Source organism: Neorhizobium sp. P12A (genome assembly GCF_008365395.1).
Taxonomy (GTDB): domain Bacteria; phylum Pseudomonadota; class Alphaproteobacteria; order Rhizobiales; family Rhizobiaceae; genus Rhizobium.
Window position 1 is genome coordinate 1 of record NZ_QOVX01000024.1, and the last position, 83,117, is coordinate 83,117.

Below are 83,117 nucleotides of genomic sequence, written 5' to 3' on the forward strand. Positions count from 1 at the left end.
GCGTGATGTGCTTGCCGTTGACGACATCGGCAACGACGAGAAGCGCGCCATCCTCGCATCTTGGGCGTCCGATATCTTTGCCATCGAGTCCATCCCGGCGCTTCGTCTTTATCCCGGCGCGGATCAAGCCGTGTCCTACGATGAGATCATCGACGCGCTGAAGACGTTGGACAAAGACGAACGTCAATCTGGACAGCAAGACGCGTCCAGTTCTTTCGACATCCGCAGGACCCACCGCCGCAGATCACAAGCACGCCGGTTTGGCGGCCTGGGCCCGTGCAGCTACCAGGGAGACCGCCGCCAACAGCTATTCGAGATCTAGACACTGCAACGAACTGCCGCGTGCCTCTTCCAGGACGCGGGCATGATTTTTGCCGACGACTCTTTGCTCAACTGAGGAGGTTTTGCCGATGAAGATCGCTCAGATCGCACCGCTCGCCGAAAGCGTTCCGCCCAAGCTTTATGGTGGAACCGAGCGAATCGTTTCCTATCTCACCGACGCACTCGTCGCCCAAGGTCACGACGTCACACTTTTTGCCAGCGGAGATTCGATTACCGCGGCGAAGCTCGTGTCGTGCTCCGATGTGGCGCTCCGTCTTAATCCTGCCGTCAAAGATCACCTGCCGCATCAGGTCGTGATGCTGGATGAAATCCGTAGGCGGGCGGATGAATTCGATGTGCTGCATTTCCACATCGATCTATTGCATTTCCCAATGATCCGCGAGTTTGCCGACCGCACTGTCACGACGCTGCACGGGCGGCTCGACCTGCCGGACCTCAAATCGTTCTACAAGGCTTTCCCCGATATCCCCCTGGTGTCGATTTCCAATGACCAGCGCCGCCCGATGCCGCCGGTCAACTGGTCCGGTACGGTCTATCACGGCCTACCCACCAATCTTCTCCCGTTCACCGCAAAACCGAAGGGTAACTACCTTGCCTTCCTCGGGCGGATATCACCTGAGAAGCGCCCGGACCGGGCCATCGAGATAGCGGCCAAGGTCGGCATGCCGCTGAAGATTGCCGCCAAGATAGACAATGCCGACAAGTCCTATTGGGAGACTGCGATAGAGCCGATGGTCAAGAGCCATTCGAATGTCGAATTCATCGGCGAGATCAACGAGCATCAGAAGGCCGACTTCCTCGGCAATGCCTGCGCGCTGCTCTTCCCCATCGACTGGCCGGAGCCGTTCGGGCTGGTCATGATCGAAGCCATGGCCTGCGGCACGCCGGTGATTGCATTCGGATGCGGCTCAGTTCCCGAGGTGATCGACAATGGTATCTCGGGCATCCTCGTCGACAGCGTGACGGAAGCGGCCGAGAACGTCGAATGGGCGTTACGGATGGATCGAAAGAAAGTTCGTGCGACCTTCGAGAAGCGTTTCAGCGCAGAACGGATGGCGCGGGACTATTTAGACATCTACCGCAACCTGCCAGGCGTTCGCATGAAGGCGGCCCCGCTACGACGCGCCAATGGTCAAGGCCTTGACCTGCAGGTCGTGGCATAATCCGGAGGCTAACAGTATGTCGATCGCTTCTTTACACGACGGTTCCGCGCCTGCAGGCGGCCAGGGGCCTGTGGCGCAGTTCTTCATCCCGGCGGCCGCCTCGCTGCAGGAGCGACGGCCGCGCACCCTGAAGCACGGTGATACCTTCGCCGTGTTCGATCACAATGGCGATGCGCTTTCCGGGCCGGGCAGCCCGGAAGGCCTGTTTCACGGGGATACGCGTTACCTCTCGCATTTTTACCTGACCATCAACGGCAAGCGGCCGATGCTTCTGTCGTCGACGCTGCGCGACGACAATGCGACGCTAACTTGCGATCTAACCAATCCCGATCTCTTTGATGAAAAGGGGAAGCTCACACTTGGGCATGATCTCATTCATATGCGCAGGACACGCTTTCTGTGGAATGCGGGTTGCTATGAGCGGTTGGCCGTGAGGAACTACGACGAGCGACGACAGCAAGTGCGTATCGAAATTTCGTTCGGGGCGGACTTCGCCGATCTGTTCGAGGTTCGCGGAACCGTGAGGGCGAGGAAGGGCCGCCTTCTTCCGTCCGTGATAGAACAGAACCGCGTCTTCCTCTGCTATATCGGCCTCGACGATCAGAAGCGCGTCACGCAGTTGTCCTTCGATCCGCGCCCGGACGAACTTGGGAGCGGCCATGTCATTTATGATCTTGATCTGGCGCCACATGAAACGCGGTCGCTGTTCATCAAGATAGGCTGCGACCAAGGCGGAGATGAACGTCCAGTTTACCAGTCGTTTTTTCTCGGTCTGCGGGATGCGCGCCGTGCATTGCGCTCCTCTTCCTCGCGCGCCGCATCGATCGTCACGTCCAACGAGATCTTCAACGAAGCGGCACGGCGCAGCGTCTCTGACCTCTACATGCTGATGACCGACAAGCCCGAAGGTCCCTACCCTTATGCCGGCATCCCCTGGTTTAGTACCGTGTTCGGCCGCGATGCGCTGATCACTGCGCTCGAAACGCTGTGGCTCGATCCGCAGATTGCCCGCGGCGTACTTGGCCATCTTGCGGCCAATCAGGCGACCGAGATCGATCCCGCGTCGGATGCCGAGCCTGGCAAAATCCTGCACGAAGTCCGTTACGGCGAGATGGCCGAACTGGGCGAGGTGCCCTTCCGGCGCTATTACGGCAGTATCGATTCCACACCACTCTTCGTCATGCTGGCAGGCCAGTACCTGGGGCGAACAGGCGATCTTGCCACAATCAATCGCCTTCTGCCGAATATCGAGGCAGCGCTCACCTGGATCGATGAGCACGGCGATCGCGACGGCGATGGTTTCGTCGAATACGGACGCCTGACGGAAGAAGGGCTGATCAATCAGGCCTGGAAAGACAGTCACGATTCTGTTTTTCACGCCGACGGCAGTCTTGCCAAAGGTCCGATCGCTATTGCCGAGGTCCAGGCCTATGTCTATGGCGCCTGGCAGGCAGCAGTCGAGATCTTCCGCCGGCTTGGCAGACCGGAGCGTGCAGCAAAGTTTCTTGCACGGGCGGAAGGCCTTCGTAGTGCCTTCGACGCAGCATTCTTCGATGAGGAGCTCGGCACCTTCGTTCTGGCACTCGACGGAAACAAGCGGCCTTGCCGGGTCCGCTCCTCCAATGCCGGCCATGCTCTCTTCACCGGGATTGCATATCCAGAGCGAGCGGCCAACGTTACCAGGACACTGATGAGCGCCTCATCCTTCTGCGGCTGGGGCATTCGTACCATCGCCTCCACCGAGGCACGCTACAATCCGATGAGCTATCACAATGGCTCTGTCTGGCCACATGACAATGCAATGATCGCCAGCGGCCTCGCCCGCTATGGCTACCGGGCTGAAGCGGCGCGCATTTTTGAAGGGCTGTTTGCCTCGTCGACATATATCGACCTGCGCCGCCTTCCCGAACTCTTCTGCGGCTTGCCACGCCAGCGGGCTCAGGGACCGACCTTCTATCCGGTTGCGTGCTCTCCGCAGGCGTGGGCGGCCGCAGCAACCCTCCTTCTGCTGCAATCCTGCCTCGGCCTCGACTTCGAGCCGAATGCCCAGATTATCAGCTTCAACGAGCCGCGACTGCCCTCGTTCATAGATGAGGTAATGCTGCGACACCTACGGGTCGGAAACGGCTCGGCGGACGTCGCAGTTCGCCGCTCAGGACGCAGTGTCGTGGTAGACACCCTCGGTCGACGGGGCGAGGTTCGCGTATTGACCGCCGCTTAGGCAAGCCGCCTCCAGAAAGGCGTCTTGCCTAGTCCAGTTCCTCGTCGTCTGAGACCAGAAGGTCAATCAACAAGGCGATTCTGCCAGTCGGCAGAGGCCGCCGTTCGCTCATCAAGGCTTCGTCGCTACTGACCCACGCGAAGGCTTCCGCCAGTTCAGTCTGGTTGGCGCCCGTCGCCAGGACATCAGCTATCAACGTTTCGTCGACAGGTCCGAGGATGGCGATGACGTCTTCGGAGGTCATTGTCATACCCATTGCTCCTTTTGTTTGCCTGACAAGAATCTGGTGGCCCAAACAAAAAAATCAATTTTTTCCACCGGGTATATCCAAGGTTCTTGAAACGGCAAGCGACTGAATTATATCAATATTGTTCGATCGCCCAATGGGGATCGACAGGTCCAGGAGGCGCCATGTGCTCTTGGCGCCTCCTTGTATCCATGTTGCTTACAAGGAGGATATGGCTATGAGGACAAACCTCGATTTCTCTCCCCTGTTCCGGTCGAGCATCGGCTTCGACCGAATGCTGAACGTGCTTGAGGCTGCAAGCCGCGCCGAGGCGGTCGATAACTGGCCACCCTACGACATCGTCAAGTCCGGTGAGGACGAATACCGCATTGCCATGGCAGTGGCGGGCTTTTCGCAGGACGAACTCACGATCACACAGGAGCAGAACATGCTCTTCGTGTCCGGCCAGAAGGCAAATGCTGATGATATTCAGTATCTGCATCGAGGCATCGCCGGCCGCTCGTTCCAGCGCCGATTCGAACTCGCCGACCACGTCAAGGTGGTGGGGGCTGGCCTCGTCAATGGCCTGCTGACCATCGATCTCAAGCGCGAAATCCCTGAAGAGATGAAACCGCGCCAGATCGCGATCAGCACCGGTGAGGCGCTGCCCCTGGCGGAGACCAAGCAGATCGAAGCAAACAAGCAAGCGGCTTAAGCTTCCAGCAACGCGAACGCGCGCAAAGGCGCCGGGCGACGCCCGGTGCCAGCAACGAGGCCTTGCCGACTGAACCACAAGATAAGGAGAAGAAACATGAGTGTTCGTGATTTGATCCCCTGGGGCCGTAACAATGGCAATCAGGTTCCGGGACTGCCGCGCGATGACGACCGTGATCCCTTCCTGTCGCTGCATCGCGAGGTCAACCGCCTGTTCGACGACGTCTTCCGCGGCTTCGGCTCCGGCTTGCCGTCGTTCGCTACCACCTCTGGCCCCGGTTCCAACTGGCCGAGCGTCGAGATCTCCGACACCGACAAGGAGATCAGGATTACGGCGGAGGTGCCCGGCCTGGAGGAGAAGGACATCGAGGTCCTGCTCGATGACGGCGTGCTAACCCTGAAGGGCGAGAAGCGCTCGGAGACCGAAGATAAGGATCGCCAGTTCACGGAGCGTTATTACGGTCGCTTTGAGCGCCGTATTCCGCTCGGCGTCGAAGTCAGGGAAGATGAGGTTGATGCACGTTTCCGAAACGGCGTGCTGACAATCACTTTGCCCAAGGACGAGAAGGCGCAGTCCCAGGTCAAACGCATCGCTATCAAACATTAAGGAAGAAGCCGGAGGACGTCCTCCGGCTTTTTTCTGCGTCGGCATGCTCGAAACGGAGGACGGAAAACTTATGACTGCGTTCGTAAGGCTAATCAGGCCAATGATCATCGTCTTCACCGTCTCATTGCTTGCCGGCGGTTCTCCGGCCAAGGCGCAGTTCGTGTCCGGGATCGGCGGCAGCGTGCCGACACTTGCTCCGATGCTGGGAAAAGGTAACGCCAGCTGTCGTCAACATCTCGGTTGTCTCGCAGGCGCCCGAAGAGGATAACCCGCTCTACAGTGACCCGTATTTCCGCCGCTACTTCAACCTTCCGGATAAGCCTCAGGCGGAACCGCGTCTAAGCGCCGGATCGGGGGTCATTGTCGATGCGACACGAGGCTACGTGTTGACGAACCATCATGTCGTGGCCAATGCCCGAAAGATCCTCGTGACGCTGAAGGACGGGAGGCGGCTGGATGCGAAGCTTGTCGGCTCCGACAAGGGTACCGACATTGTGGTTCTCCAGATACCGGCCCGCAATCTGACGGCGTTGCCTTTCGGTGATTCGGACGCGTTGCGCGTTGGGGATTATGTTGTGGCGATCGGAAATCCGTTCGGTCTTGGGCAGACTGTCACATCCGGCATTGTCAGCGCGCTTGGCCGAAGCGGCCTTAGTCGCGATGGTTATGAAGATTTTATCCAGACGGACGCCTCGATCAATCCCGGCAACTCGGGCGGCGCATTGGTAACTTTTGACGGGAGGCTTGCAGGGATCAACTCCGCCATCCTCAGGCCGGCTGGCGGCAACATGGTATCGGCTTCGCCGTACCGAGCAAGATTGCCCGAGCTGTCATCGCGCAGCTGGTCGAGCATGGCGAAGTGAAACGGGGGAGGCTAGGCGTCGCAATCCAGGATCTCGATCCCGACATCGCGGCTCCACTTGGCCTGGGTGATGTTCGAGGCGCATTAATTGCAGCAGTTGAGGCTGGATCGCCGGCCGCCACGGCTGGTCTAAAGCCAGGGGACGTTGTCGCAGCCGTTAACGGCCGGCCTGTGCGAGGAGCGGCGGATCTGCGCAACCGTATCGGCCTAGCAGAAGCAGGAAGCCAGATCCAGCTCACCGGGAAGACCGCCACTTCCGAGAAGACAGTCAAAGCACGTGTTGCGGGATCTTGATGGGATCGAGGAGGATGCAGCGATCGCCGCTCGGACGGGCTGAAGAAGGCTTCGGACGACCATCAAAGGAGAACAGAGTGAGCTCTGGGACGTCGAGCGGTGGACCGAACGCGAATGGCAAAGCGTCTCTCGACTCCAAGGCGTATCATGCCTGGATCATCACGCCCACGCCGACCGGCACCCACCTCTGGACAGAGGAGACAATGCAGGGGCCGCTGTGGATCGAGCTTGCGAAGCAGGCCCCCGATATCTTCTGGCGCACGCACCAGACCCTTCTGGAAGATCTCGCGAAGGTTGCTGTCCAGCGCGCCGGATCGCGCACGAAATAAGGCCGGAGCCGTGAAAATCGGCGCACTTCACACAAGTCTGAGAAGCACAATGAGTTACGCAATCATCGGTTTTGGCGCAGTGGGACAGGCCCTCGCCACTATGTTCGCCCGTAAGGGCATAGAAGTCGCTGTCGCCAGCCGGCGATCGCCCGAGGCGCTGGCGCCGCAGGCGAGCGCAATCGGCCCGAAGGTCGTTCCTCAGTCGCTGGAGAAAGCCCTTGAAGCTGACATCATTTTTCTGGCGGTCCCGTTCTGGGGGCACCGGGAGATCGCCAAGAGGCGAGCAAGTTGGCAAGGCAAGATCGTGGTCGATGTTACGAATGCCCATGGTATTCCCGTCGAAGATTTGGGCGGTCTTCCGTCCTCGGACGTGATCGCACGGGCACTGCCCGGCGTCCGACTGGTCAAAGCGTTCAATCATCTGCCAGCAGCGACCTTAGCCGCGGATCCGGCCGTCGGTGGCGGCCGTCGGGTCATTTTCGTTTCGAGCGACGATGACGCGGCAGCTACCCCCGTGCGCGCCCTCGCCGAACAACTGGGCTTCGCACCGGTCTGGCTGGGAAAGCTTGCGGAGGGAGGATCGCTCGTACAGGCGCGTGATAAGAGCTGGGCGCCTCTGATCTTTCAGGACCTGTTCAAGAAGGGGGCGTGAGCAATGTATCACCATGTAATCTGGCCTGAGCGGTACGACCCAAGAATCTCGGCCATCTACGCACTCAACGACATCGACGTGAAGGCGCCGCCCGAAGTGGTCTGGAAGCTGCTCGTCGATGCAGAGAACTGGTCGCGGTACTTCCCCGCCGAAGATCAGGTCAAGATCCTAAGCGGCGAGCGGGAACTGGCCCTTGGAACGCGATACAGCCGCGTAACGGTCGGTTTCCCGATGAGCCTTGTCGTGACGGAATGCGTGCCTGGCCACAGGCTCGCCTGGGCAACGACGGTCGACGGCGACGATACCGGTTCGAGCGCCTACCACGGCTGGGTGATTACGCCCACGGCGGATGGTTGTCATGTACTGACCGAGGAAACGCAGCAGGGTCCCTGGTTCCTCGAGGAACTCGGGCGCAAGCATCCCGGCGCGCTCTACCGTTATCACCAGCTCTGGGTGGAAAGCCTTGCAACAGCCGCGGAAGCGGAACTCGCGCAGAACGTAGGCTAACGCACCTGTCCGCGCGACTGGGCTATCCCCGCTGCAAAGAGCGCGGCCGCCGCGCCGTCGACCGTCCCGGATCCGCCGCCCGCGATTTCATGCAAGGCGCCGCGGGCGAGACCGCCCGTGGGGAGGACTGCATCGATGGCCGGCGTACCGAACGGCAGGCACTCCCTTCGCTTCGCGACGCCGCCTTCCAAAGCGGAGATTCGTTCGCGCAGTTCGGCGTTGGCTAGCTCGCGCGCAGCCGAAGGCATTCACGAATCCTTTGAAATCGTGGTGGATGGGACGACGTCATGTCGGTTGGAAACTTGATTGTTCTCTTTCTGTTCCGTATGGATCTTGGCGTCAAGGTCCCCTTCGAACAGGAATCTATTCCTGAAGATTAGTGATTCGAAAGATTAGCGAGATGAATCAAAACCGTAGCCGCGAGTCGTAAGTAGTTGCCATCATCGAAATATTTTTGTCATGGTGGGCGCCTTGCCTGTGGAAGACCCCCTTGGATATGGAGCCGCGCCCGGCTTCAAACCGGGAGCATCGGAGAAGAGATTGGGAAGACGACGACCGCAGCCGGACAACTCTTCCGGCCCCAAACTGAAAGACGTCCGTCTGCAGACTATCGAGGTCGAATGCAAACCTTGCGGATTAAAGCGCGCGTACGACCGCACCGTATTGGTGAAGCTTCACGGCGCGAGCCTCTCATTCGCGAGGCTGCGAAGGCAGGCCGCGCTGGGGTGTGAAAGAATGACCGGCCCTGACGGCGACAGGTGTCAGACCCGATTTCCGTGCCTTGAAATCCGATCGGTCGAATGAACCAGTTTCGAATTTGCGCATAGAGAGGTAGGACAGGGGAATCCATGGAGGTTACGGAGGATTGGATGGACGGCGCACAGGTGATCGCAGTCGCGACGGACGAAAGGCATCGCTTCTCGAAGGTGCCGGCCGGAAATCCATGTGCTTGCTGGCCTGGGTGTCGCAGGTGACGTGCATCAAGGGGCGACGGTCAAGCACCGCTCACGCGTCCGCGTTGACCCGGCCCAGCCGAACCTTCGACAGGTTCATCTGATCCAGGCCGAATTGCTCGAAGAGCTTGCCGACCATGGTTTCGACGTTGGTCCTGCCGACCTTGGCGAAAACGTCACCACCCGCGGCGTCGACCTTCTCGCGCTACCGCGCGGCACGGTTCTTAAACTGGGCGCGGACGTCGAGCTTGAGGTGACAGGCCTGCGCAATCCCTGTTCACAAATCGAAAAGTTTCGGCCTAGCCTCCTGAAAGCTGTTCTGGGGAAAGGGCCGGATGGTGAGCTTGTGAGGAAGACCGGCGTCATGACCATCGCCCTCAAGGGTGGGATCGTTTCGCCAGGAGATACCATCGTGGTCAAACTTCCCGCTCCGCCGTTGCTCCCGCTGGAAGTTGTCTAGCCCCTAGATGATCCCGACTACCTCGTCTCGCCTTCGTTCATGTCGGCTGGATCGTAGTTGATGTCCCAGTCCTTGACGGGCTTCTTGCCAGGGGGCGTCTTATGCTCCGTCGCATCTTCCGATCCGGTGACGACGGTCGGCTTGGCGCTGGCCACGCCAGATGCCTTCCGGTCGCCGACCGATTTGGCGTACTGGCCCTTCGCGTCCTTTTCGACGTCCGTCATCTCATTCGCCTTTCTGCTTGAGGCCGTCGGAAATTTTTTTGATCTCAGGGTCGGCATTGGTCTCACCGTTCGCTCTTTAGTCCGGTCTGGATCGTCCTTTGCCGGCATGTATCCCGGTGGCGTGTTTTCTTGAGGGCCCTCCCAACGGGGAGACTGGTCGGTGGTGCCCGGCGCACCGTCTTTCGGCTTGTTCATTCCCATGATGCTTTCTCCTTCCGCCGGATTCTGCCAAGCTAACCTTTATCGCGAATGGATGTTCCGTTCCGGCAGTCTTACCGGACCTTTGACAACGACCGACCGCACAACGATTTCCTTCGAATGCGACGGCAAAAGATGGAACTTCGGCCCTTCGACGGACTTCCTGAGCACACAGGAGAACGACGATGGCCGACCCGAAAAATTCCCCAGCAGTGCAGTCTATGGAAATCGAACAGGCCGAACAGCGCGAGCGCGCGGTGAAGAACGATCTCGACACCGGACTTGAAGACAGTTTCCCTGCCTCCGATCCGGTATCCGCTACGCATTCCGCTGTTCCCGCTGGTCGGACCGACGCCGACGAAGCCGATCGTGTCCGACAGCAGTCGACGGAGGAAGAATTTCCGCTTGTCGACCAGGCGCTCCGGTCGACGGGGGAAGGCTGCCACTCGGAGCGGGTCAACGACAGTCGCGATGCTCTGGGCGCTCTTCGGAGGGATGTCGATCGCATGGCGGGCACGGCGACGGAGGTCGCGTCCGGTGCGACGTCTCTCGCAAAGTCCGAGGCTCGCACATTCGTAAAGAGCATCGAGGACAAGATCCGCGAGAGGCCGATCGCAGCAGTCGCGGTCGTTGCAGCTCTCGCCTTCGTATTTGGCGCGACCCGCTAGAACCGCTTGCATCACAGCGAACGGATGTCACTTCATCGGCCAGGAGCATTGCCTCCTCGCCGTCTTACAAGGTTGGAGGTGGCGATGGCGGAAGATCTACAGCTCGCGCGGCGCAAGTGGTTCAAGACGCTCGAACCCGTGCTCCCGGAAGAGATGATCGGTCTCTGGCGCGGATCCGAGATCGCCGCCGATCACCCGTTGGATGGCGTGCTCGAGAACCTCGCGTGGTTCGGCAAACGCTTCCAACCGGATCTGAAGGCCGATGGCCTGCTCTTTCAGTTTACGCCCGGCGTGCTGGTGCCGCTTGAGCCCGCGGCCTTCCCTATAAGACTGGCAATCCGTCTCGCGCCGGTCGGGCGGACCAAGCTGGCACGTGCCATCTTCCCGCATCTACAGCGAGCCCTGCATGCTCATGGGACGACGGCGATGCTTACCCTGCGCATGGTCGACGGCGAGGAGACCGCGGCGATGGTCTACGACAGGCAGCCGATCGCCGATTACTTCCGCAGGATCGATGAAACCGAAGTCGCTGGAATGATGGTCGTTGACGACGACGAGCGGCGCTATTTCTTCCGGCTCCGGAAAGTTGACCCTTCGAACCCGGAGGTCGGTGTTTGACGATCGGATGGCATTCCTTGACGCGGGACGGCGGCAGTTATTGCTCGCACTTTAGACTGCAAGCCGAGGTCGAAAGAAAGTGTTCGAGAGAGGTTTGACACGAAAGGTGCCGGCGGGAAGAGGCCGGAGAATTTCATCTTCCGGCGCAAGCCCGTCTAGCCAATACATCCGCCGATCGCGCGTCAGCACTGCCATCTGCCGGTCGTGGTAGGCAGAAATATCGGCATTGGCTTCGATCGTCAGGATGGCATAGGCTTCCGGCCAAGAGTCCGTCGCGGGTCTCCAAATTCCTGCGAAGTAAAACCAGTCGTCGCTCGCCAGCGAAAAGCTGAAATTTTTCCCGCCACTTCGGTGGCGAAACTCGGATGCCGGCACGAGGCAACGGTGGGTCGGAAATGTCCTTCCTTCAGAACGCACGACATTGACGGCACGGGGACCGCCATCGAACGGGCGCAGCCCCCAAGGGAGTTCCACCATTTCCACATCGCCTTCGTGTCGTCTTATGATGACACGGCGCTCGTCGAGCGGGGCGTCGGATTGGAAAACCGTTGTGTTCATCATATGTAGAACATAGCAAGAACCAGGCTTCACAACAAGAACTGCGAGGAACGCATGTGCAATGACTACCGGCTGATGGTGGATGTGGCATCGATCGTCGAGGACTTCGCCCATCTTAAGATCAAGATCCGTTTTGGCGAGGGTGCGCCGAATCTCGCAGCGCGCGAAGATATCAAGATCACCGATATGGGTCCTATCGTTCGCGCGAACAATAACGGTCCCGCGGATGCGGAGCTTGTTCAACGTCGATGGAGTTGGCCCCAGAACAAGCGGCCCGTATATAATTTCCGTTCCGACGGACGCGAGTTCAACTCCAACCGCTGCCTGATCATCGCCGACGGCTTCTACGAGTTTACCGACCCGACGGATTCGAAGAAGAAACGCAAGGACAAGTGGCTGTTCACCAAAAAGGACGAACCGATCTTTTGCATCGCCGGCATCTGGCGCGAGACCCCGGACGTCGGAGAAGCCTTCACGATGCTGACGATGGAACCGGGACCTGACATCGCACCCTATCATGATCGACAGATCGTCATCCTTGAACGCGACAGCTGGGCGGACTGGCTTGACCCATCTGTCTCGGCGAAGTCATTGATCAGGCCACTTCCCGCCGGCACGCTGAATGTCGAGCAGGTTGGCTGACGGTACCTGCGCTGCCTCGGGGATTGCTCGGGAACAAAATATGCGCTGGACGCTTCTCCGTTGCGAGGTCGCGTGCCGTGTCAACCGGACGTGACAGAGATGACGAACGCAGGGATTTTTCCGGTTTCTCCCTGCGGCCAACGAAACGGCAGTCGAGCGTCCCACCTGTCCGGCCCGCGCCTCAGCTCCGTCGTCGTTCGACGCGGAAGGCGGATATGTACCGGGGACTGCCATGACCAGCGACAAGCTCTCGACCTACAAGCAGAAGCGCGATTTTCAGAAGACGCAAGAACCGAGCGGCGCAGCGAAGCTGAAGGCATCGAACCGCAGGCGCTTCGTCATCCAGAAACACGACGCCACGCGGCTGCATTACGATCTGCGGCTCGAACTCGATGGCGTCTTCAAGTCCTGGGCCGTCACCAAGGGACCATCGCTCGATCCGCACGACAAGCGGCTGGCGGTCGAGGTCGAGGATCACCCGCTGGACTACGGCGACTTCGAAGGCACGATCCCGAAAGGCCAGTATGGTGGCGGTACGGTCATGCTCTGGGACCGCGGCTATTGCGAGCCGGAAGGCAACGAGAGCCCTGAGCAGGCGCTGGCCAAAGGCGATTTCAAGTTTACCCTGGAGGGCGAGCGGCTGCATGGCAGCTTCGTGCTCCTCCGAATGCGCAACGACCGTGACGGCGGCAAGCGCACCAACTGGCTGCTGATCAAGCATCACGACGACTTTTCCGTCGAAGAGAATGGCGCTGCAGTCCTTGAGGACAACGCAACGTCTGTTGCGTCCGGCCGGACGATGGAAGCGATCGCCGCCGGCAAGGGCAAGAAGCCGAAAGCGTTTATGATTGAAAGTGGCGAGGTCCAGGCGGACGCTGTCTGGGACAGCAACCACGGCTTAGCCGCTGACGAACGCAAAGCCGAAACCAAAACCAAAAAGAAGCCGGCATCGACCAGGGCTGCTAAGTCTTCAATGCCCGACTTCATCGCGCCACAGCTCTGCGAAACGCGCGAACGCCCGCCTTCCGCCGATGGCTGGATCCATGAAATCAAGTTCGACGGTTATCGCATCCAAATGCGCATCGAAAACGGCGAGGTCACGCTCAAAACGCGCAAGGGCCTCGATTGGACGGCCAAATATCCGGCGATTGCCAAGTCAGGCGCCGCCCTCCCCAATGCGATCATCGACGGCGAGATTTGCGCGCTCGATGAAAACGGGGCGCCGGACTTCGCAGCACTTCAGGCGGCGCTATCGGAAGGCAAGACGGATGCGTTGGTATATTTCGCCTTCGACCTGATGTTTGAAGGCAATGAGGATCTTCGAGAGCTGCCGCTGACGGAGCGCAAGGATCGGCTGCAGACATTGCTGAGCGATGCAGGCGACGATCCGCGCCTGCGCTTCGTCGAGCATTTCGAGACCGGCGGAGATGCCGTCCTGAAGTCAGCCTGCAAGCTGTCGCTCGAAGGCATCGTCTCGAAGCAGGCGGATGCTCCCTATCAATCCGGCCGCACCGAGACCTGGGCCAAATCCAAATGCCGGGCCGGACATGAGGTGGTGATCGGCGCATATGCCACGACCAACGGCAAGTTCCGCTCGCTGCTGATCGGCGTCAACCGCGGCAGCCATTTCGTCTACGTCGGCCGTGTCGGCACGGGCTATGGCGCCGGCAAGGTCGATTTGCTGCTTCCCAAGCTGCGCGCGCTGGAAACGGCCAAGTCACCATTTACCGGTATCGGGGCGCCGAAGAAGGATCCCAACGTCGTCTGGGTGAAGCCGGAACTGGTGGCGGAGATCGAGTTCGCCGGCTGGACCGCCGACGGGCTTGTCCGCCAGGCGGCGTTCAAGGGCTTGCGAGAAGACAAGCCAGCACGGGAAGTCGTCGCCGAGAAGCCGGTCGAACCAGCTGAGGTGGAAACGCCCGATCCGGTCACACAGGCAAAACTCAAACGGCCCGCAAAGACGCCGCGCAAAGGCGGCAAGGAAGATGTCATGGGCGTGTTGATCTCCAACCCGGATAAGCCGCTTTGGCCGGACGCCAATGATGGCGAGCCGGTCACGAAAGTGGAACTGGCTCGTTACTACGAGGCTGTCGGCTCTTGGCTGATCGATCATATCAAGGGCCGGCCGTGCTCGATCATACGGACGCCTGACGGTATCGGCGGCGAGCAGTTCTTCCAGCGACATGCGATGCCGGGAACGTCGAACCTGCTCGAATGGGTAACGGTCTTCGGCGACAAGAAGCCTTATCTGCAGATCGATCGCATCGAGGGCTTGGCCGCCATCGCCCAGATCGGTGGTGTCGAGCTTCATCCCTGGAATTGCGAGCCGAAACTCTCTGAAGTTCCGGGTCGCCTGGTCTTCGATCTCGATCCGGGTCCGGACGTCCCCTTCTCCACTGTCGTGGAAGCCGCCCGCGAGATGCGTGACCGGCTGGAGGAACTCGGCCTCGTCAGCTTCTGCAAGACCACCGGCGGCAAAGGTCTGCATGTCGTCACGCCGCTCGCCGTGGCCAAGGGTAAGAAGCTGGCGTGGTCCGAAGCAAAGGGTTTCGCGCACGACGTCTGCTTGCAGATGGCGCGCGAGAACCCGGAACTTTATCTGATCAAGATGGCGAAGAACCAGCGCAACGGCCGGATCTTCCTGGATTATCTGCGCAACGATCGGATGGCGACCGCTGTCGCGCCGCTGTCTCCACGCGCGCGGCCGGGCGCCCCCGTGTCGATGCTGCTCACCTGGAGCCAGGTGAAGACGGATCTCGATCCGAAACGCTTCACCATCCGCACCGTGCCGGCGCTGTTGGAGAAGACGACAGCCTGGCAGGATTATTGCGACGGACAGCGCTCGCTGGAGCAGGCAATCAAGCGGCTCGCCAAGTCCATGAAGCAGGCCGCCTGAACGCGCAAGCCATCAAAAACCGTAGCGCCGATCGAGCTCTTCCAGCGCAGCCTGCACCTCATCGATCGAGACTGGAGTTGTTCCCGGTAGCTGACGAAGGGCAGGCTTGGAATCGACGGCGTAAAAGTCCGAAGCCCAAGCGGCGAGGACCGCACGCTTATCGTCAACTGAAAGAGCACGCACTCTCACTACGTCGATCGGTCGCCGAAGCTGCATACCCTGAAGCAGGACCGTCGGTCCCATCGCCATCGCATTGTTTGTGGCCTGCTGGAGCAAATCGTGCATCGTCCCACCACCTCACAACACGTGCGGATCTTTGTCTCGCCGCAAGTGCGAGGCGGCGATCACATTGGTTTCCGGCGCCAGCAGATCGTGTTTCTCGGCAAAGGCAGCAAACAGGCCGCGCGCTGTCTCGGCTTCGATTTCACCACGCAGCGCGGCACTGCATGCCTTGAGCGCGATCGAATGCGCGGTGTCCCGGCTTGAGGCCGGCCACTCGGAAAGATACCGGTAGGCGTCCATCACGCCGCGAACCTTTGCCGAAAAGCCGAGGCCGACAAGAATGGAAACAGGCTGTCTGAACATATCGGGTTTCATCGTTCTCTCCTTGCCAACCCGGAATGTCGATGGGCGCCGTCGCGACGGCGCCCTTGTTGAGGGACAGTGTCGATTAAGCCGCCTTCTGCGCTTCGATCTGTGCCGGAGCTGCAGATGCCAAAGCTGGGGCGCTTTCGATGGTAATTTTTCGCGGCTTCAGTGCCTCCGGGATCTCGCGAACCAGATCAATCGACAGTAGACCGTTGCTCAGGTCCGCTCCGTTTACCCGGACATGGTCGGCAAGTTCGAACCGGTGTTCGAACGGACGGCCGGCAATACCGCGATGCAGATAGCCGTCAGCAGCCGCCTCCTGCTTCTTGCCCGTGACGGTCAGAAGGTTGGACTGGAAGGTGATGTCGAGATCGTCCTGGGCAAAGCCGGCCACCGCAATCGAAATCCGGTAGCTGTCGTCGCCGGTCTTGACGATGTCATAGGGCGGCCAGTCACTGATCGAACGGGCGCGCTGGGCGTTTTCCAGAAGATTGAAGACCCGGTCAAAGCCAACGGTCGAGCGGAACAGGGGTGCGTAGTCATAAGATGTTGCCATAGCCATATCCTCCTTGAAGCAACATGGGAACGGAAGCGCCGAAAGACGGCGCCTCCAGCAAGGCCAGCCCTCGTTTCAGCGGCTGGCGGCAAACGATTTGGTTTTTGGAAATTTCCGATTCAAGAGGATTGGTCGAAAAAATTAAGGTTACGCCGACCGGTCAGTCGAGTTCATACACCGCAGCATTGTCCTGGATCTCGCGCAACCCTTTGTAGGACGCGTGTCGCAGATTGCCGTCGTCGGTCCAGCCTCGGAATTCGATCTCGGCGATCAGCGTCGGCTGCGCGAAGACGTAATTCTTGCCCTTGAGGGGGACGACTGGATTCCGCGTCTTGAGCTTGTCGAGCGTCTTTTTCAGGTAGGCTGCGTCCTTTTCCTTGAAGCCCGTGCCAACGGCGCCGACATAGACCCAATCGTATCCGCGCCGGGCGGCAAGCAGCAGGCTGCCGATCCCGCCGCGTGCAACGGCTGACTGTTCGTAGCCGACGATCATGAAGCTTTCACTCTGAATACATTTGATCTTCAGCCAGTCGCCGATCCTGCCCGAGCGGTAGGGACGATCCCGGTGCTTGGCGATGATGCCCTCCAATCCAAGCGAGCGGGCGTTCTCCAGGAGCTCGGCCCCGTCACCCTGCACCTCCGCGGAAAGTTGGATCGCGCCGACGGCTCCATCCAGCAGGTCTGTCAGGAGATGCCGGCGGACCGACAGCTCGGTCTTCGTCAGATCGTGCCCGTCGAAGTATAAGAGGTCGAAGGCGAAGAGGACGGATTCCTCAGAAGCACGCTTGCCGCCGCGTCCGCCGAGCGAGCGTTGCAGCGCTCCGAAATCGGATCGGCCCTCGCTATTCAGCACAACAGCTTCGCCATCCAGGATCGCAGTTCCGACCCCGAGTTCGCTGGCAGCTGCCGCAATCGCAGGAAACCGATGCGTCCAGTCATGGCCGCCGCGCGTGACGATCCGCACACCCTTTGGCTCGATGTGGATCGCCAGACGGTACCCGTCCCACTTGATCTCGTAGACCCAATCCGGTCCGAGCGGTGGAGCTGCCTTTAGCAACGCCAGGCATGGTTCGACCCGGTCTGGCATTGGATCGAAAGGGAGATTCGGCTGCGCCGGATCGCGCTTTCGGCGCGGCTGTGATCTGGCGGAAAGACTGTCGTCCTGTAGCAGTGGCTTCGCGGGTCTTTTCATTTGCCGGCCCGGGTCTCGGCCGCGACCGACTTCTTCAGGGCGTCCATGATGTTGATGACGTTGTTCGGGGCGGGCGCCGAGGCCGGTGCTCTCGCCTTGGCCTTCGACGGCTTCTTCAGCGCCTTTTTCTTGTCCGCAATGATGTCGAGCAACCGATCCTGCACCGGATCGATGACCATCTTCGGGTTCCAGTGCTGGGTCTGTTTTTTGATTAGTTGCTGTACCAGGGGCATCATTTCGCTGTCCGCTGTCTCGTCGTCGTCGATCCCGGCAAAATAGGTATCCTCGTCACGGACTTCATCCCCATAGCGTAATGTCCAGAGGACGATACCCTTGCCGCGTGGCTCAAGCATGACGGCGCGTTCCCGGCGGGTGATGACCAGCCGCGAGATGCCGACCATGTCCTGCGCTTCCATGGCGTCGCGGATGACGGAAAAAGCCTCCTGCCCGACCGGATCGTTGGGCGACAGGTAATAGGGCGTGTCGAGCCAGATCCATTCCACGCTGTCGCGCGGTGTGAAGGTCGAGATATCGATCGTCTTGGTGCTGTCGAGCGCGACGTTTTCGAGCTCCTCGTCTTCCAGCATGACATAGTCGTTCTCGCCGCGCTGGTAGCCCTTGACTTCGTCCTCGTCTTTGACCTCCTTGCCGGTGACGGAATCCACATAGTGGCTGACGACGCGGTTCTGGGTCTCCCGGTTGAGGGTATGAAAGCGAACCTTCCCGTTTTCGGACGTCGCCGGCATCATCTGCACCGGGCAGGTGACCAGCGATAGCTTGAGATAGCCTTTCCAGTATGGACGGACAGCCATGGTATCCTCCGATCAGCCGGCGCGGCGGGTTGGTGCCGCGGCCTGTTTTGCCTTGGCGGTGGCTGCGGGCTTTGCCGCCTTCTGCCTGGCAGCACCCTTGTTGGCGTTGGCGGCGGCGGGCTTCGATCCCGCCTTGCCGCCGATACCGGCGCTCTCGCGCAGGGCCTGGAGCAGATCGCTCTGTTTGGAAACCGCCGGCGCCTTCTTCTTTGGAAGCGCCCTGCCCTCGATCTTGGCCTTCACCAGTTCGGCGACGGCCGCCTCATAGCGGTCATCGAAGGTGCTGGCGTCGAAGCTGCCCTTCTTGGTGCCGATGATGTGCTCGGCAAGTTCCAGCATTTCGCCTTCGATCTTCAGGTCCGGGAGTTCCTCGAAGGCCTCCTGAGACGATCGGACTTCATAATCGAAGTTGAGCGTCGTGGCGATCAGACCTTTGCCGTGCGGCCTGATCAACACTGTGCGCATGCGGCGGAAAAGGACCGTGCGCGCGATCGCCGCGACCTTGGCCTTCTTCATGCCGTCGCGCAAAAGCACGAAGGCATCGGTGCCCATTCTGTCCGGCGCCAGGTAATAAGGCTTGTCGAAATATACCCCATCGATTTCGTTACAGGGGATGAAGGCGTCGATCTTGAGGGTCTTATCGCTGTCCGGTACTGCGGCCGCCACCTCGTCCGGCTCAAGGATAATGTACTGGCCGTTTTCGATCTCGTAGCCTTTGACCTGGTCGTCGCGCTCGACCGGATCGCCGGTCTCGCTATCGACGAACTCGCGCTTCACCCGATTGCCGGTCTTGCGATTGAGCGTATTGAACGCAATTCGTTCCGACGAAGAAGCCGCGGTGTAGAGCGCCACCGGACAGGCAACCTCTCCGAATTTGATGAAACCCCTCCAATTCGCACGCGGGGCAACCATGACGCAGACTCCTGACACAACCAATGCGATTCAAGCGAATCGACATGTAATTGTTCCGAGTCGAAACGAATCATTTTTCAATGACTTAGGCCGATTGGGTCGCTCGCTTTGCGAGTCTGCGCTAGGCGCTTGATTCCGGTGCATCTTTTCGCGGCCGCGTGCGTTTCTTCCTGGAGCAACCCTGAAGGAGTTCCTGCCATGAGCAAACGCGAACTGATCGATACCGGAACCGACAAGCGCTATGTCCGCCGTGACAAGGAAGGCAAGTTCAAGGAGAGCGTCGACGTCTCAAGATCGCTGTCCGCCGATGCCCGCCACGACGCCAAGCATGATGCGAAGCCTGGCCAGGGCGACAAGGGTGATCGCAAGCACTGACGGAAACGCCGGTGAAGCTAGCCACCTACAACGTCAATGGCATCAATGGCCGCCTCGAGGTGCTGCTGCGCTGGCTTGCCGAGGCAAAGCCTGACGTCGTCTGCCTGCAGGAGTTGAAGGCGCCGGACGAGAAGTTTCCTCGCCGCGAGATCGAGCGCGCCGGGTACGGTGCTATCTGGCACGGCCAGAAAGCCTGGAACGGCGTGGCCATCCTCGCCCGCGATCAAGAGCCGCGCGAGACACGTCGCGGGCTTCCCGGCGATCCCGACGACAGCCACAGTCGCTACATCGAAGCGGCGATCGACGGAATGGTGATCGGGTGCCTGTACCTCCCGAATGGCAACCCAGCGCCTGGCCCGAAATTCGATTACAAGCTTCGCTGGTTCGAGCGGCTGCACGCCTATGCTGCCGAGCTGTTCGAACTCGAGGTGCCGGTCGCCCTTGTCGGCGATTTCAACGTCATGCCGACGGATCTCGATGTCTACGCGCCGGAACGCTGGCGGGATGACGCCCTGTTCCGGCCAGAAGTACGCGCTGCCTATGCCGAGCTCATCGCCATGGGCTGGACCGATGCTATCCGATCACTGCATCCCGACGAGCGGATTTATACTTTCTGGAAATATTTCCGGAACGCCTTCGCTCGTGATGCCGGTCTGCGCATCGACCATTTCCTGCTCAGCCCTTCCCTGCGTGAACGGTTGCAGATCTGCGGCGTCGACAAGTTCGCCCGCGGCTCGGAGCACACCAGCGATCATGCGCCAGTCTGGATTGAACTCGATGACGACTAAGTCGTTACCGCCGAGAGCATGTTTGCACATGAGGAACCAAAACGCCATGGCCGAGCGACAGGATTTCGATGCAGCGGACTTCGCGGACAACCTTTCAATGATGACGGATGAGGAGCTGTTTGCTCTCATGCAAACGCTCGAACAGGAGAGCGAGGACGTCGCGGTCGATGTCCGGGAGACAAGCGATGTGTTTTCCAAGATCGCGCTCGTCGAGACCGCGATCGAAGATCGCTTTCCCGGTCAGTTGCTGGCACCTTACAAGGAATGGCAACAACGGCGAACCACGGTTTGAAAGGGGCGGTCCATGACCAACGATCCTGACACCTCCGAACGATTGTTCAAACAACTCGACGATCTCGTGGCCGATGTCATTGACCGCTTCGCCAGCGAGGGACATGGGACGGCCGTGGTGATCGAGACCCTTCTGCTGGCAAAGCGCCTGCTTGCTTATGATCGGGATCCCGACCCAGCGGAAGACTCAATTAATGAGCCCTCTAATGACTGGCCCGCCGCCGATCGGCGTCCCGACCAGAAGGAATGATCGCTTGCTTCACCCCGAACACCCGAACACGAGCGAAACACTCAAAACCCTCACCCGGGCACAACGGGAAGCACTTGAGGCGATCGCCTTTTTCCGCCGGCAGCGCAAAGCCGGCAGGGGCTGGTTGGTCGGCGACAAGCGGCTGTCCGAAAGGGTTGTCGAGCGTCTGGAGAAGATGCAGCTTGTCGAAGAGAGCTTCCTCGGTGGCGAACCGAGGTTGCAGCTTACGATCGTCGGTCAGGCGATTGAGGCGAAGATGCAGTGAACCACCGCTCCGCTCCTGTGCTTAGCCCATCTCGCGCAGTTCGCGCATTGCACCCGCGAACACGGTCGGGACTTCCTGCGGCACGTTGTGACCGACACGCGGGAGCATGCGACGAATGTATAGCCCCGTGAAATGCTTGCCCTCCTCGTCTTGTGAGGGCGGAGGATCCACGCCGTCGTCTGCACCGAGCAGCACGATGGTCGGAACCGAGATCGGCGGCTGCGTCGCTAATAGCGCTTCGAGGGCCGCGTAAGCGGGATCACCCGGCACCACGCCGTAACGGTGCCGGTACGAATGAATCACCACGTCAACAAAGTCAGGATTATTAAAGGAAGCCGCGCTTTGCTCGAATGCGTCCACTTCGAAATGCCAAGATGGCGACCATGTCTGCCAGAGAAGCCGGGCTATCTCGCTTCGCCTTTGCTCAAGGCCCTTCCGCCCTCGATCGGTATGGAAATAGTACTGGTACCAGTCCCGCGCCTCCTGATCCGGCGAACCCGGGTTCCCGGCGCCGGCGATATCCTGGATGTTATAGGTCGCACCGGCGCTGACCAGCCCCAGCACCCTTTCCGGCCATAACGCGGCAACAATGCAGGCAGCACGTCCGCCCCAGTCGTATCCTCCGAGGATCGCCTTTTCGATCGACAGACTGTCCATCAATGCCAACAGATCCGCCCCAAGCGCCGCCTGCTCCCCGGAGCGCATTGTTGTTGAGGACAGAAACCGAGTTTGACCATAGCCGCGCAGGAACGGCACGATGCAGCGATGGCCAGAGCCGGCTAGCCGAGCAGCGACCTCGTCATAGGCGTGAGCATCATAGGGAAAGCCATGAAGCAGGATCGTTGCAACGCCATCCGCGGAACCTGAACCGTAATAGGCAATATTCAGGACCCCCGCGGAGACATGTTTCAAAGTCGGTGCTTGCGCCATGGACAACCTTCGAAGTTGGTTCGATCAAGCGACGCCCTTACCGCCGGTGACACCGTAGACCTCGCCGTTGATGAAGCTCGCTTCCTGCGAGGCGAGGAGGACGAAGACCGGAGCGAGCTCGACTGGCTGGCCGGGGCGACCGAAATCGCTATCCTTGCCGAAGTTCTTGACCTTCTCGTCCGGCTGGCCACCGCTCGGCTGCAGAACCGTCCAAACCGGACCTGGCGCTACGACATTGGCGCGAATGCCGCGCTCGATCAGTTGCTTGGCGAGCGCCTTGGTGTAAGCGACGATACCAGCCTTGGTCGTGGCATAGTCGAGCAGGATCGGCGACGGCTGATAGGCCTGGATGGAGGCGGTCGTTATCACGGCGGATCCCGCCGGCATATGGGGCACAGCGGCTTGAGCGATCCAGTGTAGCGCATAGAGATTGGTCTTCATCGTCTTATCGAAATCTTCGGTCGACAACTCTTCGATCGTCTCGCGATATTGCTGCCGGCCGGCATTGACGACGAGAATGTCGAGACCGCCAAGGCCGGAAACGGCTTTCTGGACCAGTTCACGGCACCAAGTTTCGTCTTTGATGTCGCCCGGAAGCGCGACGGCCTTGCGCCCCTCGGCTTCGATAAGACCCATCACCTCTTGGGCGTCGGCTTCTTCGTCAGGGAGGTAGGCGATGGCGACATCGGCGCCCTCGCGAGCAAAAGCGATAGCGGCGGCGCGGCCGATACCCGAATCTCCTCCGGTGATGAGCGCCTTGCGATTAGAGAGCCTTCCCGATCCGCGATAGCTTTGCTCACCGTGATCCGGGACGGGATCCATCTTGCGGGCCAGACCGGGCGCAGGCTGTGGTTGGTCGGGAAAAGGCGGCGCGGGATAGAGCTTGCGAGGATCGTTCAAGGATGTTTTGTCGTGCATGGTGACACCCAATGGTTTCGAGGTTGCGTGGAAATGCATGTTTGCGAACGCCCGCTTCCCCGCATTGTTCCTCAAGCCTGTTGCCGAATGGATTTTCTGAGCCGTTACGCTCGTCCTGCCTTCGACAAAGGCGGAATGTCATGTCCGCATGGACAAGCAGGAACCCAGGCGGCCAAATTGGCGAAAAACTGTGAAGATCGCAGCGTTTAAGCAAGGAGGCCGAAGACCGAGCATGCCTGCTAGGCGGCGAGCAAACCCAGTAAATCCGGAGCAGCGGAAGTCGGCACGTACCCAGCCCATCATCAATGGACACTGGATTTCGGCGCGGGGTCACAAGGCGCCAGAGTGCGGTCGGCCCGGTACAACCGGCGACAGTATAGGAGTAACCACGAAGCGAAAACACTACGTGGAAGGATGGAAAGTGGAGTGGCGCGCCTGCATGTAACCCGGAGCACCTCCTCAAGCCAATCCTTTACGAACTTATACGTTCAAATGATCCAAAGGGGAACTTCGACGCGTCATGGGTGTTATTCGGGTCCCACTCTCGAAATTGTGATCGGAGCCCAACCATGGCCACTGAAAAGACCCTGAATGACCTCTTCCTCGACACTCTGAAAGACATCTACTTCGCTGAAAAGCAGATCCTGAAGGCTCTGCCGAAAATGGCGCGTGCGGCACAGTCGGACGAAGGCAAGGCCGGCTTCCTGCAGCATCGCGACGAGACCCAGGGCCAGATCGAACGCCTCGAACAGATCTTCGAGCTCATCGGCAAGCCGGCGCGCGGCAAGACCTGCGAAGCGATCCAGGGCATTCTCGCCGAGGGCGAGGAAATCATGGAGGAGTACAAGGGCACTGCGGCGCTCGACGCGGGCCTTATCTCCTCTGCGCAGGCGGTCGAACATTATGAGATCGCTCGCTACGGTACGCTGAAGTCCTGGGCCAAGCAGCTCGGCCTCAAGGATGCCATTCCGCTCCTGGATGCTACGCTCCAAGAAGAGATTGCCACCGACCAGAAGCTGACCGCCCTTGGTGAAGCCTCCGCAAACCCGAAGGGTTCGCAGAGGAAAGCCAGCTAAAACATCCGTTGTCACTAATCAGGCCGCCCTTCGAGGCGGCCTTTTTGCTTTTCGGTCTGCTGACCCTTCTCCATTCACCAGGAGCCACACATGGCCAAGAAAATCACTCCGGCGTCACCCGCCCCGAAACTTGAAACTGCGACCATCCACGACCAGAAGCTCCAGCGTGGCGCCGGCGAGCTGCACCAGTTCGCCGAGGGCGATACACCTGTCCTAACCACCGCCCAGGGCGGGCCGGTGGCCGATGACCAGAATTCGTTGCGCGTCGGCGCGCGTGGTCCGCTTGTCGTCGACGATTTTCATTTCCGCGAGAAGATCTTTCACTTCGACCACGAGCGCATTCCAGAACGCGTCGTGCATGCGCGCGGCTACGGCGCCCATGGGTATTTCGAGACCTATGAATCGCTGGCGAAATACACCAGGGCCGACCTTTTCCAGCGTCCGGGCGAGAAGACGCCCGCCTTCGTGCGCTTTTCCACGGTCGCCGGCAACAAGGGCTCGGCCGATCTCGCCCGCGACGTCCGAGGCTTCGCCGTCAAAATTTATACGCAGGAGGGCAACTGGGATCTCGTCGGTAACAACATCCCGGTCTTCTTCATTCAGGACGCCATCAAGTTCCCCGACCTGATCCATGCCGCCAAGCAGGAACCGGATCGTGCTTTCCCGCAGGCGCAGACAGCGCACGACAATTTCTGGGATTTCATCAGCCTGACTCCAGAAAGCATGAACATGGTCATGTGGATCATGTCGGACCGCACCATCCCGCGCTCGCTTCGCTTCATGGAAGGTTTCGGCGTCCACACCTTCCGATTCGTCAACGCCAGGGACGAATCCACCTTCGTCAAGTTCCATTGGAAACCAAAGCTCGGTCTTCAGTCGGTTGCCTGGAACGAGGCGGTCAAGATCAACGGCGCCGATCCGGATTTCCATCGCCGTGACCTGTGGAACGCAATCCAGTCCGGCAATTTCCCTGAATGGGAGCTGCAGGTCCAGCTCTTCGACCAGGCTTTCGCCGACAGTTTCGATTTCGACGTGCTCGATCCGACCAAGATCATTCCAGAAGAGCTCCTCAAGCCCCAGCCGATCGGCCGGCTCGTTCTCGATCGCATGCCCGACAACTTCTTTGCCGAGACCGAGCAGGTCGCGTTCATGACTCAGAACGTCCCGCCGGGCATCGACTTTTCGAACGATCCGCTGCTACAGGGCCGCAACTTCTCCTATCTCGATACGCAGCTGAAGCGACTTGGCGGCCCGAACTTCACGCATCTGCCGATCAATGCGCCGAAGTGTCCCATGCACAACTTCCAGCAGGATGGGCACATGGCGATGCGCAATCCCGTCGGGCGGACCAATTATCAACCGAATTCGCACAACGAGGGACCGCGCGAGTCGCCGATGCATGGCTATCGCCACTTTGCGTCTGAGGAGCAGGGCACCAAGGCGCGGCTGCGTCCGGAGAGCTTTGCCGACCATTACAGCCAGGCCCGGCAATTCTACATCAGCCAGACCGGCGCCGAGCAGCGCCACATCGCATCCGCGCTGACGTTCGAACTGAGCAAGGTCGAGACGCTGGTCATTCGCGAACGGATGGTCTCACATCTGATGAACATCGATGAGACGCTGGCAACCACGGTTGCGCAGAAGCTCGGCTTCAAGTCCATGCCCAAGGCGGCCGATGCGGCGATGCCGACCCGCCAGGACCTGGAACCGTCGCCGGCGCTCAGCATCGTCGAACGCGGTCCCAAACGCTTCGAAGGGCGCAAGCTCGGCATTCTGATCACCGATGGTGTGGATGCCAAGCTGTTGAAGGGGTTGACCGATGCCATCACCAAGGAGAAAGCAGTCTTCGAACTGATCGCGCCGAAGGTCGGCGGCGTGACGGCGTCTGACGGTACATTGATCGCGGCACATCATATGATCGATGGCGGTCCCTCGGTTTTGTTCGATGCTGTTGCCATTCTGACTTCGGCCTCTGCCATAGAGGATCTCGTCAACGAGGCGGCGGCGCGCGACTTCGTGGCGGACGCCTTCCAGCACTGCAAGTTCATCGGCTACGATCACTCAGCAGTCCCGCTGTTGAAGAAGGCCGGGATTGCCGATTCACTTGATGAGGGCGTTCTTTCCCTGCCGGGGGAAGAAGGACTTTCCGCCTTCGTTGCCGAACTTGGCAAATTGCGTGTCTGGGGCAGGGAGCCGTCGGTCAAGCTCGGCAAGGCATCGCCCCCGATCAAATAACATTGAAACAGTGCGTGGGAGCAATTCCACGCGCTTTCACCTCTCCGATCATCTTTCAGTGCTACAAAACGCCTCGGCAGCACGCACGCTTGGAGCCGGTACCCATGGTTGACACCTAGCCGGGCCGTATTTCGAGCGTGACCGCCAGGCTGTCGTCTCGCCAATCGCGGGTAATCGAGCCTCGAAGTTGTTTCTCGATGAGCGCTCCAACGATAGTGGTTCCGAAGCCTTTGATTAGCTCCTGCGGCCTGGGAGCACCCCCACTTTCGGTCCATATCATGATGAGGCGACCGTCCTCCGGACTTGGCTCCCACGCTATCGCGAGACGTCCGTGACCGTGCCGTGACAGAGCTCCATGGGTTACGGCGTTTACGGCGAGCTCGTGGATGACCAGCGACAGCGGCTGGACGGCTTCGGGAACAACGAGATACTCTGGTCCACTCATTGTGATGTGGCTGTCTGGATAGCGTGAGATCTGCGCCTCGATGACATTTCGTATGTCGATCGCCTTCCAGGAGTTCTCGGACAGCAGCGCGTGCGCCCGCGCCAGCGATTGAACACGCTCCTGTACGGCGGAGGCGTAGGCCGCAGGATTATCAGCGTTGCTGAGCCGCACGATACTGTCGACGATCGCGAGAACATTTTTGGCTCGATGGTCGACTTCCATCAGCAGCCGATGTTCAGAGGCTTCCAGCGCTTGGACTTTTCGGTACTTCGTCACGTCGATCTGAGACGCGAAGAAATAAGCGACTTCTCCGTCGTCGTCGAGGATAGGGCTAACGTGGAGCCGGTTCCAAAACGAAGACCCGTCCTTCTTGTAATTCAGAAGCTCTACATCCACGCCCTTGCCGGCCGTCAACGCGTAACGGACTTCGGCCACTGCAGCAGGCGAGGTCCCCGTCCCTTGCAGGAACCTGCAGTTTCGACCGACGATCTCGTCCGCTGCATAACCTGTCAGATCGAGGAATGCCTGGTTGGCGAGAACGATCGGATATTCGCGTTGTCTTGCGTCGGCAACGACCATCGGCATCCTGGTGCGCTCGAACGCTGCCGCGCTAAGCTCCTTGTGATCCCGCTGGCCCGTAGGGGATGCGACGGTCGGGTGATCACCGTGGACCGGGGTCTCTGATACTGCCAACTGCTTACCTCATTGTCTCGGTGAGCAGGTAACATCTTTGTCGGGTAAAGGTTTCACTGTGCAGATGAATGGCGATCCGGCTTGGGAATAGCTGACGCCCCAATATGCCGGTTGTAAGCCGACCTCATGCTGCGCTGTTTAGTTCGCGGAAGGTGATCGAATAACGAAGCTGGTCGACCGGCGGGATAGAATGCTCCCAAAGGGTCCTGGCCTCGCCGGCCATCACATAGGCCGATCCTGGTTTGACTATGACCGAGCTGCGCTGCCACTTGCCGCCCTGGCGCCGCCTTAGTCTGAACGTGCAGGGTGAGAGAAGCGAAATACCGACCACGCGACCGAAGACGAATTTGTCTTTGTGCCAACCGATCGGAGCGCCGGGACCATATTCGGTCACCAAGGCCTGTTCCAACCGGTCGGGGTCGATGCCAGCGAAACTGCCTGCCATCTCGCGGACGGGAAAAAGAAACGGCGGAATGTCTTCGCCTTTTCGGACACGCTCCGTATCGAAGTCGTATTTCCAGCCATACGAAACTGTCCTGCGTTTGCCCTCGAAACCGTGGAAGTCGAAAGCTTTAAACGGCAGCCCAGGCATCTTTTCGAGAAGCGCCTGCTGCAGATCGTCGGGGACGACATCGGGTGCATAGCGAAAACCGTCGGGAAGTGCCGACTCGATCGCGCCGAAGAGGTCATGCTGTTCCATCTAGCTCATATCCGGTTCTCAAGCTACCTGTCGTCTCAATGCACGCGCGGCGTTTTCATCACGGCCGCAAAGTCCTCGGCGATCAGTTCGCTGACGGCAATCAGGATTTCTTCGCGCGAGAAACCCGCCCGCAGCGCATCCCGAATCAAATCCTGCAATTCGGGTTCGATGACGTCACGACAATCCTCCAGACGCTCTTCGGAAATTGTTATGCTGGTAAGCTCTTCCATCTTTTACCCTTCACGGAATCCCGCTCCGCCCATGGCAGAGCGATTTCGAATGTACTAACGCACGGAGGCTTTCCGCTTTGGCGCGGCGATCAGGCCTTCGCGCTGCATCTTCTTACGTGCGGCCTTTCGGTGGCGGCTGATTGCCTGCGCCTTTTCCCGCACGCGCCGTTCAGACGCCTTTTCGTAAGCGCGCCGTTCCTTCATTTCTCGAAACAGCCCTTCGCGCTGCATTTTCTTTTTCAGCACCCTGAGGGCCTGGTCGACATTGTTGTCTCTGACGAGCACTTGCATCGAATTCTCCTTTTTTGATCCAGCCTTCTCCCGTCAGCCGAGTTGCTCAGCGATCAGCTCCTGCAGTTCACGACGGGTGAGGAGACAGGGAGAGATTTTCCTATTCTCAGTCGGCCGAGTGACGGCCTCATCGCGCTCGCGCGGCTTCGCCGCCGCGGGCGCGGAAGCGATGTTTATTTTGTTCAATGGGTTTCCTTTACCGGCCACCCGGCTGGCATCATCAATTTGATTGGGATTCGCCCGTCACAAAACATGGAGGGCAAGCGTTTGCTGCTGCGGGCAAACCCTGCAGACAAACCCTAGAGCTTGCTCAGCAAGTCCCGCACATGGGGATTCGCAATTGCGATTACAATCTTCCGAGGGATGTAGCACTAGCGAAAGCGGAAGAGAGCCTCAATCAGGTGAGCCCTCAATTGCACCAGACCTCCCGAAACCGAGCAGCTGGCGTCTGCTCAGTTCTTTGCCGTTCCAGGCGCCGCCATCTTCGCATGCTGAGTCGCCAGAACTGACGCCGGCGTGACGTTGGCCATCGCTGCCTGGAATTTGTTCTTCCAACCGGCGACCACATCGCCCTCCCCATCCATCATGGCATCGAATCCGACCTTGGCAACGTCGGCCGGATCGTCCTTCTCGGCCTGGCCGACGTCCGTATCCAGCATATCGGCGCGCTCGAAGAAGCGCGTGTCCGTCGGGCCCGGCATCAGGCAAGAGACGGTCACGCCGGTATCCTGGAGCTCATTGCGAAGGGCAAACGAGAAGCTGTTGAGGAAAGCCTTGCTGCCGTTATAGACGGCTTGATAACTGCCCGGAATGAACCCGGCGATCGATCCGGTGACGAGGATTTTGCCAGCGCCCCTTGCCCGCATCTGGTTGCCGATCTGCTGGATCAGGTAGATCGTACCGACGACGTTCGTATCGATGACCCTGCGAGCCTCTGCGAAGTCCTGGTCGAGGAAGCCCTTGCCCAGCCCGCGCCCGGCATTTGCGAACAGCAGATCGACGGAACGGCCGTCGGCCTCGATGCTCTCAGCAAGCCGATCGACGCCCTCGACAGTCGAGAGGTCCGTGAGGACAGCATCGACGTTTGCTCCCATTCGGCGGAGTTCCGCCGCCGCGTCCTTGATCTCCTCCTCGTCGGCAGCGATGATCAGGTCGTAGCCCTTCGACGCAGCGATCTTTGCGAGTTCAAATCCAATACCGCTCGAGGCGCCGGTGACGACGGCGAGGCCGGTTTTCTGTTGTGCGCTTCCCATGATCGTGCTCCTCTTCCTCAGGGTTTTAGAACGACCTTGATGCAGCCGTCCTTTTTCTCAAGAAACGTCTTGTAAAGATCCGGTCCATCTTCCAGGCTTCCCGTGTGGGTGATGATGAACGATGGATCGATCTCGCCATTCTGGATGCGGTCCATCAGGATCGGCAGGTAGTGCTGCACCGGCGTCTGGGCCATCTTGAAGGTAAGGCCGCGGTTGATCGCCGAACCCATGGGAATCTTGTCGAGGAAGCCGCCGTAAACGCCGACGATCGAGACAGTCCCGAAGTTGCGGCAGCAATGGATCGCCTGACGCAGCACATGCGGACGATCGGTGCCCATAAAGGTCGCGACCTTGATGCGATCGAGACGCGCGTCCCAACTGGCGGATGGGTCTGACTCCGTTCCGACGGCGTCGATGCAGGCATCCGCGCCGCGGCCGTTGGTCAGCTCCATGATCCGGTCATAAATATCCTTGTCCATGTAGTCGAGGGTGATGGCTCCGGACCTTTCGGCAAGCGCCAACCTTTCCGGCACTGTATCGATGGCGATGACCCGCTCGGCGCCGAGAATGAACGCGGACTTGATCGCCATCTGACCGACGGGACCGCAGCCCCAGATGGCGATCGTATCACCCGGCTGGATGTTGCAGAAATCGGCCGCCATGTAGCCGGTCGGGAAGATGTCGGACAGGAAAAGGACCTGCTCATCTGTCAGTCCCTCGGGCACTTTGATCGGACCGACATCGGCATAGGGCACGCGCAGATATTCTGCCTGCCTCCCGCTATAGCCGCCGAGCAGATGCGTGTAGCCGAATAGCCCCGCAGGTGAGCTTCCCCAAAGCTTCTTCGCTTTCGATGGATCGGGATTGCTTCGTTCGCAGCCAGAAAAAAATCCGCGTTTGCAGAAGAAGCATTCGCCGCAGGAGATGGTGAAGGGAACGACGACGCGGTCGCCGACCTTGAGCTTCTTGTTGTCCTTGCCGACCTCGACAACCTCGCCCATGGTTTCGTGTCCCATGATGTCGCCACTATGCATATCGGGCATGATCCCATTATACAGATGGAGGTCGGAGCCACAGATTGCACAGGCGGTGACCTTGATGATCGCGTCGCGGCCTTCTTCAATCTGCGGGTCAGGGACGCTTTCGCATCGAATGTCGTGCTTGCCGTGCCAGGTTAATGCTTTCATATCTTCCTCCCGCGGCGATCATGCGGTGCTGCGACGGAAACCACGACTTCAAGAAGTTGTTCCCTTTTGCATGGGTGTAAGTGCGCGGAACCTGGAGCCAGCCTGCGCATTCTCCGCCCATGGCCGGACGATCACGATTTCTTCGAGCCGTTGCATTCGCGGGACATCCTCATGGTGTCGCGGCAGCGGTCCTGTTGGCAGCGTGCTGGTGCGCGGTCGGTGTCGGCCTTGATTTTCCGCAGGAATGGTTTCTTCTCACGAACATGCTCTGCACGCTTGTCGTTTTGCTCCTCCTGCTTCTGATGCAGCATTCCCAAAACCGCGACATGCGAGCGCTCCAGGCCAAGGCTGACGAATTAATCCGGTCAACGATAGCCAACATAACCGATGATCGGCGCCGAGCAGCGTGAACCACATGAACTCGACGCGAATTCGGGTTAGATAGATTGCAAAAATTCCTCTGTCATGAGGAGTTCAAGCTGCACCGAAAAACGGTCGCCCAGCAGTTCGAGCGACGCATCATGGGTCTCGTCGGCGCCGGAACAGACGGCGTCACGAAGAACAATAACGCGGTAACCGAGGTCAATTGCTCCTAGTGCCGCCGATAGAACGCAGACGTCAGTCTCGCCGCCGGTCAAAACCACGGTGCCGACGCCCTCGGCCGAAAGTATCCCATGAAGCGTGCCGCCCATCCACGGCGAATAGGTCATCTTGTCAAAAACGCGCGCGGGAGGGACCAGTCGTTGCAGGATGGGCAGAAGATCGAGCATCTGGGAGTCTAGACGCTCGCGCGTCATTTGCGACCACTTTTCATAATAGACCCGCCACATGCCGGGCATGTCACCGGAGTGCGAGGGGGTAATGAACCGGGTGAAGATGGTGCGCTCCGGGAAGCGCCCTGCAAGTTCCTCAATTTGCGGACAAACTTCCTTCATCCACGGCACGTGCCAAGGCGTTTCCTCTCCAAAGATCCGTTGCATGTCGATGCAGAGATGGATCCAGGACCCTCTCATTCTGATCTCCCTACGCACCCATCGCCACAAGCGTTTTTGTGACAGCAATGGAGTCACAGGGTTTGGCGAAAAATACGCCTCGCGACGGCAGTTCGTCTGTGCGCGGCATTTTCATGCCGGAGACCACGATGATCTCCATCGGCGGCCAGCAGTCGCGGACGGATACGGCGAGGTTCAGGCCCTCCATCCCGCCCGGCATGTCGATATCGGTGAAGAGTATACAGACTTCTGGGACAGTCTCCAGGATCGGCACGGCATCCGCGGCGTTCAATGCCTCAAGCGCCTCGAACCCGGCTTCTTCGACCAGATCCACGGCGGCCAGGAGCAAGAGGGGTTCGTCTTCGACGACCAGGACTTTCGGCGTCATGCTACTTCCTAATTTTATAGTTCTACGGCAAAATTCCCGTCGGCGGCACAAGTTCCGGAGCCCACTTTTTACAGCCCCGGCCTCATATGTACGTACGGCGGTGTCAGGAGATTCATATGTCCACGATCCTCATCCTCGAAGACGAACCGTTTATCGCGCTGGACCTTGAGGAGACGCTGGTTGAAAGCAGCCATCAGGACCATGTGACACTTTCGACGTGCAAGGACGCCTCGGCCTGGTTGGACGCCCACACACCAGTCGCCGCGATCATCGACCCGCGACTGTCGGACGGGATCTGCACCACCGTCGTTCGACGCCTTTCAGATCTTGGCCTTCCCTTTGTCGTCTACTCCAGAGAACCGGATTCGCTGATCGAAAACGAGCCGGTCTTCGGCAAGGGCGAAATGCTCGGAAAACCGGCGTCGCCCGACCAGGTCATTGCGGCCGTTAGCCGAGCGCTACAAACGGAATAGCCTCTGCACAGATCCATCGACCGAGGCGTCTAATGGCCGTGCCAGGACGTCTTCCTCTTGTCTGACCGATTTGCTTGCGACCTTGTTCTGAAGGGTCGATTTAATAGGTCAACAGACACTACCCGTCGCTCTTTCCGGGAAGCACTGAGCTCAATACCTGCCGCACCGTGCCGCGGATAATGCCTCCCTCATTGGGATCACCTTTTACCAGCGCCGACGTGAGGTTCTTGACCTGCTCGAACGTCAGGTGCGGCGGCATGGGCGGGACTTCAGGGTCGGTCTTGACCTCGAGCAGAACGGGACGATCGGAGGCAAGAGCCTCCTCCCAGGCCGGCCCCAGGTTTTCCGGACGATCGACAAACAGACCTTTGAGGCCGATGAGCTCTGCAAACCGATGATAAGGAACGTTGGGAATGCGCTGCGAGGCCTCGAACTTCGGATCGCCTTCCATCACCCGCTGCTCCCATGTCACCTGATTGAGATCCTCGTTATTGAAGACGCAGATGATGAAGCGGTGGTCGGTCCAGTCTCGCCAGTATTTGGCAACGGTGATCAGCTCGGCCATGTTGTTCATCTGCATGGCGCCGTCGCCGACGAGACCGATCACCGGCCGGTCCGGGTGGGCGTATTTGGCAGCAATAGCATAGGGAACCGCAGCACCCATCGATGCCAGTCCGCCCGAAAGCGACGCCATCATTCCGGGCCTGATCTTGATATCGCGCGCATACCAGTTTGCACAGGAGCCGGAATCACTGGTCAATATGACATTGTCAGGCAGGCGTGAAGACAGCTCCCACGTGACCAGTTGCGGATTGACGGGATTGGCTTCGGCGTGGGCCCGTTCCTCAAGGAGCTTCCACCAGGCGGCAACGTTCTTTTCTATGCGGTTGCGCCATTTGCCATCTTTCTGCTCAAGCAAGGGCAGCAATGCGTTCAACGTTTCCTTCGCGTCGCCAACGAGATTGACGTCCATTGGGTAGCGGAGCGACAGCATGCCCGGCTGGATATCGATCTGGACCGCCTTCGCCTGTCCTTCCTCGGGCAGAAACTCCGCATAGGGAAAGCCGGAACCGATCATCAACAACGTGTCGCAGTCGCCCATCAGGTCCGAGGAAGGCTCGGTTCCAAGAAGCCCGATCGACCCGGTAACCCAAGGTAGAGCATCGGGAAGAACGGCTTTCCCGAGTAACGCTTTCGCAGCCCCGGCGCCAAGCCGATCGGCGATGGCGATCACCTCGTCGGTCGCGCCAAGCGCGCCAGCTCCAACGAGAATGGCCACTTTTTCACCGGCGTTGAGGATGTCGGCCGCGGCCTGAAGGTCCTCATGATACGGCACGATTTTGGGTGCCCGATAGCCGAAGCCGGAATGGAGGGTTCCGTGCGCCCGCGCCGGTTCCTCATAGGCCATTTCCTGCAAGTCGTTGGGCAGGATCAGTGCCGTCACCGTCCTATTTGCCAAGGCGATACGTACCGCACGATCGACAAGATGTCGGACTTGCGCGGGCGTGGAGGCCTGATGGACGAAATCTCTGGCGACATCCTTGAACAGGGCGGCGAGATCGACCTCCTGCTGGTAATGCCCGCCAAGCGCGCCGCGCGCCTGTTGCCCGACGATTGCCAGAAGCGGCTGATGGTCGGCGCGGGCATCATACATGCCGGTCACAAGATGTGCCGCGCCTGGGCCAGAGGTCGCGATGCAGACGCCGAGCTCGCCGGAAAATTTCGCATAGGCAGACGCCATAAACGCTGCCATTTCCTCGTGCCGCGCTTGGATGAACTCGATCTTGTCGCCAGCACGGTTGAGCGCGCCGAACACGCCGTTGATGCCGTCGCCGGGATAGCCGAACATGCGGCGGACGCCCCAGACGTTAAGACGGGAAACGACGAAATCGCCGACGGTCTGTGTCATGTCGATGCCTCTTGGGTCACATCAAAAATGGTCTGCAACAAACCCCCGCTTCCGGGTGTTGGTTCCGCAATCGCGGTAGATCTCTTCTGCTGCGAGGAACTGATCTGGAGCGGTTCAATACGCACCGTCCTGAGCGTCGTTTGCTGACCCGTAATCACGATTGCCGCTCGGCGGAACTTTGGTCGGAAATCGCAGTTTTTCATGCTTCATGTCACGTATGAGAAGGAGATGTTCCATGCCCCAAGGTGACAAGTCCGCCTGTACCGACAAGCAGAAACGCAAGGCCGAGCACATTGAGGAAGGCTACGAAGATCGTGGCGTTTCTGAAAAGGAAGCCGAGCGCCGCGCCTGGGCCACCGTCAACAAGGAGAGCGGCGGTGGCAAGAAGTCCGGATCCGGCCGTGGCCATGCCGAAAACCATGCCTCCTCCGAAAAGGGCGGGCGCAAGGGTGGTGCCGCTGCTGCATCGCGGACCAAGGAAGAGCGTTCCGCTTCGGCTAAAAAGGCCGCTGCCACTCGCAAACGCAATGAGTACCACGCCCATCATTGACCCCTGATACGGCGCCCGACCCAGGGCGCCGCTTCCCGCGCGGAGGATCCGATGCCGAAAAAGAAACCCAAGCAGAAATGGTCGCAGGACGTGACCGACAACAGCGATGCGATGGACCTCGAAGGCGGGGTCTTCAAGCAGCGCAGCGCCAAGAAGATCGCGGATTCGCTCAAGCATTCCGCGGAGGAAAGCCCGCGGCGAAAAGCCAGCCCTTTCCAGTCTGCGATGTCGATGCTCACCTTCTATATCAATCGTGCCGGCAAGCAGCTGTCACGATCGCGTCTAGCGACCCTAAATCGCGCCAAGGACGAGTTGCGCAAGGACTTTGGCAAGCAGCCGAAGCGCTAAAGAGCCTCTTGTTTGATGCTGCAAGGAGAGTGGCCATGCCGGTGATAAACGCGCCAAATGACAATCCGCGCGACGACGATCTCGAATGCCAGCAGGCTTTGGAACCGTCGTTTCTGTCGATCGTCGAAGAAGCCGTTGCTGCCGGCTGGCCCCGTCGCCTCGTGCTGCAATCGCTCGGCGATCTCGCCGATAACCTTTGGACCGATGAGGAGCAACTCGGACCGCGGCCGGAACTCCCGGCCGTCGGCAGTTTCGATCCTTAGGCGTTTTGCCTTGCCGTCATCAGTGAGGCATTCAGATGGTCGCCAATGCTCTTGAGGTCGCTGATAAAGCGCCGCCGCTCGCTCTCACGATCATCGTGATCGCGGATGCGAAGCAGATAGGACGGATGGATCGTGACCAGGATAGGTGTGCCGCTTGCTGCTGGCAGAATGTGGCCCCGTTCCTTGGTTAGTCCGACCGATCGACCCATCAGAGCGTAGAGGGCTGTCGCCCCGAGCGCCACGATTAGGTCAGGCCGGAGGAGCTCAAGTTCGCCGCCCAGCCACCAGGCGCAACGTTGTATCTCACCGGCGTTCGGCTTGGCATGAAGGCGCCGTTTGCCGCGTCGTTCGAACTTGAAGTGCTTGACCGCATTGGTCACGTAGCAGAGTGATCGATCAACGCCGGCTTCCTGCAGACATTCGTCGAGCAGCCTGCCCGCGGGGCCGACGAAAGGCTTGCCGGCGATGTCCTCCTGATCTCCCGGTTGCTCGCCAATCAGCACAACCCTTGCCTCGGACGGGCCTTCGCCGAACACGGTTTGGGTGGCATCCCGGTAGAGATCACAGCGTTCACAGGCCTCAGCTTGGTGCCGCAACGCGCTCAAACTTGTTACCTGTGGATGGGGTTCTGCAAAAGCAGGCGGGACCTGCGCCTTGTGGGTGGTCGTCGGCATTGCCTGCTACCCCTCCTCGCCCGGATATTGGGATTTCTTCAGAAGCTTGGCGAGATGAGCTGTGTTTCGCGCCAGCATCGATATCATCGTCTGAACCGCCTCCGGGGTCTTTTTCAGATCGACGAAGTTCGTCGATCCCATGGCCTCGCCGACCCAGTAGGCAACCGCATTGGCCGGAATCGTGAAGCCGACATCGTTGAGGCCCTGAAACACTTCCGCGGAAACGTGGTGGGCGCCATCCTCGTTGCCGACCACCGCAACTGCTGCGACCTTGCCGTAGGACACCATGCGGCCCTGATCGTCTGTCTCTTCGAGAAATGCGTCCATCCGCTCCAGCGCGCGCTTGCAAACGCTTCCCGGCTGCCCGAGCCAGATCGGCGTGCCGACCAGCACAATGTCGGCTTCCAGGACTTGTCTGCGGATATCGGGCCAGGCGTCGCCTTCGCCTTCGTCCGACGTCACGCCCGGCTTGATGTTATGATCGGCAAGTCGAATGCTCTCGGTTTCGACGCCGTGCTTCTTGAACTCTTCAGCAATGAGTTCGAGCAATTTGCCGGTGGAGGATGGCTCGGAAGAGTCCGAGGACTTCAGGGTGCCGTTCAAGGCGAGTGCTTTCAAAGACATGCTTACTCCTGTTGTGAAAAAAGGGCTGGCCATTCCAACGACCTAAAGTTCGGGGGGCGTTGGTGCCTCCGGTTTGCAAAGCGAAACCGATCATCAGACGAGTTGTTCCCTGCGTACCGGTTGGCGAGGAGCAATCGCTTTGAGGTGCGGTTTCCGTTTGAAAAATGAAGAATCCCGGACATCACAGGAGTGTCAGTCATGACGATCGAGGAGATCGATCGTCCTATTCCGTCCGCGAACGAAGTTCTCATCAAAGTCCTTGCAGCAAGCGTCAATCCCGTCGATGCGAAGATGCGTGAGGGCAAGTATCCGGTCGTCACTGAAAAGGACTTGCCCTATGTGCTCGGCCGCGACGTCAGCGGACAAATCGCGGCCGCTGGCGACAACGTATCAAGCTTCCTCATCGGCGATGACGTCTTTGCATTTCTCTCCCCGGATCATGGGGGTTATGAGGAATTTGTACTGGCCAGAGCAGACGAGGTGGCCACCATGCCAAAATCCCTGGATGCGGTTGGCGCGGCTGCCGTGCCGCTTGCCGGAATCACCGCGTGGCAGGGTCTCTTCGATCACGGCGGTCTTCGCTCGGGCAAACGTGTTCTCATCCATGGCGGTGCTGGCGGTGTCGGTCATTTCGCCATCCAGTTCGCGAAGGCCAAGGGCGCCTGGGTCGCAACCACCGTATCTACTGCCGACAGGCAGTTCGTAAGCGACCTCGGGGCCGATCTGGTGATCGACTACAAGTCCGAAAAGATCGAGGACGTGATCGAGCCGGCGGACCTGGTGTTCGATCTGATTGCTGGAGAAACACAGGATCGCAGCTTCGATGTGGTCAAGCCGGGAGGCGCGCTTACTTCGACACTGAAGGAGCCGGACAGGCGCGCGCTGCGGAACTGAGCATTCGCGTGGGCAGATACACGGCGCAGCCAAACGGCAGCCAGTTACAGGAAATCGCGGAATTGATCGATCGAGGCAGGGTCAAGGTCGTGGTCGCCGGCACTCTTGAGCTTCATGCGGCCGCAGAAGTGCAGGCAGCTCTCAAAGAAAACCATATCCGCGACAAGGTCGTTCGGAAAGTCGCCGACTGATTCCACGATCTGGAAGCACACCTGGAAGATCTTTCAGTGGGCGTGTCTCCCTCCTCTATTTCTTGGCAGTAGCCACCGCGCTCCGCTCGGTCAATTTTCCGCGGAACACTCGGGCTGGCAGAACCGTTTTTAGGCGGAGATCATCCAGGAGGTCCCCATGAAACACCTTGCTATCGCTTCGCTTGCCCTCCTACTTGCTGGCCCGGCCTTCGCGCAGTCTGCAGCCGAAAAAACGGGCGTCAATTCGCTGATGGGCGTTGCGCCGAAGACCGAAGACTTCGTCACGGAAGCCGCCACCAGCGATATTTTCGAGATCGCCTCGAGCAAACTTGCCCTTGAACGCGGAGACGATGCGACGAAAGCCTTCGCGCAGCAGATGGTGACCGATCATCAAAAGACCACCGATGAACTCAAAGGGTTGGTGACAAGCGGAAAGGTCACAGCGCCGCTGCCTACTGCCATGACGTCCAGCCAGCAGAGCATGCTCGACAAGCTGAACGGCCTCCAGGGGGCGGACTTCAACAAGCAGTACCATTCTGATCAGGAATCCGCGCACGAAGACGCGGTCGACCTCTTCAAACGCTACGGCGATGAAGGCGACAACGCCGACCTGAAGGCGTGGGCCGCAAGTACCCGCCCCGCGCTGGAGCACCATCTGATGATGGCGAAAGAGCTCAATAAATAAGGCCAAAAGAATGTCGGGAGGCAAGCCATGATCGATGAAGAGACAAGAAGGCTGCGGGCCTATCAGATCTGGGAAAGCGAGGGACGCCCCGAAGGCCGGGATCTCGCGCATTGGTACAAGGCGGGCGAGGCTGACTTCGATGCCTCGCGTGACCGACCCCATTTCATCCAATATTCGCCCGGCGCCGCGCCACCCGGATCGCTGGTCATCAAATTCTATCATTCCGGCGATCAGATCCGCGGCTACGTGCGCAAGATCGCTGAACCAGATGAAGACGATACGATATTTCCTGGTGAGGAAATGGAGCCTGACGCGGCTTTCAAACTGGCCAACTCGCACAATGGGGATGCCCACACGCCAATATTTATCGAACTCGTCGAAGATGTCCAATGGGACCCGACATGGGGCGAATTGAGAAGCGATCACGTTGCAACGGACACGGGTGAGACCGATGACAGTCACTCCCAGGATGACCCGGCAGTCGCTCGCGGCCGTCGCACTCTTGCTCGGGAGGCCAAGAAGGGACCGGGCCGGGCTGTGGCAGACCCGGACCGATGAAACGACAGAGACCGTCCCGAGTGTTCAGGAGCATCAACATGAAAGAAAATGAAGGATCGTCCAAGAGGCGGATCGAGCAGGATGCCAAAGGACAGTCCGAAAGCAATCATGCTGGTGGATCCAACAATGGTGTCAGCAGTGCTAAGCCGCGTGTCATCACCCATTCCGAGGACGCGACCGTCAATAAAAAACCGCCCGGCAAAGATGAGGAGACCAAAGACTGGGATGTCAATTACGACGAGCGCGATATGAGCGAAGGCAAGTTTCGCGGATAAATTGGCGCCCCGGTCGGGTCATTCGGGCGCCGGGCGGGAACTTGGTGCGACATCGGAGGTTATCGTCTGCCGAGGAGCCGACAGCGGGGACGGTTCATTCGTCGCTTGTGTGAGGCATCCATGACATCAAAAACGCACTCTCCCAAAATCAAACCTTACTCGGGGCCTGCGGGCGGATGGGGCTCGGCCAAATCCGTGGCAGAGATCATTGTCAGGGAGCACGTCGCCTCAAGGACGCCCAATCTGTTGCCGGCACAAAACAAGCCGGAAGGCTATATGTGTGTCAGTTGCGCCTGGGCAAAACCAGCCAAGCCCCATCCTCTTGAATTCTGCGAGAATGGCGCAAAGGCTACGGCGTGGGAGGTGACGTCACGACGTGCTGACCGGGCGTTCTTCAATGAACACCCTCTCCACGAACTGGAGCGCTGGGACGATCATGATCTTGAAGAACAAGGTCGCTTGACGCATCCGATGCGGTGGGACGCAGCCACCGATCGATATGTTCCGGTGCCCTGGGCCGATGCGTTTGAAGAGATCGGTCGGGAACTGCGCGCCCTCGATCCACATCATGTCGATTTCTACACGTCGGGCCGGGCGTCGCTCGAAACGAGTTACATGTATCAACTGTTCGCCCGCATGTACGGCAGCAACAACATGCCGGACAGTTCGAACATGTGTCACGAGAGCTCTTCGGTGGCGCTGCCCGAAAGCATTGGCGCGTCGGTCGGCACCGCCGTTCTGTCGGACTTTCAAAACACCGATTGTATCTTCTACATCGCCCAGAATGTCGGAACCTCGTCGCCTCGCCTTCTCCATGATCTCCAGGACGCTGTCGATCGCGGCGTCAAGATCGTCACCGTCAATCTGCTGCGGGAACGGGGACTCGAACGGTTCGTCAATCCGCAGTCGCCGGCGCAGATGCTCACCGGCAAGGAAACGAAGATTTCCTCCGAATATTATCAGGTGAACAACGGCGGCGATATCGCCGCGCTATTTGGCGTCTGCAAGGCGCTGATCGAAGCCGACGATGCCCTGAAAGCGTCCTATCAAAGCCGGGTTGCAGGCGAGGACGGGAAACCACAAGATCCGGAGAATGCGGCAATGTTTGCCTTTGCTGCATCGATTGCGGCCGCCGACCAAAAGCATGTTCTCGATCACGACTTCATCAAGGAGCATACCACAGGCTTCGAGGAATTTGCTGACGCCGCACGCGGCCACCAATGGGAGGAACTGGAACAGGTATCAGGCCTCAGCAGGGATCAGATGACGCAGGCCGCGGCAACCTACGCGAAGTCCGATGCGGTGATGATGGTTTACGGCATGGGTCTCACGCAACAGCTGATGGGCGTCCAGAATGTCCATATGGTTTGCAATCTTGCGCTGCTGCGCGGCAATATCGGCAAACCGGGGGCCAACATCTGCGCCGTTCGCGGTCACTCGAACGTCCAGGGACAGCGGACCGTCGGCATTACCGAGAAACCGGGCCTGGCGCCGCTCGATAAGCTCTCCGAGCTCTACGGTTTCGAACCACCCCGTTGGACCGGCCGCTCCACCGTCGAGACCTGTGAGGCGATCATGAGCGGCCAATCGCGAGCCTTCATCAGTCTTGGCGGCAACTTTCTGAGGGCCGTGCCCGACACGAATGCCATCGAAGAAGGGTGGCGCAAGCTGCGGCTGAGCGTGCAAATCGCTACCAAACTCAATCGCAGCCATGTCGTCCATGGCGAAATTGCCATTCTGCTGCCATGTCTCGGCCGTATCGAACTGGATGAGCAGGCGACCGGTCCGCAGGCCGTGTCGATGGAGAGTTCCATCGCCCATTTCCATGGCTCGCGCGGCAAGACGAAACCAGCAAGCTCGGAGCTCCTTTCGGAGCCAGCAATCGTCGCCGGCATTGCCAAGGCGACACTCGGCAATACCAATGTCCCCTGGGATAGCTGGGTCGGAAACTATGCGGAGATCCGTGATGCGATCGAGCAAACCTACCCGGAGACGTTCAAGGATTTCAACAAACGTCTGTTTACGCCAGGTGGATTCGTGAGACCGCTGCCGGCGCGTGAACGCAAATGGGTGACGAAGAGCGGCAAGGCGAACTTCCTGACGCCAGAGAAACTCTTTCCGGAATTTTCGACGGCGCGGAGCACCGACGTTCTTCACCTTGCGACCCTACGATCCAACGACCAGTTCAACACGACGATTTACGGCTATAGCGATCGCTTCCGGGGAGTGGAAGGCACTCGCAAGGTGATCTTTATGAATCCGGAGGACATCCTCCGGTTGGGTTTCAAGGATGGCGACAGCGTCGATCTGACCACCGCGATCGATGCGAACAATGTTCGGACAGTGACAGCGTTGCGGATCGTTGCCTACGATATTCCCAGGGGCTGTTGCGGGGCGTATTATCCAGAGACGAACCCGCTCTTTCCGCTGGCTCACCATGATCCAAAATCAAAAACGCCTTCCTATAAGCTCCTTCCGGTGCGTCTCAGCCGATCCTCGGAAGAACCCCATGATTGAGGGGGCCGCCGGGTGAGCACATGATGTTCGGGGGCAACAACGACGCAAGGTGGCCGATTCTGGCAACCTTTTTGCTGGTTGCCGGGGGCGGGTTTCTCGGCTGGGCTCGGCAGCCGCGGGAACTCCGGACCGATCCACCCGTCGTTGCCGATCTCGATCGCTTCCGGCTGATGCCGAACGCGATCAGCGGTGCGCCGCCCGAGAGTTATTTTGCTGAGGGGAAAATCTACGAAAGCGATGCTTATAATCTCAGCCAGGGCCAGCGCCTCTATACCTGGTTCGGCTGCCCGTCGTGCCACGGCGATGGGCGCGGGAACATAGGTCCTTCATTCCTCGACGGTTGGTGGCTGTACGGTCCCGAGATGGTGTCCATTGTCGCCTCGATCCGCGACGGTCGCCCGCACGGCATGCCTGCCTTTGGAGACCGGATGACGATCGAACAAATCTGGCAACTGGTCGGTTATGTCCAGACAATCGGCGCCTATTCGGCAAAGGTAGCGGCGACGGGGCGCAAAGACGACCTCCAGACGCGGCCGGCCGAAAATCGGGCGCCCGCGAAGATCCTGTTCAACGAAGGACCGGCAGGCGTCCATCCAGACCAGGGACCCTCCCCTTGAAAACCGCCCGCATCCTTCTGCTGCCGATCATTGCCGCTGTTACTGGCTGCAGCGGCAACCAGTCAGCATTGGATCCCCAAGGCGCACCCGCGGTCCATATCGAGCATCTCATCATCGGTATCACCTTCGTCTGCGCAGTCGTCTGGCTTCTGGTCATGATCGTGCTCGGCTGGGCACTGCTGCGGAAACGGTCCGGCGACGGCGGCGAGCCCCGTGAACGGCCCTTGACGATGATCGTTGGCAGTGCCGTTGCCGCGACGGTTATCATTATCGCAGGTCTGACGATCGCGAGCTTTTACACCACATGGGGCATCGGTTTGCCCGAAAACGCAGCGCTGACGATCACCGTCAGGGCACAGCAATGGTGGTGGCAGGTCATCTATGCCGACGCCGATCCGGCGCTCAGCTTCCAGACTGCCAACGAAATCCATATCCCCCTCGGTCAGGATGTTCGGATCCAGCTCGAAAGTGCCGATGTCGTACACTCGTTCTGGGTGCCGAGCCTTGCCGGCAAACAGGATCTTGTGCCGGGCCGCAGCAACAGTCTTCTCCTGCGGGCGGAACGGCCCGGCATCTATCGCGGTCAGTGCGCCGAATTTTGCGGGCTCCAGCACACTCACATGGCGATGATGGTCATTGCCGATGAGCCGGCGGATTATCAGCGCTGGATTGCGGTCCAACGTGAGAACGGCGTGATGCCGACCGACCCCGACGCTGCCGCCGGAAAGCTGGCTTTTCTGTCAAAACCTTGTGCTGCATGCCACACGGTTCGCGGTACTCCGGCCATCGGCACCACCGGCCCCGACCTGACCCATATCGGCGGCCGTCAGACGATTGCGGCCGGGCTTCTCGAAACCACACGCGGGTCGCTTGCGGCTTGGATTGCCGATCCGCAGACCCTCAAGCCCGGTAACAACATGCCGATGGTTCCCCTTACCAGCGTGGAACTGCGGGATATCTCCGCCTATATGGAGAGCCTCAAATGACCATCAGCGTTGAAGTCGAGGATCTGCGCGATACAGCACTGGACGAGATCGAGCTCGACCGTCGTCTTGCAGCGACCTGGTCGACACCAGCGGGACTGTGGGGCGCGCTTTCGACCGTCGACCATAAGATCATCGGCCGCCGATACATCGTGACGGCCTTCGTGTTCCTGGCGCTCGGCGGGCTCCTGGCGATGGCAATGCGGCTACAGCTATCCAGGCCCGAGGCGCGGTTTGTTGGTCCGGACCGTTACAACCAAATATTCACCATGCACGGCACCAACATGATGTTTTTGTTTGCCGTGCCCGTGATGGAGGCGATGGCCGTCTATCTGGTGCCGTTGATGGTTGGGACCCGCAATATCGCCTTCCCGCGCCTCAACGCGTTCTCTTACTGGATGTATCTGGCCGGCGGGCTGCTGCTGTGGATCGCTTTTGCGGTCGATACCGGCCCTGACGTCGGCTGGTTTGCCTACGTGCCGCTATCTGGACCGCAATATGCTGCTGGAAAACGCGCCGACATTTGGGCGCAGATGATCACGTTTACCGAAGTCTCGGCGCTCGCCGTCGCCGTTGAGATTGTCGTCACGGTGTTCAAGCAACGCGCGCCGGGCATGTCGCTCGACCGCATCCCATTGTTCGTCTGGTCCATGCTGGTCACATCGTTTCTGATCATCATGGCGATGCCGGCAATCATGATCGCCAGCACGGCGCTGATCCTCGACCGGCTTGTCGGCACGCACTTCTTCAATCCTGCGGAAGGCGGCGACGTATTGCTGTGGCAGCATCTGTTCTGGTTCTTCGGCCACCCGGAGGTCTACATCATCTTCCTGCCAGCGGTCGGCATGGTCTCGACGATCGTTGCGACCTTCACGCGACGCCCCGTCTTCGGCTACCTCGCCATGGTGATGGCCCTGGTAGCGACAGGGATTCTGGCTTTCGGGCTGTGGGTCCATCACATGTTCGTCGCCGGGCTGCCGCGTCTGGGCGAAAGCTTCTTTACGGCGTCGAGCATGGCGATCGCCATCCCTGCTGGTCTGCAGATCTTCTGCTGGCTGGCGACGATCTGGGCCGGCAGACCGGTGTTTAAGACCCCGTTCCTGTTCGTCATCGGCTTCATGGTGATATTCGTCATCGGCGGGATGACCGGGGTCATGGTGGCCTCCGTTCCCTTCGACACGCAGGTTCACGACACCTATTTCGTGGTTGCGCATTTCCACTACGTTCTTGTGGGCGGCGCGGTCTTTCCGCTGTTAGGCGCCATCTATTACTGGTTCCCGAAGATCACCGGGCGAATGATGAGCGAGACGCTCGGCCGCTGGGTATTCGGGCTGATCTTTGCTGGCTTCAACCTGACCTTCTTTCCCATGCATATCCTCGGGCTGCAGGGCATGCCGCGCCGCATCTATACCTACCAGCCGGAAATGCCGTGGTGCGGCTTGAACATGTTCGTCAGCTTGAGTGCCGTCATTCTTGCGGCCGGTTTTCTGCTGTTCTTTATCGATGCTGTTCGCAGCGCGGCTTCGGGCTCTGCCGCGCCGGACAATCCGTGGGGGGCGTCGACGCTTGAATGGGCGACATCGTCACCACCGCCGCCCTATAATTTCTCGCGCTTGCCGGTGGTCAGTAGTCTCGCGCCCTTGTCAGAGAAATCAGAAGCGCTTCCCGTTGCCTCCGGCCTGTCGGTCGACCGCCGCGAATTGATCGTCAGCAGCGTCGTCGAAGCGCTTCCAGAGGCGCGCGAGTCGTCACCTGACAATTCGATCTGGCCGCTCTGGTCGGCACTCGCAACCACGGTACTGTTGATCTGGTCGATCTTCACGCCCTGGGCAGTTGTCTGGGGATCGATCCCTGTGTCGATTGCCCTGATCGGATGGTTCTGGCCGAAAGGCACTCTGGAGGACGACGCATGAAACAATCCGTCGTACTCGATCTCACGAAACTGCCCCCGCATGGGCTTGGCACCGCAAGCCTGACCTGGTGGGGAACGCTTGCCTTCATGCTGATCGAGGGAACAGGCTTTGCGCTTTCGATCGTTGTCTACCTCTACCTCATGAGCCTGGCACCGCACTGGCCGTTGAATGCACCGCCCCCCGATCTGCTGCCCGGAACGGCCTTGACGGCATTGCTGATTGCCAGCCTGCTTCCCAACGTCCTGATTGCCCGCTGGGCACGGCAGCAGAATTTGGCGAAGGTCCGTGTCGGCCTGATCATCATGTCGCTGCTCGGGGTGGCGCCGCTCATCGTTCGTATCTTCGAATTTCCGGCGATGCACGTCTCGTGGGACCAGAATGCCTACGGATCGATCGTCTGGGTGATGCTTGGCCTGCACACGACCCATATCATGACCGACCTGATCGACACGCTGGTGCTGCTGTGCCTGATGTTTTCCAGGCATGGCGACAATCCGCGGCGCTACGGCGATGTCAGCGACAACGCCATGTACTGGAACTTCGTGGTGGCAACCTGGTTGCCAATGTATGTCTGTCTCTACTGGGTACCGCGCCTATGACCAGAACCTGGATGCGATATTGCGGACTTGTCGTGCCGCCGCTGGCCTGGGCGGCCACAACGCAAGTCGGGCAAATCACCCCTTATATCGACTGCCGCCAGCACGTGCCCTGGACGGCGGCGTTTTGCTCCGCCCTGTTGTTGGTTTCAGCTGCGGGAGCTACTGCCTCTCGCCTATCGCAAAGACCTGTCGGCCGGACGGAGCGATTTGTCGTCGATGCCGGATTTCTAATCGCAAGCGCCTTTGTCTTCGCGCTGATACTGCAGGGGGCGGCGTCGATGCTGCTGGATCCATGTCAGCGCTGATCTGCGCCTTGATCGTTCTAACGACAGCTGTGCCGACAATGGCGCATGGTGACGATGCGCATGCGACCACCATGAGCTGGACGTTCGATCCGTGGATCGTATTGCCAATCGTCGTGATCAGCTTTCTGTATGTCGCTGGACGCATCAGGCTTTCGCGCCGAGTACAGCGCTCCGACCGGATGCACTGGCATGACCTGTTTTTCTGGGGCGGGATGCTGACATTGGCGGGTGCTATCATCTCTCCGCTCCACTGGCTCGGGGAGCGCCTTTTTACATTTCATATGATCGAGCATGAAATCGTCATGGCCGTCTCGGCGCCGTTGATCGTGCTTGCGCGCCCGATCGCTCTCCTTCTTTGGGCCTTGCCGAAACGAGCGCGTCGCGTCGCTGGCGCTGTCCTGCAAGCTCCCCTCATTCGGCGGTCATGGGCCTGGTGCACGGAATCGACCATCGCCACCGTCATCCATGGCGTCGCCATCTGGGGCTGGCACCTGCCCTATCTGTTCGATGCGGCCGTGACCAACACCGCTATGCATCGCCTTCAGCACCTCTGCTTTTTCGCAACGGCGGTCCTATTCTGGTGGGCGGTCGTGTGGAAAAACGACCATGGCGCCCCCGCCTGGCACCTGTTTGTGACGATGGTGCACACCAGCATCCTCGGCGCACTCATGGCGCTCTCGCTGCGGGTTCTCTACATCGCTCAGACGCAAACGGCGACTGCTTGGGGGCTGACTCCTCTGGAGGATCAGCAATTGGCCGGCATGATCATGTGGATACCGGCCGGCACTATCTACGCAGCCGCGGCAATGGCGATGCTGGCGCTGTGGATTCGCGGCTCTAGCGAACCGGGAGCGCATAATGCCTGATGTCGCTGTCTTGGCCCCTCGCCGCGTAGTCAGGGTTGCTGCGGCTGTTACCGCCGGGTTGGGCGCTCTGATCATAACGAATACGGTGCGTGACAGCGAGACAAAGACAGCCGCAGCCGTGGCGCTGACGGGTGGCGATCCAGCGCGCGCTCCCGCACTCTTTCGTCGCTATGGCTGTTCGGGTTGCCACACGATCCCGAGCATACCCGGGGCCGACGGCCAGACCGGCCCGCCGCTTACAGGGTTTTCCAAACGAATCTATATCGCCGGCGTTCTCCAAAACCGTTCCGACAATCTTGTGGCATGGATCGTTTCACCCCAGACCTTTTCACCGCAGACGGCAATGCCGAATACTGGCATATCGGAGAAGGACGCCAAGGACCTCGCCGCCTATTTTTACGCACACTGAGGTTAGGGACGGGGCGTTGGAATCGGCGCAAGCGCCTTGATATAGCGAGCGATCGCCTCGCGGTCGCTCTCGGGCAGCATGGCGGTGTTGGTCACGACATCGGCCATCGACGATCCGACACGGCCATGATCAGGCGTATCGCCAGTTTTTAGCATCGTTGCAATGTCGTGTTCGGTCCACTTGCCCAGGTCCTGCTGCGTGATGTTCGGCACGAACCCTGTGCCTTGAGGATCCACTCCACCCGCAAACCGGGTGTCGGATTTGATGGCGCCGAAGACGTTCCGACTGGAGTGGCATTCGGCGCAGTGGGAAACGCTCTCAACGAGATACGCGCCGCGATCATGGACCGGCTCGCCACTCAGCTGTGCAGCCGACTGGCCCTCACGAAAAAACAACAGCTTCCAAAACCCCACGAACCCGCGGATACGAAAAAGGATTGAAGGGTCATGCGGCGGCGCTCGACCTGAAACTTTAGGCAGCGTCATAAGATACGCATAGAGATCCCGGATATCGGGGACCGCCAAGCCTGTGAAGCTCGTATAAGGGAAAGCGGGATAATAATGCTCATGCTGCGGCGACACACCGCTGACGAGCGCGTTCGCCAGATCGACGACAGTCCATCTCCCGATGCCATCCAGCGGATCTGGGGAAATGTTGGGCGGACGAAAGGTTCCGAATGGTGAGGCGAGCGCCATGCCTCCGCCTAGCCTCCGGCGATCTGATTGGCCGGGTGTCGCATGGCAGGATGCGCAGTCGCCGGCCGCGAAAATCAGCTGACCATGCACGACGTCACCCACGCCATCGAACTGCCGATCACCCTCTGAAAACGGCGGACGGGCGGCAGATATAAACCGACCGGCAGTTGCGGAGGCCCCCGCACAGAGAATGGTCACGAGAGCAATTTTCCATGGCGTCCACGTCATGACATTCTCGTTGCCGAGAGGTCGCCAGCTTGGCAGACCGTACCGTTTTCAATTCACATGCCGGCTATCTGTCGGCGGCCTGATCACCTCAATGACAGTCTAAAGCGCAGAAATCGATTCGGTTCCGCCACTAGGGGTTCATGGCCTATAAAGCAGACTATCGAAGGGCCGAGCGGACGAACCGACAAGCGATCTGCGGACGACGTTTCGAATAGCTTTGCAATGATGTTGGTCAGGGACGAACACCATGTAAGGACTCATTTCGATCCCTTCGTTCTTCAATTTCTACCACGCAGTTTCAGCTCAAGCCCGGCTCGGCGAGAGGCCGAACTCGAACTTCACGGCGACGATGAAATTCCCCTGCCCTTCGACGCCCAGCAGAGGGTATTCCGTGTATCGCTCGCAGCAGCGGGCATCAACGAGCGGCGCTCGCAGTGCTCAAACGATCTTCAATTTTAGTTAATACTGAAACAACCATTCCCCCGCGGAGTTTGATCGGCAGGAGGATGAAGTCATGTCACATTCGAAAGACAACCGCCACGTCCACGCACCCAGTCCGAAAGACCATAGCGTATCAGACCACTGCCGGAAGTATGGCATCTCACCCGACGAGGAGCGGAAGCTACGGAAACTGCTCGGTAGCCACGCGCCCCTTCATGAGATCCACGCGAACCACACTTCGAAGCAACCGAAGTTTCGCTAAGAACCTTCGACGCCGGCGGGGTGATGAGCGGCTGCCGTAATCTTCTGTCGAGATCCTCAGTCGTCCTGTCGCGGCAACGTGCGAAGGTCTTGAGCCCAAGAGAGTTCCGAGGAACACCAGAACTGCGCCCGTGGCTTGAGATCCTGCCGTTGGTTTACGGTTCCGAGCCGGATGCCGACTTGCTCGGCGTCTTGCAGTTCGCCGGTCGTGTATATGGGCGATCCGCAGTTAGGGCAGAAGTACTGCATCCGCCGACGACCATTTTGGGCGATCTTGACGTACTCCTTCGGATCGCCGGTGGTGATGTGGAAGTTTTTGCGGACTGCGCTGACCGACACACGATACGCGGTTCCCGTCAGCCTTTGACAGTCCGAGCAGTGACAGATGGTAACGTCGCCGGGATCGATCTCCGCCTTGTAGGTGACTTGCCCACACTGACACGCGCCGTCGATATGCATATTGATCCTCCTTCCGCCGATCCGTGCCGAATTTCACAAGTCGGAACGCTCGGCCTCGTCACCCTTATGCTTGCGACGATCGCGGGACTTCGCCTTCCGCCTCGCTTCTCTCAGTTCGTCCAGTGTCGGCGGCCACCAGCCGCGGATCTTCTCGTAGGCACCGGGCAGGTTCCGCGCCGGCCATGTGTGGACCAATTCGTCCAGCGTCGCCGGTCGCCATCCTGCCCAGACATGTTCGTCGCCCGCATCGGGGTGGTGCTCGGCGACTTCGCCAAGGTCGACGATCTCGCCCGTGACTTCGTTGATCACCACAATTCCATACGCCGTCGTCGCGATCGGTCTGCCGACGGGCGGCATGTCGTCGCTCGAGACAGGAAGCCTGCGCTTTCGACGTTCGTTCGCCCGACGTCTCGCTCTCGCTTCCTCGTCGGTGCCTTTGCGGGCCTCCGCCCGCTTTCGCCGCTCCTCAGGCTCGTTACGTTTGGCGGCTTCCTCGATCACTTTCCACCGGTGCCGGAGGTCGTCATATGAGGAGAACGGGATCTCCCAGACCTTCTCGTCGCCGTTCCACCGCGCGAACGGTATCTGCCGAAGCTCGTCGACGATCGTTCGGGAGTATGGCGTCCGGACACGAAAGCCGTGGTCATGGACCTGCAGATACGGGCTTAGAATAGGCTCGAATTCGTAGGCGTCCCGCCCTTTGTCTTCCTCGAATGGAGACCTTCGCGCATCCTCGGACGCAAGCCAGCGAGTGATGCGGTGGCGCGCGGTCTTGCCGGGCACTGTCCATGCCTGCAGACTGTCGCTCCACCGGGCATTCGGAAAGGTTTCGCGGAAGCGGGCGACCGCCATCCTGTCGAAGGCGAACGCGATCGTCTCCTTCGGCTGGACTTCGTCTCTATCGCTCGTCCGCTCGCCGGTCATGGGGTGGAAACGATTTAGCTGATCAACGGTTTCCACCTTCAGGCGAAAGTCTGTCGGAGGAAAGCGAGTGCCTTCTGCGCCCCGCTGTTCGAGATCGTGTGTCCGACGCCCGGTTCGACGTCGAGTTCCACCTTGAAACCCGCCGTCTTGAGCTGACGCGCAGCGAGCGAGGAGGCCATCGAGGGGATGGTGCGATCGTCCGCGCCGTGCACGAGAAGAACGGGGGTGTCCTTACTCGCGTTGGAGACAGGCGCGGGCGGCAGGAGACCGGCGAAGGATACGAGCCCACCTACCCTCCATCTTCCTGAAGCGACCGCGTCGAGGGCAACGATAGCCCCTTGGGACACGCCGACGAAGGCAGTCCGGTCGTGGGCGCCGTCGAAACCCTCGCGGCTAACGACGTCGTTGACTAGTGCATCAAAGGTTTCGCGTGCGGTTTGAATACGAGCCGGATCGAGGGGATTGCCCTCCGTGCTGAACCACTGATGGCCATATCGGTTTGGAAATGGGGCATCTGGCGATGCAAAGCGCGTATTCGGCAGGCTCGCGCGCCAGCAGGTCGCCAGTGGCATGAGCTGGTCGCCCGATGCGCCAATGCCGTGGAGAAATATGACGAGGGATGTGGTTGCCATCGGAATCCTTGGTCTTCGAGCAAAAGCAGAGGGCGCTCAAGCCATCATGGCGAGCGCCAGATCGCGAGCGCGGCGGCGACGAGCTCTGTTGGACCCGATCAGTCGTCCAGCTCGTATATCGCGGCGTTGTCCTGGACATCCCGCAGACCTTTATATGAGGCGTGGCGCAGTTTTCCGTCGCCGGTCCAGGCCCGGTATTCGATCTCCGCGATTATAGTTGGCTGTGCCCAGACGATGTTTTTACTACGCCCCTCGTAGTCGATAGGCGGCTTCTTGGTGGCGAGCTTGTCCAGAAGATTTCGAAGCTGCTGGGCGTCGCGCTCTTTGAAGCCGGTGCCCACGCTACCCACGTATACCAGATCGTGGCCTTTCCTTGCGGCGAGCAGCAAGCTACCGGTCCCGCCGCGGGCCGAGGTGGATTGCTCGTAGCCGACCACTACGAAGCTTTCCGACTGGATGCACTTTATCTTCAGCCAGTCGCCCGTTCGTCCGGACCGGTAGGAACTGTTGCGATCCTTGACGATGATGCCTTCCAGCCCGTGCTCGCATGCGGCGTCGAAGGCCGACTGCGCCGAGCCTTCGATCTCTTCGGAGAACCGAATGTTCTCGTGAACGTTAGCGAGGAGGCTTTCGAGAAGATGACGTCGGCTCGATAGTTCCATGCCCCTAACGTCGTGGCCGTCAAAATAGAGCAGGTCGAATGCGAAAAACTGCGCTTCTGAGGAAGAGCGCTTTCCACCCCGTCCCCCCAGGCTCTGTTGCAATGCGCCGAAGTCGGAGCGCCCGTCCTGGTCGAGGACCACCGCCTCGCCGTCCAGAATCGCTGTCGCGACGCCGAGGTCCTTGGCGGCGGCAGCGATCGCCGGAAATCTTTCCGTCCAGTCATGTCCTCCCCGTGTTAGAACGCGGACGCGACGCGGCTCGATGTGGATCGCAAGCCTGTATCCATCGAATTTGATTTCGCTCAGATAGCGTCCGCTATCCGACGGCGGTTTGGACTTGAGCAGCGCCAGACAGGGCTCCACCCGGTCCGGCATCGCGTCGAAAGCGAGACCGGGCTGGGCGGGATCGCGCGGCTTGCGTGCGCGGCCGCGCAAGGGCTGGTCGCCGGCAAGAAGAGATCTGGAACGTGGGCGTGGGCTCATCGTCCCACTCAGCTCGTAATCTTCATCTCGTTCACATCGTCCGGGAGCACACGCATTCCGGCTTCGTGAGCTGCCTCGACGAACGCCGCGCGGGCGACGTCGGGATCGAGATACAGTTCCATGGCGTCCAACGACGTGGCGACAGCACGGTGAAAGCCCGGCTGTCGCTTGCCGGAGGCGGGCCACTGCTCGCTCAGGAGGAAGCCGGCGAGATCGTCGGCCGTGTATGCCTGTCTGTACTTGCTGATGCCATCGATCTCGACGTGAAGCGGACGGATGGCGACCGGGATTTCGGAAGTACTCATAGCGCGGGATCCTCGATGACGACTGCGACTCAAAGCGCGGAAATCGATTCAGTTCCGTCGCGACCCAATCATGGTGAAAGACAGCGCTCGCAGATGGCACAGCAGTCGTCGTCCATATCGGACGGGCGCCCGCAGCACAGACATGGCGGGTAACCTGCGGCGGGGGCGTCCTTGCGCGGAGGGATAATTTCGACTTCAGATTCGACAAACAATGAAATTAGAAAGTCGTCGTCCATCTCAAGGTTCCCAGTTCGAGGTTCGGACTCGAAATAGGAAGCGGCCGCACTTTCGCAAGATGGGCGCCTTGACGGTCGTTTGTCTGGCAACATCTCATCGCAATCGGACGAAATCCACATATGTTCGACGGACTCCTGATCGCTTCATCTGGCTGCAGGAGCAGATGACCGAATACCACCACATGTAGCGGGATGTGAACTGTGCGAAGTTGGAGGAAAGTCTGTGCCGGAGATTAGCCCACTGTGACCATTACGACGAACCTGGTGGTGGAATTGGTGAGAGCCGCGAACGGCGTCTCGAGATTGCAGCCAGGAGAAAGGCGGCGCCTTCTCGAGCGCGGTCTTGGCGCATCGGTCGCGCTTCGCGGGCTTCTGTCAAAAACAGGAAAGCTGGCACCGTTGGACAGCTCTGCTGAGCGCGTCATCGAGGACATCGCGCGAAACGTCGAGACGATGTCAGACGAGACTGTCGCCAAGAGCCTGCTTGCTCTCGCCGACCAGATCCGAACGCTTCGGATCCTCAATCGAGAAGATGCGTAGGTCTGCCCCGGCCTTGCGAGCGAGCGCCTATTTGCGGCCCCCTACCGACAGACCCCAAGAACCGAGTCGGCCCTCGGTCATCCTCAACCCATCCTCGTATTTTGAAGCGTCAAGGCCTGCTTGCTCGGCCTGAAGCAGATTGTCTTCGAGGTCAGCCTTCTTCACCTTACGGGCCAAGGGGGTTGATACGGCTCGCTGGACGAAGGCACGTTCGTCTTCTCCCGACCGCTTCGTCAGGGCATCGACGGCTACAATGATCGCCTTTGGAAAGCCCTCTTCCTTGAGCCGGTCAATCGTCCAACCTTTCCCTTTTTCGACGACGTCATGGAGATAGGCCACGACCTTCTCGTCGTCTGTCAGGACGAGGTCGGCGACACGTCTGCAGTGATTGAAATACGGATTGCCGACCTTGTCGAGTTGTCCATCGTGGGCTTCCGCCGCTACGAGGATTGCGTGCTGAAGATGCTGCCCTTCACGCATTTGACGTTCCTCCGTTTCCGAGCATATAACGCGCTGTTGACCGTATCGTTTCTGCCGCTCGTTCAACGGAGGGACGTATTCGGATCTTGTCGCCCAATTCCCCGGGTGCAATCCCTGCCATGTCATTGGTAACTTACGCCAATCGCATGCAATCGATATTCCACCGCTCCGACAAAGAGTCGTGGGCAAAGTGGGACCGTCGCCCCGTTTCGTTCTTTTTGAGCGCCTCAACGATATCGCTGGCATCGACTGACAAGGGAGAAGAAAGATCCTTCAACCATCCCTCCAGGTCGTCCAAACTCCCCTGCCCCTCAGAAGGCAGCTCTCCCGTCCTCCGCAAAACCCAGGAGTATCGCGCCATTGATTTAGTCTCCCTGTCGGTGCGCTAGGAACTTGATGACAGGAACTTTGCGAAAACAAATTTGTTCAATGCGAGCCGCTCCAACCTCAGTTAGAAGTCGGCGGCGTATCGCGCCACCATCAAGCGAGCATCGGGACAGGGCTCTCGCGCAATCTCACGGACGTAGGAAGAGACATTGTTCAATCATGTCGTTCTCGATGTCGGTGCAGATGGATCAGTACTCGTGGAGCAGAGCTTCATCCTCACAGACCTGGTGCTCGAGACGGTCAAACATGGCGGTAGCCTCATTGCAGAAGATTGCCACGTCTGTGCCCGAGTGCCTTGCGTGCGGAACCCCTTTGCGATCAGGTCCGAGCGACATCTTCTATTTGTTTGCGCACGCCGTTAAACACCCGCGCCGGCACGCGCAGCTTGTCATCCTGCTGGTAGAGTGTCCTGATTTCATCGAACCGTTCGTCTGCTTCTTCCGCTAGTGCGGCAAGATGGTCGAAGAGCTTTGCCCGATCTGGGGATAGTTCTTCCTCGGGTCGCGGCATCAGGCCCCAATTGTCCCAAGGGAGCATCTCCATGCTATTGAGCGCGGCGAAGTCTCGCAGCAGGTTCGTCGCGATGAACCAGAAGCCGCCCTCGTCGAAGATGCCGAAGGTTGCGGGATCAGCAGCGTAGGCGCGGCATAGCCGCCAGGCTTCACCAGCGGTTAGAAACTCTCCACGCGGCAAGTCGAGCGGATCGAAATCAAGCTTCAATTCGGAGCGCTGGAGATCATCGATCTGAAAGTCCGCGGATACCCAGTGCCGTCCGCTCCAGTACTCGGTGATCCAATGATCAACGCCTTTACCAAGCTTAAAATACATCCCGAAGCCACAGCGGGCTCGGGCGGGGATACCTTGAGCCCTCAGCGACGCACACGCGAGAACAGCAAAGTGACGGCACACGCCAACCGCCCTCTGGCTGGGCGTGCGCGTTACAACGAGCGGGGCGGAATGGATTTCAATGATGGCATCGAGCACTCGTTGGGTAGATCGCAAATGTGATTGCGCTCGGCGCGCCGGCGTTAGCTCCTGGCCATACCGATGCGCCCAGGCTTCATGGAGCAATATGCCGTGCAAAGCCCTGGCGGCCTCAGCAACTCCTGCCAGCGCGCTAAGAGCTTCGACATGCTGCCCTCCCGATGTCATGGCGCCTGCCTTGCTATAAAAATCCAATGAGTTTTGTAGTCCGTTCATGTCCGGCCTCCTCGAAGAACAAAAGGATACATTGCTGCAAGGACGCGCGAGAAGCTGACGTTCCGACATCGACAGCAGCTTTTTGGTACCAGTGTCCACCTTTAACGCTGAGGACCCAACTTGCGGGCTGCCATTTCGAAGCACCTTCCAGTGACCCGGACCTCCGAAGTCCGCAAAGCGCTGATGCTGCCTATTCGTTCCACATGGCGGGTGCTGGCCACATTGCCCCCTTCAGCCCGTGCTATCTCAATAGCATTCAGCCTGCAATACCGGCGATCTTACTCTGACTTAGGTCGTCTTAGGAAAGGCTGCCACCAAATCTGCCCCACGTCCGAGATTTCCTAATAGAAGACCGCAGGCGTGCTCGGCTTCTTCCACTTCAGACCCATTCGTTGTTGAAGGCCAACGCGGCCACAGAGATGGTCTTCCCTTCCGCGTCGCGGACTGTCACCGACATTAACACCCGGTCCTGCTCACGCAGTTCGTCACGAGCTACGTCGAGGAGGATCTTGGCGACATGCCTCGAGATATCCCCTCTTGTTTCAAGCTCGAGGCCACAATCGTCCGTTGTTGGCCCGTCGCCGTTGTGCAGGTCGAAGAAATATCTCTTCACGCCGGCGCCCCCTCAGGCGCTTCCGCCTTCTCGTCGGCAACCTCGGCAACGCATTCGGCCTTTTCCGCCAGCGTCTTGCTCATCTTTCGGAGAGATTCTTCATCAAGCTTTTCGATGCCGACGAACTTGTTCTGGGCCTGCGAGGAAAGGATCAGTTCGTCGAGCTTGGCCTGAAGCGCCTTGCCGTCGCGGTTCTGCGAGTTCTGCAAGACAAAGACCATCAGGAAGGTGACGATCGTCGTCGATGTGTTGATGACCAGCTGCCAGGTTTCGGAATAATTGAAGAACGGTCCGGAAACCGCCCAGACGAGGACAAGGACAACCGCCATGACGAAAGCCGCGGGCTTGCCGGAGAGATCGGCGATCTTCGTTGCGAATTTGGAAAACAGGGAGTTCATGGCGGGATGTCCTACTGGAGGGAAACAATCCTTAACGCGTGCAATGGCAGCCGGGTTCCGATCCGCTATCGGACAATCTCCGAAGGATCAACACAGTCGAAACGCGCGCTGGGGGTTGATTTTCAGCGGCGCCAACGCGGGCTCGAACTTCGACCGGAGGGAGGAACCTTAGGCGCGTTCAAAAGTTTGGTTGCCGCTACCCTCTCGACATTTGAAGGATGACAGAAAATGGCAACCGAAAAGACATTGAACGACCTCTTCCTGGATACGCTCAAGGACATCTACTTTGCCGAAAAGCAAATTCTGAAAGCGCTGCCGAAAATGGCCCGCGCGGCACAGTCGGAAGAAAGCAAGGCCGGTTTCCTGCAGCATCGCGACGAGACCGAAGGCCAGATCGAACGCCTCGAACAGGTCTTCGAAATTCTCGGAAAAGCTGTTCGCGGCAAGACATGCGAAGCGATCGGTGGCATCCTTGCCGAAGGCGAAGAGATCATGGAGGAGTACAAGGGATCCACCGCTCTCGATGCTGGCCTGATATCTTCTGCTCAAGCCGTGGAACACTACGAGATCGCGCGCTACGGGATCTTGATCGCCTGGGCCAATCAGCTCGGCCTCGCAGATGCCGTGCCGCTGCTCCAGGCCACGCTCGCCGAAGAAGTTGCGACCGACAAAAAGTTGACTCAGCTTGCGCATGCGTCCGCCAATCCCAAGGGCAAGGCCAAGACCCAAGCTGCCTGAGCGCCACGAAGGTCACGGCCGCCGAATGCGGCTTTTCTTAACGGCGAAACATTCGACGCAGGCGGTGTTTTCGATTTCCTCCCCGCGTGAGATGTGACATGAGCGATTCAGAGCTTCGCGTTTTTCCTGGAGACTATACCCGCCTCGGCGCGCTTCCCGACAAGGACGGCGTCAACTTCGCGATCTTCAGCGCCTATGCGGAACGGGTCGAACTGTGCCTGTTCGACGACAGCGGCAAGACCGAGACATCCCGTCTGACATTGCCCGAATACACCAACGAGATCTGGCACGGTTACGTGCCGGGCCTCAAGCCAGGGGCGCTCTACGGTTACCGCGTCCACGGTCCGTACGATCCCGAGAAAGGCCACCGGTTCAATCCGAACAAGCTTCTGATCGACCCCTATGCCCGTGAATTGGTGGGCGATGTCGAGTGGTCGAAGGCGCATTTCTCGTATGACTTGGACAGCGACGACAAAGATCTGGCATTCGACGACGGTGACAGCGCCCCTGTCATGCCGAAGTGCAAGGTCGTCGATCCTTCCGACTACGATTGGAAGAAGGACGTGACGCCTCGGGTGCCGTGGGCGAAGACGATCTTCTACGAGACGCACGTCAAAGGGTTCACCAAGCTGCATCCCGCCGTTCCGGAAAAGCTGCGTGGCACGTTCGAAGGCCTCGCTGACAAGGCAATTGTCGACTATGTCAGGAGCCTTGGCGTCACTTCGATCGAGCTGTTGCCGATCCATTTCTTTCCGGACGACAGCCATCTGCTCGACAAGGGGCTCCATAACTACTGGGGATACAACTCGCTCGCCTTCTTCGCCCCGGCGTCGCGCTACTACGGGCCGAACGGCATCGCCGGATTTCGTGAGATGGTCCGCGCCTTCCACGACGGCGGCATAGAGGTCATTCTCGACGTCGTCTACAATCACACGGCGGAAGGCAACGAACTTGGACCGACGCTCTCTTTCAAGGGCATCGATAACTTCTCCTACTATCGGACGATGCCAGACGATCCGCGCTACTACATCAACGACACTGGCACCGGGAACACGGTGAACACCTCGCATCCCCGCGTGCTGCAGATGGTGACGGACAGCCTGCGCTACTGGGCTGAGGAAATGCATGTCGATGGCTTCCGTTTCGATCTGGGCACCATCCTTGGCCGCGAGCCGGAAGGGTTCGACCAACGTGGCGGGTTCTTCGACGCCGTCGGTCAGGATCCCGTGCTGTCGAAGCTGAAGCTCATCGGCGAACCCTGGGATATCGGCCCCGGCGGATATCACGTCGGCGGGTTTCCACCGGGCTGGGCCGAGTGGAACGACAAATACCGCGACACCGTGCGCGATTACTGGAAGGATACCGACGGCACGACACCCGATTTCGCCGCCCGCATTCTCGGCTCGGGCGATGTTTATGACCTCAGAGGCCGCAGGCCATGGGCGGGCGTCAACTTCATCACCGCACATGACGGCTTCACATTGAACGACGTCGTCTCCTACAACGAGAAGCATAACGAGGATAACGGGGAGGACAACAAGGACGGTTCCGATGACAATCGCAGCTTCAACTACGGTGCGGAAGGTCCAACCGACGACAATGGGATCAACGCCGTTCGGGAACGCCAGAAGCGGAATTTCCTCGCCACTTTGTTCCTGTCGCACGCCACCCCGATGCTGGTGGCGGGTGACGAATTCGGCCGCAGCCAGATGGGCAACAACAACGGCTACTGCCAGGACAGCGAGTTGAGCTGGGTGCACTGGGAAAACCTGCCGGATTCTGCAGATCAGCTCAGAAAATTTACCGCGCGCCTTATCGCGTTGCGCCAGCAGCAGCCACTCCTTTGTCGAGAAAGCTGGCGCGACGGGATGAAGGTTACCTGGCTCAATCCCGGCGGCGAAGAGCAGACTGACGACCAGTGGGCCGATGAAGGCAGCACGACGATTGGCCTTCGCCTGAGCCGCGACAATCGGACAGAGGACGATGCCTGGAGCGACGTCATTGTCCTCTTCAACCCACACGACGGAGAGGTTCCGTTTCAGCTTCCGGAGACGGAAGGCGGTTGGACTGCCGTCCTGTCGACGGACGACGTGGAAGTCGTCGATCGTCACGTGGGCGGCGGAGAATACAAAATGACTGCGCGCAGCCTGGTTCTAATTGCTGCGGAATAATATTAGCCAGTCCGTGTTTACAAAGCCCTTTTATCGCCGACGGGATCGTGAATGAAAACGGAAGCCGAGGCCGAGAACCGTGCCTCGGCTTCCCCATTTCCAGAGCAATTCATTTTCGCAGGCCACGTTGTGACGACCGAAGAAATATCCGGTCACATCGCCAGCCTCGTCCGGAATTCAATTCCAAAAGACTATTGGGCAACCGGACTTGGCGCTGTTGCCATGAGCCATCCGTAGGACGCACTATTGAGGAAGGCTGCGATGGGAGCCGTTCGCAGGAGCAGCGATTGCTCGACCGGGCGTGCGCGATGCGCCAGCGCGCCATCGTCACGTGACACGAGCAAAGATAGCGTATAGTGCTATCAGGCCCCTGAGGAACACCGTTGTCCGAACCCATTCTTTTGCTTGAAGACCAGCCGTTCATCGCCTTGGACCTCGAAGAAGTCCTCGATGAAAACGGTCACCTCAACCATGTGACCTTCACCACCTGCACGGAAGCCAGTGAATGGCTTGAAGTCAACAAGCCATCGTTGGCGATCGTTGATCCTCGCCTGTCAGATGGAATGTGTACGGCCGTCGTTCGGCGTCTGACCGAACTGGCGGTTCCTTTCATCGTCTACTCGGGCGAGGGCGAGTCCCTTCAAGCCACAGAACCAGCATTCGCCAACGGGGAACTGTTGGGAAAACCAGCGTTGCCCGACGAGATGATCGCCGCCGTGACGCGTGCATTGCATCCGGCCTGACGGCTGGAGAGGGCGAACTGGCCCAAACTGCAAGACGCGCGATGAGTTGATTTCCTCTTGTCGCTCTCTGTCATCTTGAAGGATCGATCAGCTGCAATCTCATTTCTTTGGCGATCGCAAAACCCAGGCTCTCATAGAGAGGTTCGCCTGCGTCAGACGAATGAAGTACCACCGTCGTGCAGCCAATTTCACGAAGGTGCTCGATCGCCATCGCCAAAAGCTTTCGTGAGATGCCGCGGCGTCGATAAGCCGGGTCCACGTAGACGGTCCAGATATATCCCTGCAGAGCGACATCAGGTTTTAGCACTACCGGATAGGGCATCGCGTGGAGCTGGCATGAGACCGACGCGACCGCCTCCCCTTCATCGAAAGCAATGAAGGTTGCGAGCTGACGATCACGTCGCCCACGCTCCATGTAGCCGCGTATGATCTCTTCCGAGTCCTCGCTGAAATGATCAGCGGGTGTCCCGTAACTTTCCCAGATCGCAAGATAATGGCGAATGACGACATCGTCGTGCGCTTGCGACACTTTCAGAAACTCTAATTCTTCTTGTCCCGTCATTTCGACCTAGCGATACCCATAAACGCAACCGAGAACCGGAGGGCAATCCAGAACGTCCCCGAAAGGACTCGTGATGTACACCGCTCGCCGACTGCGACGACTAGTTCCCCTGCCACATCTTCACGACTTCGGGCGGTATCCGGCTCTGATCGTAGCATAGCTGCGCCGTGCCGTAGAGCCTAAGGGAAAGCACATGGCCGAGTCCGGCTTCGCTCTTTACGCATTGCTTCGGCGATGTCCCTGAGAAGCGGCAAACCTTTCAACTCTTCCATTGATACGGAGAGCTTGGGCTTCCAGTTCGGATAGCGGTCGGTTGTGCCTGGGATGTTTGTCGGGCGCTTTTCCCCTGTCGTGTCTGCCAGCCGGACCGCAGCCAGCATTGACCGAGTCTTGGCGATGAAACGATGGGCGCTGACCACCAGGTCCTTCACCTTGTCGTCGCTCGCAGTCCGAGGCGGCAGACGGCCCGGCGGCTCCCTGCCCGCTTCCTCGAGCGCAACCTTCAGGTCCTGGCGCTCGTGCTGGCGTTCTTCAACATGCATCTGGCTCACATCGGGAGGTACAATCCCATGTTCCGCCCGCGCTTTGATGTCGGCGCCACGCCACCATCCGGCCAGAGTCTGGTGATCGTGGGTCGAAATGCAGGCAAGCGACAGCCGGGGATAGGCGTCGGCAGGCTTGAAGCCATCGTCATCCCGTTCATAGGAGAGGATGCGGTAGGATAGGATCCGGGCTTCAGCCAAGTCGTCCTGCAGCCCGTCCGGCAGCATTCCCAGATCTTCCCCGATCACAAGGCAGCGGAATTCCGCGGATGCCTCTGCCAGAATTCGCAGCAGCTCGTCCTGCGGGTAGTTGACGTAGGCGCCACCATCGGGCGCGCTTTCGAGCGGTACGAGGAACAGGCGCCGCAGTGCTGCGGCGTGGTCGATCCTGACGGCTCCGGCGTAACGCATTGCAGCGGTCACCATTCGCCGATAGGGGGCTTCTTCGCCCGAGGCGATTGCCGCCGGATGGAAAGCGGCCAAGTGCCAGTCCTGGCCTTCGGTAGCAAACGGATCGGGCGGACTTCCGACCGTGGCATCGGCAATATAGGCGTCTCTCTCACTCCAGGTGGCCGACCCATCCATGGCTTCTCCAACGGCTAGATCCAGATAAAGGCCGATCCGAAGGCCTGCGTCCCGTGCGACCGCTGCGGCCTCACTCAGTTGCAGATGGGCCAGCCATTGCAGCCACATGTGAAAGCGCATGGTATCGGCATGCTCTTCGGCAAAGGCCTCTACTTCGACACTGTCGAGTTTCTGGAATTCCGCCGGCCAAGATTTCCAGCCGGCACCTTGCCCTCTGCTGCACATGAACGCTGACAGAGTTTCGAAAAGCGCGTGCCGTCGCAAGCTTTCCCCGCGCTCTTGGATGAAATCCTCGAAAACTTCGCGATTTGTCAAGCCGCTTGCGGATGCATGCAGTGATTGCCAGAGCTCGCGCAAAACCGCCAACTTGGTGTCGGCAACCCGGATGTAATCGACAAGGTCGGTTTGCCGCAGTGCCTGTATCTGCCTTTCCAGTTCCGGTCGGCTCCTGAAGCCAGCAACCTTATCGACCGCAATGTAGAGAGGATTGAGCATTTGCCGGTTCGACGGTTCATACGGGCTGCAGCGATCGGGATCTGCCAGGAACGGCGCATGCAGCGGGTTCAGCCCGACGAAACCGGCGCGAAGTGACTGCGCCAGCCAGATCATTCCAACCAGATCCCCGAAGTCTCCGATGCCCCAGTTGCGCCTGGACCGCAATTCGTAGAGCTGGAGACTTATGCCCCATACACGCTCCGTTTCGAGAACATCTGGCAGGTAAGATTTCGGAATAGCCTTCGATTGCTTCTTCACGGGCCGATGAGCGGATTCTCCCGTCACGCCCAGCGCGGCAAGAACCTTTCGCTTTGCCGTGTCTGTGATCGGCACTTCCACATTGTCGGGGGACGGCCGTGTAAGGCTAATTCCATGTACTTTGGCCAGACGGTCGAGATGCGAATCCATGTGGTCTCACTTTCTACGTCAGACGAACTTCAGGCCTCAGCTAGACTGATGCTCGAAAACACGGACCAAGGAGAAAGAATGTTGTTCTCGCTAGTCGAACTTGGTGGAAAGATCCGTTCGCCCAGGGGGGGTGAAGCGATCCTCGCTGGTTGGTCCGAGAGGTTTGCGACGAGGTGAAGTTTGGCACCGCCCGCGAGCGCCCAGTCGACCGCAGTGACGCTGCGATCGCGACGGAATGTCCCGCTGCCGCCCCCAGCGCGCTCCAGCAGCGGCACGATCCGCTTGTGTCGGACAGCAAGAAGCGACTTGTAGAATGCCAACATTTCTGAACAATCGGTCCCGCCAAGCCGAGACCAGTCGAGCATCGCCATCTCGAATGTGGCTTTCGCGGTCGGATCTACGAGGTCGACGGCATCAAAGCCCGGAAGCCGCGATAACTCTTCGCGGCGTCCGTTCCTTACCTTTTCGTTCACTCCTTCATCGAAGTCGCAGAAATACGGAAACGGCTCGCGTGCTCCCCATTCCTCGCCCATGAAAAGCATCGGGATCTGCGGCGACAGCAGATAGATTGCGGTCACCGCCTTGATGGGTTCAAGGGACCTGTACGTGATCATGCGATCGCCGAGAGCGCGATTGCCGATCTGATCATGATTTTGAATGAAGGAGATGAAGGCGGCGGGCGGTAGGTCGATCGAGGGCTTGCCGCGGCTCTTACCCCGATAGGGCATGTGTTCGCCCTGAAACACGAAACCCTCAGCGAGAGCGCGGCCGAGCTTGTCCTTGTCATCGGCATAGTCCCGGTAATATCCGAAGGTCTCTCCGGTCGCGGCGATGTGCAGCACGTGATGCACATCGTCGTTCCATTGGGCAGTAAAGCGGGTGGCCCGTCCTTCTTCGCGTCTCAAGAGATCGCTGTCGTTGTCTTCGTTCTCCACGATCAGATGAACATGTCGGCCGCCTGCAGCTTCGCGAACGCGCCGGGCGAGCTCGTGAAGAAGGTATTCTTCGCTGTCGTCCTTGATCGCATGCACTGCGTCGAGCCGCAGACCGTCCAGCCTGAACTCGGCGATCCAGTAGATCGCGTTCTGGATGATGAATTCCCGAACCGCATCCGATTCATCGCCATCATAATTGATGCCGTTGCCCCAGGGAGTCCTGTGGTGCTCGGTGAACAGCGGCGCATACGTCGACAGATAATTCCCGTCCGGGCCGAAGTGATTGTAAACGACATCCAGGAAGATGCTGATGCCGCGCCCATGGGCGGCGTCCACTAGCGCCATCAAATCTTCGGGACGACCGTAGCTGCTGTCCGGTGCATAGGGCAGAACGCCGTCATAGCCCCAGTTGTAGCTACCGGGAAAGTCGCTGACTGGCATGATCTGAATCGCGGTGACCCCAAGCTCTGCCAGATGGTCCAATCGTTCGATTGCTGCCCGGAACGTGCCTTGCGAGGTGAACGAGCCGATATGGAGTTCGTAGATGACGCTCTCCTCCCATGAACGCCCCGACCAGACTTGGTTCTCCCACTCGTATGATTTGAGATCGACGACCTCGCTCGGACCGTGAACGTCTCGAGGCTGATGACGTGATCCCGGGTCGGGCACCTCGGAGCCGTCTGGCAACACGAACTTATAAAGGCTGCCCTGCCCGACCCCGCCGACATGGCAACGATGCCATCCGTTGTCGGTGCGCTCCATCGGTCGTGGCTCCCTACCCTCAACTTTGAGGGAAACGTTCTGCGCCAAAGGGGCCCAGAGACGGAACTCGACGCCATCTTGCAACAAGATTGGACCAAACGCATATTCGACCAAAACATCACCTTTTCTTTAGGATGTCACTTGCCGCTAGCGCAGCAGGCCTTGACCACCATCGACCCAGATCGGCGAGCCAGTGATATGACGCGACCTGTCGGACGCCAGGAAGACGATCACGTCGGCGACATCTTCACTACGACCCGGCTGCCCCCCGGTGATCGGCACCTGCCCCTCAGGCCAGACAACGGGTATCGCAGTTTCGCCTTCCTTCCTCAGACTGGTGTTCGCCTCGATGTTGGTTTCGATCTCACCTGGGCACACGGCGTTGATGCGAATGTGATGGCGGGCAAGCTCGAGAGCGAGCTGCTGCACCATCGCGACTTGTCCAGCTTTAGTGACGCTGTAGGCGGTAGCGCCGGGGGTTGTGAAGGTTCTGGTGCCGTTGATGGACGAAACGACAATGATTGAGCCGCCGCCGAAGCGTTTCAATTCGGGCACAGTCGCGCGGATCGTCAGGAAAGTTCCGGTCAGGTTGATCGAGATGGTGTGATTCCATTCAGCGAGCTTCAGATCATCGATTGGTGCCCATACGCCGTTGATGCCAGCATTGGCGACCACGGCGTCAAGCCGGCCGTATTGCTGAGTGAGTTGTTTCACGGCTGCTGCCATCTGGCGCTCGTCAGATATGTCCGCCAGAAGCGAAACCGCCTCTCCTCCGTTCGCCAAAACTTCATCAACCGTGGAAGAGATCTCCTCCTGCGTATGGCCGAGCGCACCGATTTTGTACCCGTCCCTGGCCAGAGCGAACGCGGTCGCCTTCCCAATTCCGGATCCGGCTCCAGTGACAAGCGCTACCGGTGGCTTCATTGCAAACTCCAGTTGATATGAGCGGCAAGTGAAAACCTTCGGATCGGCCCGAAGTTCCAGAGAAACTGCGCGTTTGTAGGCGGCAGGACGCCAGTTGCACCATTGAGCGGTTGGAATCGTAAAACAGTTCCGCCTGGCTGCTCGGACGGACTGGGGCTGCGCCATAGTATGAAGAGATGATCCGCCCGCATACGCTCCCGTCTCGGGGGTCCGCGGAACAACCAGGGATCAACAAAGTTGATACCGAACTTCGGGAGATGCGCGTGGCATTCTGCGCAACTCTCGTTCGTCATCCTCTTACATGCGGCCTTCGCACCGTCTGGATCAAGCAATGAAAATTCCGACCGCCACCTATCGCCTTCAGTTCCGCAACGGCATGACCTTCGACCGCGTGGGCGAACTGGTGCCCTATCTGAAACGGCTCGGCATCAGCCACCTCTATGTCTCGCCGATCTTCACCGCGACGTCGGGCTCGACCCATGGATATGACGTTACCGACGCCAACGAGATCGACCCGACGATTGGCGGCCGAGATGGATTCGACCGCATGGTGAAGGCGCTGAAGACGGGGGGCTTGGGGCTCATCCTTGACATCGTTCCGAACCACATGGCCGCCTCGCTCGAAAACCCGTGGTGGCGCGACGTTGTCGAAAACGGCGAGAAAAGCCGCTATGCCCACCATTTCGATATCGATTGGACGCAGAAGCTGACCCTGCCCGTCCTCGGCGACACCTTCGAAAAGGTGCTAGAGGCTGGCGATATTTCCGTGAGGCCCGATCCCAAGACGGGCAAGCCGGCACTTGCCTGTTACGAGACCTATTATCCGCTCGACCCTGCCACCTTTGCCGGCCGCGACGCCGAGGTGCTGAACCACACCGACAAGGCGGCCATCGCCAAGCTCCACGACCAGCAGCCCTACCGGCTGATGTCCTGGCGGGATGCGCGGCGCGAACTATCCTACCGCCGTTTCTTCGAGATCACCGGTCTTGCCGGCGTTCGAGTAGAGGACGGCGCGGTCTTTGCCGACACGCACCGGCTCATCCTCGAACTCGTCCACTCGGGCGCGATCGATGGGCTGCGGGTCGATCATGTCGACGGTCTTGCCGATCCGAAAGCTTATCTGCAGCGCCTGCGCCAGGAAGCGGGGCCCGACTGCTATATCATTGTCGAAAAGATCCTTGGCGAAGGCGAACAGATCCCTGCTGACTGGCCAATTTCGGGCACTACCGGCTACGAGTTCGTAGCCGCCCTCAGCGACGCTCTGGTCGATGGTGAGAAGCTGGGTGAGCTGCGCACAGCGTATCACGAGGTCATCGGCCACTCGCTCGACATGCGCGGCGAACTGCGTGAAGCCAAATTGCTGATGGCGGACAATAACTTCGCCGGCGAATCTGCGGCTCTTGTGAAGCTTGCGCTGCAGATCAACCAGACGGAGGACCGTGAATCCGCCCCATCCGAAACCTCGATTAAGACCGCCCTGCGCGAACTGCTGGTCAGTTTCCCAATCTATCGCACCTACGGCACCCGCGAGGGCCTGCCGCGGGAAGGCCGGGAGATGCTGGCTCATGTCCTCGATCAAGTCCGACAAAGCAGGGATGCTCCGGAGCCGCAGGCGCTCGCCCTCCTCGAACGGATCTTGTCCGGTGATGTCGAACAGCAGGCGCTGGGTCAGGCTTCGGTCTTCCGCACCCGCTTCCAGCAATTGACCGGCCCCTTGATGGCGAAGTCGGTGGAGGATACGCTGTTCTTCCGCCAGCACATGGCGCTCGCCTTGAATGAAGTCGGCGCAGAGCCCCTGCCGCGCCCCTTTTCGGTCCATCGTTTCCACAAGGAAATGCAGACGCGGCTTCAACGCCAGCCTGACGCGCTTTCGGGCACTTCCACCCACGACACCAAGCGCGGCGAGGACGCCAGAGCTCGGCTCTATACCATTACCGAAGCGCCTAAGCATTGGGCGGACGCCGTCAAGCGCTGGCGGGAGATAAACCGAGAGGCCGTGCAGTCCCTCGAAGACGGCCCTGCCCCAGAACCCGCGGTCGAATGGATGCTCTATCAGGCGCTCGCCGGGGTGTGGCCGACGAATATTCATCCGGATGCCGAACGTCTCAAGTCCCTTGAAGGGCGCTTCGTAGCCTATGTGGAAAAGGCGATCCGGGAGGCCAAACTCCGCACCGACTGGGGCGATCCGAACGAGGCCTACGAAAAGGCTGTGATGGACTACGCTCGCCGGCTGCTCTTGCCCACCAACTTGGCCTTCCTGACGGACTTCGCCGAGACGTTGCGGCCGTTTATCCGTGCCGGTCTGGTCAACAGCCTCAGCCAGACGGCCATCAAGCTCACGGCGCCCGGCGTGCCGGATATCTACCAGGGCAGCGAAGGCCTCGACCTCAGCCTTGTCGATCCGGACAACCGTCGCGAACCGGATTTCGATCTGCTACAAAAACGTTTGTCGGAAGGACGGAAGGTCACCTTCGGTCAGGACGAGGAGTGGCAGACGGGTCGGCTGAAACAGAATGTGATCGCAACCCTACTCAGCCTTCGGTTGGATGCGCCGAGCCTCTTCCGCGAGGGCAAGTACGTCCCGCTTGGGGCCAACGGTGAAGGATCCGAGCGTCTCATTGCCTTCGCACGCTTAGATGCGAACGATGCGATTATTGTCCTGGTCCGACGGCTCTCGTTCGCCGACAGCTACGCCCCATCATCCAAGCATTGGCAGGGACTGAGACTCACTTTGCCGAAGGTGCTCCAGAACCGCCGTTTTGAGGACGTGTTCTCGAAGCATTGTATCGAACTTAATGGCGACCTTGATGTTGAGCACACTGGTTCCGACCGACCGTTCGTCATCCTGCGAGCGATTTAAGGGTGAAGCGGCCGCCGGCGCGATATGGTCCAATGCCAGAACCGCCGCTCGTCTCGACTGTCGTCGGCAACTACGGCCGGGGCCAAAGGGGCATAGTGACAGAAAATGGGACCGCACCGGCCGTCTCGCGAAGACGACAACCACCCCAGCGGCCCAGATCACTGCGGTCCAAGGCACGCGCACCGGATCAATCGTGGCAATCGCCATTGAATGTTGGCGGAGCTTCAAGTGGCGTGGAAGACCGGAAGTTTTCCAGTGACATTGCGTTCCTAGTTTGACTGGGTGTCGTGAAAAAACATCAGAGTCGTCAAAGGCGGGAGCTCGACGGCAAGGGATTGTTGATGGCCGTGCGAATGCACATATGCGGCGTCGCGATCACCAAGGCCCTGGCCTCCCCCGCCGTAGACGAAGGCGTCGGTATTCATGATCTGGTGCCAAAGGCCAGAAAAGGGAACGCCGATCCGATAGCCACTTCGATGAACCGGTGTAAAATTGGATACAATGAGCATGGCCGCCCGTCGTCCAGCGTTGTAACGCAGCATTCCCAAAACCGAGTTCTCGGCATCGTCGGCAACCGCCCATTGGAAGCCGTTGGGCTCGGTATCGCCATGCTGCAGCGAGGGAAAATGCCTGTAGATCCGGTTCAGATCCCGGACGAGGCGCTGCAGGCCCACATGCAAGGGGTAATCGAGAAGATCCCACTCAACGGAAGCGTCATGGCACCATTCCGAAGGTTGGCCAATCTCGCAGCCCATAAAGAGCAGTTTCTTGCCAGGGTGCCCCCACATGAAGCCGAACAGGGCACGAAGGTTAGCCATCTTCTGCCCCTCATTGCCTGGCATTTTGCAAAGCAGCGATCCCTTTCCGTGGACGACTTCGTCATGGGAGAACGGTAGGATGAAACGTTCACTGTAAGCGTAGATCATCCCAAAAGTCAGCGAGCCATGATGGTACTTTCGGAAGACGGGATCGTCGGACATGTAGTGAAGCACGTCATGCATCCACCCCATATTCCATTTCAAGTCGAAGCCCAGTCCGTTCTCTGCGGGTGCCTTGGTGACACCTGGAAAGGCGGTCGACTCTTCCGCGATCATCAGTACCTGCGGATGGCGCTCGTGGACAATACTGTTCAAATGCTTGAAGAACTCGATCGCTTCGAGGTTTTCGCGCCCGCCGTAGCGGTTCGGAATCCATTCGCCCTCTGCCCGGCTGTAATCGCGATACAGCATCGAGGCGACAGCATCGACGCGTAGCCCGTCGATATGAAATCGTTCGAGCCATTCAAGCGCGCTGGCGATCAGAAACCCTTTGACCTCGTTACGACCGAGATTGTAAATCAACGTGTTCCAATCGCGATGAAAACCTTCGCGGGGGTCTTCGTGCTCATAGAGCGGCGTGCCGTCGAAACAGGCAAGACCCCAAATATCGGTTGGGAAATGCGCAGGGACCCAATCCAGGATCACGCCGATGTCGGCGCCGTGGCAGCGATCGATGAAATATGCAAAGTCTTCCGGCGTGCCGTAACGCCCGGTTGGCGCAAACAGGCCCAACGGCTGGTAGCCCCAGGAACCACCGAAGGGATGCTCCATGATAGGCAAGAGTTCGATGTGGGTGAAACCCATATCGCTGACATAGGGGACGAGCCGCTGAGACAATTCCACCCAGTCGAGCGCGCGCCCCCCGTCTTCCATATCGCGCAACCAGGAACCCGCGTGCACCTCATAGATCGAGATCGCTTTCTCGAAGCGGTTCGCAGTTCGTTGGCTGTATAGAAAGGCACTGTCGTTCCACCTGAACGGATCGGAGGAGGCAACCAATGACGCCGTCGACGGCGCGGCCTCGGCGGCGCGCGCAACTGGATCGGCTTTCTGAGGCAAGAGGTTGCCTTGGCGGTCAACAATCTCGAATTTGTAGCGCTCGCCGACCGTGACCTGCGGGACGAAAATCTCCCAGACGCCCGCTTGCGGGCGAAGCCGCATAGGATGGCGACGACCGTCCCACGCATTGAAGTCGCCGACGACTGAAACGCGTTGGGCATTCGGCGCCCAGACGGCAAAGCGCACACCGGCAACATCCTCCACAGTCATCGGATTGGCGCCGAGCGTGCTGGCCAGGTTGTAGTGGGTTCCCTCTGAAATGAGGTGGAGATCCAAGTCGCCAAGCAGCGGGCCGAAGCTGTAGGGATCATCGGTCACTTGAACCGCGTCGGGCCAGCGGATCCTGAGGCTATAGGGACGTCGTCCGGCAAGGACCGCGCCGAAGAGGCCAGCCGCATGAACAAGGTCGGCCTCGGACAAAAGAACACCGCTTTCCCGATCGATGATATCGAGACCGAGCGCACCGGGAAGATAGGCTTTTACGCTATATCGACCATCGCCGCCTGGATGCACTCCCAGGATCGAGAATGGATCCCCATTCCGTCCTTCAATAAGGTCCTGCACCGCCCCGGATTCCACGCCGTACAAAATGTCGGGAACATTGATCGTCATGCGCGGCTCTCCGAAAGGCGGTCTATGATGTTTGCAAACCCGGCGAGCGGGATCGGAAGCCATTTGGGTCTATTCCTGGCTTCGTAGGCGATTTCGTAGGCAGCTTTCTCCAAGAGGAAGATATCGATGACGCGCCTGATATCGCCGTCCCCCCGCGGCAGATCCGGCGAAGCGGCAAGGGCCTGCGAGTATGAGTTCAGAAAGATCTCTTCGGCGCTTTGGCCAAATCGTCTGATGACCTCACGGCGACGTTCGTCATGATGATCGGAGATTGCATCGTTCTCGAGCATGGCCGTTGCCGACAGATAGTCCAGTGATCGCAGAAGCCCCGCCGCGTCGCGAAGCGGGCTCGTCTTGGCACGGCGCTCGGCAAGGTTGCGGGCAGGTTCACCCTCGAAATCGATGATGACGGCGTCTCCTTCGGTCACCAGAATCTGACCAAGATGGAAATCGCCATGGGCCCGCGTCAGAAGCGTTTCCCTTGCTCCCTGGGCAACGCGATCAGCGCAATCGATGATGCTGTCACGTCGCTGGAGGAGTGATCCTACTCGCAGCTGGACATCGTCATCAATGCCGTCGCCGAGGTCCGCTAGCTTAGAGAAGGCATAAGCGATCTCCCCGGTCACTGCCTTGCGGATCTGATCGACATCGTCGCTATCGGCCCGCCGTGGCGAAAAGGCTTCATTGTCCGTCGGGCGTGCCAATAGCGCATGCAGCTCGCCCAGACGCTCGCCCACCATTGCGACAAAGCTGAGCAAGGGGCGCAGTTGCTCAGCGGCCGCCTCAAAGGGCGCTTCTGTGATAACGATTTCGTCCGCGGCGCGCCTGAGGTTTGACAGCATCCAGCTCCAGGCGTCGCCCTGGTTGCGAATAGCACCCTGAACAATAATTAGGGTTGATCGGCGGCCCTCGCCATCGGTCCGGGCTACCTCGCCCAGAAGCGGCGCCGTATGGACATATCCGTTCTCGGTTAGATATCGCGTCATCTCGACCTCCGGGTGGATGCCAACGAAGACATGACGGATCAGTTTGATCATCGCGGCGTCGCCGACGGTGAGCGAACTGTTGGATTGCTCCGCCGAGAGCCACCGGATCGGCATGTCGTCCGTTAGCGCCAGACCGTCGAGCAGATCAGTTCCGAGGAATTCGATCTGACCCGTCCGTCCGCTGACCACCGACCGATCGCAGAGACCCCGCAGGATACCGCGTGCCATCGCCTCCACGGCGAAACCGTCCGTCAGGAAGCCGACGCGTCTGCCCTGACGGACGCGCGCTAGGGACAGCTGCTGTCCGAGTACGTTGGGCATCGTATCGTCCCATTCGACAGCCAAAGGCAATTGGTAAGTCTCCACGTGGTCCGGCAGCACGGCTTCCAGCTCGCCAAGCACCACACCATCTGCGAACGGGACAGGCGTTGCGGAAATCAGCCGCGCCTCCTGGAGCGTCTGGTCCTTAGCGCCGAACCACCGCCGTTTGGAAAGGTAGGTCGGCAGGATGTCACGGTTTAACATCTGGGCGTGGTGCGGTTGTTCGATGAGTTCCGCAAGGCCACGGCGCAAGACGATGGTGACAAAATCGGGAAGCTGCTCAGGCGGCGCAGTCCGCCAGGCAGGTCCGTCGGCTTCAGCGTTGAGCTGGAACCAGAAAAAGCCATATGGAGGCATTGTGAGAAGATAGGTGAGTTGGCCTATCGGCGGAAAGGGCGACATGCCCGTGAGTTCAACGGGAATGCGCCCCTCGAAAGCCGACAAATCGAGCTCCACGGCTTGGGGAAGCCTGGAGAGATTCGCAACGCATAGAACCACCTCGTCCCCGAACTCTCGCAGATACGCAAGGATGCGGCGGTTGCTCGGCGTCAAGAATCTGAGTGAACCGCGGCCGAATGCTTTGTGTCGGCCCCGCAGCGCCAGCATGCGGCGCGTCCAGTTTAAAAGCGAATGCGCGTCCGATATCTGAGCCTCGACATTCAACGCCTCATAGCCATAGAGCGCGTCAGCGACGGGCGGCAAGACCAGACGCGCGGGATCTGCCCGGGAAAAGCCGCCGTTTCGGTCGGGCGACCATTGCATGGGTGTGCGCACGCCATCCCGATCGCCGAGATAGATATTGTCACCCATGCCGATTTCGTCACCATAGTAGACGATAGGCGTGCCCGGCATTGACAAAAGCAGGGCGTTCATCAACTCGATGCGTCGCCGATCTCGCTCCATCAATGGGGCCAGGCGACGCCGAATTCCAAGGTTGATCCGAGCGCGTTTGTCCGAAGCATAGGTCTCCCAGAGATAATCGCGCTCGGCGTCCGTAACCATCTCGAGTGTCAGCTCGTCATGGTTTCTGAGGAAGATAGCCCACTGACAATTCGTGGGGATTTCAGGCGTCTGGCGCATGATGTCGGTGATAGGAAACCGGTCTTCCTTGGCAATGGCCATGTACATGCGCGGCATCAACGGAAAATGGAAGGCCATATGGCACTCGTCGCCGTCGCCGAAATATTCGGCCGTGTCCTCCGGCCATTGATTTGCCTCGGCAAGCAGCACGACGCCCAGATTGGTGTTGTCGAGTGCGGCGCGTATCTCTTTGAGCACCGTGTGAGTTTCGGGCAAGTTTTCATTATTGGTGCCCTCGCGTTCGACGAGGTATGGAATCGCATCGAGCCGGAAGCCATCGATTCCGGTCTCCAACCAGAAATGCATGATATCGAGCAGTTCCTTCATCACCAGCGGATTGTCAAAATTCAGATCCGGCTGGTGGGAGTAGAAGCGGTGCCAGTAATAGGCGCCTGCCAACGGATCAAAGGTCCAGTTCGATTTTTCCGTATCGATGAAAATGATGCGGGTTGCCGAGAATTTCTGGTCGTCGTCGGACCAAACGTAGAAATCGCGCTCGGGGCTGCCGACCGGTGCGTTTCTAGCACGCTGAAACCATGGGTGCTGATCGGAGGTATGGTTGATAACGAGTTCGATGATCACCCGGATACTGCGGTCGTGTGCGGCGGTGACGAACTTGCGGAAATCGTCAAGGGTCCCGTAGTCTGGGCTGACATTGCGGTAATCCGCGATATCATAGCCATCGTCGCGACGCGGCGACGGAAAGAAAGGCAGAAGCCAGATGGCATTGACACCAAGTCCGGCAATATAGTCGAGCTTCTGGTAAAGGCCTTCGAAATCCCCAATGCCGTCACCATTGGCATCAAAGAACGACTTGATGTGCAGCTGATAGATGATCGCGTCCTTGTACCAGAGCAAGTCTCCATCCGGTCGATTGTCCTCGGTGAAAGCGCTGTCCATCTCAATTTTCTCCTGCGCTGACGCGCCAAATGGCGAACGGCAGATAGGCTGGGTTCAGCCTGATTATTTGCCATTTGCCCGTACGATTGAATCGTTCCCCGGTGACGAGATCTTCGAAGGCAAGCGTCCCCTGATCGCCGATCCCGAACCTCCAAAGAGGAAATTCGACGTTGCTTTCTTCAGCGGCATCCGGATTGAGCGTGACCGCGACCAAAAGGACATTGTGACGTCCGGGGCTCGCCTTTTCGAAAAACATCACGTTCGGATTGGAAGAGGGCAGCAGTGTAAGGCCCAGATGAGATTGCAGGGCGGCATTGTCTCTGCGAATGCGGTTGAGCATGGTGATCTCCGCCTTGATGTTACCCGGGCGGTCGTAGTCCCAAGCGCGGATCTGATATTTTTCGCTGTCGGCATATTCCTTGCGTTTGGCGTCTGGGTGTCCCTCGCAAAGCTCAAAGCCGTTATAGACGCCCCACAGACCGGACAAGGTCGCGGCAAGGGCAGCACGGATGAGGTAAGCAGGCCTTGGGGCGTCCTGCAGGAAATCCGGATTGATATCATGCGTGTTGACGAAGAAATGCGGCCGAAAGAACTCTTTTGCCGCGGTCTGGGTGAGCTCGCTCATGTATTGTTCGAGCTCCCATCTCGTATTGCGCCAGGTGAAATAGGTGTAGGACTGCGAGAAGCCGATCTTGGCCAGCCGGTACATGACTTTTGGCCGCGTGAAAGCCTCCGACAGGAATGCCGCATCAGGATGTCGGGCGCGGATATCGGCGATCATCCACTCCCAGAACGGAAACGGTTTGGTATGAGGATTGTCGACGCGGAACAGCTTGACGCCGTTTTCAATCCACAGCTCGACGATGTCGCGTAGTCTCGACCATAAATCCGGCACGGCGTCCTTTGTGTAGAAATCGACGTTGACGATGTCTTCGTATTTCTTCGGCGGGTTTTCGGCGTAACGAATCGTTCCGTCCGGGCGCCAATCGAACCAGCCGGGGTGCTCTTTCAGCCAAGGGTGGTCGGGCGAGGCTTGGATTGCCAGATCGAGGGCGATCTCCAGTCCAAACCGTGCTGCTTCACCGACCAGCCGACGAAATCCGTCGAAATCGCCGAGCTGTGGATGTATGGAATCGTGGCCGCCCTCCTCCGAGCCGATAGCATAAGGGCTTCCGGGATCGTTCGCGCCAGCCACGAGGGAATTGTTGCGACCCTTGCGATTGGTATGTCCGATCGGATGGATCGGCGGAAAATAAAGGACATCAAAACCCATGTCGCGGATCGCCGGCAGCCGCGCAACTACGTCGTCGAAGGTGCCATGCCGATGGGGATCGCCGCTCTGCGAGCGCGGAAAGATCTGGTACCAACTCGCAAACGCGGCCTCCCGCCGCTCGGCGTCGACCGGATAGGCGGCCGATCGAACCCGAAAGGGGCGCCTGTCGGCGAGCGCCATCAATTCACCTGTCCGCGCCGCGAGAAGAATCTCAAGTTTGCCGCTCGCATCTTTTCTTGCAAGGTCGCTCAAGAGTATGCCGAGTTCTGCCCTGTCGTCGGCAACCATCGTTTCGGACGGTTCGGCCGCTGCCTGGCGCAGCAGTTTTTCGCCTTCGATAAGCTCCAGGTGCAGATCGAGACGGGCATCGTGCTTCTTCAGCAACTCATGGCGGAAGATTGCAAATGGATTTTTCCAGGCTTCGATGCAGAATTCAAACCGGCCGATGCGATCGAGCAGAAAGGCCCCCTGCCAGCGATCATTTTCCAAAAGTGCCATGCGCGTTTCGCACCATTCCGCCTGATCGCCCGCGCGGTAAAGCAGTGCGGCAGCCAAAACATCATGGCCATCTGCAAAAATGTCCGCCTCGACAACCACGCGATCGCCTATCACCCGCTTGACCGGAAAGCGTCCACCATCGACCGCGGGCGCAACAGTTTCGATTGCGATTCGCGGCAAAGACGTCGCCTGGGTCAACGACAGAGCCCCCGCTTCGGCGGCAACCATTGGACGGGACTTTGTCGTCAGCACTTGGACCTCAGCCGGTGCAAGCCGTCGCTCCCTGAGCCCGTCTATTGGCAGGAAGGGTGCGCTGGTGTGGTGAAGAATATCGTCAGGGATGCTTGCCGACCGGCGCAGGTCCCTGTTAACCAGAACCAGCCGGACGTTCTCTGCCACCCGCAGGTCCGCCCGATCGGTCTGCACGACAACGGCAACCTGGCCAGAGGTCTCGACGTTCCTACAAAGGCGCGGACTGGCTTTGGAACGCGCCGCATTGAGCGCGCGGATTTCAGCCGAAAGATTAAAAGTTGCTTCGGCTCTCAGGATCCGCAGGCCTTCTCCCAGACCATGTGTTGGATCGAGCGGCAGGACTGCCCCAAACTCAAAACCCATCGGCACGAGGAGACCATCGCCGATCTCGGCAGATAGTCGTAATGCCCTAAGCGACCTGCGTTCCCGGATCTCCCTGCCCTCGGTCCCATGGGCGAGACGTTTGGCGAAGGGCGCTTCCGGAAAAGCTACTTGTGCGCCGAGGAGCCGCTGCAGCCGATACTCGTCGAAGAACCAGCTTTCCCGCAGATCCCACCAAGCTAGCGAGGAGAAACATCCGTCGAAGCCGCGGCGTTCCAATGCCGCGCGCAGGGAAAAGTCGGTACCAGGGGTGTAGGCGAAGAATTTCGTGTCCGGTTTTGCCGCTCTAGCTCCAGCAATGAGTCGTTCCCACCCGCCGGGGGAGAGCATGTCGAGACCCAGCACCCGATAGCCGGCGATCCCGCAGTCGGCAAAGGCCGCCAAGCGCTTTTCCCAACCTTCGAGTAGGCCGTCGGGAAAGGCCAGATATCCGCCGGCGGATGTTTTCGGTGACCGCCGTGGATCGAGGGCGGGCGTGACCACACCGGACCCGGCGGTCGGCGGATTGAGGGCCAGGTCGAGCATCAGCACGATCTCGCTCGCCCGGGCGGTTTCCACTAGAATAGAAAGCAGGTCCTCCGTCTTCCCCTCTAACTTGAGAGTGGGATCGAGCCGGGTAAAATCTTCAGTCGAAAACAGGCCACCGCCGGCTGTTTTCAGGAATGGCGGCGCGGACATGACTGTGTCGAAGCCGAGTGCGCGGGCATGATCGAAGGCTTCGCTCCAACGATCCAGTCCTGCTAACAGCAAAGGATTGACATAATAGATGCTCGGGCGGCTAATCGATACTGTCGACTGGGGTACAGGCATCATCTCGGACGGAATCTCCAAGTCTGTTTCGAGATTTCTCTCGATTCGACGGTCGCCAAGCTAACCGGTAAGGAAACGAGTTGTTCCGTCGCTCGGCTGTTAAGTCAGGACCGAGCCCGCTCGCTCTCGAAAGTGCCAGCCACTCTAGCTCAGCACCAACGCAGGTGGCTTCCGCAGGTATCCCGAACAATTGATCGGGCTCCCAGGTGGGAAATCGCACCCGGGGGGTACCATCGGCACTGTCCGAGAGTCTTGGCGCGCACGGCTCGCTGTCCAGAGGGCAAATTTTCGTGCGCCAGCACTCTTGCGGTGCCACCGATCCAATCGCTGTGTCGATAACGGCCTCGAGGCGCGACTGCGAGGAATGTGCCTATTCGCAGGAATTGCCTCGCCTTTCCTCCACCTGGAACACCACCACGACCAGGGAGTTGTGTTCGAAAGAAGGTCTTCCCTGTCGCCGGGAGGATGTGATCGCCGCCGCCAACAGGTCCGAAATCGAGCGGCTCCGGCCTAAGACAAGCTCGTTTGCTCGTCCGGGAACCGAGGCAGCCGTATGGAGTTCTCCATGCAAAGAAGGAGAACGCAATGCCCAAGAACTCATTAGATGACAAAGACACCCTGAACGGAGTCGGCCCACTGGATTATGATTCAACCGCGCTCGATGACCAGACCGGTGCAGCCACTGATGATGAAAGGTCTGAAGATTCGGGAGCTAGGGATGCTGGTCGGGCCGCAGACGCGAGCGCGGCGGCAAGAGCTGTGCGAGAAGCCGTGAGGTCCTCGACCCCACGCTCAGGCCCGTCCATCGAGCGAGACATAATGATGGTGGTGGCAGCGGGCTATATCGGCTACTTCATTGCTCGACTGGCAAGATGATTGGCCACTTCCCCTCGTCACCGTACGAGCTTCACCGTCATCGCCGTCCTTGGCGAAAAACGCAGCGATGACGTCGACGACCTCCAAAACCTGACAGTTCGAGTACGGCCTCTGCAGCGGAGTACTTTGGTGATCGGCGTGACGCGTTCCCTCCTCCCTTTGCCGAAAATTGAATGTCCCCGCCGAATCCAAGTGTGACTGCGCTTCGATCGAGGCTGATAAGCTCAGACAGGCGCAACCCGGCTTGCACGACGGTCTCGCGACGAAGGACCATGCTGTGCATCCGGACCTGCAGCGCTGGGTCTCGAAGCACATGGGCGCGACCGTTACCAAGGCGGGGAGTAGCCACGGGCCTATGCTCTTCCAACCGAACGTCGTCATCGACGTTATCCGGAAGGCCGCGGCTGCTGTTCAAAGCGACTGACGGTTGCCGCCAATCGGCCGACAGACCGAGAGAGGCTGCCATACACGGCCTCCGCCACCTATTGGATTAAGGTCAAGTCTGTCAGTGATCATCCAACTGAGACTCGTCGTAGCTGTTTCGGGTCTGGACGGCAATCTCGTGAAGATCGGTAATGCGATCGGACTTTTGCTCGGATGCAATGATCACGGCATAGGAGGTAGCGCGCGAGACGTCCTTTTTCGAAGCCGTGGGATGTTCCTCGCAGACGGCCGCGATCAGTTCCTTGGGTTTCATTCCCGGTTTGGCAAGTCGTTCTACCGAAGCTGCGAGTTGGGCGAGTTCTGCCATGGCCTCTGCTTTCATCCGCTGTTTCTCCAGCGCCCTCATACGGACACCTGTCAAAAACTACAGGAAGACCGTAAAAGTTCGAAACTCAAATGGCGAATTCTTGGGCAGCAAGATGGTCCGAAGGACAATGTCGCTCCATGTCGCGCTATTCCAAATTCGGCGTCGTCGCGCCTTCGGCCATTCATAAATGCGCGGGCTCGGTGCGACAGACTGTTCCGATGCCCGGAACGCCGCAAGGGTGCGTCCCGAGGTGTCGCGTTCGTCGACGCGGTAGCGGATAGTTCGGAATCAACCATGACAGGTCGTCGCGGCTGGGCCAGTGCCATGACTTGAATAGTCTCACTCGTCAACGCCTACCGTGAATTGCGTGAACGCCAGGACTCCGGAGCGACCTAGGTGGACGGCCGCAATCACGACAAGCCTTCGGCACTCACGTTTTTCACGCTCCGCGGCAAAAGATGAAGCGTCTGGATGCAGCACCTTTATCATGGCCCCTCGTTGAGAAATGTGCCACTTAACCGTCTGATACTTGGATTCCTCGCCGCCGCCGCGGTCCGACGGAGGATTGAAGTTTGAACGGCGCAAATTAACTTTTCCTGTTGTTGTTACCACGGCAATGGAAGGAGGAATTTGCCATGAATACCGTCCCGTTTTATCGCTCTGACGTGCCCCTCGACTCCAACGATCTCGCGACATGCCAGAAGGTTCTCGATACGCTTTGCAGTGAAGCGAAAATCGAACGTGACAGCGAAGAATGGAGACGCATCGGCGTCATTGCGATCCAGTTGGTACAGCAAGGGGTCCAAGAGCACGGTGATCTGCTTGCGATGGTCAGAACGGCCCGTGGCATTCTTCACCCTGACGGCGACAACGAGATCGCGCCGTATGAGATGGGATCGGAAGCCTTCATCAAACGCCTGGATGGTTCCGCCAATCCATATGCGCCAGATTCGGTCGAGGCAAAGGAATGGGAGCACGGATTTCTTGACGCGCACCGGGTGTCTGGCCTGTCGTAAACCGATGCGTGTGCCGACTACTGCCCCGTCAGTTCCACGGGATCTGTCGGCCAACGGGTTGCTAACGACTTCTCGGCCGAGCATAGAGCCGCGATTGGCGGCGCGGGGTTTGGGCTGTGTCCGTTTTCCCCGCGCGACTAGCCTGTGCCGAACCCGACCGTTGCCTGCCTTCGTGATCGAACCTCGTCTGACCATCGCACCCGTTGCTCGCTCACCAGGGACCAAGCCGAGATAGCCCATCAATTGGCCCGGGCTCTCAAAACGAGTGACGTCGCCGACTTCCGTGGCGAATGTAGCGGCGACGATCAGATTAACCCCTCGCAGCGTCTGCAGTGCTCGGACGACCGGCGCGAGAGACCAATTCGGGACGAATTCCTCGATGACCTTTTCCAAGCGCTCGACCCCTTCTTTCGAGAACCGCACTGCCTCGACCATTTCCTGCAAGGCGATCTGATGTGCCGGATGATCGAACTGTTGCTCCCGCAGCCGGCGCAAAATCGCATCGTCCAGCCCTTCTTGCGGGAGAGATACGATTGTGTTTGAGCATGAACGCACTCATTTGTTGCCGGTGAACTCGCAACGTCTCGACAGCTGCGGCCCGGGCGCGAACGGGGTCGCGCATCGCCTCATGGCCCTCGTCGCGAACCCACACCGCCGTGAGCTCGCCGACCCCCAATAGCCGGGCGAGCGCGATTTCGACGGTTCGTCTTTACTCTGTCGCCCGGCTTCCCTGGGATCAATGATGGAGCGACGACCACACATTCATGGCCAAGCGATCGGATCAGCCGGTGCAACCCGTATCCTGTTGGCCTGGCCTCGTAGCAGAAATGCACGCGGTAAACTTTGCAGCTATCCGCTGGATGACGCGACGCATGCTTGCATCGATGCATCAACCTCACCCCAAAAGCGGATCTCTCCCTCCCGGCCGGATTAAGCGTCAGCAATCGCATTCTTCAGTTTAGCAACATCGATCCAACGAACACTTCTCTATAATCTGCCACGGCTCGTCCTCCTGTGATGAGGTCGGCTCCGCCTATCCGAGCAACCTTCGGAAGACCAGTGTAGGGCGAGCCACCTCAGCCACGAAGACGGACATTCGGTCTTACTGAACGGCGATGTTTCAGTACGATATTCGTCCGTCCTTGATAGGTGCGCCATCGGAGGAGAGTTCCTCCTTCAGGATCGCCCGCGCTTCCGGGCTTATGACTGCGACTGGCGCCGCGACGGCAAACCGCGCCGCTGAGCCTGCGAGATTCGCGGCACTCACCCCGATCTGATCCGCAACGCTTGTCTTTCCACCATCCAGGCTCTGCCCCGCCAGCCGACGCCCGAGCAGGCGGACGATCTCGGGGCTGTCGGCGAAGGCGCTGTGACCGAGCGGGTCCTTCGTGGCGACACCGCTGGTGTCAATTACCGAAACGCCGAGTTCATCGAGAAGAGGCACGTAGGGTCCGAGATCGGATCCGCCGAGGCGATTGACCCCGCCGGATAGCCAGCCGGAGACCTCCAGCGCCTTGTCGCGCGTCGACGTCAGAATCACAAAGCGCGGCCGCTTGCGCCCCATCTCCGTGAACTGACGGCGAAACACGTCGATGTCGATGTCCGGTGAAGCGAGAACGACATTCTTGACCTTCGACGGGATCGATTTCTCACGCATGGCGACGCCACGTAGGGCCTCCGCGGCAAGCCATCCGCCCATGGAATGAGCGAGGATCGTGATATCGGAGACGTCGGGACTTTTCGCAGCCTGTAGGATGAGATCCTCCAGGGCGCGGCGCGAATAGTTGGCGCTCTCCTTGTCATAGAGGTAGTCGAAGACACGGCCCCTCGAGGGCCAGGTGAAAAGAATCGGGGCGGCGTCGGTTCCCGAGTCATGGACGATCTGCGCGAGGCGGAAAACCGCGTCGGCGTAGGTGTTGTTGAAGCCATGCACGAATATGATGACCTGATGCTTCGCGTTTCGGTTCTTCCGATACCAGTCGACAGCCTGGCTCTCGGATTGTACCTTGGCAACCTGCGTAACCGCAAACTCCTTTTGCGGGTTCGGCGGCATGCGGGACGGCCACTGAACCTCTCCGATCTTGCGGTTCCGATCGGGCGGGATGGACACGTCGACGCTGTTGAGGGAAATCGCCGTCCCGCGGTCGCCAGAATAGAGCCTGCCTGGATCCTCCGAAGGCTTGCGCGTCGTGGCGACAAGCATGGTGACGCGAGTGGTTCCGGTCGGGGCGACGGCGAGTGGCCGCAGAACGTCTTGCGCCCGGCTGGCGCAACCCGATGTGATAAGCGAGAGGGCCACGAGGACCGGGACGGCCTTGCACGCGCAACGAAGGGTCGCGATCGTCGCAATATGGCGGTATCCCTGGGCAACGCGCCCAGGGTGCGAGAGCGATCCTGTCATTTCAGTTCTGCTCCACTTCGCGAGGGATACGGAACCAGGCGACGTAGAGCGCCGGCAGGAAGAGAAGCGTCAGCGCCGTTCCGACAACGATCCCGCCCATCATCGCGTAGGCCATGGGACCCCAGAATATTTCGTGGGAGATCGGGATCAGGGCGAGCGTCGCGGCGGCGGCGGTGAGCATGATCGGCCGCATGCGGTGCTCGGTCGCCTCCACCACCGCCTTCCACGCCGACATTCCCTCCGCTCGCAACTCCTCGATC

At 59.4% G+C, this 83,117-nt stretch carries 85 protein-coding genes and 5 pseudogenes; 45 read left to right on the forward strand and 45 right to left on the reverse strand.

The features are described from left to right. The 3 genes from DTW90_RS32245 to DTW90_RS32255 form a co-directional block, all read left to right on the forward strand. Positions 1–322 (forward strand): hypothetical protein (locus DTW90_RS32245; RefSeq protein WP_149343743.1); only part of this gene is annotated, 322 nt, incomplete at its 5' end. 88 nt (positions 323–410) lie between these two features. Next, entirely contained in the window at positions 411–1,505 is a 1,095-nt protein-coding gene (locus DTW90_RS32250) for a glycosyltransferase family 4 protein (RefSeq protein WP_149343745.1), read from the forward strand. Positions 1,506–1,521: 16 nt separating this feature from the next. Then, positions 1,522–3,726, forward strand: coding sequence for an amylo-alpha-1,6-glucosidase (locus DTW90_RS32255; RefSeq protein WP_149343747.1), 2,205 nt, complete (start codon positions 1,522–1,524; stop codon positions 3,724–3,726). 28 nt (positions 3,727–3,754) lie between these two features. On the opposite strand, the gene DTW90_RS32260 is transcribed toward DTW90_RS32255, so the two are convergent. Continuing rightward, a complete protein-coding gene (locus DTW90_RS32260) occupies positions 3,755–3,976 on the reverse strand; it encodes a hypothetical protein (RefSeq protein ID WP_149343749.1) in 222 nt (73 codons plus the stop codon). Between the two features lie 214 nt (positions 3,977–4,190). On the opposite strand from DTW90_RS32260, the gene DTW90_RS32265 reads away from it, so the two are divergent. From DTW90_RS32265 to DTW90_RS32290, 6 genes and pseudogenes are all read left to right on the forward strand, one after another. Then, positions 4,191–4,667 carry an Hsp20 family protein gene (locus DTW90_RS32265; RefSeq protein WP_149343750.1) on the forward strand — a complete coding sequence of 159 codons (477 nt, stop codon included), beginning with the start codon at positions 4,191–4,193 and terminating at the stop codon, positions 4,665–4,667. A 96-nt stretch (positions 4,668–4,763) separates the two neighbouring features. Beyond that, entirely contained in the window at positions 4,764–5,273 is a 510-nt protein-coding gene (locus DTW90_RS32270; RefSeq protein WP_149343752.1) for an Hsp20/alpha crystallin family protein, read from the forward strand. Positions 5,274–5,343: 70 nt separating this feature from the next. Beyond that, positions 5,344–6,375, forward strand: a pseudogene (locus DTW90_RS32275) (trypsin-like peptidase domain-containing protein); the annotation flags it as partial. A 131-nt stretch (positions 6,376–6,506) separates the two neighbouring features. Continuing rightward, positions 6,507–6,758 carry a hypothetical protein gene (locus tag DTW90_RS32280; RefSeq protein WP_210251447.1) on the forward strand — a complete coding sequence of 84 codons (252 nt, stop codon included), beginning with the start codon at positions 6,507–6,509 and terminating at the stop codon, positions 6,756–6,758. Between the two features lie 49 nt (positions 6,759–6,807). Next, positions 6,808–7,410, forward strand: coding sequence for an NADPH-dependent F420 reductase (locus DTW90_RS32285; RefSeq protein ID WP_149343754.1), 603 nt, complete (start codon positions 6,808–6,810; stop codon positions 7,408–7,410). Positions 7,411–7,413: 3 nt separating this feature from the next. Beyond that, positions 7,414–7,917, forward strand: a complete 504-nt coding sequence (locus DTW90_RS32290) for an SRPBCC domain-containing protein (protein ID WP_149343756.1) — start codon at positions 7,414–7,416, stop codon at positions 7,915–7,917. Here DTW90_RS32290 and DTW90_RS32295 read toward each other — a convergent pair. Next, positions 7,914–8,165, reverse strand: coding sequence for a hypothetical protein (locus DTW90_RS32295; RefSeq protein ID WP_246665139.1), 252 nt, complete (start codon positions 8,163–8,165; stop codon positions 7,914–7,916). The two genes, DTW90_RS32290 and DTW90_RS32295, sit on opposite strands and share 4 nt — an antisense overlap. Before the next feature lie 621 nt (positions 8,166–8,786). Here DTW90_RS32295 and DTW90_RS32305 point away from each other — a divergent pair. Next, a pseudogene (locus DTW90_RS32305) lies at positions 8,787–9,330 on the forward strand (MOSC domain-containing protein). Positions 9,331–9,347: 17 nt separating this feature from the next. On the opposite strand, the gene DTW90_RS32310 reads toward DTW90_RS32305, so the two are convergent. Continuing rightward, positions 9,348–9,554 carry a hypothetical protein gene (locus DTW90_RS32310; RefSeq protein WP_149343758.1) on the reverse strand — a complete coding sequence of 69 codons (207 nt, stop codon included), beginning with the start codon at positions 9,552–9,554 and terminating at the stop codon, positions 9,348–9,350. A gap of 1 nt (position 9,555) precedes the next feature. Beyond that, a pseudogene (locus DTW90_RS37875) lies at positions 9,556–9,755 on the reverse strand (hypothetical protein). Between the two features lie 182 nt (positions 9,756–9,937). Here DTW90_RS37875 and DTW90_RS32320 point away from each other — a divergent pair. Both DTW90_RS32320 and DTW90_RS32325 read left to right on the forward strand, forming a co-directional pair. Then, a complete protein-coding gene (locus DTW90_RS32320; RefSeq protein ID WP_149343760.1) occupies positions 9,938–10,420 on the forward strand; it encodes a hypothetical protein in 483 nt (160 codons plus the stop codon). A gap of 84 nt (positions 10,421–10,504) precedes the next feature. Then, the gene (locus tag DTW90_RS32325) at positions 10,505–11,038 is read left to right on the forward strand and encodes a GXWXG domain-containing protein (protein WP_149343762.1); all 534 of its coding nucleotides are present in this window, start codon (positions 10,505–10,507) and stop codon (positions 11,036–11,038) included. 51 nt (positions 11,039–11,089) lie between these two features. Here DTW90_RS32325 and DTW90_RS32330 read toward each other — a convergent pair whose 3' ends face one another. Continuing rightward, complete coding sequence (locus DTW90_RS32330; RefSeq protein ID WP_188080128.1) at positions 11,090–11,599, reverse strand: SOS response-associated peptidase; 510 nt, start codon at positions 11,597–11,599, stop codon at positions 11,090–11,092. 51 nt (positions 11,600–11,650) lie between these two features. On the opposite strand from DTW90_RS32330, the gene DTW90_RS32335 reads away from it, so the two are divergent. Beyond that, complete coding sequence (locus DTW90_RS32335) at positions 11,651–12,238, forward strand: SOS response-associated peptidase (protein ID WP_149343763.1); 588 nt, start codon at positions 11,651–11,653, stop codon at positions 12,236–12,238. Positions 12,239–12,470: 232 nt separating this feature from the next. Further along, entirely contained in the window at positions 12,471–15,134 is a 2,664-nt protein-coding gene (gene ligD, locus DTW90_RS32340; RefSeq protein WP_149343765.1) for a DNA ligase D, read from the forward strand. A 12-nt stretch (positions 15,135–15,146) separates the two neighbouring features. Here ligD (DTW90_RS32340) and DTW90_RS32345 read toward each other — a convergent pair whose 3' ends face one another. The 6 genes from DTW90_RS32345 to DTW90_RS32370 form a co-directional block, all read right to left on the reverse strand. Further along, positions 15,147–15,419 carry a hypothetical protein gene (locus tag DTW90_RS32345; RefSeq protein WP_149343767.1) on the reverse strand — a complete coding sequence of 91 codons (273 nt, stop codon included), beginning with the start codon at positions 15,417–15,419 and terminating at the stop codon, positions 15,147–15,149. Positions 15,420–15,431: 12 nt separating this feature from the next. Next, positions 15,432–15,731, reverse strand: coding sequence for a DUF982 domain-containing protein (locus tag DTW90_RS32350; RefSeq protein ID WP_149343769.1), 300 nt, complete (start codon positions 15,729–15,731; stop codon positions 15,432–15,434). Between the two features lie 73 nt (positions 15,732–15,804). After that, positions 15,805–16,278: an Hsp20 family protein gene (locus DTW90_RS32355; protein WP_149343771.1), complete on the reverse strand. Its 474-nt coding sequence runs from the start codon at positions 16,276–16,278 to the stop codon at positions 15,805–15,807. Positions 16,279–16,438: 160 nt separating this feature from the next. Then, complete coding sequence (gene ligD / locus DTW90_RS32360; RefSeq protein WP_149343772.1) at positions 16,439–17,470, reverse strand: non-homologous end-joining DNA ligase; 1,032 nt, start codon at positions 17,468–17,470, stop codon at positions 16,439–16,441. Beyond that, the gene (locus DTW90_RS32365; RefSeq protein ID WP_149343774.1) at positions 17,467–18,282 is read right to left on the reverse strand and encodes a Ku protein; all 816 of its coding nucleotides are present in this window, start codon (positions 18,280–18,282) and stop codon (positions 17,467–17,469) included. The genes ligD (DTW90_RS32360) and DTW90_RS32365 overlap by 4 nt, the downstream gene beginning before the upstream one ends. A 12-nt stretch (positions 18,283–18,294) precedes the next feature. Beyond that, complete coding sequence (locus tag DTW90_RS32370) at positions 18,295–19,194, reverse strand: Ku protein (protein ID WP_149343775.1); 900 nt, start codon at positions 19,192–19,194, stop codon at positions 18,295–18,297. A gap of 198 nt (positions 19,195–19,392) precedes the next feature. Here DTW90_RS32370 and DTW90_RS32375 point away from each other — a divergent pair, with 198 nt between their 5' ends. From DTW90_RS32375 to DTW90_RS32395, 5 genes are read left to right on the forward strand one after another with little or no spacing between them, the layout of a single operon-like run. Beyond that, positions 19,393–19,569, forward strand: a complete 177-nt coding sequence (locus DTW90_RS32375; protein WP_010974312.1) for a hypothetical protein — start codon at positions 19,393–19,395, stop codon at positions 19,567–19,569. A gap of 11 nt (positions 19,570–19,580) precedes the next feature. After that, a complete protein-coding gene (xth, locus tag DTW90_RS32380) occupies positions 19,581–20,357 on the forward strand; it encodes an exodeoxyribonuclease III (protein ID WP_149343777.1) in 777 nt (258 codons plus the stop codon). 46 nt (positions 20,358–20,403) lie between these two features. After that, entirely contained in the window at positions 20,404–20,649 is a 246-nt protein-coding gene (locus tag DTW90_RS32385) for a hypothetical protein (RefSeq protein ID WP_113335682.1), read from the forward strand. A 12-nt stretch (positions 20,650–20,661) separates the two neighbouring features. After that, entirely contained in the window at positions 20,662–20,898 is a 237-nt protein-coding gene (locus DTW90_RS32390) for a hypothetical protein (RefSeq protein WP_149343779.1), read from the forward strand. A gap of 4 nt (positions 20,899–20,902) precedes the next feature. After that, the gene (locus DTW90_RS32395) at positions 20,903–21,163 is read left to right on the forward strand and encodes a hypothetical protein (protein WP_149343781.1); all 261 of its coding nucleotides are present in this window, start codon (positions 20,903–20,905) and stop codon (positions 21,161–21,163) included. 21 nt (positions 21,164–21,184) lie between these two features. On the opposite strand, the gene DTW90_RS32400 is transcribed toward DTW90_RS32395, so the two are convergent. Together DTW90_RS32400 and DTW90_RS32405 are read right to left on the reverse strand one after the other, a co-directional pair. Next, entirely contained in the window at positions 21,185–22,093 is a 909-nt protein-coding gene (locus tag DTW90_RS32400) for an alpha/beta hydrolase (RefSeq protein WP_246665141.1), read from the reverse strand. Between the two features lie 24 nt (positions 22,094–22,117). Beyond that, on the reverse strand, positions 22,118–23,011 hold the full coding sequence (locus tag DTW90_RS32405) for an SDR family oxidoreductase (protein WP_149343783.1): 894 nt from the start codon (positions 23,009–23,011) through the stop codon (positions 22,118–22,120). A 569-nt stretch (positions 23,012–23,580) separates the two neighbouring features. Between DTW90_RS32405 and DTW90_RS32410 the strand changes: the two genes are divergently transcribed. Together DTW90_RS32410 and catE are read left to right on the forward strand one after the other, a co-directional pair. Next, complete coding sequence (locus DTW90_RS32410; RefSeq protein ID WP_149343785.1) at positions 23,581–24,087, forward strand: ferritin-like domain-containing protein; 507 nt, start codon at positions 23,581–23,583, stop codon at positions 24,085–24,087. 90 nt (positions 24,088–24,177) lie between these two features. Continuing rightward, the gene (catE, locus tag DTW90_RS32415; protein ID WP_149343787.1) at positions 24,178–26,322 is read left to right on the forward strand and encodes a catalase C; all 2,145 of its coding nucleotides are present in this window, start codon (positions 24,178–24,180) and stop codon (positions 26,320–26,322) included. A gap of 115 nt (positions 26,323–26,437) precedes the next feature. Here catE and DTW90_RS32420 read toward each other — a convergent pair whose 3' ends face one another. The 6 genes from DTW90_RS32420 to DTW90_RS32445 form a co-directional block, all read right to left on the reverse strand. Then, positions 26,438–27,460 (reverse strand): PAS domain-containing protein, encoded by a 1,023-nt coding sequence (locus DTW90_RS32420; RefSeq protein WP_149343789.1) that lies wholly within the window; start codon positions 27,458–27,460, stop codon positions 26,438–26,440. Between the two features lie 124 nt (positions 27,461–27,584). Continuing rightward, positions 27,585–28,160: an alpha-ketoglutarate-dependent dioxygenase AlkB gene (locus DTW90_RS32425; protein ID WP_149343790.1), complete on the reverse strand. Its 576-nt coding sequence runs from the start codon at positions 28,158–28,160 to the stop codon at positions 27,585–27,587. A 35-nt stretch (positions 28,161–28,195) separates the two neighbouring features. Next, positions 28,196–28,390 (reverse strand): hypothetical protein, encoded by a 195-nt coding sequence (locus DTW90_RS32430; RefSeq protein ID WP_149343792.1) that lies wholly within the window; start codon positions 28,388–28,390, stop codon positions 28,196–28,198. Between the two features lie 54 nt (positions 28,391–28,444). Further along, entirely contained in the window at positions 28,445–28,681 is a 237-nt protein-coding gene (gene rpsU, locus DTW90_RS32435; RefSeq protein WP_149343793.1) for a 30S ribosomal protein S21, read from the reverse strand. Between the two features lie 452 nt (positions 28,682–29,133). Continuing rightward, the gene (locus DTW90_RS32440) at positions 29,134–29,934 is read right to left on the reverse strand and encodes an SDR family NAD(P)-dependent oxidoreductase (protein WP_149343794.1); all 801 of its coding nucleotides are present in this window, start codon (positions 29,932–29,934) and stop codon (positions 29,134–29,136) included. A gap of 17 nt (positions 29,935–29,951) precedes the next feature. Continuing rightward, positions 29,952–31,121, reverse strand: coding sequence for a zinc-dependent alcohol dehydrogenase (locus tag DTW90_RS32445; RefSeq protein ID WP_149343795.1), 1,170 nt, complete (start codon positions 31,119–31,121; stop codon positions 29,952–29,954). Positions 31,122–31,240: 119 nt separating this feature from the next. On the opposite strand from DTW90_RS32445, the gene DTW90_RS32450 reads away from it, so the two are divergent. Next, on the forward strand, positions 31,241–31,531 hold the full coding sequence (locus DTW90_RS32450; RefSeq protein ID WP_149343797.1) for a low affinity iron permease family protein: 291 nt from the start codon (positions 31,241–31,243) through the stop codon (positions 31,529–31,531). A gap of 27 nt (positions 31,532–31,558) precedes the next feature. On the opposite strand, the gene DTW90_RS32455 is transcribed toward DTW90_RS32450, so the two are convergent. Further along, positions 31,559–32,134 (reverse strand): cysteine hydrolase, encoded by a 576-nt coding sequence (locus DTW90_RS32455; RefSeq protein ID WP_149343798.1) that lies wholly within the window; start codon positions 32,132–32,134, stop codon positions 31,559–31,561. Positions 32,135–32,144: 10 nt separating this feature from the next. Continuing rightward, complete coding sequence (locus DTW90_RS32460) at positions 32,145–32,501, reverse strand: response regulator (protein ID WP_149343799.1); 357 nt, start codon at positions 32,499–32,501, stop codon at positions 32,145–32,147. 116 nt (positions 32,502–32,617) lie between these two features. On the opposite strand from DTW90_RS32460, the gene DTW90_RS32465 reads away from it, so the two are divergent. Then, the gene (locus DTW90_RS32465; RefSeq protein WP_149343801.1) at positions 32,618–32,974 is read left to right on the forward strand and encodes a response regulator; all 357 of its coding nucleotides are present in this window, start codon (positions 32,618–32,620) and stop codon (positions 32,972–32,974) included. 118 nt (positions 32,975–33,092) lie between these two features. Here the strand turns inward: DTW90_RS32465 and DTW90_RS32470 are convergent, their stop codons facing one another. Then, entirely contained in the window at positions 33,093–34,883 is a 1,791-nt protein-coding gene (locus tag DTW90_RS32470; RefSeq protein WP_149343802.1) for a thiamine pyrophosphate-requiring protein, read from the reverse strand. Between the two features lie 235 nt (positions 34,884–35,118). Here DTW90_RS32470 and DTW90_RS32475 point away from each other — a divergent pair, with 235 nt between their 5' ends. The 3 genes from DTW90_RS32475 to DTW90_RS32485 are packed head-to-tail and all read left to right on the forward strand — an operon-like array spanning position 35,119 to position 36,044. Next, complete coding sequence (locus DTW90_RS32475) at positions 35,119–35,433, forward strand: plasmid stabilization protein (protein ID WP_149343803.1); 315 nt, start codon at positions 35,119–35,121, stop codon at positions 35,431–35,433. Between the two features lie 51 nt (positions 35,434–35,484). Then, complete coding sequence (locus DTW90_RS32480; RefSeq protein WP_112518394.1) at positions 35,485–35,781, forward strand: DUF3175 domain-containing protein; 297 nt, start codon at positions 35,485–35,487, stop codon at positions 35,779–35,781. A gap of 35 nt (positions 35,782–35,816) precedes the next feature. Continuing rightward, positions 35,817–36,044: a hypothetical protein gene (locus DTW90_RS32485; RefSeq protein WP_149343805.1), complete on the forward strand. Its 228-nt coding sequence runs from the start codon at positions 35,817–35,819 to the stop codon at positions 36,042–36,044. On the opposite strand, the gene DTW90_RS32490 is transcribed toward DTW90_RS32485, so the two are convergent. Together DTW90_RS32490 and DTW90_RS32495 are read right to left on the reverse strand one after the other, a co-directional pair. Further along, a complete protein-coding gene (locus DTW90_RS32490) occupies positions 36,041–36,718 on the reverse strand; it encodes a UdgX family uracil-DNA binding protein (protein WP_149343806.1) in 678 nt (225 codons plus the stop codon). The two genes, DTW90_RS32485 and DTW90_RS32490, sit on opposite strands and share 4 nt — an antisense overlap. 6 nt (positions 36,719–36,724) lie before the next feature. Next, the gene (locus tag DTW90_RS32495) at positions 36,725–37,342 is read right to left on the reverse strand and encodes a flavodoxin family protein (protein ID WP_149343808.1); all 618 of its coding nucleotides are present in this window, start codon (positions 37,340–37,342) and stop codon (positions 36,725–36,727) included. A gap of 291 nt (positions 37,343–37,633) precedes the next feature. Between DTW90_RS32495 and DTW90_RS32500 the strand changes: the two are divergent. The 11 genes and pseudogenes from DTW90_RS32500 (at position 37,634) to DTW90_RS32550 (ending at position 48,154) form a co-directional block, all read left to right on the forward strand. Next, a pseudogene (locus DTW90_RS32500) lies at positions 37,634–38,427 on the forward strand (NADP-dependent oxidoreductase). 157 nt (positions 38,428–38,584) lie between these two features. Then, a complete protein-coding gene (locus tag DTW90_RS32505) occupies positions 38,585–39,112 on the forward strand; it encodes a DUF4142 domain-containing protein (RefSeq protein ID WP_149343809.1) in 528 nt (175 codons plus the stop codon). Between the two features lie 27 nt (positions 39,113–39,139). Continuing rightward, positions 39,140–39,670 (forward strand): DUF2934 domain-containing protein, encoded by a 531-nt coding sequence (locus DTW90_RS32510; RefSeq protein ID WP_149343810.1) that lies wholly within the window; start codon positions 39,140–39,142, stop codon positions 39,668–39,670. A gap of 38 nt (positions 39,671–39,708) precedes the next feature. After that, a complete protein-coding gene (locus tag DTW90_RS32515; protein ID WP_149343812.1) occupies positions 39,709–39,945 on the forward strand; it encodes a hypothetical protein in 237 nt (78 codons plus the stop codon). Between the two features lie 120 nt (positions 39,946–40,065). Further along, positions 40,066–42,462 (forward strand): FdhF/YdeP family oxidoreductase, encoded by a 2,397-nt coding sequence (locus DTW90_RS32520; protein WP_149343813.1) that lies wholly within the window; start codon positions 40,066–40,068, stop codon positions 42,460–42,462. Positions 42,463–42,482: 20 nt separating this feature from the next. Next, on the forward strand, positions 42,483–43,079 hold the full coding sequence (locus DTW90_RS32525) for a cytochrome c (protein ID WP_246665142.1): 597 nt from the start codon (positions 42,483–42,485) through the stop codon (positions 43,077–43,079). Then, complete coding sequence (coxB, locus tag DTW90_RS32530) at positions 43,076–44,065, forward strand: cytochrome c oxidase subunit II (RefSeq protein WP_149343814.1); 990 nt, start codon at positions 43,076–43,078, stop codon at positions 44,063–44,065. The genes DTW90_RS32525 and coxB overlap by 4 nt, the downstream gene beginning before the upstream one ends. Continuing rightward, positions 44,062–45,975 carry a cytochrome c oxidase subunit I gene (gene ctaD, locus DTW90_RS32535; protein ID WP_149343816.1) on the forward strand — a complete coding sequence of 638 codons (1,914 nt, stop codon included), beginning with the start codon at positions 44,062–44,064 and terminating at the stop codon, positions 45,973–45,975. The genes coxB and ctaD overlap by 4 nt, the downstream gene beginning before the upstream one ends. After that, on the forward strand, positions 45,972–46,574 hold the full coding sequence (locus tag DTW90_RS32540) for a cytochrome c oxidase subunit 3 (RefSeq protein WP_149343817.1): 603 nt from the start codon (positions 45,972–45,974) through the stop codon (positions 46,572–46,574). Before ctaD ends, DTW90_RS32540 begins: the two co-directional genes overlap by 4 nt. Before the next feature lie 292 nt (positions 46,575–46,866). Then, positions 46,867–47,745, forward strand: coding sequence for a cytochrome c oxidase assembly protein (locus DTW90_RS32545; RefSeq protein WP_149343818.1), 879 nt, complete (start codon positions 46,867–46,869; stop codon positions 47,743–47,745). Further along, entirely contained in the window at positions 47,738–48,154 is a 417-nt protein-coding gene (locus DTW90_RS32550) for a c-type cytochrome (RefSeq protein WP_149343820.1), read from the forward strand. The genes DTW90_RS32545 and DTW90_RS32550 overlap by 8 nt, the downstream gene beginning before the upstream one ends. Positions 48,155–48,156: 2 nt before the next feature. Here DTW90_RS32550 and DTW90_RS32555 read toward each other — a convergent pair whose 3' ends face one another. Next, positions 48,157–49,077 carry a cytochrome c gene (locus DTW90_RS32555; protein WP_149343821.1) on the reverse strand — a complete coding sequence of 307 codons (921 nt, stop codon included), beginning with the start codon at positions 49,075–49,077 and terminating at the stop codon, positions 48,157–48,159. A gap of 514 nt (positions 49,078–49,591) precedes the next feature. Here DTW90_RS32555 and DTW90_RS37880 point away from each other — a divergent pair. Further along, positions 49,592–49,780: a hypothetical protein gene (locus DTW90_RS37880; RefSeq protein ID WP_149343822.1), complete on the forward strand. Its 189-nt coding sequence runs from the start codon at positions 49,592–49,594 to the stop codon at positions 49,778–49,780. 56 nt (positions 49,781–49,836) lie between these two features. Here DTW90_RS37880 and DTW90_RS32565 read toward each other — a convergent pair whose 3' ends face one another. The 5 genes from DTW90_RS32565 to DTW90_RS32585 all read right to left on the reverse strand — a co-directional run bounded on the left by DTW90_RS32565 (position 49,837) and on the right by DTW90_RS32585 (position 53,244). Beyond that, positions 49,837–50,238, reverse strand: coding sequence for a GFA family protein (locus DTW90_RS32565; RefSeq protein WP_149343824.1), 402 nt, complete (start codon positions 50,236–50,238; stop codon positions 49,837–49,839). Between the two features lie 33 nt (positions 50,239–50,271). Beyond that, positions 50,272–51,162 (reverse strand): hypothetical protein, encoded by an 891-nt coding sequence (locus tag DTW90_RS32570; protein WP_149343825.1) that lies wholly within the window; start codon positions 51,160–51,162, stop codon positions 50,272–50,274. Between the two features lie 38 nt (positions 51,163–51,200). Continuing rightward, positions 51,201–51,794, reverse strand: coding sequence for a prolyl oligopeptidase family serine peptidase (locus DTW90_RS32575; RefSeq protein ID WP_149343826.1), 594 nt, complete (start codon positions 51,792–51,794; stop codon positions 51,201–51,203). A gap of 98 nt (positions 51,795–51,892) precedes the next feature. Next, positions 51,893–52,939 (reverse strand): non-homologous end-joining DNA ligase, encoded by a 1,047-nt coding sequence (ligD, locus tag DTW90_RS32580; protein WP_149343828.1) that lies wholly within the window; start codon positions 52,937–52,939, stop codon positions 51,893–51,895. Between the two features lie 8 nt (positions 52,940–52,947). Beyond that, positions 52,948–53,244 carry a DUF982 domain-containing protein gene (locus DTW90_RS32585; protein ID WP_149343829.1) on the reverse strand — a complete coding sequence of 99 codons (297 nt, stop codon included), beginning with the start codon at positions 53,242–53,244 and terminating at the stop codon, positions 52,948–52,950. Positions 53,245–53,723: 479 nt separating this feature from the next. Here DTW90_RS32585 and DTW90_RS32590 point away from each other — a divergent pair, with 479 nt between their 5' ends. Continuing rightward, complete coding sequence (locus DTW90_RS32590; protein ID WP_149343831.1) at positions 53,724–54,020, forward strand: hypothetical protein; 297 nt, start codon at positions 53,724–53,726, stop codon at positions 54,018–54,020. A gap of 27 nt (positions 54,021–54,047) precedes the next feature. Here the strand turns inward: DTW90_RS32590 and DTW90_RS32595 are convergent, their stop codons facing one another. The 4 genes from DTW90_RS32595 to DTW90_RS32610 form a co-directional block, all read right to left on the reverse strand. Continuing rightward, on the reverse strand, positions 54,048–54,500 hold the full coding sequence (locus tag DTW90_RS32595; protein WP_149343833.1) for an HD domain-containing protein: 453 nt from the start codon (positions 54,498–54,500) through the stop codon (positions 54,048–54,050). A gap of 705 nt (positions 54,501–55,205) precedes the next feature. Next, on the reverse strand, positions 55,206–56,087 hold the full coding sequence (locus DTW90_RS32600; RefSeq protein ID WP_149343835.1) for a transglutaminase-like domain-containing protein: 882 nt from the start codon (positions 56,085–56,087) through the stop codon (positions 55,206–55,208). Between the two features lie 379 nt (positions 56,088–56,466). Further along, positions 56,467–56,700 (reverse strand): hypothetical protein, encoded by a 234-nt coding sequence (locus tag DTW90_RS32605; RefSeq protein ID WP_149343837.1) that lies wholly within the window; start codon positions 56,698–56,700, stop codon positions 56,467–56,469. Continuing rightward, positions 56,697–57,098: a low affinity iron permease family protein gene (locus DTW90_RS32610; protein WP_149343838.1), complete on the reverse strand. Its 402-nt coding sequence runs from the start codon at positions 57,096–57,098 to the stop codon at positions 56,697–56,699. The genes DTW90_RS32605 and DTW90_RS32610 overlap by 4 nt, the downstream gene beginning before the upstream one ends. A 228-nt stretch (positions 57,099–57,326) precedes the next feature. On the opposite strand from DTW90_RS32610, the gene DTW90_RS32615 reads away from it, so the two are divergent. From DTW90_RS32615 to DTW90_RS32625, 3 genes are all read left to right on the forward strand, one after another. Further along, on the forward strand, positions 57,327–57,836 hold the full coding sequence (locus DTW90_RS32615) for a ferritin-like domain-containing protein (protein WP_149343840.1): 510 nt from the start codon (positions 57,327–57,329) through the stop codon (positions 57,834–57,836). Positions 57,837–57,934: 98 nt separating this feature from the next. Then, positions 57,935–60,007 (forward strand): glycogen debranching protein GlgX, encoded by a 2,073-nt coding sequence (glgX, locus tag DTW90_RS32620; protein WP_149343842.1) that lies wholly within the window; start codon positions 57,935–57,937, stop codon positions 60,005–60,007. Between the two features lie 383 nt (positions 60,008–60,390). Beyond that, positions 60,391–60,750 carry a response regulator gene (locus tag DTW90_RS32625; RefSeq protein WP_246665143.1) on the forward strand — a complete coding sequence of 120 codons (360 nt, stop codon included), beginning with the start codon at positions 60,391–60,393 and terminating at the stop codon, positions 60,748–60,750. Between the two features lie 70 nt (positions 60,751–60,820). On the opposite strand, the gene DTW90_RS32630 is transcribed toward DTW90_RS32625, so the two are convergent. From DTW90_RS32630 to DTW90_RS32645, 4 genes are all read right to left on the reverse strand, one after another. Then, a complete protein-coding gene (locus DTW90_RS32630; protein WP_149343844.1) occupies positions 60,821–61,312 on the reverse strand; it encodes a GNAT family N-acetyltransferase in 492 nt (163 codons plus the stop codon). A gap of 179 nt (positions 61,313–61,491) precedes the next feature. Continuing rightward, positions 61,492–63,342: a 4-alpha-glucanotransferase gene (gene malQ / locus DTW90_RS32635; RefSeq protein WP_149343846.1), complete on the reverse strand. Its 1,851-nt coding sequence runs from the start codon at positions 63,340–63,342 to the stop codon at positions 61,492–61,494. A 29-nt stretch (positions 63,343–63,371) separates the two neighbouring features. Then, positions 63,372–65,153, reverse strand: a complete 1,782-nt coding sequence (gene treZ / locus DTW90_RS32640) for a malto-oligosyltrehalose trehalohydrolase (protein ID WP_149343848.1) — start codon at positions 65,151–65,153, stop codon at positions 63,372–63,374. A 33-nt stretch (positions 65,154–65,186) separates the two neighbouring features. Beyond that, on the reverse strand, positions 65,187–65,963 hold the full coding sequence (locus DTW90_RS32645) for an SDR family NAD(P)-dependent oxidoreductase (protein ID WP_149343871.1): 777 nt from the start codon (positions 65,961–65,963) through the stop codon (positions 65,187–65,189). 331 nt (positions 65,964–66,294) lie between these two features. On the opposite strand from DTW90_RS32645, the gene treY reads away from it, so the two are divergent. Then, positions 66,295–68,823, forward strand: coding sequence for a malto-oligosyltrehalose synthase (gene treY, locus DTW90_RS32650; protein WP_149343850.1), 2,529 nt, complete (start codon positions 66,295–66,297; stop codon positions 68,821–68,823). 269 nt (positions 68,824–69,092) lie between these two features. Here treY and glgB read toward each other — a convergent pair whose 3' ends face one another. The 3 genes from glgB to DTW90_RS32665 are packed head-to-tail and all read right to left on the reverse strand — an operon-like array spanning position 69,093 to position 77,816. Then, positions 69,093–71,312: a 1,4-alpha-glucan branching protein GlgB gene (gene glgB, locus DTW90_RS32655; protein WP_149343852.1), complete on the reverse strand. Its 2,220-nt coding sequence runs from the start codon at positions 71,310–71,312 to the stop codon at positions 69,093–69,095. After that, positions 71,309–74,599, reverse strand: coding sequence for a maltose alpha-D-glucosyltransferase (gene treS / locus DTW90_RS32660; protein WP_149343854.1), 3,291 nt, complete (start codon positions 74,597–74,599; stop codon positions 71,309–71,311). Before treS ends, glgB begins: the two co-directional genes overlap by 4 nt. 1 nt (position 74,600) lies before the next feature. Next, positions 74,601–77,816 carry an alpha-1,4-glucan--maltose-1-phosphate maltosyltransferase gene (locus DTW90_RS32665; RefSeq protein ID WP_149343856.1) on the reverse strand — a complete coding sequence of 1,072 codons (3,216 nt, stop codon included), beginning with the start codon at positions 77,814–77,816 and terminating at the stop codon, positions 74,601–74,603. A 1,117-nt stretch (positions 77,817–78,933) separates the two neighbouring features. On the opposite strand from DTW90_RS32665, the gene DTW90_RS32670 reads away from it, so the two are divergent. Next, positions 78,934–79,113, forward strand: coding sequence for a hypothetical protein (locus DTW90_RS32670; RefSeq protein ID WP_188080127.1), 180 nt, complete (start codon positions 78,934–78,936; stop codon positions 79,111–79,113). Positions 79,114–79,194: 81 nt separating this feature from the next. Here DTW90_RS32670 and DTW90_RS32675 read toward each other — a convergent pair whose 3' ends face one another. After that, entirely contained in the window at positions 79,195–79,455 is a 261-nt protein-coding gene (locus DTW90_RS32675) for a hypothetical protein (protein WP_149343858.1), read from the reverse strand. 620 nt (positions 79,456–80,075) lie between these two features. Here DTW90_RS32675 and DTW90_RS37405 point away from each other — a divergent pair. Beyond that, positions 80,076–80,456: a hypothetical protein gene (locus DTW90_RS37405; RefSeq protein WP_188080129.1), complete on the forward strand. Its 381-nt coding sequence runs from the start codon at positions 80,076–80,078 to the stop codon at positions 80,454–80,456. Between the two features lie 135 nt (positions 80,457–80,591). Here DTW90_RS37405 and DTW90_RS32685 read toward each other — a convergent pair. The 3 genes and pseudogenes from DTW90_RS32685 to DTW90_RS32695 form a co-directional block, all read right to left on the reverse strand. Beyond that, positions 80,592–81,457, reverse strand: a pseudogene (locus tag DTW90_RS32685) (IS110 family transposase); the annotation flags it as partial. 119 nt (positions 81,458–81,576) lie between these two features. Beyond that, positions 81,577–82,857 (reverse strand): alpha/beta hydrolase, encoded by a 1,281-nt coding sequence (locus tag DTW90_RS32690; protein ID WP_149343860.1) that lies wholly within the window; start codon positions 82,855–82,857, stop codon positions 81,577–81,579. 1 nt (position 82,858) lies between these two features. Next, the coding region (locus DTW90_RS32695; RefSeq protein WP_149341924.1) for an efflux RND transporter permease subunit at positions 82,859–83,117 on the reverse strand (259 nt) is incomplete at its 5' end.

Coding starts and splice junctions, on each gene's coding strand:
- DTW90_RS32250 (WP_149343745.1), top strand. CDS start 411: ATGAAGATCGCTCAGATCGCACCGCTCGCCGAAAGCGTTCCGCCCAAG.
- DTW90_RS32255 (WP_149343747.1), top strand. CDS start 1,522: ATGTCGATCGCTTCTTTACACGACGGTTCCGCGCCTGCAGGCGGCCAG.
- DTW90_RS32260 (WP_149343749.1), bottom strand. CDS start 3,976: ATGACAATGACCTCCGAAGACGTCATCGCCATCCTCGGACCTGTCGAC.
- DTW90_RS32265 (WP_149343750.1), top strand. CDS start 4,191: ATGAGGACAAACCTCGATTTCTCTCCCCTGTTCCGGTCGAGCATCGGC.
- DTW90_RS32270 (WP_149343752.1), top strand. CDS start 4,764: ATGAGTGTTCGTGATTTGATCCCCTGGGGCCGTAACAATGGCAATCAG.
- DTW90_RS32285 (WP_149343754.1), top strand. CDS start 6,808: ATGAGTTACGCAATCATCGGTTTTGGCGCAGTGGGACAGGCCCTCGCC.
- DTW90_RS32290 (WP_149343756.1), top strand. CDS start 7,414: ATGTATCACCATGTAATCTGGCCTGAGCGGTACGACCCAAGAATCTCG.
- DTW90_RS32295 (WP_246665139.1), bottom strand. CDS start 8,165: ATGCCTTCGGCTGCGCGCGAGCTAGCCAACGCCGAACTGCGCGAACGA.
- DTW90_RS32310 (WP_149343758.1), bottom strand. CDS start 9,554: ATGACGGACGTCGAAAAGGACGCGAAGGGCCAGTACGCCAAATCGGTC.
- DTW90_RS32320 (WP_149343760.1), top strand. CDS start 9,938: ATGGCCGACCCGAAAAATTCCCCAGCAGTGCAGTCTATGGAAATCGAA.
- DTW90_RS32325 (WP_149343762.1), top strand. CDS start 10,505: ATGGCGGAAGATCTACAGCTCGCGCGGCGCAAGTGGTTCAAGACGCTC.
- DTW90_RS32330 (WP_188080128.1), bottom strand. CDS start 11,599: ATGATGAACACAACGGTTTTCCAATCCGACGCCCCGCTCGACGAGCGC.
- DTW90_RS32335 (WP_149343763.1), top strand. CDS start 11,651: ATGTGCAATGACTACCGGCTGATGGTGGATGTGGCATCGATCGTCGAG.
- ligD (WP_149343765.1), top strand. CDS start 12,471: ATGACCAGCGACAAGCTCTCGACCTACAAGCAGAAGCGCGATTTTCAG.
- DTW90_RS32345 (WP_149343767.1), bottom strand. CDS start 15,419: ATGCACGATTTGCTCCAGCAGGCCACAAACAATGCGATGGCGATGGGA.
- DTW90_RS32350 (WP_149343769.1), bottom strand. CDS start 15,731: ATGAAACCCGATATGTTCAGACAGCCTGTTTCCATTCTTGTCGGCCTC.
- DTW90_RS32355 (WP_149343771.1), bottom strand. CDS start 16,278: ATGGCAACATCTTATGACTACGCACCCCTGTTCCGCTCGACCGTTGGC.
- ligD (WP_149343772.1), bottom strand. CDS start 17,470: ATGAAAAGACCCGCGAAGCCACTGCTACAGGACGACAGTCTTTCCGCC.
- DTW90_RS32365 (WP_149343774.1), bottom strand. CDS start 18,282: ATGGCTGTCCGTCCATACTGGAAAGGCTATCTCAAGCTATCGCTGGTC.
- DTW90_RS32370 (WP_149343775.1), bottom strand. CDS start 19,194: ATGGTTGCCCCGCGTGCGAATTGGAGGGGTTTCATCAAATTCGGAGAG.
- DTW90_RS32375 (WP_010974312.1), top strand. CDS start 19,393: ATGAGCAAACGCGAACTGATCGATACCGGAACCGACAAGCGCTATGTC.
- DTW90_RS32385 (WP_113335682.1), top strand. CDS start 20,404: ATGGCCGAGCGACAGGATTTCGATGCAGCGGACTTCGCGGACAACCTT.
- DTW90_RS32390 (WP_149343779.1), top strand. CDS start 20,662: ATGACCAACGATCCTGACACCTCCGAACGATTGTTCAAACAACTCGAC.
- DTW90_RS32400 (WP_246665141.1), bottom strand. CDS start 22,093: ATGGCGCAAGCACCGACTTTGAAACATGTCTCCGCGGGGGTCCTGAAT.
- DTW90_RS32405 (WP_149343783.1), bottom strand. CDS start 23,011: ATGCACGACAAAACATCCTTGAACGATCCTCGCAAGCTCTATCCCGCG.
- DTW90_RS32410 (WP_149343785.1), top strand. CDS start 23,581: ATGGCCACTGAAAAGACCCTGAATGACCTCTTCCTCGACACTCTGAAA.
- catE (WP_149343787.1), top strand. CDS start 24,178: ATGGCCAAGAAAATCACTCCGGCGTCACCCGCCCCGAAACTTGAAACT.
- DTW90_RS32425 (WP_149343790.1), bottom strand. CDS start 28,160: ATGGAACAGCATGACCTCTTCGGCGCGATCGAGTCGGCACTTCCCGAC.
- DTW90_RS32430 (WP_149343792.1), bottom strand. CDS start 28,390: ATGGAAGAGCTTACCAGCATAACAATTTCCGAAGAGCGTCTGGAGGAT.
- rpsU (WP_149343793.1), bottom strand. CDS start 28,681: ATGCAAGTGCTCGTCAGAGACAACAATGTCGACCAGGCCCTCAGGGTG.
- DTW90_RS32440 (WP_149343794.1), bottom strand. CDS start 29,934: ATGGGAAGCGCACAACAGAAAACCGGCCTCGCCGTCGTCACCGGCGCC.
- DTW90_RS32445 (WP_149343795.1), bottom strand. CDS start 31,121: ATGAAAGCATTAACCTGGCACGGCAAGCACGACATTCGATGCGAAAGC.
- DTW90_RS32450 (WP_149343797.1), top strand. CDS start 31,241: ATGGCCGGACGATCACGATTTCTTCGAGCCGTTGCATTCGCGGGACAT.
- DTW90_RS32455 (WP_149343798.1), bottom strand. CDS start 32,134: ATGAGAGGGTCCTGGATCCATCTCTGCATCGACATGCAACGGATCTTT.
- DTW90_RS32460 (WP_149343799.1), bottom strand. CDS start 32,501: ATGACGCCGAAAGTCCTGGTCGTCGAAGACGAACCCCTCTTGCTCCTG.
- DTW90_RS32465 (WP_149343801.1), top strand. CDS start 32,618: ATGTCCACGATCCTCATCCTCGAAGACGAACCGTTTATCGCGCTGGAC.
- DTW90_RS32470 (WP_149343802.1), bottom strand. CDS start 34,883: ATGACACAGACCGTCGGCGATTTCGTCGTTTCCCGTCTTAACGTCTGG.
- DTW90_RS32475 (WP_149343803.1), top strand. CDS start 35,119: ATGCCCCAAGGTGACAAGTCCGCCTGTACCGACAAGCAGAAACGCAAG.
- DTW90_RS32480 (WP_112518394.1), top strand. CDS start 35,485: ATGCCGAAAAAGAAACCCAAGCAGAAATGGTCGCAGGACGTGACCGAC.
- DTW90_RS32485 (WP_149343805.1), top strand. CDS start 35,817: ATGCCGGTGATAAACGCGCCAAATGACAATCCGCGCGACGACGATCTC.
- DTW90_RS32490 (WP_149343806.1), bottom strand. CDS start 36,718: ATGCCGACGACCACCCACAAGGCGCAGGTCCCGCCTGCTTTTGCAGAA.
- DTW90_RS32495 (WP_149343808.1), bottom strand. CDS start 37,342: ATGTCTTTGAAAGCACTCGCCTTGAACGGCACCCTGAAGTCCTCGGAC.
- DTW90_RS32505 (WP_149343809.1), top strand. CDS start 38,585: ATGAAACACCTTGCTATCGCTTCGCTTGCCCTCCTACTTGCTGGCCCG.
- DTW90_RS32510 (WP_149343810.1), top strand. CDS start 39,140: ATGATCGATGAAGAGACAAGAAGGCTGCGGGCCTATCAGATCTGGGAA.
- DTW90_RS32515 (WP_149343812.1), top strand. CDS start 39,709: ATGAAAGAAAATGAAGGATCGTCCAAGAGGCGGATCGAGCAGGATGCC.
- DTW90_RS32520 (WP_149343813.1), top strand. CDS start 40,066: ATGACATCAAAAACGCACTCTCCCAAAATCAAACCTTACTCGGGGCCT.
- DTW90_RS32525 (WP_246665142.1), top strand. CDS start 42,483: ATGATGTTCGGGGGCAACAACGACGCAAGGTGGCCGATTCTGGCAACC.
- ctaD (WP_149343816.1), top strand. CDS start 44,062: ATGACCATCAGCGTTGAAGTCGAGGATCTGCGCGATACAGCACTGGAC.
- DTW90_RS32540 (WP_149343817.1), top strand. CDS start 45,972: ATGAAACAATCCGTCGTACTCGATCTCACGAAACTGCCCCCGCATGGG.
- DTW90_RS32545 (WP_149343818.1), top strand. CDS start 46,867: ATGTCAGCGCTGATCTGCGCCTTGATCGTTCTAACGACAGCTGTGCCG.
- DTW90_RS32550 (WP_149343820.1), top strand. CDS start 47,738: ATGCCTGATGTCGCTGTCTTGGCCCCTCGCCGCGTAGTCAGGGTTGCT.
- DTW90_RS32555 (WP_149343821.1), bottom strand. CDS start 49,077: ATGACGTGGACGCCATGGAAAATTGCTCTCGTGACCATTCTCTGTGCG.
- DTW90_RS37880 (WP_149343822.1), top strand. CDS start 49,592: ATGTCACATTCGAAAGACAACCGCCACGTCCACGCACCCAGTCCGAAA.
- DTW90_RS32565 (WP_149343824.1), bottom strand. CDS start 50,238: ATGCATATCGACGGCGCGTGTCAGTGTGGGCAAGTCACCTACAAGGCG.
- DTW90_RS32570 (WP_149343825.1), bottom strand. CDS start 51,162: ATGACCGGCGAGCGGACGAGCGATAGAGACGAAGTCCAGCCGAAGGAG.
- DTW90_RS32575 (WP_149343826.1), bottom strand. CDS start 51,794: ATGGCAACCACATCCCTCGTCATATTTCTCCACGGCATTGGCGCATCG.
- ligD (WP_149343828.1), bottom strand. CDS start 52,939: ATGAGCCCACGCCCACGTTCCAGATCTCTTCTTGCCGGCGACCAGCCC.
- DTW90_RS32585 (WP_149343829.1), bottom strand. CDS start 53,244: ATGAGTACTTCCGAAATCCCGGTCGCCATCCGTCCGCTTCACGTCGAG.
- DTW90_RS32595 (WP_149343833.1), bottom strand. CDS start 54,500: ATGCGTGAAGGGCAGCATCTTCAGCACGCAATCCTCGTAGCGGCGGAA.
- DTW90_RS32600 (WP_149343835.1), bottom strand. CDS start 56,087: ATGAACGGACTACAAAACTCATTGGATTTTTATAGCAAGGCAGGCGCC.
- DTW90_RS32610 (WP_149343838.1), bottom strand. CDS start 57,098: ATGAACTCCCTGTTTTCCAAATTCGCAACGAAGATCGCCGATCTCTCC.
- DTW90_RS32615 (WP_149343840.1), top strand. CDS start 57,327: ATGGCAACCGAAAAGACATTGAACGACCTCTTCCTGGATACGCTCAAG.
- glgX (WP_149343842.1), top strand. CDS start 57,935: ATGAGCGATTCAGAGCTTCGCGTTTTTCCTGGAGACTATACCCGCCTC.
- DTW90_RS32630 (WP_149343844.1), bottom strand. CDS start 61,312: ATGACGGGACAAGAAGAATTAGAGTTTCTGAAAGTGTCGCAAGCGCAC.
- malQ (WP_149343846.1), bottom strand. CDS start 63,342: ATGGATTCGCATCTCGACCGTCTGGCCAAAGTACATGGAATTAGCCTT.
- DTW90_RS32645 (WP_149343871.1), bottom strand. CDS start 65,963: ATGAAGCCACCGGTAGCGCTTGTCACTGGAGCCGGATCCGGAATTGGG.
- treY (WP_149343850.1), top strand. CDS start 66,295: ATGAAAATTCCGACCGCCACCTATCGCCTTCAGTTCCGCAACGGCATG.
- glgB (WP_149343852.1), bottom strand. CDS start 71,312: ATGACGATCAATGTTCCCGACATTTTGTACGGCGTGGAATCCGGGGCG.
- treS (WP_149343854.1), bottom strand. CDS start 74,599: ATGGACAGCGCTTTCACCGAGGACAATCGACCGGATGGAGACTTGCTC.
- DTW90_RS32665 (WP_149343856.1), bottom strand. CDS start 77,816: ATGATGCCTGTACCCCAGTCGACAGTATCGATTAGCCGCCCGAGCATC.
- DTW90_RS32675 (WP_149343858.1), bottom strand. CDS start 79,455: ATGAAAGCAGAGGCCATGGCAGAACTCGCCCAACTCGCAGCTTCGGTA.
- DTW90_RS37405 (WP_188080129.1), top strand. CDS start 80,076: ATGAATACCGTCCCGTTTTATCGCTCTGACGTGCCCCTCGACTCCAAC.
- DTW90_RS32690 (WP_149343860.1), bottom strand. CDS start 82,857: ATGACAGGATCGCTCTCGCACCCTGGGCGCGTTGCCCAGGGATACCGC.